This window comes from Pseudomonas sp. Leaf48 (genome assembly GCF_001421885.1).
GTDB lineage: Bacteria > Pseudomonadota > Gammaproteobacteria > Pseudomonadales > Pseudomonadaceae > Aquipseudomonas.
The window spans coordinates 1-113810 of sequence record NZ_LMLH01000033.1 but is presented as its reverse complement, the minus strand read 5'-3'; the positions used below and the strand labels follow the sequence as shown (position 1 = coordinate 113810).

Genomic DNA, 113810 nt, shown 5'->3' with positions numbered 1-113810 from the left:
ATACAACTGCGACGGATGACGCGGCAACTGCGCCGGATCGCTGAACGGCGGGAAGACCATCGCCCAGGGCACGTCCGTCGCCTTGCCCCACAACTCGGCGTTAATGAAGTTACCGATACGTCCTGCACCCAGCCCGATCGGCACCATCGGCGCGACGAAGTCCATCAGCTGGAAAAACGACTTGTTGTTCTTTTTACCGAACCACAATGCTGCGAGCATCACGCCGATGAAACCGCCGTGGAACGACATGCCGCCCTTCCACACTTCGAAAATCAGCATCGGATTGGCCAGGTAGGCGCTCAGATCGTAGAACAGCACGTAACCGAGGCGGCCGCCGACGATGACCCCCATCGACATCCAGAACACCATGTCGGAGAGTTTCTCCTTGGTCCAGGTCGGGTCGAAACGGTTCAAGCGGCGGGACGCCAACAGCCAGGCGCCGCCGATGCCGATCAGGTACATCAGACCGTACCAGTGGATTTTCAGCGGACCGATGGCCAAGGCCACCGGGTCGATCTGCGGGTAAGGCAGCATTGCGACTCCTCGTTAGAGTTCAAATCTAAAAATTCCCGGGCGACGCTGCCACCTCAGGATTAAGCCAGGATTGCGCTTTCGTCAGAGCAAGAAGTTCAGGCCGACGCAGAACAGCAAAGCGGCAAACAGTCTTTTCAGCAACTTCGGTGACAGCCTGTGGGCCAATCGTGCACCGAACCGGGCGAAAACCATGCTGGTCAGGGCAATGCCCAGCAACGCCGGCAAATAGATGAAACCGAGACTATGGGCCGGCAGCAACGGATCGTGCCAGCCAAGAATCATGAAACTTAATGCACTGGCCAAAGCGATCGGCAGCCCGCAGGCGGATGAAGTGGCCACCGCCTGCTGCATCGGCACACTGCGCCAGGTCAGGAATGGCACGGTCAGCGAACCGCCGCCGATCCCGAAAATTGCCGAAGCCCAGCCAATCACACCGCCGGCCAGGGTCAGGCCAAGTTTGCCCGGTACGGTTCGACTGGCCTTGGGTTTGACGTCCAGCGCCAGCTGCGCGGCGATAACAAGGGCAAACACACCAATGATTTTTTGCAGGTTCGGTCCGGAGATCGCCTCGGCGGTCAACGCACCAAAACCGGCGCCTATCAGAATGCCAACGGTCATCCACACGAAGATCGGCCAACGCACGGCGCCACGTCGATGATGCTCACGCACCGCGTTGATCGAGGTAAAGATAATGGTTGCCAGGGATGTACCGACCGCCAGGTGAGTCAGGATCGACTGATCGAAACCCTGCAAGGTAAAACTGAACACCAGCACCGGGACGATGATGATCCCGCCACCCACGCCAAACAGCCCCGCCAGCACGCCTGCACAGGCGCCGAGCGCCAGATAGAGCAGAAATTCCATGGCCGCCTCCCCGAATAAGAGCGGCATGGTAACGGATGCATAGCCTCAAGCTCCACTGGAGGCGATGGAAGAGCGGACGATGTCTGCGTAGAGTGGGCAAAAAACACCCAAGGACTGCCTTATGTGCCTGATTGTTTTTGCCTGGCGACCGGGTCATGCCCAGCCGTTGGTCGTTGCCGCCAATCGCGATGAATTCTACGCCCGCCCCAGCCTGCCGCTGGCGTCGTGGGCCGATGCGCCCCATGTCCATGCAGGGCGCGACCTTGAGGCCGGTGGCACCTGGCTTGGCATCGGCGCCAACGGGCGCTTCGCCGCGCTGACCAACATCCGCGATCCTCACCAACCACCCGCGCGTAAGTCGCGGGGTGAACTGGTGGCAGGTTTTCTCAGCGGCAGCAGCTCGATTGATGACTATTTGGGCGATGTTGTCCGGCGTTCGCTGGAATATGCCGGGTTCAATCTGCTGATTGGCAATCGCAATGAGCTTTGGCACTTCAATGCCCGGGATTCTGAGGCGGTGATGCTGCAGCCTGGGATTTATGGGGTGTCGAATGCCGGGCTGGATACTCCATGGCCAAAACTGCTCAAGGCCAAGGCTGCGCTGAGGGGGGTGCTGGATGCTCCGCACCCCCAGGCGTTGCTGGCGTTACTGGGCGATCCCCAGACGGCGCCGTTCGCCGACCTGCCGGATACCGGCGTGGGATTGGCTACCGAGACGCTGCTGTCGAGTGTATTCATTGCCAGCCAAAGTTATGGGACGCGGGCGAGTACTGCACTGATTGTGCAGGCGGACGGGTCGCGGCATCTGGTCGAAAGGAGTTTCGGGCCGTATGGCGGGCATTTGGGGGAGGTGGAAATAAGGATTTAGTTTTGCGCTGTCCTTCCGGCCCTCTTCGCGAGCAAGCCCGCTCCCACAGGGGATTTGCGGCGGTCACAAATCCTATGTGGGAGCGGGCTTGCTCGCGAAGGGGCCAGTGCAGGCTTAGAGGGGCTTGATTGCCGCCGGATTGATCATCCGCGCCAGCCCGAGGTTCTTCAGCGCCAGTTGCAGCGAGCTGTGGATAACTTGCGGGTTGTCGATGGTCATCAGCTCGGCCAGCAACTCCTTGGCCTTGCTCAGGTTGATCTGACGCAGCATCCACTTCACTTTCGGCAAGTTGGTGGCGTTCATCGACAGGCTGTCGAAGCCCATCGCCATCAACAACACTGCCGCCGCCGGGTCACCGGCCATCTCACCGCAAATACTCACCGGCTTGCCTTCGGCATGGGCATCGCGAACCACGTTCTGCAACGCCTGCAGCACCGCCGGGTGCAGGTAATCGTAGAGGTCGGCGACCCGCGGGTTGTTACGGTCCACAGCCAGCAGGTACTGGGTCAGGTCGTTGGAGCCCACCGAGAGGAAGTCCACCTGCCGCGCCAGTTCCTTGGTCTGATAAACCGCCGCCGGGATCTCGATCATCACGCCAATCGGCGGCATCGGCACGTCGCAGCCTTCGTCACGCACTTCGCCCCAAGCGCGGTGGATCAAGTGCAGGGCTTCTTCCAGTTCATGGGTGCCGGAGATCATCGGCAGCAGGATGCGCAGGTTGTTCAAGCCTTCGCTGGCCTTGAGCATGGCACGGGTCTGCACCAGGAAGATTTCCGGGTGGTCGAGGGTGACACGAATGCCGCGCCAGCCGAGGAACGGGTTGTCTTCCTTGATCGGGAAGTACGACAGTGATTTGTCGCCGCCGATGTCCAGAGTGCGCATGGTGACGGGTTGCGGGTGGAAAGCGGCGAGCTGCTCGCGGTAGATCGCCAGCTGTTCCTTTTCGCTCGGGAAGCGCTGGTTGATCATGAACGGCACTTCGGTGCGGTACAGCCCGACGCCTTCGGCACCGCGCTTCTGCGCCCGCGCCACATCTGCCAGCAGGCCCGTGTTGACCCACAGCGGCATGCGGTGGCCGTCGACGGTGATACACGGCAGATCGCGCAGCGCATCGAGCCCGAGGGCCAGTTGTTTCTCTTCCTCGACCACTTCGGCGAACTGCTTGCGCAGCACGTCACTGGGGTTGGTGTAGACCTCGCCGTGGTAGCCATCGACGATCATCTGGATGCCGTCGACCTTGGAATACGGCAGGTCGACCAGACCCATCACCGTCGGGATGCCCATGGCTCGCGCCAGGATCGCCACGTGGGAGTTGCCGGAGCCGAGTACCGAAACCAGACCCGCCAGCTTGCCTTCCGGCACCTCGCCGAGCATTGCCGGCGTCAGTTCTTCACTGATCAGGATGGTGTTGTCGGGGTAGACCAGGGTTTGCTGGCGCTCTTCCTGCAAATAAGCCAGCAAGCGCCGGCCGAGGTCCTTGACGTCCGAAGCGCGTTCGCGCAGGTAGGCGTCGTCCATCAATTCGAAACGGTTGACGTGATCGGTGACCACCTGGCGCAGCGCACCCTGGGCCCACTGACCGGTCTTGATCACGGTGGTTACTTCGCTGCCCAGCGCGGCGTCGTCGAGCATCATCAGGTAGACATCGAACAACGCCCGCTCTTCCGGACGCAATTGCGTGGCGAGCTTGGCGGACAAGGTGCGCATGTCGGCGCGCACGCCTTCGATGGCGGTTTTGAACAGCCCGAGTTCGGCGTCGATGTCGGTGATGGTCTTGTCCGGCACCACGTCCAGGTCAGCCGGTGGCAGCATGACCACCGCGGTACCGACCGCCGCACCCGGCGACCCCGGAACGCCGACAAACTTGGCTTCCTGGATGCCCTTGCCCTGGCGACCCAGGCCACGGATCGAACCGGTGGCCTCGGCATGGGCGATTACCCCGGCGAGCTGCGCGCTCATGGTCACGAGGAAGGCTTCTTCACCCTCATCGAACTGGCGGCGCTCCTTTTGCTGGATGACCAACACGCCGACGACGCGGCGGTGATGGATGATCGGCGCGCCGAGGAACGACGCGTAACGCTCTTCACCGGTTTCGGCGAAGTAGCGGTAGCGCGGGTGATCCGCGGCGTTTTCGAGGTTCAGGGGCTCTTCACGCGTGCCGACCAGGCCGACCAGACCTTCATTGGGCGCCATGCTGACCTTGCCGATCGAGCGCTTGTTCAAGCCCTCGGTGGCCATCAGCACGAAACGGTTGGTCTCCGGGTCAAGCAGATAGACCGAGCAGACCTGGCTGCCCATGGCCTCTTTGACGCGTAACACAATAATCCCCAACGCCGCCTTGAGATCCTTGGCGGAGTTAACTTCCTGGACGATCTTGCGCAGCGTATTGAGCATGGCTCGGGGTCGAACTCCGTCGTCAGTCGCGCGTTAAAAGGCGCGGGGCAAGCTCTTTGAGAGCGCGTCGATACACCTCGCGCTTGAATGTCACCACCTGGCCCAACGGATACCAATAGCTGACCCAGCGCCAGCCATCGAATTCCGGTTTACCGGTCAAATCCATCCGCACCCGCTGCTCGTTGGAGATCAGGCGCAGGAGAAACCATTTCTGTTTCTGGCCGATGCACAGCGGTTGGCTGTGCGTGCGTACCAGACGTTGCGGCAAACGATAGCGCAACCAGCCCCGGGTGCAGGCGAGAATTTCAACATCTTCGCGCTCCAGGCCCACTTCTTCGTTCAACTCGCGGTACAAGGCGTCTTCCGGCGTCTCTTCGGGGTTGATTCCTCCCTGTGGAAACTGCCAGGCATCTTGATTGATACGGCGAGCCCATAGCACCTGGCCGGCGTCATTCGTCAGAATGATCCCGACATTAGGGCGAAAACCATCGGGGTCGATCACGGCAACAACCTCGCAAACGCATGTCGCCGCATTGTTCCACAAAGGTTGTGAAGGCGGCAACGAAGGTTCCTGTGTTATGTGCACTCTTGTCAAAAGACCGTATTCTTGTGGCCTTTTTACTGACTTTTCAGCGGGTAACTGCAATGCGCCTGGCTTTATTCGATTTGGACAACACCCTTCTGGGCGGTGACAGCGATCACGCCTGGGGCGATTACCTTTGCGAGCGCGGCTTTCTCGACCCTGTCGCGTACAAGACGCGCAACGATGAGTTCTACCAGGATTACCTGGCCGGCAAACTGGATAACGCCGCGTACCTGAACTTCTGCCTGGAAGTTCTGGGCCGCACCGAGATGGCTACCCTGGATTTGTGGCACAGCGATTACATGCGCGACTGCATCGAGCCGATCATGCTGCCCAAGGCCCTCGAACTGCTGGCCAGGCACCGCGACGCCGGCGACAAGCTGGTGATCATCACGGCGACCAACCGCTTCGTTACCGGACCGATTGCCGAGCGCCTGGGTGTCGAAACCCTGATCGCCACCGAATGCGAAATGGTCGACGGCCGCTACACCGGGCGCAGCACCGACGTGCCGTGCTTCCGTGAAGGCAAGGTGACAAGGCTGAATCGCTGGCTGGAAGAGACCGGGTATTCGCTGCAAGACAGCTATTTCTACAGCGACTCGATGAATGACTTGCCGTTGCTGGAGCAGGTGGCGAATCCGGTGGCGGTCGATCCTGATCCGAATCTGCGGGCCGAGGCCCAGCAGCGTGGCTGGCCGGTGATCAGTCTGCGCGACTGATACCGCCATACTGTAGGAGCGAGCCTGCTCGCGATGGTCGTGAACGATAACGCGGGGCTACCTGATGCCCCGCAGCGATCTTGAGTTTTTCGCGAGCAAGCTCGCTCCTACACTGGCTTTGCTCCCATCAACCCGGCAATCGCCACAAAGCAGACAAAACTGAACAACGCCAAGGCAAAGGTAAACCTGCCCACCGCACCCGGCGCCTTGCGCAACCTGTTCAACCGCACCAGCAGCCAGAACCACGCCAACGCCGCTACGCTGTACAAAACGCTGGAGGCCAGCAACCAGGTCTGTCCCAGCGACCAGCCCACGAGATGCACCATCCACCAGCCGGTGAACGGCATGCTCAGCAGCGCCAGGCCCATCAGCAGCCAGATGAACACCTTTGGCCGCTGCAATGTGCGACTACCCGCCGTCGCGTCACCCTTGCGCCGCGCCAGCAATACCCAGACTCCCAGTCCCAGCGCACAAGCCAGCAATACAACAGTTGCCACCATGTGCGCCGCTTTCAGGGCAGTTAACGTTTCCATTGTCAGATTTCCTTATTGCCTGGCCTGTCAGCGTAGCCCTTCAGCCAAGAAACAACTGATAGGCCGGGTTGTCGCTTTCATCCCAGTATGGGTAACCGATTTCTTCCAGCGCCGCCGGTACCAGATGACGCTCTTCGTGAGGCACCTGCAGGCCCGCAACGACCCGGCCATCCGCCGCACCATGGTTGCGATAGTGGAACATCGAGATGTTCCAGCGCCCGCCCAATTTGTTGAGAAAGTTGAACAGTGCACCCGGCCGCTCCGGGAATTCGAAGCGCAGAATCACTTCATCAACCACGTGCGCCGCACGACCACCAACCATGTGGCGGATGTGCAATTTGGCCAGTTCGTTGTCGGTCAGGTCCAGCACCGGGAACCCCTGCTCGCTCAGGCTGGCGATCAGGGTGCTGCGCGGGTCGTTTTCCGGGTGCGTCTGCACGCCGACGAAAATGTGCGCTTCGCTGCCTGTGTTGTAGCGGTAATTGAATTCGGTGATCTGGCGCTTGCCGATAGCCTCACAGAACGCCTTGAAGCTGCCCGGTTTTTCCGGAATGGTCACGGCGATGATGGCTTCGCGGCCTTCGCCCAGTTCCGCGCGTTCGGCAACATGGCGCAGGCGATCGAAGTTGACGTTGGCACCGGAGTCGATGGCAACGAAGGTCTGGCCGCTGACGCCTCGCTGCTCGACGTACTTCTTGATCCCGGCCACACCCAAGGCGCCGGCAGGTTCGGTGATCGAGCGGGTATCGTCGTAGATATCCTTGATTGCCGCGCAGATCTCGTCGGTACTGACGGTGATAACCTCATCGACATAATCTTTGCAGATGTCGAAGGTATGCTGGCCGATCTGGGCCACCGCCACGCCGTCGGCGAAAATGCCTACGGTCGGCAGCACGACGCGCTCGCCGGCAGCCATGGCCGCTTGCAAGCAGTTGGAGTCGTCCGGTTCGACACCAATGATCTTGATGTCCGGGCGCAGGTATTTCACGTATGCCGCGATCCCCGCGATCAGGCCGCCGCCGCCCACTGGAACGAAAATCGCATCCAATGGCTGCGGGTGCTGGCGCAGAATCTCCATCGCCACGGTGCCCTGCCCGGCAATGGTGTGGGGATCGTCGTAGGGGTGAATGTAGACGTAGCCTTTTTCGTCGACCAGTTTCAGCGAGTATGCCAGGGCTTCGGGAAACGAATCGCCGTGCAGTACCACTTTGCCACCACGGGAACGCACGCCTTCAACCTTGATTTCCGGGGTGGTCTTTGGCATCACGATGGTCGCTTTCACGCCCAATACCTTGGCCGCCAGGGCCAGGCCTTGTGCATGGTTGCCCGCCGATGCGGTGACCACACCGCGCGCGCGCTCTTCGTCGCTCAACTGGGTGAGCTTGTTGTAGGCGCCGCGAATCTTGAACGAGAACACCGGCTGCAAGTCTTCGCGCTTGAGCAAAATACTGTTGCCCAGCCGCTCGGAGAGCTGGCGGGCAAGCTGCAATGGGGTTTCTACGGCAACGTCATAAACGCGCGAGGTGAGGATCTTTTTGACGTACTGTTCAAGCATCGGAAAGCATCACTGAGCGGGTTGGGCGGGACCACGGAGTCTAACCCGGCTTTCAGGCGTGCGACCACAGTAAACAGGTGGTTTTAAGAACGGACACTAACCTGTGGGGTGGGGACTTGCCTGTGGTGTGGGGCATTTCTGTGGTGAGGGGCTTGCCTGTGGAGTGAGGCTTGCCTGTGGCGAGGGGGCTTGCCCCCGTTCGGCTGCGAAGCAGTCGTAAAACTTGCCTGTGCGGTTTGTCGGGAAGAATGCAGGGGAGTGCTTCGCACTCCAACGGGGGCAAGCCCCCTCGCCACAGGCAAGCCCCACCCCACAGGCAAGCCCCACCCCACAGGCAAGCCCCTCCCCACAGGCAAGCCACCTCACCACAGGCAAGCCACCTCACCACAGGCAAGTCCCCTCCCCACAGGCAAGCCACCTCACCACAGGCAAGTCCCCTCCCCACAGGCAAGCCACCTCACCACAGGCAAGCCCCCTCGCTACAGGCAGCCTCCTCTGCGCTAAGGTGTGCGTATTCCAGCAAACGGGTAATCGGGCAATGACCTTACTCGCCCCGGGGCCTATAATGCCGGCTTTTCTTCACCCTCTTCGGCACCTCGGAGCCCGCATGACCCAGGATCAACTCAAACAGGCAGTGGCTCAGGCCGCCGTCGACTTCATCCTCCCGAAACTCGACGACAAGAGCATCGTCGGGGTCGGCACCGGCTCCACCGCCAACTGCTTCATCGATGCCCTGGCCCAACACAAAGGCGCGTTCGACGGCGCCGTCGCCAGCTCCGAAGCCACCGCTGCACGCCTCAAGGGCCACGGCATTCCGGTTTATGAGCTGAACACTGTCAGCGACCTGGAGTTCTACGTCGACGGTGCCGATGAAAGCGACGAGCACTTGAACCTGATCAAGGGCGGTGGCGCCGCTCTGACCCGCGAGAAGATTGTCGCGGCCGTGGCCAAGACCTTCATCTGCATCGCCGATGCCAGCAAACTGGTGCCAGTACTGGGCACCTTCCCGCTGCCGGTCGAAGTGATCCCGATGGCCCGCAGCCATGTGGCCCGCGAACTGGTGAAGCTCGGTGGCGACCCGGTTTACCGCGAAGGCGTGCTGACCGACAACGGCAACATCATCCTCGACGTGTTCAACATGCAGATCACCAATCCGGTGGAGCTGGAGACCCAGATCAACGCGATCGTCGGTGTGGTCACCAATGGCTTGTTCGCGGCACGCCCGGCGGATCTGTTGCTGTTGGGTACCAGCGAAGGCGTGAAAACCCTGCGCGCCGAGTAATCAAACGCGAAAAAAAACCTGTGGGAGCGGGCTTGCTCGCGAAAGCGGACTATCAGTCAAAAGAGATGTCGACTGATAGTCCGCTTTCGCGAGCAAGCCCGCTCCCACAGTTGTTTTTGGTGTGTATCAGGGTTGTGCAGGTTTCTTGAAGACGTAAAACAGGTTCGGCTCGCTGACCAGGTAAATAGTACCGTCGTCATCCATGGCAATCCCTTCTGCCTGGGGCACGTTCTTTTTCAGGCCCTGCCGGCCCATGCCCAGTGACAGGGTGCTCAGCGGTCGTCCGTTCACATCCAGCTCCATAATCAGCCGCGACTCATCAGACAGCGCCAGCAAGTGGCCGCTGCGCTCGTCGTATTGCAGGCTTGAAAGATCCGTTACGAACATTCCGGCATCGCGCTTGGGATTGTTGATCACGTGTACGGAGTAGGACTTTTCCGGATTGAAATGCGGGAAGCCGCGCACCTCGTAGATCAGCATCGGGTCACGCTCCTTGGCGACAAACAGGCGCTTGCCTTCAGAGTCATACGCCAGCCCTTCGAACCCCTTGTTGCCGCCCAGGTGTACGCCAATGGTCATTTGCTCGGCATCTGCGGCATCGACGAAAGTGGTGCCCTGTTCAAGATGAATCTTGATCAAGCGCTGCTGACTTTCATCGGTGACTACATAGGTGTCGGCGCTGATGAACTCAATCGCTTCCGGATCGCCGAAACCGACCAGCGCCACCCGGCGCAGGATTCTGCCATCGAGGGAGAGCTCGATCAGCTCGGAGTTCTTGTTGGTGACGGTAAACAGGCTGCGGCGCACCGGATCGTAGGTCAGGGCAGAAATATCATCGTCCAGACCTGCTATCTCCTGCGCCTCCAGCACTACCTGATACTTATCCAGCCCCATGGACTGGCTGCTCACCGGCTGCCACAGCGTGTGCAGATTGAACCAGGCACGCTCGAACAGGCGCAGATATTGGCCGATTGCAATTAAAGCAATCAGCGCGATCACCGACAGGATCTGAATCAGCGGCTTGGGACGGGCAAATCGACGCATTCGGGCGGACTCGGGTTCAAAACAGGCGACTGAAATATCACGACCGTCTGAATTAAAGCTTAAAGCAATTCCCCGCAGGAGCAGCCGCAGATTCCTGCGGGGTATCGATTACTTTTGCTTTTCGAAGCGATAGAACAGGTTCGGCTCACTCATCATGTACAGCGTGCCCGCCTCATCCATGGTCACGCCTTCGGCTCGGGGAATGGTTTTGCCCAGGCCATTGAAGCCCCTCAGCAGGGTCATGAAACTGACCGGCTTACCCGCCAGATCCAACTCCAGCAACAAGTGCGAATCGGCGGACAGCGCCAGGGTATGACGAGTCCGCGGATCAGTGGCCAAGGCCGACAGATTGCGCATGATCAGGGCATCGCTGGCCAGTTTCTGCTTGTCGCCACTGAGCGTCTTGCCGTCGCCTTTCCAGGTAAACAGCGCCGGTGGGCGCTCTTCACCCAGCAGCAGTTGCTGGTTTTGCGAATCCCAGGTGATGCCCTCGAAGGCCTTGTTCTGGTCTTTCGAAGGGCCAAGGTCGTACTTCGGGAAGTCGGCAATATTCAGTTCGCGGGTGTCAGCATCGACCTTGACGATGGTGATCTGATGCTCGCGTTCATCGACAATGGCCAACAGTCCGTTGCCCAGCACGGCGACGCCTTCTGGATTGCTCCAGCCCACCAGCGGCATTTTGCGCAGCACGTCGCCCTGCAGAGTCAGTTCGACCAGGAACGGGTTCTTGCCCATGACCGAAAACAGGGTTTTGGTCTGGGGGTCGTAGTCAAGATCAGACGCCTCGTCCTTTTCCATGCCCGGTAACGGTTTGGCGTCGATCACGGCTCGGTAATCAGGTAACCAGATGCTCGCCTGACGCTCGGCGGGGCTTTTGAGTTGCTCCTTTACCCAGAGTACGCCGCGCGAATCCCAGTGCAGGGCAAATGCAACGCCATAGGCGACGGCGACCAGCAGAAAAAGCCAGGCATACCAACGCAGGGCGAAGCGCGAACGGCGGGCAGGTTTGAGCGTGGACAGAGGTTGGGTGGCCATCGGGCAATGCATCCAGGAATTCAGGCTAGGGGTAATAACATAATCGCGCTCGGCGCAGACGCCGAAAGCCGTGGAATTATCCAGACCAGATGTGAAAAAAACGGTAAATGGCGGGAAAGCCCTGTAAGGCGACAAAGATCAAAAGATCGCAGCCTTCGACAGCGCCTACACCAATCTCTGTAGGCGCTGCCGCAGGCTGCGATCTTTTGCTTTTTTAGCGGACGCTGCTGGTGAAAGAGCTGGCGCCCGGCAATTCCAGAACGATCTCATCGCCAACATTCAGCGGACCAACGCCCACTGGCGTGCCGGTGAGGATCACGTCACCGGCCTGCAGCGAGAAGCAGCCGGCCATGTGCTGAATCATCGGCACGATCGGGTTGAGCATCGCGCTGCTGTTACCATCCTGGCGCACTTCGCCATTGATGGTCAGGCGGATGCCGATATCGGTCAGATCAGCAAAGGTACTGCCGGACACAAACGGCGCAATCACCGCTGCACCGTCGAAGCTCTTGGCGATTTCCCACGGCAAGCCTTTGGATTTCAGCTCGGCCTGCTTGTCGCGCAAAGTCAGGTCCAGCGCTGGAGCGAAGCCGGAAATGGCATCCAGCACTTCTTCACGGCTTGGCTTGGTCGACAATGGCTTACCTATCAACACGGCGATTTCGGCTTCGTAGTGAACAGAACCGCGCTCGGTCGGAATGCTGAAACCACCTTCCAGCGGCACCACGCAACTGCCGGGCTTGATAAACAGCAGCGGCTCGGTTGGAACCGGGTTGTCCAGCTCCTTGGCGTGTTCGGCGTAGTTACGCCCGATGCACACCACTTTCCCCAGCGGAAAATGAATACGCGTACCGTCGACATACTGGTGCTGATAGCTCATTTACCGACTCCTGATTCGTGCTCTTAACATTCGAAAATCAAACAGCAAAGATCTTGCCCGGGTTCATGATGCCGTTAGGGTCGAACACCGCTTTGACCGCCTTCATGTACTCGATCTCAACCGGCGAGCGGCTGTAGGTCAGGTAATCGCGTTTGGTCATGCCCACGCCGTGCTCGGCGGAAATCGAACCGTTGTACTTCTCCACGGTTTCGAACACCCACTTGTTGACGGTCGCGCACTTGGCAAAAAACTCGTCCTTGCTCAGGTTATCCGGCTTGAGGATATTGAGGTGCAGGTTGCCGTCGCCAATGTGGCCGAACCAGACGATTTCGAAGTCCGGGTAATGTTCGCCGACGATCGCGTCGATTTCCTTCAGGAAAGCCGGGACTTTCGATACTGTGACCGAAATGTCGTTCTTGTACGGCGTCCAGTGGGAAATGGTTTCGGAGATGTATTCGCGCAGCTTCCACAGGTTCTGCAACTGGGTTTCGCTCTGGCTCATCACACCGTCCAGCACCCAGCCCTGCTCGACGCAGTGCTCGAAGGTTTCCAGGGCGTGGTTGGCCACTTCTTCGGTGGTCGCCTCGAATTCCAACAGGGCATAGAACGGGCAATCGGTTTCGAATGGAGCCGGCACATCACCACGCCCCATGACCTTGGCCAGGGCTTTGTCGGAGAAGAACTCGAAAGCGGTCAGGTCCAGCTTGCTCTGGAAGGCGTGCAGCACCGGCATGATCGAGTCGAAATCGGCAGTGCCGAGGACCATGGCGGTCAGGTTTTTCGGTGCGCGGTCGAGACGCATGGTCGCTTCAACCACAAAGCCCAGGGTGCCCTCGGCGCCGATGAACAGCTGGCGCATGTCATAACCGGTGGCGTTCTTGATCAGGTCGCGGTTCAGTTCCAGCACATCGCCCTTGCCTGTGACCACTTTCATGCCCGCCACCCAGTTACGGGTCATGCCATAGCGAATGACCTTGATCCCGCCGGCATTGGTGCCGATATTGCCGCCAATCTGGCTCGAACCTGCCGAAGCGAAGTCCACCGGGTAGTACAGGCCTTTTTCTTCGGCGACGTTTTGCAGATGCTCAGTGACCACGCCTGGCTGACAAACGGCGGTGCGATCAGTGAGGTTCACGTCGAGGATCTGGTTCATGTAATCAAAGGAGACGACTACTTCGCCATTGGCTGCCACTGCAGCGGCGGAAAGCCCGGTGCGACCACCGGACGGCACCAGCGCCACCTTGTGTTTATTGGCCCACAGGACAATGGCCTGGACCTGCTCGGTGGTCTTGGGGAACACGATGGCCGTCGGGGCCGGGGCGAAATGCTTGGTCCAATCCTTGCCGTAAGCATTCAGGGAGTCGGCGTCGGTCAGCACCTTGCCAGGCTCAACCAGGGTCTTCAGCTCATCAATCAGGGCAGGATTGGTCATCGACAGAACTCTCGAACAATTCATGGTCATCCTGAGAACGCTTCACGTCGCAGGAATGAGTGTTTAGCGGGGCGCCTATGCTAGCATACCGACCCCGCAGGGTAGTGCCCAACGGCTGTTCTGCGGTGACGGCTTTCTTGCCGTCCGGGTCAGCGTCTGCTGGCTACTTCCTGCCATTTTTCTCCGGGATACAGGTTTACGCAGATGAGCAAGACTTCTCTCGATAAGAGCAAGATCAAGTTCCTTCTTCTCGAAGGCGTCCACCAATCGGCTGTCGACGTCCTCAAGGCGGCGGGCTACACCAGCATCGAGTACCTCACAGGTTCTCTGCCGGAAGCCCAGCTCAAGGAAAAGATCGCTGATGCGCACTTCATCGGCATTCGCTCCCGCACTCAACTGACCGAAGAAATCTTCGATCACGCGAAGAAGCTGGTGGCTGTCGGCTGTTTCTGCATCGGTACCAACCAGGTCGACCTGGGCGCGGCGCGCGAACGCGGTATCGCCGTGTTCAACGCCCCGTACTCCAACACCCGTTCCGTTGCCGAACTGGTGCTGGCCGAAGCGATCCTGTTGCTGCGCGGTATCCCTGAGAAGAACGCCTCCTGCCACCGTGGCGGCTGGATCAAGAGCGCGGCCAACTCCTTCGAAATCCGCGGCAAGAAGCTGGGTATCGTCGGCTACGGCTCGATCGGTACTCAACTGTCGGTCCTGGCAGAAGGCCTGGGCATGCAGGTGTACTTCTACGACACCGTGACCAAGCTGCCACTGGGTAACGCCACCCAGGTCGGCAACCTGCACGAGCTGTTGGGCATGTCCGACATCGTGACCCTGCACGTTCCGGAAACCGCTGCGACCCAGTGGATGATCGGCGAGAAGGAAATCCGCGCCATCAAGAAAGGCGGCATCCTGATCAACGCCGCGCGCGGCACCGTGGTCGAGCTGGACCACCTGGCAGCAGCGATCAAGGACAAACACCTGATCGGCGCCGCCATCGACGTATTCCCGGTGGAGCCACGCTCCAACGACGAAGAGTTCGAAAGCCCGCTGCGTGGCCTGGACAACGTGATCCTGACCCCGCACATCGGCGGCTCCACCGCTGAAGCCCAGGCCAACATCGGTCTGGAAGTGGCGGAAAAACTGGTCAAGTACAGCGACAACGGTACCTCGGTGTCGTCGGTGAACTTCCCGGAAGTGGCCCTGCCGGCTCACCCTGGCAAGCACCGCCTGTTGCACATCCACGAAAACATCCCGGGTGTGATGAGCGAGATCAACAAGGTCTTCGCCGAAAACGGCATCAACATCTCCGGTCAGTTCCTGCAGACCAACGAGAAAGTCGGCTACGTGGTCATCGACGTAGACGCCGAGTATTCGGAGCTGGCGCAAGAGAAGCTGCAACACGTCAACGGCACCATCCGTAGCCGGGTGCTGTTCTGATTGCGGTTTGAGCGATAAAAAAGGGAGCCTTCTGGCTCCCTTTTTCATGTGCGCTGCAACGTCATTTAACGTTTACAGTGATTTTTTCAGAGACGATCGGCGGATCGAACGGCAGATGATTGCGGTCGCCCAGTTCCAGTTGCAAGGTGTGCTTGCCCGGCGTCAGCGTGATTTCAGCCTGGGTCTGCGCCTTGCCGAAGTGCAAATGATTGGCATCGTTCGGAATCGGCTGACCGGCCGCAGGCAATTCGTCGACATCGATCAGCAAGTGATGGTGGCCGGTGTTCTTGGTGGGATCACCCGCTGGTGCCAGCGCAATGTCCTTTACGGCGAATTTGACGACGACAGTCTGCGGTACCGTCGCACCGTCCGCAGGCGCAACGATGGACACTTCAGCCCCCTCGGGGGCCTGGGTCGCCGCACTGGCCAATACCGAAACACCCATCAGCAGGCCAGCCATGGCCGAACGTGACATAAAGCTTTTCATTATCTTCTCCAGTTTTTTTCCGTAAAATCCGTGTGGTCATCACAACTTAATGACCATTTGTTGTCGAAGGCACTCGACAACCATAGCAAAGCGAGCCTGAATCAATGGGTCTCGATAATAATTTCAAAGGAGTGACCATGCGATTTCTGCCTGGCCTGATCTGCCTGCTACCCCTTTTGAGCCCATTGGCTCATGCCGAACTGATTGACGACGTCAACGACCGAGGCGAACTGCGCATTGCCGTTGAAGCCGATACCCCGCCTTTCAGTTTCAAGGAAGACGGCAAACTCACCGGATTCGAAGTCGAGCTCGGTCAACTGCTGGCCAGCGAACTGGATGTGCGGGCTGACTTTGTCGTCACCGACGGCAGCGACCTGTTGACCGGGGTCGAAAGTGGCAAGTACGACGTCGCCCTCAATCACATATCACAGACCCCACAACTCAAGGATCGTTTCGACTTCAGCGAACCTTATAGTCAGGTCAATGAGCAAATGTTGGCGAATAAGGACGAACAACCACGGCCGCTGGTATTGGTGCAGGCACTGACCGAAGAAAAACCCAAGGTCGGGCTGCCGGTGGACCTGGTGATTCCATTCCAGAAAGGCAATCCGGCTTTCCATGCCAGCCTGGAACATGCGCTACAGCGCATCAAGGACGATGGGCGACTGCAGGCCCTGTCGCAGAAGTGGCTGAGTGGCGAGGCGAGTCTGGCGCCGAAGCCCTGACCCGCGCAGCCCCCGGCGTGGACCATGTCGAGATGCGCCGGGGCCGTTGAAAAGAAATCGGGGCTTATTTCTGCGCCCCATCGTCATGCTGCAGGTTTGCCTGAGTCAGGTTGCTGCCCGCCGGCACGCTGCGGGTCAGCCAGACGTTACCGCCGATGGTCGAGCCCTTGCCAATGGTGATCCGCCCCAGAATCGTCGCCCCGGCATAGATCACCACATCATCCTCGACAATCGGATGGCGAGGCTGGCCCTTCTGCAACTGACCGTCTTCATCTGCCGGAAAACGCTTGGCGCCCAGAGTGACCGCCTGATAAATCCGCACGCGCTCGCCAATGATTGCCGTCTCGCCGATCACCACGCCGGTACCGTGGTCGATGAAGAAGCTGCGGCCGATCTGCGCGCCGGGGTGAATATCGATGCCGGTTGCCGAGTGCGCGATTTCCGCACTGATCCGCGCCAGTAACGGCAACCCGGCCCGATATAAATGATGAGCCAGACGATGGTGAATCACCGCCAGAATCCCCGGGTAGCACAACAGCACTTCATCAACGCTGCGCGCCGCCGGGTCACCGTGATAGGCCGCCAACACGTCGGTGTCCAACAGGCTGCGCAACCCGGGCAGGGCGAGAGCGAAGTCCTGGATGATCTGGATGGTTTTGGCCTCGACTTCAGTCTCGACCTCGGCGCTGTGCCGCGCTGCATAGCGCAACTCGAGCCGTGCTTGGGCAAGCAAGGCATTCAACGCCACATCAAGGGTGTGGCCGACGTAGAAATCTTCACTCTCCTCACGCAGGTCCACCGGCCCCAGACGCATCGGGAACAACGCACCGCACAAGGCTTCGAGAATTTCCGCCATGGCCGCTCGGGAAGGCAGCTCGCGACCACCCTGCTCACCGCTGGCCCGGCCGTTTTGCGCACGCCACTGTTCACGTGCGGTGCGCAGTTGGCTGACGATGGTCTGCAATTGCCAATGGCTGGAACGCTCACTCACGGTAAAAACTCCTTTAGGGCGGCCGGACTGTCTGGCCACGCTGTCGGCGCTTACTTTACGGCAAGGGCTGTCGAGCAAATTAAGAACCAATTGTGCTGTGTTCAGTACGATTGGCTATAAGCGATTGGCGGTTGCCCCGAGATAGGGGCGTGCCTATAGTCCTGACATCTTCCACCGCCAGTACGGACCCATGATTAAACAACAGCTTGCCCGTTTTCACCGTCTCGACCTGCTCGGTCAGCCTACCGCCCTGGAAAAACTCGAACGCCTGTCGACCTGGCTTGGCCGGGATCTGTATGTCAAACGCGATGATCTGACGCCGTTGGCCATGGGTGGCAACAAGCTGCGCAAACTCGAATATCTTGCCGCCGACGCTCTGGCCCAAGGCGCCGATACGCTGATCACCGCCGGCGCGCTGCAATCAAACCATGTACGCCAGACTGCCGCGATTGCGGCCAAGCTGGGTCTGAGCTGTGTGGCGCTATTGGAAAACCCTTTGGGTACTGACGACAGCAATTACACCGGCAACGGCAACCGGCTGTTGTTGGACCTGTTCGATGCAAAGGTCGAACTGGTGGAAAATCTCGACAACGCCGACGAACAATTGCATGCCCTGGCTGCCCGCTTGCGCAACAACGGCAAGAAGCCTTATCTGGTGCCGATCGGTGGCTCGAACGCACTCGGTGCCTTGGGTTACGTGCGCGCCGGGCTGGAACTGGCCGAGCAGATCAAGAACACCGGCCTGAACTTCGCCGCCGTGGTCCTGGCCTCTGGCAGCGCCGGAACCCACAGCGGTCTGGCACTGGCCCTGAGCGAAGCGCTGCCGGACCTGCCGGTGATCGGTGTGACGGTTTCTCGCAGTGAAGAGGATCAGCGACCCAAGGTTCAAGGCCTTGCCGAACGTACCGCAGAGCTGCTGGGTGTAGCCCTGCCGGCAGCTTTCAAGGTTGAGCTCTGGGACGAATATTTCGGCCCGCGTTACGGTGAACCGAATGCCGGCACACTGGCGGCGGTGAAGCTCATGGCCAGTCAGGAAGGCCTGTTGCTCGACCCGGTCTACACTGGCAAGGCCATGGCGGGATTACTGGATGGAATTGGTCGCCAGCGTTTCAATGAGGGCCCGATTATCTTCCTGCACACCGGTGGGGCACCGGCGTTGTTTGCCTACAAGGATTTTATGTAAGCGCACGATCGCAGCCTGCGGCAGCTCCTACAGAGTACGCCGATCCTTGTGTAGGAGCTGCCGGAGGCTGCGATCTCTCCCATGCCTCACCAATATTCATTTATGGAATATAAAAAATCATATTTACCATTTTCCAATCTAACGGTGCCGTCATATAGTCACACCGCAGGCGAATTTGTCGAGAGACGCTAACGTTCCTTTAAGGCACGATGTCGCAGTCGAAATTTGCCAACTTTCCTTAAGCGTCTTCCATAAGAAAACACAGGGGCTTGTCATGAATTTTTCCGCACTACGTCGCAATCTGCTGGTGGGTTCGCTGGGCCTGGCTCTGAGCGCCGGCCTGATTGGCCAGGCAGTTGCCGGTGAGCAATTGCAAAAAATCAAAGACGCTGGCGTGATCAACGTCGGCCTGGAAGGCACCTACCCACCGTTCAGTTTCGTCGACGCCGACGGCAAGCTGGCCGGCTTCGAAGTCGAGTTCTCTGAAGCCCTGGCCAAAGAGCTGGGCGTGAAGGTGAAACTGCAGCCAACCAAATGGGACGGCATTCTCGCGGCACTGGAATCCAAGCGTCTGGACGCGGTGATCAACCAGGTGACCATCTCTGAAGAACGCAAGAAGAAGTACGACTTCTCCGAGCCGTACACCGTTTCCGGTATTCAGGCGCTGGTGCTGACGAAGAAGGCCGCCGAGCTGAACATCAAGTCCGCCGCTGACCTGTCTGGCAAAAAAGTCGGCGTAGGCCTGGGCACCAACTACGAAGAGTGGGTGAAAGCCAATGTGCCGACCGCTGACATCCGCACCTACGAAGATGATCCGACCAAGTTCCAGGACCTGCGTGTCGGTCGTATCGACGCCATTCTGATCGACCGCCTCGCGGCGCTGGAATACGCCAAGAAGGCCAAGGACACCACCGCCGCCGGTGATGCATTCTCCCGTCAGGAAGCCGGCATCGCCCTGCGCAAAGGCGAGCCTGAACTGCTGGCCGCAGTGAACAAGGCAATCGACAAGCTGCGTGCCGACGGCACCCTGAAAAAGCTCTCGGAAAAATACTTTAACGCAGACGTCACTCAATAATGGAAGCAGCTTTTCAACTTGCGCTGGACTCCGCGCCCTTTCTGCTCAAGGGCGCGTATTACACAGTAATCTTGAGCCTGGGAGGGATGTTCTTCGGCCTGCTGATGGGCTTCGGCCTGGCGTTGATGCGCCTGTCGCGCTTCAAACTGGTGAGCTGGATCGCCCGCATCTACGTGTCGTTCTTTCGCGGCACGCCGTTGCTGGTGCAACTGTTCGTGATCTATTACGGCTTGCCGCAATTGGGAGTGGAACTTGATCCGCTGCCAGCAGCCCTGATCGGCTTTTCGCTGAACATGGCCGCTTACGCCTGTGAAATCCTTCGCGCCGCGATCAGCTCGATCGAGCGTGGCCAGTGGGAAGCTGCTGCGAGCATCGGCATGACCCGTGCCCAGACCCTGCGTCGGGCCATCCTGCCACAAGCGATGCGCACGGCGCTGCCGCCGCTGGGCAACAGCTTCATTTCGCTGGTCAAGGACACCGCGCTGGCCGCTACCATCCAGGTACCGGAGCTGTTCCGCCAGGCGCAATTGATCACCGCCCGCACCTTCGAAATTTTCACCATGTATCTTGCCGCCGCACTGATCTACTGGGTTCTGGCTACGGTGCTCTCGCACCTGCAGAATCAGTTGGAAGCGCGGGTCAACCGGCATGACCAGGAGTCCTGACCCGATGATTGTCGTGGAAAAACTGACAAAGCAGTTCAAGGGTCAAGTCGTGCTCAACGGCATCGATCTAGAGGTCAAGGAAGGCGAGGTGGTGGCGATTATCGGCCCCAGTGGTTCCGGCAAGACCACCTTCCTGCGCTGCCTGAATTTTCTGGAGGAGCCCACCAGCGGCCGGATCAAGGTCGGTGACATCGAGATCGATGGCAGCCGCCCCCTGAACCAGCAACAGGGCCTGGTGCGACGCTTGCGCCAGCACGTGGGCTTCGTGTTCCAGAACTTCAACCTGTTCCCCCATCGCACTGCGCTGGAAAATGTCATTGAAGGCCCGATCATCGTGAAGAAGATCGGGCAAGACGAGGCCGTGACCCTGGGCAAAAAACTGTTGGCCAAGGTTGGCCTGGCGGGCAAGGAGGACGCTTACCCGCGACGCCTCTCCGGTGGCCAGCAACAGCGCGTGGCAATTGCCCGGGCGCTGGCGATGGAACCGGAAGTGATCCTGTTCGATGAACCGACCTCGGCGCTTGATCCGGAATTGGTAGGCGAAGTTCTTGCGACCATTCGCGGCCTGGCCGAAGAAAAGCGCACCATGGTGATCGTCACTCACGAAATGGGTTTTGCCCGGGATGTGGCCAATCGCGTGGTGTTTTTCGACAAGGGTGTGATCGTCGAGCAAGGTGAAGCCAAGGCGCTGTTTGCCAACCCGAAAGAAGAGCGAACGAAACAATTTCTCAGCAAGTTTCTGAACAACAGCCACAACTAATACACACTCGCAATAATTGCTAACTTCCACGGACGGAAGTTACAACCCTCTTCAACCATACCATTCACACACAATTAAACCGCACAAACAACAGGCAACTTTTTGTCAGCGTGCGCGGTACATATATATGTTCGGCAGTGTTTTTCCTGAACGCCAGCTGTCGTTTAAACGTCCTGCCTGCGCTTCGTAAAAGTTGGCGCCAGCCCTGATACACAACGGCCTGCCTGGAATAGTTCGACGCTTCGCTAGAGTTTATTAACTCCGCCTCGTAGGAACTTTCTGAATAACTTAATAGTTAGCGCCAAACTAACAAACCCTATTGACACCTATTGAAGCGCACCTTTATCTAGTCTCCAAACGCGTCAATCATCACGCTCATCATTATTTCAACTCAAAGTAATGAACGGTATTGCTGTTCGAAACTCTCGTTCTTGCGAAACGGACTTCGATGCAAAACCCCAAGGAGACTCCCATGACCAGCAGCTCGAACAAAACCAGGCTTGCAGCGCCAACCCTGGCGCAATCACACAAGACCGTCATCAACACCACCATGGCCGCACACCTGATGATCGACGTGCCGCCCTATCCCTCAATGGATGAAGGCGACCTGATCGAATTGTTCTGGGACAACTGCTACGTGGCCTCCAGAGTGCTCGCCGGCCAGGACATCGGTCACCCGGTTCAACTGCGCGTCCCGGAAAGCTTCATCGTCTCTGGCACCTCTCGAATTCACTACCGGGTCATGCAGATCGGTCTGGGACCTTCGGTATCGGCTGCAAGGCAGGTGCAGATCAAACTCGACTGCCCCGGCGGCCAACCTTCGGCGCTGTACGGTGATGAAAACCAGAGCCTGGCGCCGTTGACGATCCCCGAAATGATCCGCCGCCAGGGGGTCAATCCGAATCAGATCAAGCGCGGTGTTCCATTGACCATCGAGCCCTACCTGAACATGGCCATCGACGACGAAATCACCCTGCGCTGGGGCGATGTGCGCATGGACCTGCCACGCCTGAAGGCGGGCGATGTGGACCAGCCGATTCAGGTTTGGGTACCACCGGCAGTCATCCTCGAAGCCGGTGAAGACCTGCGACTTGAAGTGACTTACTGCATCCTCGACCGCGTGGGCAATAACTCACGCTGGGCGCCGCCAAGAACGCTGAAAATCGGCTGCAGTCCTTGGCTGCACGTCCCGAAGAAAATACCTTTCAGGGCCGCAGAGTCCTTCCAGCGATGACACCGGAAGGCCTCGTGCCCCCCGCGAGGCATGAAGGCCTCCTTCTATCCATATTCCTAAAAGTTAGTTTATAAAAAATTTATACACGTTTAGGGTATATAAACCGGACCACCGGACATTCTTGATTTCGTTCGTCGCACAACGCGACGACGCCATGAGATGAGAGGTAGGTATGGTCCGGAACACAATCACCCCAGTGCAGATCGCCAGGGCATTGCGTGCAGCCAAGGAGCGGCACTGATGTCCAGTCTGGCAGATGCAATCGTCCACAGTGATCTGGACATCGCCCCGCTGTTGTTGCCCGCACAAGTCTTGCGCAACGATGCCCAGGCGCTCAAGGCCGCCCATGAGCTGGCGCAGGTTGCCCGCCAGCAAGCGGCAAAACGCGACCAGCAGCGCAAGCTGCCGTGGTCAGAAATCGAACAGTTCACCCGCAGCGGCCTGGGCAGTATTTCCATTCCCCGTGAGTATGGGGGGCCGCAGGTTTCGTTCGTCACCCTGGCTGAGGTCTTCGCGATCATTTCTGCGGCCGACCCGGCATTGGGACAGATCCCGCAGAACCAGTTCGGCATTCTCAATCTGCTGCTAGGCAGTGCCACCGAAACGCAGAAAAAACAGCTGTTCAAAAGCGTGCTGGATGGCTGGCGAATCGGCAACGCAGGCCCTGAACGCGGCAGCAAAAATACCCTGGAACTCAAGGCCCGGATCACCGCCGACGGCGATGGTTTTATCCTGAACGGGCAGAAGTTCTATTCCACCGGCGCGCTGTTCGCCCATTGGGTCGCGGTCAAGGCGCTGAACGATGACGGCAAACAAGTGCTGGCTTTCATCCGTCGCGGCACCCCGGGATTGCGCATTGTCGATGACTGGTCGGGCTTCGGTCAGCGCACCACTGCCAGCGGCACCATTTTGCTCAACAACGTGCGGGTCGATGCCGAACTGGTTGTGGATAACTGGAAAATCAACGACTCGCCGAACATCCAGGGCGCGGTCTCGCAGTTGATCCAGGCCGCTATCGACGCCGGCATCGCCCGAGGCGCCATCGACGACGCCATCGACTTCGTGAAAACCCGCGCCCGGCCGTGGATCGATGCCAATGTCGAGCGAGCCAGCGATGACCTGTATGTGATTGCCGACATCGGCAAACTGAAAATCGAGTTGCACGCCGCCGAAGCGCTGTTGCGCAAGGCCGGGCAGGTGCTCGATCAGGTCAGCGCTTCGCCGCTCACCGTCGACTCCGCCGCCAGCGCCTCGATTGCCGTGGCTGAAGCCAAAGTGCTGACCACCGAGATCTCGTTGCTGGCCAGCGAGAAGCTGTTCGAACTGGCCGGCAGCCGCGCCACCCTCGCCGAATTCAACCTCGATCGCCACTGGCGTAACGCCCGGGTGCACACGCTGCACGACCCGGTGCGCTGGAAGTATTACGCGGTCGGCACCTACCGCCTGAACGGCACCCTGCCCGCTCGCCACTCCTGGATTTAACGACCAGAACACTTTTGACCAGATCTCTGGAGAAGCACATGACAAGTTCTCACCACGTCGCGGTCATCACCAGCGATGAGCAAGCCCTGATCGTCGCCAGCGATCTAGCCGAAGATTTCAAACGCGACAGCGCCCTGCGCGACCGCGAACGCCGGTTGCCGCACCCGGAACTGGAGGTGTTTTCCCGTTCAGGCCTGTGGGGCATCAGCGTGCCAAAAGAATACGGTGGCGCCGGTGTTTCCAATGTCACGCTGGCCAAGGTCATCGCGCTGATTGCCCAGGCCGATGGCTCGCTCGGGCAGATTCCGCAGAACCATTTCTATGCACTGGAAGTGCTGCGGGTCAATGGCAACGAGGAACAGAAAAAACGCCTGTACGCAGAAGTGTTGGCCGGTCAGCGCTTCGGCAATGCCTTGGCCGAGCTCGGCACCAAAACCGCTCACGACCGCGTCACAAGCCTGACCCGCGACGCCAGCGGCTATCGCATCAACGGTCGCAAGTTCTACGCCACGGGGGCTATTTACGCCCAGCGCATCCCCACATCAGTGGTGGATGAACACGGCGTGCAGCAATTGGCGTTTGTCCCGCGCAACAGCAAAGGCCTGACTGTAATCGACGACTGGAGCGGTTTCGGTCAGCGCACCACCGGCAGTGGCTCGGTAGTGTTCGAGGATGTTTACGTTGCCGCGCAAGACGTGATCCCGTTCCAGAGCGCCTTCGAGCGCCCGACCCCGGTCGGCCCGCTGGCGCAGATTCTCCACGCGGCCATCGACACCGGTATCGCCCGCGCGGCCTACGAAGATGCGCTGCATTTTGTGCGGACCAAAACCCGCCCATGGATCGACGCCACCCACGACAAAGCCAGCGAAGACCCACTGACGCTCAAGAGCTTCGGCCACCTGAGCATTCGCCTGCACGCCGCCGAGGCACTGCTGGAACGCGCCGGTGAGTTCCTCGACAACGCCCAGGCCGACACCCATGCCCAATCCGTCGCCGCTGCTTCAATAGCGGTAGCCGAAGCCCGGGCCATCAGCACCCAGATCTCCCTTGCCGCCGGCAGCACCTTGTTTGAACTGGCCGGCAGCCAGGCGACCCTGATCGAACACGGTCTTGATCGTCACTGGCGCAACGCCCGCGTGCATACCCTGCACGACCCGGTACGCTGGAAGTATCACGCCGTCGGCAACTACTACCTCAACGATGAAAACCCGCCACTGCGGGGGACCATCTGATGGGGAAAAAGAAAATCCTGCTCAATGCCTTCAACATGAACTGCATCGGGCACATCAACCACGGTCTGTGGACGCACCCGCGCGATACCTCGACCCGCTACAACACCATCGAATACTGGACCGAACTGGCGCAACTGCTCGAGCGCGGGTTGTTCGACGGTTTGTTCATCGCCGACATAGTCGGCGTCTACGACGTGTACCAGAACTCAGTGGACGTGCCGCTCAAAGAGTCGATCCAGCTGCCGGTCAACGATCCCTTGCTGCTGGTTTCGGCCATGGCGGCGGTGACGAAAAACCTTGGCTTCGGCCTCACCGCCAACCTCACCTACGAGCCGCCGTATCTGTTCGCCCGGCGCATGTCTACCCTGGACCACCTGAGCCGTGGCCGGGTCGGCTGGAACATCGTCACCGGCTACCTCGACAGTGCCGCCAAGGCCATGGGCCTGCTCGAACAGGTCGAGCACGACCGGCGTTACGACCAGGCCGACGAGTACCTGCAGGTGCTCTACAAACTCTGGGAAGGCAGCTGGGAAAGCGGCGCGGTGTTGAACGATCCGCAGCGGCGGATCTACGCCCAACCGGAAAAAGTGCACAAGGTCGAACACAAGGGCGAGTTTTATCAGGTCGAGGGCTACCACCTCTGCGAGCCGTCGCCACAACGCACGCCGGTGCTGTTCCAGGCCGGCAGCTCGGATCGCGGTTTGCTGTTCGCCGGGCGCCACGCCGAGTGCGTGTTCATCAGCGGCCAGACCAAAGCGTCGACCAAGGTGCAGGTGGACAAGGTTCGCGCCAGTGCCGTCGAGGCGGGACGCAATGCGGATGACATCAAGGTGTTCATGGGCCTGAACGTGATCGTCGGCGCCACGCCAGAGTTGGCGTGGGCCAAGCACGCCGAATACCTGAGCTACGCCAGCGCAGAGGCCGGCGTCGCACATTTCTCGGCCTCAACCGGGATCGACTTTTCCGAATACGCCATCGACGAGCCGATCCAGTACGTCAAGAGCAATGCCATCCAGTCCGCCACCAAACACCTGCAAAACAACGACTGGACCCGGCGCAAGCTGCTTGAACAACACGCCCTCGGCGGCCGCTACATCACTGTGGTCGGCTCACCTGAACAGGTGGCCGACGAACTGGAATCGTGGATCGCCGAAACCGGCCTCGACGGCTTCAACCTGACCCGCATCGTTACCCCGGAAAGTTATGAGGATTTCATCGAGCTGGTGATACCGGAACTGCAACGGCGTGGATCGTACAAGACCGCTTACGACAGCGGCACCTTGCGCGAAAAGCTGTTTCAGCAAAAGGCGCTTTTACCTGAACAACATACCGGCTCTCACTACCGACACCAACTCTGTGGCGAGGGGGCTTGCCCCCGTTCGACTGCGTAGCAGTCGCAAGCCTGCATACCCGTTTTACCTGCCACACCCATGAATGCCTTTGGGGTCGCTTCGCAGCCCAACGGGGGCAAGCCCCCTCGCCACAAAATGCGTGCCCATATAAACGAACTGACTGGAAAACCATCATGACCAAGAACTACCTCTCTCAACCAGTCAAAGCACTGGCCCTGGCCCTCGGCCTCTTCAGCTCGGTGACCTTTGCCGCCGACGCACCACTGAAAATCGGCACCACCGCGGCCTTCGCCATTCCTCTGGAGGCCGCCGTAGAAGAGGCCGGTAAACAAGGCCTGAAAGTCGAACTCGTCGAGTTCACCGACTGGATCGCCCCCAACGTCAGCCTCGCCGCCGGCGACATCGACGTGAACTACTTCCAGCACATCCCGTTCCTGGAAAACGCCAAGGCCGCCTCCGGTTTTGAGCTGGTGCCGTTCGCACCGGGGATCATCAACAACGTCGGCCTCTACTCGAAAAAATACAAAAGCTTCGACGAACTGCCGCAAGGCGCCAGCGTTGCCATCGCCAATGACCCGATCAACAGCGGTCGCGGTTTGCAGCTGCTGGCCAAGGCCGGCCTGATCACCCTCAAGCCAGGCGTTGGCTACAAAGCCACCGAAGAGGACATCATCGCCAACCCGAAGAAAATCAAAATCCTCCAGGTCGAAGCCGTGCAACTGGTGCGTGCCTACGACGATGCCGACCTGGTCCAGGGCTACCCTGCCTACATCCGCCTGTCGAAGACCTTCGACGCCGGCTCTGCCCTGCTGTTCGATGGCCTGGATCACAAGGAGTACGTGATCCAGTTCGTGATCCAGCCGAAAAGCAAAACCGACCCGCGCCTGATCAAATTCGTCGACATCTACCAGCACTCGCCGGCCGTTCGTGCCGCACTGGATAAGGCTCACGGCAAGCTGTACCAGGCCGGTTGGGGAAGCTGAGCATGAGCGCTGCCATCCAACGGCGACTGGAAATTCCGGAGCCCCATAACGCGGACCACACCGAACTGCACCCGCAGCTCAACCGGGCTCATGTGCGCTTCATCGGCCTGGGCAAAACCTACAACGGCCAGCAGGGGCCGGTGGCAGCCCTGCACGGCATCGACCTGGCGATCCAGCGCGGTGAAGTGTTCGGCATCATCGGTCGCAGCGGTGCCGGCAAGTCTTCGCTGATCCGCACCATCAATCGCCTCGAACAACCGAGCAGCGGCCGGGTGCTGATCGATCAGGTCGACATCGGCGAGTTCGATGAGGATCGTCTGGTAGCACTGCGTCGGCGCATCGGCATGATCTTTCAGCACTTCAACCTGATGTCTGCCAAGACGGTCTGGCAGAACGTCGAGTTACCACTGAAAGTCGCCGGTGTGCCCAAGGATAAACGCGAGCAGAAAGTCCGCGAACTGCTGGAGCTTGTGGGCCTGCAAGCCAAACACAAGGCCTACCCTGCGCAGTTGTCCGGCGGCCAGAAACAGCGCGTCGGCATCGCTCGTGCGCTGGTACACGACCCCGAGATTCTGCTGTGTGACGAGGCGACTTCAGCGCTGGACCCGGAGACCACGCAATCGATTCTCGGCCTGCTGCGCGAGATTAATAAGCGCCTGGGCCTGACCATCGTGCTGATCACCCACGAGATGGCGGTAATACGCGAAATTTGCGACCGCGTAGTGGTGCTGGAGCACGGCCGCATCGTCGAGCAAGGGCCCGTGTGGGAAGTGTTCGGCAACCCGCAGCATGAGGTCAGCAAGACATTGTTGGCGCCGTTGCAACACGCATTGCCGGAAGAACTGCAAAGTCGTCTTCAGGCTCAACCACAGTCTACGGACGCTGCCTTGGTGCTGCGTTTGCAATTCTCTGGCAGTGCAACGGACGAGCCGGATCTGGCAGCGCTGTTCGCAGCACTCGGCGGTCGCGTGCGCTTGTTGCAGGGCGGCGTGGAACGGATTCAGGGCCATGCGCTCGGTCAATTGCTGCTGGCGGTGAGCGGCTCGGCGCTCGGCGCGGCAGAGTTGCGTCAGCGCGCCGGCAAATGGGCACAACAAGCAGAGGTGCTGGGTTATGTGGTTTGATCGCTTGCTGCAAGGTTTCATCGATACGTTTTTGATGGTCGGAGTTTCATCACTGATCGCGCTGCTGGCGGGCATACCGATGGCCGTGATCCTGGTCACCAGCGACAAGGGCGGCATCTACCAGGCCCCGGCGCTGAACCGCGTGCTGGGCGCTTTCGTGAACCTGTTTCGCTCGATACCTTTTCTGATCCTGATGGTGGCCTTGATTCCATTCACGCGTCTGATCGTGGGCACCACTTACGGCGTCTGGGCAGCCGTGGTGCCGCTGACCATCGCGGCGACGCCGTTCTTTGCGCGGATTGCTGAAGTGAGTTTGCGTGAAGTCGACCATGGGTTGGTCGAAGCGGCGCAAGCCATGGGCTGCCGGCGCTGGCACATCGTCTGGCATGTGCTGTTACCTGAGGCGCTGCCGGGGATCGTCGGTGGTTTCACGATAACGCTGGTGACGATGATCAACTCATCGGCCATGGCCGGGGCGATTGGAGCCGGTGGGCTGGGGGACATTGCGTATCGGTATGGGTACCAGCGGTTTGATAGCCAGATCATGTTGACAGTGATTGTGTTGCTGGTGGTGTTGGTGGCGATTATTCAACTGGGTGGGGATCGCTTGGCTCGGGGGTTGAACAAGCGATAAGTGATGATGGAAAAGCGATATTTCGCACAGGGAATTCAGCCTTTCCGAAGGCCAATTCGCTTTCCTTTGCAGGACGTTTCCTAGATCATTTCGCTCGCTTGCGCCTGTCAAATCGTGTGGCTAGTCTCGGTCGGTCACTGCTCATCAGTGATCGGGTTTAGTAGCCCGGATCAATAGGTGCATAGCGTTTTCATGTTCATGTCCGGCAATTTTTTTTGTCGGGAACTGAATATGGTGGCTGTGCGTGGGGCACCTTCGGGTGCACCGGTTTTCCTATTGACCGGCCTACTAACCTGCGTACAGCCGCCACCCAACGTTTAGTAGGCGAAAAGTGACGGCTCCCATGCAGCAATAGGAGCAACACAATGAAAAAATCCGTCCCCGACCCACCACCTGAAACATCCGCCCAACACGGCCCCACCGACGACCCGCCAAGAGATCGCTCCGCCCTTTACCGCGCCATTGATTTCTACCTCACCGGCGAACACCCCACCGCACCGGACGAACTTCGGTTTTACAACGTCAGCAAAGACGTGAGCTTCGAAGACACCCAACTCTACATCGCTGATCTGCTGCGATGTGCTTCGGTGACGGCGTATCAGTGTGGTGACCACTTGCATGGGGCCGACAGGGCCATGGTGTTTTCGGTTTGGCATTTGCTGGAGATCGCCAAGGCGATGGTTGACCGGTCCATTGAATGCCTGGGGATGAAGCAGGGCTGAGTCTGGCTTTAGTGATCAGGTGTCAGTAACACCGCTTTCGCGAGCAAGCCCGCTCCCACATTGGACCAATGTCGTCCAGGAGTACGTGGTCAACTGTGGGAGTGAGCCTGCTCGCGATGGGCTGCGCAGCAGCCTGCGGCTCCATGGCGTATATTCGGCCAATCCCACTTACCTGCGCAGCCGACCATGAAACAGACACCCGACGACCTTGAGCAGATCACCTCCACCACCTTGGGCCATTACAACTCGGTGGCCGAAGGTTTTCGTGAAGGGACGCGTGACCACGATGTCAGCCAGAACATCGATGCGCTGTTGCGGCATATCCAGGGTGAGGCCCCGTTCGACATTCTCGACTTCGGCTGCGGCCCCGGTCGTGACCTGCAAACCTTCACCCGTATGGGGCACAGAGCGGTTGGCCTGGATGGTTCGGAAAAGTTTGCGCAGATGGCGCACCAGGACAGTAGTTGCGAAGTCTGGCAGCAGGACTTTCTGAAACTCGATCTGCCGGCCGAACGCTTCGACGGAATTTTTGCCAACGCGGTGCTGTTTCACATTCCCCGTCAGGAGTTGCCACGGGTGTTGCAGCAGTTGCGCGAAACGTTGAAACCGGGCGGTGTGTTGTTCAGCTCCAATCCCCGGGGCGACAACCAGGAGGGCTGGAATGGACCTCGGTATGGGTCCTATCACGACCTCGCGACCTGGCAGCAGCTACTGACCAACGCAGGGTTTGTCGAGCTGGAACACTACTACCGGCCGGCGGGGCTGCCGCGAGAGCAGCAGCCCTGGCTGGCGAGTGTCTGGCGCAAGGGCTGATGCCCTCAAGGCACGGCGTCCACCCGATACCGGCTTACAGCGCCATCCGGTGACAGCACGGTAATGCTATGGCCCGGTAACGCCTGCCCCTGCACCTGGCGCGTGCGCTCATCAAAGTTCGCCCGCAGCCGCGTACCATCATCGAATGTGGTCTGTTGCACCAGACGATCCTCGGTCAGCCAATGAAATTGCGTCATCGCCTGCGTCGCGAGGCGCTCGTGCAAGGGACGAAAGAACGCATCCTGACGCTCGATCAGCGGCAATCGCTGCTCAAGCGTCGAGGCACTCAAGTGATAGAGCGGCGGTACGTTGTAGAGCAGCTGGGCCAGCTCATTCTGCGCCCGTACGTTGCTCAGTTTCAGACTGTCGAACAGCCAATGATGGCTGGTGATGACCGAACCGTGGAATACCGCCTGATACAAAGGCAAGCGACTCGCCGGATCGAAATGAATGCGTCGGTAAGGCTCTTTCATCGGCACTTGCTTGAAGAACACCGCCGGTTGCTCCGGTGGATACCAATTGCCGAGATAGTACTCGGACTGAGGGTTTTTGCTCAGCTCGACATCGCCCCAACCTATCACTGGCGTCTGCATGCCATGGGCGAACAGCACCCCCTGAGCGGTGGTCGCATTGCCGTCCTCGGACCCCGCGGGCAATTGCATGACTTCATTGATCCAGCGCGACGCCGCGATATTGCCTTCGGCATTCTGCGCCTGGGTCATCGGAGCTTCGGGGCGATAGCTGTCGAACAGCATGCCGGTAGCATAGGCATCGAGAAACCAGCTGTTAAAGCCGGCCACCGCCTGAACCGCCTTGACCCGCGCTTGCAGCAACGATCGCACGCAGTGCGGGTCGGTGTAGTGGCCAGACTGCTGAAAACCGCTTTTCAACGTGCCGTCCTTGAGCACGACGGCGCACTCGATATTGGCCTTGTCACCCAGGTGAGCCGTGGTCCAGTCCGGGTTCTCGTCACGGGCCAGTGCGGTTTCATAGGAGTCATACGGCGCCATCAGATACCCCGCCGCCACACCCGCGCGAACCGCTTCCGGATGCCAGAGTCCACCTTCCCAGCCCTCCCCGAGCCCCAGCCACAAACGTGACAGCCCGGACTTCTGCAACCGCTCCAGCGTGTCGAGCGACAAGCTCCCTCCCCAGCGCTCGGGCGTTGGAGTCAAGGCATCGGGCATGGTGTTGGCCAGCTGCGCCCTCAGCTCTGCGTACCCGCCTGCAAGCGCCTGCATGTCCGGCACCGGTCGCGCCTGCCAGCTTTTGCGCGCCAGGGTATTCAAAGCCCGATTGAGACCACGCAGCAGCATGGTTTTCTCGTAGTTGAACGACGCGGTGCCCTCGAGAATCTGCCTCGCTTCGGGATCCAGCCCGGTGCGCAGTTCACTGGCCAAAGCGCCTTTGCCACGCAAATGGTTGAGCAGCGCAGGCCAGTCACGCACGTCCTTGGGGCCCAACAGATCGTTGCCCCACAGGTAGACATGACTGGCGCCCAACAGCTTGCTGGCCAGCGGGGTTTTTTCGATCTTGCTGCTCAAGGTTTCATAGCGACCGTTATCGATCAGCCACTGCCTGTAGCGTTTGGCGCCCGCCAGTGGGTCGTCATCGCCGAGCAACAGCGTGAACGTCAACGGCGTTGTGGGCTTGAGCGAGGTGAACTGGTGTCGCGCAGTCAGCGCCAGGGCCTTGCCTTCGGCGCTGAAGGTCAGTTGATTGTTATAAGGATTGGTCATCAGCCAGTTCAGGGTGAACCCGTCGTGGTCGACACCCCACAGCGGCAGGCTCAGGTCCTGGGTGGTGTTGAAGCGGGCTTGTGCCAAGAGAAAACCACGCCAGACCGGATCATTCGCGGGCACATAACGCCCCTCCGCCAGAGGCCAGATCAGCCCCTTGCCCATTGCAATACCGGGCTGGTGCAGGAAGTCCAGATCCCCGGGTTTGCTTGCGGTGATCGAGAACGACAGTTCGTTCTGTTCAAGGCGGACACTGAGCACCCAGGCGCCATCATCCCATTTCCAGTCGAGGAGATGACCCTGCCGGACGAGCTCACTGACCTTGTGCCCGGCCACCCCCGCCGACACCTGTACAGTCGCCCTGCCCGATGGTGTGACGCGAATGGCCAGGGTCGCGGGATCGAGTTCGATACGCCACTGGGGATTTTCCAGTACGGTCGTGGCCGCCACGCCGGACGACAGGCACAGGCCTGCCAGAAGCAATACATGGCGCAACCAGTAAACGACGGTAGACATCCAGCGACCCTCCTCCAAATGGAGAAGGGACGCTAATGCAATTCACCGGCGTTGTAAGTCAGACCGTTCCCAAAAATGTAACCGGAAAGATCATGGAGCAGAAACCGATGAGTCGTTCTTCGGCTCGCGAATCTTGTACCAAGCCACATACAACGCCGGCAGAAACAGCAGTGTCAGCAAGGTCGCGACGATGATCCCGCCGATCATCGCGTAGGCCATCGGCCCCCAGAACACCTCCCGCGCAATCGGGATCATGCCCAGGCTCGCCGCCGCCGCCGTCAACAGGATCGGGCGGCGCCGGTGCTCGGTCGCCTGGAACACCGCATCCCACGGCGCATAGCCTTTCTCCTCGTACTCGTGGATCTGCGTGACCAGGATTACCGAGTTGCGGATGATGATGCCGATCAGCGCGAGAATCCCCAGGATCGCCACAAAGCCCATGGGCGTTCCCGTCGGCACCAGCGCAATGACCACGCCGATCAAGCCCAGCGGCGCCACGCTGGCCACCAGGAACATCTTCTGCACGCTGTGCAACTGGATCATCAGGAAGGTCGCCATCAGGAACAGCATCAATGGCACCACCTTGGCAATCGGCCCCTGGGCCTTGCCGCTTTCCTCAACCGTACCGCCAGTGGCGACCTTGTAGCCTGCGGGCAGTTTTTCGGCAAAGGCGTCGATCGACGGCTTGAGGATTTTCACCAGGTCCGTCGGCTGGATCTCGTCGCGAATCGCCGCCTTGATGGTGATGGTCGGCAGACGATCACGACGCCATACCAAGGGTTGCTCAAGCTCGTAGCGCACAGTGGCGAAGGCCAGCAGCGGAATCGACGTTCCATTCGGTGTGACGATCTGCAGGTTCTGCAGGGTGTCCGGGGTGCCACGCTCGGAATCCACCGCGCGGCCGACCACGTTGATCAGGTAGATATCATCATCGACCTGAGTCACCGGCGCGCCACTGACAATGCCATTCAACAGTTCGGAGACGTCCTCGGAAGAGAGTCCGAGCTGCCGTGCCTTGTCCTGGGCAATGTCGATACGCAGGACTTTGCCCGGTTCGTTCCAGTCATAGATGATCTCGCCGATGTGCGGGTTCTTGTCTAGCTCGGTAGCCAGGTCGATGGCATGTCGCCGCACCTGGTCGATGTCCTTGCCGCTGACCCGGTACTGGATCGGACGCCCGACGGGCGGGCCCATTTCCAGGGCCTGGACGTAAGCGCCGATGCCGACGAAGTCATTGCGCAGGCGCTCACGCAGTTTCTGCATCATGGCCTCGCGGGACTCGCCTTTGCTGACGATCACCAACTGCGCGTAGAACGGGTTTTGCAGTTGCTGGTCCAGTGGCAGGTAGAAACGGATCGCGCCCTGGCCGATATAGGTGCTCCAGCGCACGATGTCCGGATCGCCCTTGAGTGTGGCTTCGAGACGGTCCACGGCCCGGCGGGTTTCATCGAGCGAGGCGTTTTGCGGAAGGTTCAGGTCCACCAGGATTTCCGGGCGGTCCGAAGACGGGAAGAACTGGTTCTGCACGAAGCGCATGCAGAACACCGACAGCACGAACAACAGCACGGTAAAGCCGATGGCCCACCAGCGATTGCGCATGGCCCACAGCAAGCCGCCATTGAACGCCTTGCCGATGCGCCCGGGTTCACCCTCGTGGGGTTTCACATTGGTGCTGAGGATGTGCACGCCGATCACCGGCGCGAACAGTACCGCCACCACCCAGGACACCAGCATCGCACAGGCAATCACCGCAAACAGTGTGTAGGTGTATTCACCGGCGGAACTGGCGTTCAAGCCAATCGGCACGAAACCCGCCACTGTCACCAGTGTACCGGTGAGCATCGGGAAGGCCGTGGAGGTGTAGGCAAAGGTGGCCGCCTGCTCCTTGGTCTCGCCCATTTCCAGGCGCGTGACCATCATTTCCACGGTGATCATGGCATCGTCCACCAGCAGGCCCAGGGCAATGATCAGGGCGCCGAGGGAGATCCGCTGCATGGTGATGCCGCTGTATTCCATGAACACGAAGACCATCGCCAACACCAGCGGGATCGAGCACGCCACCACCAGACCGGCACGCACGCCCAGGCTGACGAAGCTGACCAGCAGCACGATCACCACCGCCTCGAACAAGGCACTGGTAAAGCCGCCGACGGCCTCTTCCACCACTACGGCCTGATCGGAGACGTTGAAGATGCCAACACCCACGGGCAAGTCAGCGGTCAACTGATCGATACGGGCATGCAGGGCCTTGCCGAACGCCTGGACATTGCCCCCGGTCTGCATGGCAATTGCCAGGCCGATGGCGGGTTTGCCGTTGAAGCGGAATTCCGGCGACGCCGGGTCGACGTAGCCACGGCGGATATCGGCAATGTCGGCCAGACGATAGAAGCGGTCGTTGAGCTTGAGGTTGACCTCGGCGAGGTCTTTCTCCGACGCGAACTGCCCGGAGGTACGCACCGAAATCCGCTCCGGTCCCGCTTCGATGACACCTGCCGGTGTCACGGCGTTCTGCGATTGCAGGCTCTGTATCACCTGGCGCTGATCGATGCCGAGCGCCGCGAGTTTGCGCGTGGAGAAGTTCAGATACAGCACTTCGTCCTGCTGGCCGACCATCTCGATCTTGCCCAGCCCCGGCACACCGCGAATCTCGGCGCGGGCCTGTTCCACGTAGTCGCGCAACTGGCGCATGGTCAGGCCATCGGCGGTAAACGCATAGATCGAACCGAACACATCACCAAATTCGTCGTTAAACCCCGGGCCTTGCATGCCCTGGGGGAACTGGCCGCGAATGTCGTTGATCTTCTTGCGCACCTGGTACCAGATTTCCGGGATGTCCTTGGCCTGGGTGGTATCGCGCAGGTACACATACACCGTCGATTCGCCGGGGCGTGTATAGCTCTTCACATAGTCGAGCGAGTCGAGCTCTTCGAGCTTTTTCTCGATGCGGTCGGTGATCTGCTTGAGGGTTTCCTCCTGGGTCGCCCCTGGCCACTTGCTCTGGATCACCATGGTCTTGATGGTGAACGAGGGGTCTTCTTCACGCCCCAGGTTGAAATACGAGAACACACCCATGAGCAAGGCGACGAACATCAGGTACCAGATGAACGACTGATGCTTGAGGGCCCATTCCGAGAGGTTGAAAGGCCCTTTCATTGACTGTCCTCGTCGAATTTCACTTTCTGCCCCGGTTTGAGGCTGTTGACTCCGGCACTGACCACGCGCTCGCCGTTTTTCACGCCGTCAGCCAACACTGCGGTGCTGTCGGTGCGGCTGATGACCTGAACCTCACGTGGCGATACGGTTTTGCTCTGTGGATCAATCACCCAGATGCGTGGCTTGCCGTCGACATCCTGCAGCGCCGTGAGCGGCAGTTCGATGCGCGGCTTGATGGCCGAACTCAGGGTAACGCTGATGGCCGTGCCCAAACGGAAGCCCGGCGGCGTTTGCGCCAGCGTCAGGCGCGCGCGACGGGTACGTGTGGCGCTTTGCGCCTGGGGTTCGATTTCACGGATGACCGCGGTGGTGTTGGTGTCCGGATCAAGTTGCGCGGCGACCAGGAACACCACGTCACTGGGCAGTTGATCCACCAGGGTATTGGGCAGATCGATCACCGCCTCCTTGATGTCTGGCTGCGCGAGTGTCACCACTTGCTGACCGGCCGACACCACTTGCCCGGCTTCGGCGTTCCACGCGGTGACCACGGCTTTGTGGTCGGCACGCAACTCAGTGTAGCCGAGCTGATCTTTGCTCTGGTCGACCGCCGCCCGAGCCTGATCGAGCGACGCCTGGGTGGTTTTCAGGTCGGTATTGGCGGCGTCCAGCTGCGCCTGTGCACCCACCCCGCGATCAAACAAGGCTTGTTGACGCAGGGCCGTGGCCTTGGCATTGATGAATTGCGCCTGGACCTTCGCCAGATCGCCCTGGGCCGAACGCAACTGGTTTTGCTGGTCGGACGGATCAAGCGTGGCGAGCAAGGTGTCTTTCTCGACCTCCGCGCCGACATCGACGTTACGGCTGGCGATGCGCCCTGCGACCCGGAAGCCGGTATTGCTTTCGTAACGCGCCTGAATGCTGCCGGCAAACCGGCCCAGGTCCTCTTCGCTCAAGGCCTCTACCTTGATCGACAGCACCGGCCGCACCGGCTCCGGCGGCGGCTCTTTTTCGGAACAGGCGCTCAGCACCAGTGCGATGGACAATGCCCATAAAGGCCTCATGGCTTGGCTTCCCACGTCAAATCCTTGTAAGTGTTTTCGGCAATTTCGACTTCCATGCCCGGGTGCAACAGCTGCCCACCGGCGATGATGACTTTTTCCCCACCTTCCAGCCCGCCACTGATGATGACCTTGCCGGTCAGGTAACGGCCGACCGTGACGGTATGCAACTGCGCCTGGCCCTTGTCATCGACAATCCAGACGGCAGGCTCACTGATGTTTTTGGTCAGCGCCGACCAGGGCAGCTCTATGACCGACTTGCCCGACCCCCGGGCCGTTGCGCTGACGACCGAGCCCAGTTCCATGCCGGCAGGCACGCTGTTGAGGCCGACCTTGACCTGCACGGTACCGGACTGCGCCGACACCGCCGGCGTGACTTCACGCACCGTGCCGGTGGTTTTGATGGCGGGGTTATCAAGCAGACTGAGGACAATGGTCTGATCCTTCGGTTTCTCCGCCAGCAGTGCTTCATAAACGTTGAACACTGCGTCCCTATCGCCATCGCGGGCAAGGCTGAACACCGGCATCGTCGCCTGCACCACCTGGCCGACTTCAGCCTGACGCGCCGTAATGATGCCGGGAGCATCGGCCACCAGCGCGGTGTAGCTCAGTTGATCCTTGGCGTTGGCGAGTTGCGCCTGGGCGGCACTCAAGGCGCTTTGGCTACTGCGCAGCGCGGCCTGGGCCGAATCGTATTCACTCTGGCTGGTGTAGCCCTTGGGCAGGAGTTTCTGCTGACGCACGAACGCCGCGGCACTCTGCGTGACCCGGGCCTGCTCGGCGAGCACTTGCGCCTGGGCCGAATCGACACTGGTCTGCAAATCCTTGGGGTCGAGCCGGGCCAGCACTTGCTTGGCCGTCACCCGATCACCGACATCAACCGAACGCTGGATGATTTTGCCGCCGACGCGAAAGGACAACTCGGTTTGCACGCGGGGCTGAATGTCACCTGTCAGGGTGATCGGGGCGGCGTAATCCGCCGGTTTTACTTCCTGGACGAACACCCGCGGTAGATATTCCGCTACAGGCTTTTCCTTTTCGCAGGCGGTCAGCAAGGTGACAACGCCCAAGGCCACTACACTTTTCAATCCGGGGACCCGCATGCAAACTCCTTGGCCTTTTTTTAAACAACACGACAGAGAGCTTAGAACAGGCGTCCGGCCTTGCACACCGCTCATTTAAAAAGAAAAACTGCTCCTGCCTGCGCCCGAAAGTGCTTGCGCCAGACGCCTGCGCATGTCGGACAATAGGACCCGGTCGCTCGTTCCAGGTAATCACATGCTCAAGACCCTCGCGGTAGCCAATTACCGTTCGATCAACAAACTGGTGATCCCCCTGGGCCGCCTGAACCTGATCACCGGCGCCAATGGCAGTGGCAAATCCAATTTGTACCGAGCCTTGCGCCTGCTCGCGGAAACCGCCCAGGGCGGCGTGGTCAACGCCCTGGCGCGCGAGGGTGGCCTGGATTCGACCTTCTGGGCCGGCCCGGAAAACATCAGCCGACGCATGCGCAACGGCGAGGTCCCGGTGCAAGCTTCTGTGCGCCAAGGCGTAAAACGCCTGCGACTCGGGTTTACCGGGGAAGACTTCGGCTATTCCATCAGCCTCGGCCTGCCCGATTCCAACGGCCATTTCATGCTGCCCGGGCAAAGCACCCCCATTCCCTCGCGCTTCAGCCTCGACCCGCAAATAAAGCGCGAGTGCCTGTGGGCCGGGCCGTTCTATCGCCCGGCGAGCCTGCTGGTGGATCGCGAGGGCCCGAGGATCCGCGCCCGGGTCGACCGTAGCTGGGACGTACTGGCGCAGCACACGCCGAATTTCGACAGTTTGTTTGATCAGGTCGGCAGCCTGCGCGCTTCTCCAGAGGTTCTGGAGATGCGCGAATTCATCCGCCGCTGGCGCTTTTACGATCACTTTCGCAGCGACGCCGACGCGCCGGTGCGCCAACCGCAACTGGGCACGCGCACGCCGGTGCTGCATCACGATGGCCGCGACCTGGCGGCAGCCTTGCAGACCATCATCGAAATTGGTGACCCCGAAGCATTGCGGGCCGCAATCAGCGACGCCTTTCCCGGTGCACGGCTGCATATCGAGCCACTGGCGGGCGGACGTTTTGCTATCGAGTTTTATCAGGAAGGGTTGTTGCGACCGCTTTCGGCGGCGGAATTGTCGGACGGCACATTGCGTTATCTGCTGCTGGTGGCGGCGCTGCTGACACCTCGCCCGCCGACCCTGATGGTGCTCAACGAACCGGAAACCAGCCTGCACCCGGACCTGCTGCCGGCATTGGCACGCTTGATTATCCGGGCATCAGAACAGTGCCAGGTGTGGGTGGTGTCCCATGCCCGGCGATTGATTTCGGCGTTGCAGGAGGACCCGGAGTGTAACTGCATCGTGCTGGAGAAAAACCTGGGGCAGACCGGGATTGTCGGGCAGCGAGTGCTTGATGAGCCCGCGTGGTATTGGCCGGATGCATGACTGACGTTTGGCGCTGTTCTATCGGCTATTGCGATGGCAAATGAATGGCGAGCCATGTTCTGAGAATTCCGAATTTTCCGGGCAGCGGAGGACATCCTTTTTCGTTTGCACCGCAGGACGGATCTTTTTTTCAGATTGCCACTCCAAGGACGGATCGCGTTTGGCCAGACTCCCCCGGCCGACCAATCACAAGGACGGGAAAATGGCAGACGTGGAAGTGCCCCAGCGGCTGGACCCGCAAGATATCGTGAAGTTGTTGATGGCATTGCACAAGGCGTTGAAGGCGCGGACGGCGACGGCCTGAGACGACCGTTCCCATGCTCTGCGTGGGAACGATCATAAAAAACGCCGACGCTCTATCAGCCGTCGGCGTTTGAAACCTTGAAGGGGTTTACCTGGCGAATCAGAACGCCGGCAGTACCGCGCCGCTGTACTTCTGCGCGATGAAGGCTTTCACTTCAGGGCTGGTCAGGGCCTTGGCCAGTTTCTGGATGGCTGCGCTGTCCTTGTTGTCCGGACGAGCGACCAGGAAGTTCACGTAAGGCGAGTCGGCGCCTTCGATCACCAGCGCATCTTTAGCCGGGTTCAGGCCCGCTTCCAGCGCGTAGTTGGTGTTGATCATGTCCAGGTCGACCTGATCCAGCACTCGCGGCAACATCGCCGATTCAAGCTCCTTGAACTTGAAGTTGTGCGGGTTCTTGGCGATGTCTTTCGGCGTGGCCAGGGCGTTTTTCGGGTCTTTGAGCTCGATCAGGCCAGCCTTCTGAAGCAGGATCAGGGCACGGCCGCTGTTGCTGCCTTCGTTCGGGATAGCGATGGTCGCGCCGTCTTTCAGCTCGGCCAGGGTTTTGACTTTCTTCGAGTAGCCGCCGAACGGTTCGACGTGCACGCCGATCACGGTCACCAGGTTGGTGCCTTTGCCTTCGTTGAAGCTTTTCAGGTATGGCAGGGTCTGGAAGTAGTTGGCATCCAGACGCTTCTGGTCGACCTGTACGTTTGGCTGAACGTAGTCGGTGAATACTTTGATTTCCAGGTCCACGCCTTCTTTGGCGAGGGTTGGCTTGATCAGCTCGAGAATCTCGGCGTGTGGAACAGGGGTCGCCGCAACTACCAGTTTCTCGCCAGCCTGGGCCAGGCCCGCGGTCAGGGCAGCCGCCAGTGCGGTGAACAACAGAACCTTTTTCATGCAGTGTCCTTATCGAAAATCACAGTCGCTTGTGGCGACGGCTAAATATGAAGGTGCCAGCGAAGTGCTATCGCTGGCGTGACGCGGACAATACCGGGATTTTTTATTCCCGAACAATATCTTTTATTCACTTTCATATTCCATTTTGTTCATACAGCTCTAACTCGCGCATTCCATGTTGGAGCGAGCCTGCTCGCGGTGGTCGTCAACGATAACGCTGGTGTCCTGACACCCCGCAGCGCTCTCAGGTTCATCGCGAGCAGGCTCGCTCCTACAGGAGGCCAGTTTGCGTAAGTATTTGTTTCAGAGCGTCTTTTTCGGCGTCGGAACCCGTGTCGAGAATCAGCTGGAGTTGTCGTTCAATTTGCACCAATCCGTCATCCGGCAAATTCAAATGCTCAGGCAAAATCTCGTCACCGGTGCTCACCAGCAGCGCAAAGTGAATGATGTTTTCCAGCTCCCGGGTGTTGCCGGGCCAACTGTGGCGCTCCAGCACAGCTTGTGCCGCCTCGCTGATCAACGGCACCGGCAGTTCCAGGCGCTGGCTGTAAATGCCAAGGAAATACTCGGCCAGCGACAGAATGTCGCCCGTGCGCTCACGTAACGCCGGCAACTCCAGTTGCCCCTCACTGAGATAGTGATAAAGCCGCTCATGAAATTTCCCGGCAGCGACCGCTTGGGCCAGGTCGATGCTGGTGGCTGCCACTAACCGCACATCCACGGGGCTTGGCTGATAAGCGCCGACGCGGGTCACTTCGTGGTTTTCCAGAGCGGCGAGCAATTTGATCTGAATCGCCAGCGGCAGGTCGCCAATTTCATCCAGGTATAAGGTGCCGCCATTGGCCGACCCGAACCAGCCCGCGCGACTGCTCGCCGAACCGCTGAAACTGCCCGCCGCGTAGCCGAACAGTTCAGCGTCGGCATAGGTCGGGCTGATCGCGCCGCAGTTGACCGAAACGAACAACCCGCCACGATCACTGGCGCGATGGATATGCCGCGCCAACAATTCCTTGCCGGTACCGGTTTCGCCACGGATCAGCACCGAGATGGCGCGCGGGGCCAGTAGTTCCAGATCCTGGCGTAACTGGCGGGAACGCGGATCGACGAACACCAGCGCCTTGGCGCGAATGCTCAGGGGGCTTTTTTCAGCATCGGGGAACGTCAGCAGTGGCTGACCGAATGTTTCAAAACTCATGGCAGACTCCCGCCCAAAGCCGCCGGGAGGCGGGGGGCCGATTCACAAAACAAGAAGGTTCAGGCGCGACGCAGGGCGTGATGCTCCATGCGGTTCTGCAGACGATAGAGGTAAGCAAAACCCTGCTCCCAGCGCTGATGACCGGACTTCACATTGATGTGCCCGGCCCCCGCCAGAATCCCCGCCTCGGCCCCCCAATTGCGCGCCAGCTCCAGGGCTCGCGGCGCACTGACGGCGCTGTCGTTGTCGGAGCTGACGACCTGGCTCGGGAATGGCAGCAAGTGCGTCGGGATCGGCGCGAAGTTGCGCAGGGCCGGTGCACAGGCAGGGCGTTCTACGTCCGCCGGGGCAACCAGCAAGGCGCCACGCACCTGACGCAAAAACTGCACAGGCGCAGTCGCCGCCCAATGCGCGACGGTGATGCAGCCCAGGCTATGGGCGATCAGGATCACTGGCGTGCTATCGGCGGCAATCGCCTCGGCCAGCGCCGCCACCCAGTCTTCACGACGCGGTGTCAGCCAGTCAGCCTGCTCAACCCGTGCGCTGTTCGGCAGGCTGTTCTGCCAGTGGCTTTGCCAATGATCTTCTGGCGATCCTTGCCAGCCCGGCACAATCAGGTAGCGAATTGATTCGTTGCGCATGGGGGGAGCTCTCCTGCTGCGTGTCTGTTCCCGGTCGAGTATAGGGAGGAGATTTATATTCGTTAAGGAATAAGAAGCTATTTATTAAGATCCATATCGAATAATACATACCCCTTTGGGGGCTTTGTTTCAGGCAAAAAAAGGGCCGCACCCTGCCAAGGAGACGGCCCCGGAAAATCGAAAACCTTTCAGCGCGTGGTAATCACCGACAGCTTGGTGACCCCTGCCCGCTCGAGCGGCGCTCACGCACGATCTGCTTGCACAAGGCCCTTTCAAGGCGATCCTGATGATTGATCGCCTGGCTCAGGTCCGCCGCTTGTGGCGCCTAGCCCACCTGAATTGCCGCGTAACCGGTCTGCGCTACCCGCGCTGCAGCGCCGGGTTGGGTTTCGGCCAACTCCGCCGCTGAATCCAGACCAGAAGCGGCCCAGAACTGTTTATGAAACCTGCGATCCTGCGCCTTGAGGCGGCCAAACTGCACACCCTTGAGCAATGCCAGCCCCCAGGTGGCGACGGAAAAAACCACCAACAGTCAGATCACCGCGCTTTCAATGGATGCAAGTGGAGATGCCAGTAACGTCATGGTGTATTCCTCGTGTAAACGTTTCGCGCGAATTTGGTTTCGGTTTAATGAATCTTGAAATCGATGGTCGTACTGAACATCCCCCGACGACCTCTGGATGGAAGAATCATTGGCCGAAACGCTTAGCTTCGGAAGTAATATTTAAAGTTAAATATAGAACTTTAAGGAATATATAAAACTTCCGAATTGCTACACGCCTTGATCCGTAAAGGGTCGGGGCCACAGGCCGAGACTGCATGCTTTCAAGGCATGGAAAATATTCCCGGACGGCATGATTCATACGGTCTCAAGCCGGTGCACACGCCGTCTTACAACAGCAGGATTGCTAAAGGGCAGCTACACGCTTTAGAACAACAACAGTTGTACCAACGTTAAATACCGCTTCATTCAATCAACTCAGGATGAGTACCCATGACATTCACTACCCGCCTGCTGACTTACATGGCGCTGTTATTGGCGCCGTTATCGCTTTTTGCGGCCACTACCAAGGACCAGGAACCGATTGAACTCGAGATCAGCAACAAGACCAGTTACCCCATCAATGTCTTCCAGAGGCAGTGGAAGGGCGTCGTGTTACCGGATGAGCGCTTTGAGGCCAGGGATTACCAAAACGCCACGGTGACGATTTCCACTTCGACGCCCGAGGCAGTCATCCGGTTTGTCTCGCTGAGCAATGGCAAGGGCTGCAAGGCGCAAACCTGCGTCCTGGTCACCGGCAATTGAGGCGTCTGTCTCCCGCGCGCAGCCCTGGGTAGCCGCGGGAGACAGTTGCTGCTTAAAAGTCGTAGCGACCCGTCACACCCAGGGTCCGCGGCGCACCGAGCAGGCCTTCATAGCCGCCGTTGGCTGCCGTCCAGAGCGTGGTGAGGGTTGCATAAGTGAGGAGGTCGTCGGTGACGCGGTAGCTGAGGTTCAGTAAGCCAGAAGGGCTGGAGCTGTACTGATTCAAGTCGCCGGAGTCATACGCCCCGGCACGACCACGCCTTGCCGCGTTGACCAGCGTTGCACCAGCGGCGCTGGCCCGTGCCTGATACAGATTGACGCCGTTGATGGTTGGCCCGGTGGCCGGCGTGCGCCATCCGGGCAAGCAATGGCACGGCAAGCCTCGCCGTTTCAGCCGGATTGATGTTGTCTGAACTATCGCTATCGCGAGCAGGCTCCCACAGTGGGTCGTCTTTGGACTCACTATTTGAGTACAACAGAGGTCCCCTGTGAGCGAGCCTGCTCGCGATGAGGCCATCATCGACACTCATCAAGCCTGCGCTGTACGCACCTCTTCCTGCACCCCGACATCCTTGCGCACAAACCGGTTGGCCCGCGCAAACGTACCAAAATCATTAAAGCGCACACCCATTTCGCGCATCACCTTATGTCCAACCGGCACGGTCATCTGGCGGATGTAAAACGGTTCCTTCACCACAAAATGGTGGATGCCATGGCTACTGCCGAAGTTGAAGCAGAATGCCTGCAACGGCCACAACCACCATGCATGCAGCACCTGGCACTGCTGCATCACATTCCCCGGCTCGATGTCACCGTAGTAATGCATGTTTGAGCTGATGAAGTGCAAACAGAACGTACGCAGCACGTTCGGGCCGATGATCACCACTGCCGCGATATCGATCACCTGCATCACCGACAGCGTCGTCGCCGACCACTCGATCGGCGCACCCATCAGGTACGCGATACCGTTCGCTGCGTGGAAGCCGAGAAACACATACCAGGCGCCCCAATGCACAAGTGCCAGCGGCGCGTAGACCTTCAGGGTGCGCTTGATGATGCTTAATTTGCGCGCCCAGGTTGGCGCCCGGAGCATGCGGATGAACGCCGACATGATGTTGTCGCCGATCATCAAAAACCGTGCGAACCCCCAAGGTTCGCCATTGGTGATGGCGCGCTCTTCCATATCGGTTTCAGTGCCGGACACCTTGTGGTGGTTGAGATGCAGATGGCGGCGAATCCACGGATTGATCGTGCTCGGCCGCGCCAGCCACACCAGCCCCATCATCAGGTTGTGCGGCACCCGCTGCTTGCGGAAGTACATGCTGTGAATCAGGTCGTGTTCCAGCTCGTGGGTCAGCGAGGCGAAAAAGGCATTGAGCAGCAGGCAGACCCACCAGGCCATGTGCCCGGTCATGTACAACGCAGCCGAACCGACCATACCGATCAGCGCGAAGGCCAGAATGCCCGCGCCAAGGGCGTCCTGATGCTTGAGAATCGGATACTGTTTACGCAGTTCGACGCCTCTGGCCAGCACCACTTCGCGAATATGTGCCGATCGTTGCGCTGCATTCAGTCGCTGGGGACTTGCAGAAGTACGGTCCATGCTTCCATCCTCTGGTTATTGATGTTCGCATCCTGCCTTGCGAATCTTCACAACGCGGTAGCCGTGAACGCCAACCTGTTGACCGGAAGCGCCAATCAGCATGAGTGAACCGACGTCCCTTGCCAGCTGGACCCGCGCTCTGCGCAAGCAACTCGATGCCCTGGGCATCGACAGCGGCGCACTGTGCCATCAAGCAGGCCTCGACCCGCACTTGATGGACGACCCGAACGCTCGTTACCCGTTGTCTGGCACCACGCGGCTGTGGGAACTGGCGGTGCAGGTCAGCGGCGACCCGGCGATTGGTTTGCGCGTATCGCGCTTTGTCAGCCCGACTACGTTCCACGCGCTGGGCTACGCATTGGTGGCCAGCGGCAGTCTGCGCGAAGTGTTCGAGCGCATCGTGCGTTATCACCAGGTGGTCAGCGATGCCCTGGAGCTGGAGCTGATCCGGGCAGAGGATCGCTACCATTTCAGTCTGAAAATTCCGCCTGGCAATCCGGCACCGGCCTTCGAGGCCATCGATGCCTTCATGGCGATCTACGTGCGCACTTGCCGCAATCGCCTGGGTCGTGACTACGCACCGTTGGCGGCGTTCCTGCGGCGCCCGGAACCGCTGGACGCGCATCAATGGCACAAGGTATTCCGCTCACCGGTGTACTTTGGCGCCGAGGAAGACCGGCTGGAATTCGCCCTCCTGGACTTCGACAGCCATCTGGACGATGCCAACCCGGAACTGGCCGAGCACAACGAAACCGTGCTCAAGAGAACCCTGGCGCAACTCAAGCCGCTGACGTGGGAACGCAAGGTTCGCGATGCCATTGAGGAGCAGTTGCCCGAAGGCGAACCCAGCGCCGAGCACATCGCCAAGGCCCTGCACTTGAGCCTGCGCAGTTTGCAGCGGCACCTGGCCGATGAAGGCTGCCGGTTCGATACGCTGCTCAACGAAAGTCGGGAAAATCTGGCGCTGCTGCACCTGCGTGATCCGCAAGTGTCATTGAGTGAGATCAGCTATCTGCTCGGCTTCGCTGACACCAGCAGTTTCAGCCGCGCATTCAAGCGCTGGACCGGGATGACGCCGGGGCAGTTTCGGGATGGGTTGCGCTGATCAGTTTTTCACGAGACTGCGTGCCATGCCTGAGCGCCATTGCTCAATCATCGATTCGCCAACGCTGGTAAAACCTCGGTTAACCTTGATGTAATCAGCCATTTCGTTCATCGCCACGTCCATGCCATGGGCCACTTGTTGCAGCAATTCATTGCAACGCCCTTCCGTCAGATTGCAGGCCGACCGGCCAAAACGCATCAGCATTTTGTACTTGGGCCATGCTTTCGACCCACCGAGCAACAACGCCATGCTGTCGGTCTTTATGTAGACCGAAGTGGTGATGACGTCGTAGGCCGGTGCGAGGCGGATCTGCGTATCGGAACCACAATGATCGTACAGCACACCAAAGTTCTTGAGGTGAGCGTCTCCATTCTTCAGGCCCGACGAGAGCGCAACAATCTTGAAAAAAGATTCAAGCGCCCGGTTGAGCAATGGCGGGGAGACAAACTCTTTGATCTGCCTGGCGGCACCTTCGTATGAACCATCGTACTTGGCCTTTGATGGCCAAGCATTGAGAACACAGAAATCCTCGAACCCCAAATACCCTTGGTCGTTCAGGTCGAAGCGTTCGACAATCAGAAATTTTCCGTGCTCACTGAGTTCAAATTTCGGCACTTCAAGACCCGAATGCAACGCGGCCCGCATGCAAAAATATTCGTTGGCCGCAAGCTCAGGGTATTCCTCTGGACGGAACGATTTGACCAAGTGAGTCGCGCCGCGATGAGTCAAACGGTCAACGACTGTCTCACTATCGCGGATAAGCACTTTGGGCTGCACGCCGGAAACGCCCGAATACTGGCCATACGTCTGTAATAGTTCTTCGAATAAACCTTGGGCACCGTCGTGAACCAAAAGATCAGCGAGGCTGGTGTCAGGTGGACAGTCGCTCCCATCTTGCGCACTTGCAATCCCCACTCGACCGAGCTGGTAGGGTCCGACGATTGCCAGCATGGAAAAATCATCAAACCCTCTGACCGCTTTACTGAAGCGACGAACCAATTCGTCGCGCAGGGCACCTTCTGGCAGGTTCATTTCGAAAATCGGCGGTACACCTTGCTCCCACGTATAACTTTCCAAGCGAGCCGGCATCGTCAACGAAACCGAATTCTCTTCCTGCGTGCTTTCGGAATAGGTAAAAACTGAATCGCTGCGAGGTTGACCACGACCGAGAATGCCGACCGCAGCGTCGGAGACGCTGATGTGCAGCCGGTCAATTTTCTGCCGCTCATCCATGGAAATTAACCTTCTTCAGAGAGTCCAGCGTTGGACGCGTTGACTGGCGAGGTACGGCGGTAAGCTCATACCCAAATCCATTGAGGATCGCCTCAACCTTGCGCAGACCAATTTCGGAGATGGAGCTGTTCTCGATACCCGATATCGTAGAGCGGCTCATTCCATACTGTTCTGCCAGCGCTTGCTGGGTAAGCTTTTGCTTTTTGCGTAGTGTACGAATCAGTTCACCAAGGTTTTCCATTCAAAAATCCTGCATCGTATACAGTGCAAATCTTGCCTATAAACGAATATGCATTGTATTTAGTGCAGATTCAAGGCCGAGAGCAGTTCAACTTTGTGCAAAACTCATCGCGTCAACGCCCCCGATCCCGCCGCAACAACTTGCGCACCCGCGTCACCAGTTCGCTCACGGCAAACGGCTTGAGCAAGTAATCATCCTCGTGCAGCTCCAGACCACGCAGGCGATCCTCGATGCCATCGCGAGTGGTGAGAAACAGCACGGGCGTTGCGCCGAGCTTGCGGATCTGTTGCAACAACTGCCAGCCGTTGAGCCCCGGCAGCATGACGTCGAGGATGATCATCTCGTACTCACCGGACTCGATGAAACGCCGCCCGTCCATGCCATTGACGGCCACATCCACCGTATAGCTGGCCTCGCTCAAGCCCTTGGCAAGCCGTTCGGCGACCTCGGGTTCGTCTTCCACTAGCAACACACGCATGGCACACCTCAATTGTCGTCCTGACAGGCTAGGCGCCTTCGCGAGGAAAGCCCACCCCTAAAAGATCGCCAGCTCGCGCAACCGCTCGACATCAAGGATTTCAATCTCGCCATAACCAAGCTTCAAAATGCCCTGCCCCTGAAGATCCTTGAGGATTTGATTGGTGGTCTGGCGCGATAACGACAACATCGACGCCAACTGCTCCTGGGGCAGTTGCAGGACGCGGCGCGGCGGGTCGATCTCGCCGTAGCCCTGAGCGATCATCAGCAAACGGTGCGCCAGCCGCGTCGGGGCGGGCATCAGGCTTAGTTGTTCGAGATAGATAAAGGTCAGGCGCAGCTTCTGGCTCATCAACAAGGCCAGTTGCCGCCAGTGCTCCGGTTGTTCGGCGAGTAGCGCCAGCAGCGCAGCCTGCGGGATGTGCAGCAGGGTGCACTGGCCCAGGCCAAATGCATCATGGGTGCGCGCCTGGCCGTCGAACAGGCAGATTTCGCCGAACCAGTGCGGCGCTTCCACCACGCTGAGCAACGCCTCCTTGCCCTGCTCACTCACCGCGCCGATGCGCACCGCGCCTTCAAGCACCGCGTACAGGCCACAAGGCGGATCACCGCGCTGGAACAGGCGCTGGCCCGGTGACAAGCGCCGTACCCGGGCAACGGACAGCAGACTATCCTGTAGAGAAACAGGCAAATGGCTGAACCACTGACCGCGCATCAGGCATGGGCGCCAGACCTGCATATCCATGAAAACTCCTAGAGATTGTCGCCTGGCTGACAGAGCGTGAAGTGGCCCCGGGGCATGATCCATCAACCCACAGGAGAACAACAATGAAAAGCCTCGTCGACCACCTCAGTCAATACGCCGCCTACCATCGCGACCCACGCAACATTGCCACTCACTTCATCGGTATTCCGCTGATCATGGTCGCCGTGGCCGTTCTGCTGTCGCGTCCGCAATGGGGCGCTGGCTGGCTTTCACCGGCGGTGCTGGTGTCGCTGGCCTCGGCGTGGTTCTACCTGCGCCTGGAATTGCGCCTCGGTGTGGTGATGACGGTGTTGCTTGGGTTGAGTGTATGGCTCGGGTACGTGTTGGCCCAGCAAAGCACGATGGTGTGGTTGAGCAGCGGCCTGGCGATGTTTGTGATCGGGTGGGTGATCCAGTTTGTCGGCCATCACTACGAAGGGCGCAAACCGGCATTTGTCGATGACGTGACGGGGCTGATTGTCGGCCCGTTGTTCGTGGTGGCTGAACTGGCGTTCCTGCTGGGGATGCGCCTTGAGCTCAAGGAGCAGATCGAGGCGCGGGCAGGCGGAGTGCGGGTCAATCGCAAAAACGCAGCGGCCTGAAAGGTCTGTAGGAGCCGGCTTGCTGGCGATTGCGGTGAGCATGGCACACCGCGTTATCGCTGATCGCTGGCAAGCCAGCTCCTTGTCTGTTGCCAGATTTTAGATGTTGGCGACTTTCTGCCAGACCTTGGGCTTGAAGAACAACGTCTCGCCCTTGGCCAGTCCAATCAGGCTGTCGTGATCCTTCACCACTTCGGCCTCGATCAAATCACTCTGCCCTTCGACCTTCAGCGTCACCCGCGTCGTCGCGCCCAGCGGGCGGATATCGCGCACTTGCGCCGCATGGTGGTCTTCCAGTTCATGCCGCGACAACGACACCTCGTGCGGGCGGAACAACACGTGCTTGTCCTCGCCCAGGTGCAGACGGTTGGAATCGCCAAGGAAGTGATAAACGAAATCGCTCGCCGGGTTCTCGTAAACGTCGCCCGGTGAGCCGATCTGTTCGATCACGCCCTTGTTCATCACCACGATGCGGTCGGCGACTTCCATTGCTTCTTCCTGGTCGTGGGTCACGAACACCGAAGTCAGGTTGATGTCTTCGTGCAGGCGCGCGAGCCAGCGGCGCAGCTCCTTGCGGACCTTGGCATCGAGGGCGCCGAAGGGTTCGTCGAGCAACAGCACTTTCGGCTCCACCGCCAGGGCCCGGGCCAGGGCAATACGCTGACGCTGGCCGCCGGACAGTTGCTCCGGGTAGCGATCCGACAGCCAATCGAGCTGCACCATGTTCAGCAGTTCATGAACCTTTGCCGCGATCTGGCTTTCGCTTGGGCGCTGATTCTTCGGCTTCATGCGCAGGCCGAAGGCGACGTTGTCGAACACCGTCATGTGGCGGAACAAGGCGTAATGCTGGAACACGAAACCGACGTTGCGATCACGCACGTCGTGCCCGGAGACGTCTTCACCGTGAAACACGATGTTGCCCTGATCCGGGGTTTCCAGACCGGCGATGATCCGCAGCAGCGTGGTCTTGCCGCAACCCGACGGGCCCAGCAGCGCCACGAGTTCGCCGCTCTGGATGTCCAGGCTGATGTTGTCCAGGGCCTTGAACGCGTTGAAATTCTTGCTGACGTTACGCACTTCGATCGACATGAATTATTCCTCCGCGGCGCTGGTGCGCAGGCGGTTAATACGGTTTTCGCTCCACTGCTTGAGCAGCAGGATGAAGAGCGCCAGGATCAGCAACAGGCTCGCCACGGCGAACGCGGCCACGTGGTTGTATTCGTTGTAGAGGATCTCGACGTGCAGCGGCAGGGTGTTGGTCACCCCGCGAATGTGCCCGGAAACCACCGACACCGCACCGAATTCACCCATGGCCCGGGCGGTGCACAGCACCACGCCGTAGATCAGGCCCCATTTGATGTTGGGTACGGTGACATGCCAGAACATCTGCCAGCCATTGGCCCCGAGCAGGCGCGCGGCCTCTTCCTCCTGGGTGCCCTGTTCCTGCATCAGCGGAATCAACTCGCGGGCCACGAACGGTACGGTGACGAAAATTGTCGCCAGCACGATGCCCGGCAGGGCGAAGACGATCTGGATGTCGTGATCCTGAAGCCACGGCCCGAACAGGCCCTGGGCGCCGAACATCAACACGTAGACCAGGCCCGCGATCACCGGCGACACCGAAAACGGCAGGTCGATCAGCGTCACCAGCATGCTCTTGCCGCGGAACGAGTACTTGCTCACACACCACGCGGCACTGACGCCGAATACCAGGTTCAACGGCACCGAAATCAACACGGCGATCACCGTGAGTTTCAGCGCTGACAGTGCATCCGGTTCAAAGATCGCGGTGAAGAACGCACCCAGACCAAGCTTCAGGCCCTGGGACACCACGATAAACAGCGGCAGCAATAGAAACAGCGCAAAAATCAGCCAGCCAAGACCGATCAGGATTCGCCGCGATGTCGCACTGCCACGACGGGCAGCATTCGAGGAAGCGGCAGCAATAGACGATTGGGACATGTTCTGCGCCTCCTTATGGGGTTTCGATGCGCCGCTGCAACAAGTTGATTAGCAGCAACAGGACAAAGGAAACCACCAGCATCAGTACACCAATGGAGGTGGCGCCGGTGTAATCGTACTGGTCGAGCTTGACCATGATCAGCAGCGGCAGAATCTCGGTTTTCATCGGCATGTTGCCGGCGATGAAAATCACCGATCCGTACTCGCCGACCCCGCGGGCAAAGGCCAACGCGAAGCCGGTGAGCCATGCCGGGAGCAGTGCCGGCACCAGAATATGACGGAAAACCTGTAAGGGTTTGGCACCCAGGCACGCCGCCGCTTCTTCCACTTCACGGGGAATATCGGCCAATACTGGCTGTACGGTACGTACTACGAATGGAAGTGTCACAAAAGTGAGGGCAAGGGTGATGCCCAGAGGGGTATAGGCGATCTTGAAGCCCAGATCGGCTGCAAATTGACCAACCAGCCCCGTGGGGGTGTACAGCGCAGTCAGCGCGATACCGGCCACGGCGGTGGGCAATGCGAACGGCAGGTCGATCATGGCGTCGATGACTTTGCGTCCAGGGAAGGTATAGCGCACCAGCACCCAGGCGAGCAGCGTGCCGATGATGCCGTTGATGATCGCGGCATAGAGTGCGGTGCTGAAGCTCAGCTTCAGCGCCGCCAGCACCCGTGGCGCCGAAATGATGGCCCAGAACTGATCCCAGGTTAGTTGGGCGGCATGTATGAACATCGCCGCCAGAGGTATGAGCACAATCAGGCTGAGGTACACCAAGGTGTAGCCCAGCGTCAGCCCGAAGCCGGGTATGACGGGGGAGATACGACGCGACATAAAAGTCCTTGGTTAAAAAGCGATCCGCTAAACCCACCCATGTGGGAGCGGGCTTGCTCGCGAAAGCAGTGTCTCAGTCAACGTAAATGCCGCCTGATACACCGCCTTCGCGAGCAAGCCCGCTCCCACATGCCAAGCACCGTAGCTGACTTGCATTGGGGCTTGTGGTGGCTATTTAAGATTACTGTGCCTGGTAGATCTGGTCGAATACTCCGCCGTCATTGAAGAATTTCGGCTGAGCGGTTTTCCAGCCCCCGAAGTCCTTGTCGATGCTCACCAATTCCAGTTTCGGGAACTGCTGGGCGTACTTGGCAGCCACTTCCTTGTCCCTTGGACGATAGAAGTTTTTCGCCGCGATTTCCTGGCCGGCCGGGCTGTACAGGTGCTTGAGGTAGGCTTCGGCGATCTGCTCGTTGCCCTTTTTCTCGGCGTTCTTGTCGACCACTGCCACTGGCGGCTCGGCAAGGATCGACAGGGAAGGCACGACGATCTCGAATTTGTCGGCGCCACCATCTTCTTTCAGGGCCAGGAAAGCTTCGTTTTCCCAGGCCAGCAGCACGTCGCCCTGACCATTGTTGACGAAGGTAATGGTTGAGCCGCGGGCACCGGTGTCCAGCACGGGTACGTGCTTGAACAGGGTTTGCACGTATTGCTTGGCCTTGGCTTCGTCACCGCCGTTGGCTTTGAGGCCATAAGCCCACGCCGCGAGGAAGTTCCAGCGCGCACCACCGGAGGTTTTCGGGTTTGGCGTAATGACCGAGACGTCATTCTTGACCAGGTCACCCCAGTCCTTGATGCCTTTCGGGTTGCCCTTGCGCACCAGGAACACGATGGTGGAGGTATACGGCGTGCTCGCTTCCGGCAGGCGCTTCTGCCAGTCGGCGGGCAGGGTCTTGCCCAATTTGGCGATTTCATCGATATCACCGGCCAGCGCCAAGGTCACCACGTCGGCACGCAGGCCGTCGATCACTGCCCGCCCCTGCTTGCCCGAACCACCGTGGGATTGCTGGATCTTCACGTTGTCACCGGCATGGTCCTTCTGCCAGAACTTGACGAACTCGGCGTTGTAGTCCTGATACAACTCACGAGTCGGGTCATACGACACGTTGAGCAGTTCGTAATCCTTGGCAACCGCGGAACCGGCGAACAGGGCACTGGCCAGGGCGGCCAAAGCAAAATGACGAATCGACGACATGGTGAAAGCTCCTGGAATTCTGGGCGTGATGGCTTTTTCTTATGGGTTGGAAACGGTTGCCGGCTTACAGATCGTCAGCCTCAGCCCGGCTTGTTGCCCGGCTGCTGCAAACGGAATTTTTCCTTGCGCTCGATCTGAACCACCTGGGCGTTGTGCACGGTGATTTCCACCGCGCCAAAACGCAGGTCACGCAAGGCACTCTGGATTTCACGCAGGATGGTGGCTTCGTCTTGACCGTCAACGCTACGCAGGGATGCGCTCATGGTGCTGCTCCTTCTACTGAGAGATTGCCTGGCAGTGGACGGCACTGCTTGTGGCTTGAGGGCAATAGTAGAGAGGCGCAGATATTCTTAAAAAGACTATTTAAGAATGTTTATATAACCAGAAAACATTATCTGATGGGACAAGGGCTTGCGCAGAAAGAAGGTCAAAAGATCGCAGCCTCAGCCCCCCCACACACCGTAGTGCGCACCCTGCAGGAGCTGTCAAAGGCTGTGATCTTTTGATCTTTTACCGAATCACCGGCGCACGCCCAGCTAAATCATCGAAGAAACTGTTCAATAAATAGCCACTGAGCTGCAGCCAAACCACAGATAGCAACAGATAAAGCAGCGTTGCGAGCAAGGCAGCGTGATAGGTGGCATACATCCGGCGATCGATGCCCCTACAAAAAAGTGGGAATTATAAATAAAAGACACATCCAGCCACTCTTATCTGAAAGGGTGACTGGTTTTCTCTGTGGGCTTAGTGATAATGCAATGGCTGTCTTTTTCTTTATCGAGGGCCCTATAGCCTATGTGGTACGAAGGTTTTCTTGGCTTGTCGCCCTGGTCTCTGGTGGCAGTCACCCTGCTGATGACCCACGTCACGATCATCGCCGTCACGGTCTACCTGCATCGTTACTCCGCCCATCGCTCCCTAGAGCTGAATGGGGGCCTCAAGCATTTCTTCCGTTTCTGGCTGTGGCTGACCACGGCGCAGAACACCCGCGAGTGGACCGCCATCCATCGCAAGCATCACGCCAAATGCGAAACCGTCGATGACCCGCACAGCCCGGTCATCAAGGGCCTGTCGACCGTTCTGCGCAAAGGCGCAGAGCTGTACCGCGCCGAAGCGGAAAACCCCGAGACCCTGCGCATCTACGGCAAAAACTGTCCCGAAGACTGGATCGAGCGCAATCTCTACAGCCGTTTCCCGCTGCTGGGCATCGCGATCATGGGCGTTATCGACCTGCTGCTGTTCGGCACCATCGGTATCACCATCTGGGCGATCCAGATGATGTGGATTCCGGTATGGGCCGCCGGCGTGGTCAATGGCCTGGGACATGCCGTCGGCTACCGCAACTTCGAATGCCGGGATGCGGCGACCAACCTGGTGCCATGGGGCATCCTGATTGGCGGTGAAGAACTGCATAACAACCATCACACCTATCCCAATTCGGCAAAACTGTCGGTGAAGAAATGGGAGTTCGACCTCGGCTGGGCCTGGATCAAAGTCTTCAGCTTTCTGCGCCTGGCCAAAGTCCAGCGGGTTGCGCCGATTGCCCACCGCGTCGAAGGCAAAGGCAGCCTGGACATGGATACCGCCATGGCGATCCTGAACAACCGCTTCCAGATCATGGCCCAGTACCGCAAGCTGGTGATCGGCCCACTGGTCAAACAAGAGCTGGAAAAGGTCGATCATTCGGTGCGCCACCAGTTTCACCGGGCCAAACGCCTGCTCTCGCGGGAAACCAGCCTGCTGGATGACAAACACCACGTGCGCATCCAGAACATGCTCGAGCACAGTCATGCACTGAAGGTGATTTACGAGAAACGCTTGGCCCTGCAGCAGATCTGGGTCAAGACCAGCTCAAATGGTCACGACATGCTCGCCGCCATCAAGGATTGGGTACACGAAGCCGAGGCCAGCGGGATTCAATCCCTGCGCGACTTCGCGGATCAGCTGAAGACCTATTCGCTGCGCCCTAACGCTGCTTGACTGTAACGAGGGCGCTGAACTGGCGCCCCCGGCCAAACCCGACATTAAACCCCTGTGGGAGTGAGCTTGCTCGCTCCCACAAAGGTTTGTGCTTGATCATTTTTTGCGCAAGCGCATCAACTCAGGCAAACCAATCTTGAGCAGGCGCGCCGTCCGGCTCGTTGCCAACGCCTCGACGCCCTCATGCTCGGTCAGACGCGCCAGCTGCGCCGCCACGTTCATCACCAGCGCTTCGCGCGAGTAAACCCCGCCACCGAGCTGATAGGCCGCTGCAATCAGCTCCCGCAGCTCCAGCGGCAGGCGCCAGCGAGTACGCAGCCCCGAGCCGTAGGCCGCAGCAAAATGCGCCAAGGCTTCACCCACTTCCTCCCGCTCGTCCAGTTCACCACCCGCCTGCTGCCATTCCTGCAAGCAGCGCAGCAATGCCAGATCACCGAGGCGATGCAACATGCCTGCGCAATAACAGCGCTCCTGATCCAGATCGAGCAGGCGCGCCAGCGTGCGCGCGTATTCGGCGGTATGCAGCGACAACTCCCAATAGCGCTCGGCATAGTCAGCCAGGCAGGGATCGCTGAGCCGGGCGCTGCGCTTGAGTGCCAGCCCGAGGATCAGGTTCATGCTTTGCCCGGTACCCAGGCGATGCAGTGCCTGGGCCAGGGTTTGCACGGCGCCACCCTGGTGCTGGGCGGCGCTGTTGGCGGCCGCTATCAGCACAGCGGTAACTTGTGGATCTGTGCGGACTTCGTCTTCCAACACCGTCAGATCGAGCCCCCCGGGATTGAGACTGCGCTTGACCGCCAACTGCACGTCAGTCATCAACGGCGCCCCCTCCGCCAGTTCGCGCCGACGCTCCAGGTACACCGACAGCGTCATGCCCGGCGCCAGCGACGGAACCTCGCACGACACCTCGACGCCAGCATTGAGCAGCAAGCCCTGCAGCCGCCGGGTCAGGCTTTCCATGTTCAGGGGTTTGGTCAGGTAGGCCGTTGGTGCCAACGGCAAGGCTTCGCGCACACTGGCGCTATCGGCGCGCCCGCTCATCAGGATGAAGGGCAAAGGCGGCTGGCGTTTGCGCTGGCGGATGTTGCGCAGGACGTTCAGGCCATCGACGCCGGGCAGCTCCCAGTCGGCGATCACCAGGTCATAGGGATTGGCCGCCAACAGTTCCAGTGCCTGCTGGCCATCGGCGCACAAATCCAGCCACGCATCGCAGCGCACTTTCAAAAGCACTTCCTTGAGCAGATCGCGGGACCAGGGGTCGGCCTCGGCGATCAGTACTCTCGGCACGGCGGGTAAAATGACACTTGTCATACTGGCGCTCCCTGGCAATGCCTGAACCTTAGCCAATGGCGGCCATTCGTTACAGCGCCGATCCACCTGTTGTGATTCAAGGGACGAAAAAAAACCCGCCGAAGCGGGTTTTTGTCGACCGGGTCACACTCGAAGATCAGAGTTCGGAGAAGCACTCTTCGATGATCGCCAGGCCTTTGTCCAGTTGCTCGTCCGGCGAAGTCAGCGGTACCAGGACGCGCAGAACGTTGCCGTAGGTGCCGCAGGACAGCAGGATCAGACCCTTGTCGCGAGCCTTGGCCACAACGGACGCCACCGCTGCAGCGTTCGGCTTGTGGGTGTCGCCGTCTTCGAACAGCTCGACAGCGATCATTGCGCCCAGGGCACGGACTTCGCCGATTACCGGGTATTTGGCCTGGATGGCTTTGAGGCCAGTGACCAGACGCTCGCCGACTGCCTTGCAGCGGTCAAGCAGGTGCTCTTCTTCGAACACTTCCATCACTGCCAATGCAGCGGCGCAAGCGATCGGGCTACCGGCGTAAGTGCCGCCCAGGCCGCCTGGAGCAATGGCGTCCATGTATTCGGCCTTGCCGCACACACCGGCCAGCGGGAAGCCACCAGCGATGGATTTGGCAAAGGTGGTCAGGTCGGCAGCAACGCCCATCTGTTCCATGGCGAAGAAAGTACCGGTACGGCCAGCGCCGGTCTGTACTTCGTCAGCGATCAGCAGGATGCCGTGCTGGTCGCACAGGGCACGCAGACGCTTCATGAACTCTTTTGGCGCGACGTAGAAACCACCTTCGCCCTGAACCGGCTCGATGATGATGGCAGCGATGTCACGCGGCTCGGCGTCGTTCTTGAAGATGCGCTCGATGCTGGCGATCGAATCGTCGATGCTCACACCGTGCAGTTCGTTCGGGTACAGCGCGCGGAATACGCCGCCTGGCATCAGGCCCATGCCGGCCGAGTAAGGCACGACTTTACCGGTCAGGCCCAGGGTCATCATGGTGCGACCGTGGTAAGCGCCGGTGAAGGCGATCACGCCGGCACGGCCAGTGGCGGCACGGGCGATCTTGATGGAGTTTTCCACGGCTTCGGAGCCGGTGGTGACCAGCAGGGTTTTCTTGGCGAAATCACCCGGAACCTTTGCGTTCACTTTTTCACACACTTCCACGTACGGTTCGTACGCCAGAACCTGGAAGCAAGTGTGGGTCAGCTTGTTCAACTGCTCGGTCACGGCGGCGATGATTTTCGGGTGCACGTGGCCGGTGTTCAGTACAGCGATGCCGCCGGCGAAGTCGATGAACTCACGACCTTCAACGTCAGTCACGGTAGCGTTCTTCGCCGACTCGGCGAAGATCGGGTGAATCTGGCCAACACCACGTGGAACTGCATTGGTACGGCGGGCCATCAAAGAAGCGTTAGTCTTGCTCATTACATTCCTCATTCGCCGCTCATCGGTCGGCGTGGTTCAAGGATTAAGCGGCGGGAAGGTGACTAAGGCAGCATGCGATGATCGACTGCCACAGTTTTCCCCGCCACAGAGAAAGTTCCGTTTGAAGCACGCAAAGGGTCAGCGCTCTCGTGCCCTTTGCGTTTCAAGCAATGCCCTGCCGGGCTGATGTCTTGCGAGCTTAGATGCCCAGGCAGAGGTATTTGATTTCCAGGTAATCTTCGATGCCGTACTTGGAGCCTTCACGGCCCAGGCCCGAGGCCTTGATGCCGCCGAATGGCGCGACTTCGTTGGAGATCAGCCCGGTGTTGACGCCAACCATGCCGTATTCCAGGGCTTCAGCCACACGGAACACACGACCCAGGTCGCGAGCATAGAAGTACGAGGCCAGGCCGAACTCGGTGTCGTTGGACATCGCGATCACGTCGGCTTCGTCTTTGAAGCGGAACAGCGGCGCCAATGGACCGAAGGTTTCTTCCTTGGCTACGGCAGCGTGGTTTGGCACGTTGGTCAGGATGGTCGGCTCGAAGAAGTTGCCTTCCATCGGCTTGCCGCCGGACAACACGGTGGCGCCTTTGGAAACGGCGTCAGCGATGTGCTCTTGCACCTTGGCCACGGCTTTTTCGTCGATCAGCGGACCGGTGGTGGTGCCGTCTTCCAGACCGTTGCCGATCTTGAGCTTGGCCACAGCCACTTTCAGCTTCTCGGCGAACGCGTCATAGACCGAATCCTGGATGTACAGGCGGTTGGCGCAGACGCAGGTCTGGCCGTTGTTGCGGTATTTGGAAATGATCGCGCCTTCGACGGCCTTATCCAGATCCGCGTCGTCGAACACGATGAACGGCGCGTTGCCACCCAGCTCCAGGGACACTTTCTTGATGTCCTTGGCGCATTCCGACATCAGCTGACGACCGATTTCAGTCGAACCGGTGAAGGACAGCTTGCGCACGATCGGGTTGCTGGTCAGCTCGCTGCCGATGTCCCCGGCGCTGCCGGAAACAACGCTGAAAACGCCAGCCGGGATACCGGCACGCTGGGCCAGTTCAGCCAGGGCGAAGGCGGAGAACGGAGTCTGCGAAGCAGGCTTGAGCACCATGGTGCAACCGGCGGCCAGGGCCGGGCCGGCTTTACGGGTGATCATTGCAGCCGGGAAGTTCCACGGGGTGATGGCAGCAGTCACGCCGATCGGCTGCTTGATCACGATCAGGCGCTTGTCTGGCTGGTGGCCCGGAATCACGTCACCGTAGATGCGCTTGGCTTCTTCGGCGAACCATTCGATAAAGGAAGCGGCGTAAACGATTTCGCCTTTGGCTTCGGCCAATGGCTTGCCTTGTTCCATAGTCATCAGGCGCGCCAGGTCGTCCTGGTTCTCGATGATCAGTTCGAACCAGCGACGCAGCTTGTTCGCGCGTTCCTTGGCGGTCAGTGCACGCCAGGCCGGCAGCGCCTTGTCAGCGGCTTCGATTGCACGACGGGTTTCGACAGCGCCCATTTTCGGCACAGTACCCAGAATTTCGCCCGTTGCCGGGTTGTTGACCTTGATCGTCTGACCATTGTCCGCATCGACCCAAGCGCCATCAATGAAGGCTTGCTGGCGGAACAACTGGGTGTCTTTAAGCTGCATGTCGGCTTTCCTTAACAGCACCGCAATAAATGCGGAGCAAATTATGATTGTAGAAAGGCGCCTCGATAGGCTGCCGTCAGGGAAATCATTCACCGGGCTGAAGCACATAAATAGCGCACGCAATGAACTCGCGCGGTTCAGCACCCAGACAAGAGCGTTTGAAATCTCAAACGAATCCTAGGATCAAAGGGGGTAAAGGACAATAGGCTGTTCGAAAAAAAGAACGAAAACGACGCTTTTGCCTCATTTTTTCTGATCAGCGTAGCAAACGCCTGTGACAGCTTCGAAAAACACAGGCGATTCAGCAGCATGGACGCCCGCAGTGCATATGAGTATCATGGCGCCCGCTGCACCAGTAGCTCAGCTGGATAGAGTACTGCCCTCCGAAGGCAGGGGTCGTGGGTTCGAATCCCGCCTGGTGCACCAACCATTAGTTTCCACATGTTCCCACATGACTGGAAACACCCCAAGAAGCCCGCCCTGTGCGGGCTTTCTTGTTTCTGTACGTTTACGAATGAACCCACACAGCATTGCGCCCCGTGTATGCCTGCTTGTATGCTCGCCAATATTTTGAAACTGGGGCATACACGCATGAAGCGTTCGGAGATTAAGCGTCGTCCGATGGCAGACACTACCCTGGCCAGCCTTGAGCCAGAGGCCAGTACCTACCGGGAGCTAGATGGCGCTGGGCTCTATCTGCGAGTGAAGCCAACCGGCCAAAAGTCCTGGGAGCTGCGCTACAAAAAAGCCGATGGCAAATGGTCCTGGCTAGGCCTTGGAGGCTATGGTAAAGGTAGCCACCAGTTGACCGGCGAACAGGCGCGCCAGAAAGCAGCAGAACTACGCGATAGCACAACGAAAGATGGCAGCATGCTCGCCACCCAGCGCGCCCAAAAGGCAGCGGAGCGCGAGGCAGCCAACAATACTTTCGAGCATCTGGCTCGCGAGTGGTACGCCAACAAGCGCAAAGGGTGGAGTGCCGGGACGGCGACCAGGGTCATAGGTGCACTGGAACTTCACGTGTTCCCAGTCTTTGGTAAGCGACCCTATCAAGGCGTTCTGCCGATGGAATGGATGGAGTTCCTGCGCGGCATGGAACAGACCGGCATTGTCGAACAGACTAGCCGGGTACGTGCTATATGCCGGGAAATTTACGACCTGGCCCGCGTCACTGGCCGCGCCACTCACAACCCGCTGGAAGGGCTGCATAAATTTCTGCTGACCAAGCCAGCCGAGAACTATGCCCATGTTTCAATCGACGAACTGCCGCCCCTGTTACGAGCCATCAGAGCGTACCCGAGCGCTACCGACATTCGTATTGGTCTGCACTTACTGTCTATGCTCGCCTGCCGGCCGTCTGAGCTGCGAGAGGCCCGGTGGTCTGAGTTCGATCTAGACACTGGCCTTTGGACGATTCCCGCTGAACGGATGAAGCGCCGTCGCGAGCATATGTTTCCCCTCCCCCGCCAAGCCGTGGAACTGCTGCGCGATCTGCACAACCTCACCGGAGCTTATTTACTGCTGTTCCCTGGCCGTAGCGACACCACCAAGCCGCGCTCCAATACCGTCTTCCTGATGGCCCTGCGCCGACTTGGCTATGAAGGTCGGCAGACCGGCCATGGGTTCAGACACATCGCCAGCACGATCCTCAATGAAAATAGCTTTGACGAAAACCACATTGAGGCTCAGCTATCGCACGTCAAAGACGGGATTGCCGGCGTTTACAACAAAGCTACCTATCTAGAACAACGACGCACCATGATGCAGTGGTATGCCGACCACCTGGATAGACTGGCTGCGGGCAATGTGGTGGAGTTCAAGCGAGCATGACGACACAAATGGACGGAACAATCTTGTCCGAGAGGGACGAACCGCATTGGTCAAGACTCCCCTTTGAAGCGGCAGTCACTGCGACAGAGAACGAAAAGCTTATATCCCAAGCACTCGTACTGACTGAGTACCGGATTTGCGAGTGCCGCCTCCGCGCTCTGCTGAACTACGTCGCAGTAGCAAAAGGGCACCACGAGGAGCGCAAGCTAAAGGCTGCAACCTTGAGAGGCAGCCGACGTGAAATGAAAGCCATGACAGCCATGGATGATGCTCATCTCTTAGACGCCTTGAGCAAATGCTCCTCCCTCACAGATCACATCTACAACGAATCCCTGAGCAGGATCACCGATAGCAACTGGGCGGCTCAGACGAGAGCTTTGCAGAACGGAAATCGGGAGCTAGCGGAATCGTTATACCGAGAGCTCCACTGGATTCCTAGTGACGATCTAGGCGGGGGAGAAACAGTTGGGCCGAGGACGATCAGGAAGGCGATAATCGAGAGTTGGGGCAGGGTTGCCGCCGAAAGGGGACGTCGAGGACCAAAGCATAAGCCACATCAGACAGACCTGGCACTCGCCTGCCTGAACATCTGGAATGACTGTCAGAAACGCGACCAATTTGGTCCTCTGCCGACTCTCGGATTGTTGCCGATAAAGAAGGTGACGATGGATAGCTTCGTTAGGGTCGATGCGGAGCTGAGCTCCAAGTGGCGCAGAGTTTTATCGCATCAAGTCGATGTCCAACTATCCCGCGTATATCAACGGATGTGGAAAGGCTATAGGCAGGAACGCAGGAAAAGAAACCGTAATGGGGCATCCACCAAGGACCCGCAAATATCTCCTCGAATAGCGTTTACCACCGCAGCGTTCACGGCAGCAGGAATCCTACTCTCCCCCAAAAGCATAGAGCGGCTATCAGGGAAGGCTAGTCGTTGAGCAAGCCCCAACTGCTGCGCTGCGTTCAGTTCGGCAGCTTGCGAGTCAACAGCGGTCTTGGAGCAAATTAACGAGGGATACACGGCTTAATCCATGTGGAAAATGGTGGGAGTCATCCATATCCACACGGACACACCCATGAGCAACGAAATCCAGAGAAAAGCCCTTATCCGCCAGTCCGCGCTCTGCGTCTGGCTCGACTTGTCCCGCTCCGGCCTGGACAAGCTGCGAAAGAAAGATCCAACGTTCCCAAAACCGATCAAGGATGGTGACTCCCGGCAAGCTGCGGCTTATTACGTTGTGGCGGAGGTGGACGCTTGGTTGTTGGCCAAGATCGAAGCGCGAGATGCCGCATGAGCGCTCCAATCATTCCATTCGACTACCAGGGCCAAGCCGTGCGGTTTAACGCTGACGGCTGGCTTAATGCAACGCAGATTGCCGAGAGGTTCGGCAAGCGGCTAGATAGATGGTTTGAGAACACCGACGCACTGGAATACATCTGCGCTTTGGATGAGTTTTTAACGGGCGAACAGTCGGAAATTCTACATACCCGGAATTCGGGGTATGTAAAAACAAGCAAGGCGCGGGCGGATCGCGGTGGCGGTACTTGGCTTCATCCCAAGCTGGCAATTACCTTTGCTCGTTGGTGCGACGCCAAGTTCTCCGTCTGGTGCGACATGCGTATCGACGGATTACTGAACACTGATCCAGCGACTCGTCAGAATTACGGACAAGCTTGCCAGTTGCTGGATGATAGAAAGAACGAGGCGAGCCAAGGGGGGAGTCTTCTGGCTAATTGGCGCTGGAGCAGGCCCGGTCTCGAACAAAGCATTGCCTACTGGAGAGAACAACTACAGCTGCCCCTTGCACTGGATGAGTCATGAAAATTAGCACTACTTGGCGTCACTGCATCACTCCCACCCAATCTCCCCCGAGTGTTGCCAAGTTCGCCCAGCGGCGGTATCGTTCGCCCGTCGCTGCAAATTCAGTGACTCGGGTTTGGTCACTCGATAAAGCAAAAGGCGCACAAGCGCCCCATAAAAACGCAGGCGCTTTTTTTGTGCCTGTCGTTTCGAGTTATGGCGGCTGTGTGTGGGAGGCGTTCGCGCCTGCCGGGTTCCTTTTGCCCCGGTTGACCAACCCGCATACAGTCCGCCTCCATTCGTTTGGTCACGAAGGTGGCGGCTCCCCAGCAAAAGGAGCTGTACCCATGCAACACATCCTCAGCCTCAATTCGTCCAAAATCCGCGCACTTGCTCACCGCCGCATGGCCTTAAGCGCCCTTCGTGCTGACTCATCCCTATCTGTCCGCCTCACCCGTTACAACGCCCACATGGCAATCGTCCGCAGCCTGGAAGCTGTCGGGGATGAGCAATGAACAAGCAATCAACTGTCACCGCCATCGCCAGTGGGCACAGCCTCAATCTGGTCCAGGAACAGGTTCCGCACGGTCAATGGAACGCATGGCTGGCGGAAAGCGTGACGGCGGCAACGCGCACGGCTCAAGCAGACATGAAGCTGACATCGAGCGAGCCAGCGGCGACCAGCGCCAGCCCTGACCCCGTAGAGGCTTAACCCACCATGAATAACCAAACCTGCAAAAAAGCGGGAACGCCGAAGGCTTGCCCTAAGAAAACAACGACGCTTTTTTACGTCACCCATCCGAAGATCGCTAAGGCATTGCTAGGCCCCTTCTTGACCGAAGCCGACGCTGAGTGCGGGCGCGTAGTCATGCGCAGCGCTGACGCCGTTGTCACGTCTGCCTTGGTCAAGTCGGTGGACGACTTCACGCAATGGCACGCAGTGAATAACGGTCAGGTCATGCGGGCCTTTGCTGGCGCTGCACGAGGTGCCGCATGACAGACACAGCAATCCTTTTTCGTGGCGCGCTCCAGTCAGTGTTTGGGCCGCTCGACTGGCTCCCCGTGCCCGATGGTGCGATTCATCGTTTCCGCGTTCCGGACGACAAGTCCGGATCACTCAATGGGTGGTACGTGCTCTATCTCGATGGCATCGCCTCGGGTGCGTTCGGCAGTTGGAAGGCTGGCGGCACCCACACCTGGAACAGCCGTGAACCTGCCGACCACCGTGAAACCGAACAGGTGCGCCAACGCATCGAGCAGGCCCGCCAGCAACGCGAGGCCGAGCAACGCCAACGCCAACTGAGCGCGGCAACCCTTGCTCAACGCTGGTGGCGTGACGCACGACGCGCCGACCCTGGCCACGCCTATTTGATCACCAAGAGCGTTCGCTCCCACGGCCTGCGCCAGCGCAATGACGAGTTGCTGGTGCCGCTGTATGCCGATGGCATGCTGGTCAACCTGCAACGCATCGCTCCGGACGGCAGCAAGCGTTTCATGGCTGGTGGCCGTGTAAAGGGCTGCTATTCGGCGCTGGGCCAGGTCGCCGTCGGCCGTCCGCTGTGTATCTGCGAAGGCTGGGCCACGGGGGCCACGCTTCACCAGGATGGCAGCTACACCGTGGCGGCTGCCATGAACGCCGGCAACCTCAAGCCGACCGCGCTGGCGCTGCGTGCTCGCTACCCGAATCTGGAAATCATCCTTACCGGCGATGACGACCGAATGACCGAGGGCAACCCCGGACGCACCGCCGCCAATGCCGCCGCCGCAGCCTGTGGCGGCTTGGTGACATTCCCCGAGTGGCCCGCCGATGCGCCCGCCCACCTATCCGACTACAACGACCTCGCCACCTGGAGACGCGCCCATGGGTACGCCTGAAAACAACGTGATCAACTTGCGCCCCGAAGCGCCCATGGTCGAGCCTGAGCGCCCATGCTGGGGCGTTTACGATCACTGGGTGACGAATGAGAAAGGCCGCAGATTGCGCCCCGGCGTGTACTGGCACGGCTTCAAACGCAGCGCCGCCGACGATGATGCCGACGACGACAAGACAGACCGCCCGATCACTGACGAATGGATCTCCACCCCCGTGACCGTCGCCGCTCGCACCACCAATAGCGATGACGGCAGCGAGGGGCGTTTCCTGCGCCTAGTCACGGAGAGCGGCACCAAGGAATGGATTATTCCCATGGAGGTGTTCGGCGGCAGCGGGGAAGACGCCAGGCGCCAGCTGTTCGGTATGGGCGTGATTATCGCCCTCAAGAAGCGCGGCCAGTTCATGGAGTATTTGCTTGAGCAGCGGCCCGCCGAGGTGTTCGCCACCACCTGCCGACCGGGCTGGCATGAGTCGGGGGCATTCGTGTTGCCAGGGCGCACCCTTGGCAGCGACAAGGTGCGGTATCAGGCCAGCGGCAAGGGACAGAACCTGTTCAGCCTGCGCGGCGACCTGGAGCACTGGAAAGCCGAGGTCGCGGCCAAGTGCGAGGGCAATCCGATACTGACGCTGGCGATTGGCTGCGCCCTCGCTGGCCCGCTGCTGAGTCTGGTCGGCGTGCTGGGCGGTGGTGTGCATCTGGTGGGCGACAGCTCCAGCGGCAAGTCACTTGCGCAACTAATCGGTTCCTCGGTATGGGGCGACCCCGGCATCTTTGCTGCGTCGTGGGACATGACCAAGGGCGGTTTGGAAATCGAGGCATCAGGCCGCAATGACACCATGCTGCCTCTGGATGAAATCAAACGCGCCGACCCCAAGCGTGTACAGGAGATGGCGTACTCGCTCGCCAACGGCCAGGGCAAAGGCACCATGACCCGCGAGCGGGAAGGTCGGGCCAAGCTGTCGTGGCGTCTGCTGGCGCTGTCGAGTGGCGAACGCTCCCTGTCTGAACACGCGGCCATCGGCGGTAATGCAGCCCATGCTGGCGCTGAGCTGCGCATGGTGGACGTGAACGCCGGTACTCGCACCCACCGGGCCTTCGATGAATTGCACGGCCTTGCGGGAGCGGACTTCCACCGCCTGCTGACCGTTGCTGTCGGCGCCCACCACGGGCATCTCGGGCCAGCGTTCGTGGAGAAGCTGCTCGCCAGTGATGACCGCCCCGGCCTGCTGGAAGACTTCGCCGGTATCCGCGCCAGCTTCATCGAGGACAACGCCCAGGCTGGACGTGTGGCCGACCGCTTCGCCGTCATCGCATTAGCGGGGGAAATGGCCATCGCCTATGACCTGTTGCCCTGGACGCCGGGGAGTGCCCTAGCCGACTGCCAGTTGCTGTATGGCGAATGGCTGAGCCGCGTCGGCAGTGGCAATGCCGAAGACCGCCAGATCCTGGCCGGCATCCTGGACTTTATCGACAAGCACGGTAGTAGCCGCTTTTCCGACGTGGACGCGCCCGAGGTAGACGCCAAGGTGTTCAACCGCGCCGGCTACTGGGAAGTGGTGGCCGGTAAGCGCCTCTACCTGTTCAACAAGTCGGCGCTGACCGAAGCAGCACATGGGCACGGGCTGACGCGAGTAGTGAAGGCGCTAGAAGGCGCTGGCGCTATCGCCAAGCACGATACCGACCGAGACAGCCGCAAAACCAAGAAATACCGCCTGCCCGCTGGTGGGTCTGCCCGCCTGTATGCCATCGACCAAGAAGCCATGGATGGCGAAGGGGTCAGCCCATGAACACCACCCAGCGTCATTGCCCGGATTCACAGGAACCTATTTTCGTGGGGAACAGGGGGAACGGGGGAACGGCCAGTAAAACCGTGGCCTATAGCCGTTCCCCCTTATTGAAGTGTTGGGGAACAGGGGGAACACAAACATGTTTTTAAATATAAGAGTCTGTGTATTTTCTGACATTTGGTTATCACTGTTCCCCCAAAAAAACGGTGGGGTACAGGTTCCCCCTCTGGAGGCCCCGGAAACACTGGGTGTTCCCCCCGTACCCCCGTTCCCCCGATTTATTTTCACAGACACATTTGGGATGTATGGCAATCCGGGCGAGGTGGCGCAATGAGCCTCCTTTCCGGCCTGCTCGATCACATGCCCCCGACCATTGCTGGCGCCGATAAACCGACCATGGCGAATCGCACCCCGGATCGCCCGCGCCTGCTGTTGGTGGATCGCATCGAGCGCCCCGGCCAATTACCGGCAAGCACCTACACCAACGCCGCCAATGCCGCACCCGAGTGGCGCCACGCCCGTGATCAATACCTGAATCACGTTATGACCTGCCGCGCCTGCTATGCGCCTACAGCCCGTCACTGCCTGGCTGGCGCCGACCTGCGCGCCGACTACGAAAACACGCCTATGGAGCTGCACCCATGACTTTTGTTAAAAACGATACTTTGGCACGCTCCATTGGCAAACGCCTGCGCGCTGCCCGCACTTGTGCAGGTATGAAGGCAAGCATCGCCGCCGAACGCCTGGGATACTCGAATGCCACTCAGATTTCGCTAGCAGAGAAAGGTGAGCGCATTCCGCCCCTACGTACTCTCATTGAATATGCCAAGCTCTACGTGGTGCCACTGGACTATCTCTGCGGGCTGATTGACGATCCTATCGCCGATGCAGCCGAAACAAACCAGGGCGTCATCGCGAACGCTGTGGCCGATGCCATAAGGGGTCAATTCAGCCGCTTGGCAAGCAGTGTGGCGGAGCAAGCCAGCATCACAATCGCCGGCTACAACCAAGATCGACGCGACCTGCAAAACATATGCTCTGCCGCAGTACGGGCACGCTCCGCGCTGAAACGAGTACGGGAACTAAGTCCCGAGTTCGACAATGACTGGCGCGGCACGGCAACCCTTGTTAGGGGGCTTGATATCCTCACCGACCTCGCCAGCAGAGCCAGTGAACGCCTGGCAAGGGAGCGGCGCTTACGCGATACGGTAGACCAAGAGCTGTCACTGGATGAGATGAACAGCAGGGCCCGCAAAGGCATTGTTCAACTGACTTTCACCGACTAAAAAGCCGTTTTCCGCTCGGTATGACATTAACTGAAATTAACAACAGCACTCCTGGGATGGCAGGCTTCAATCGCGAAATCAACCCATGAATGAGCCGCGTCAATAGCCGAAGACTCCCTGAACAGCGTCGCACGGTCCAGCACGTTGCAGGCCTCGCCGCCCTCGCCTATCATTTGATCGAGGTTGTGCAAGTCGCGCTCCAGCGGCGCCCCACTGGACAGTAGGACGGATCGGCGATTTACCGTGGATACGACGGAATCTAAAGCCCCGCTACTTCCACCCGTGACTTGCGCGGCCTCACTTCTATTGATGGACTGGTCACGGCCAAACTTACCATCGACCATTTTACTCACAAGCTCATTTGATCTTGACTGCCTCCTCTGTGCTGAGATGTTTTCATCTTCAGCGTTCGGGTGGAGCAAAGACCAGCGCAAAGCCCACAAGTTGCGCCCGCACCTGCCATGCCATTCACCGCCAAACACCATCGCCTAGATCGAGCAACAGGCCACCGCCCACCGTCGCTTGAAGCGGGAAGACCTGTGCACATAGATGCGCAGGCGCGCAACGAAATTGACGGCAACAGGGACTTCAAACTGACTATGTAAACCAGCGTCGCTGCGCTCAGACTGCCTGTCCAAGTGGATACGGATCAGGTGTCCAGGTGAGCGTGGAACGAGCGTCCGAATGATCGTGGGCTGGGTGTCCAAGTGGCGTGGAATCCGCAATCAGAGGTCTCAGTTACGGGGACGCATAGGCGCCGCGTAATGCTAACAATGGCTAACGTGCCGAGACGTTGGCAAAGCGCTAACACCGATGGTTCGGTATTGGTGGGTGAATTACTAGAAACCGATCAGTTACCTGGCCTATCATTTGATTGAGGTTGTGCAAGTCGCGCCCCAGCGGCGCTCCGCTGGACAGCAGGACGGATTGGCCATTTTCCGTGGATACGACGGAATCTAACGCCCCGCGAATTCCACCCGTGACTTGCGCGGCCTCACTTCTATAGATGGACTGGTCACGGCCAAACTTACCATCAATCATTTTGATCACAAGCTAATTTGAGCTTGACTGCCTCCCCTGTGCTGAGATGTTTTCATCTTCGGCGTGCGGGTGGAGCAAAGTCCGGCGCAAAGCCCGCAAGTTGCGCCCGCACCTGCCATGCCATTCACCGCCAACACCATCGCCTAGATCGAGCAACAAGCTACCGCCCACCGTCGCTTGAAGCGGGAAGACCTGTGCATATCGATGCGCAGGCGCGCAACGAAATTGACGACAACAGGGGCTTCAGACTGACTATGTAAACCTGCGTCGCTGCGCTCCCACTGCCTGTCCATGTGGATACGGGTCAGGTGTCCAAGTGAGCGTGGAACGAGCGTCCAAATGATCGAGGGCTGGGTATCCAAATGGCGTGGAATCCGCATTCAAAAGTGTCTCACTTACGGGGACGCATAGGGCGCCGCGCAATGCCACAATTGTTAAGAACTGTTAGCATGCCGACACGTTTTCCAAGCGCTAACACCGAGGGTTCGCTTCTCGCTTGTCACGCATCTGGATGCGAAATTGCGGCGAACTTGACCGACCAGGCAGAGCTGAGAGGCTCATATCGACCCAAAGCGGACTATAGCGACAGGTAGCAATCTGCCAAGCGGACTATCCTTCCTCGTCCCCTTTCCACACTAGGGGCTTTTCAATTAATAGTGCAGGCAGACCTTGCCAAAGTGACTGGCCGTGATCTGGTGGGCAAAGGCATCGGCAATCCGCTCCAGTGGATAGCGGCTGTCGATGACGGGTCGCCAGCTGAAGTTTTCCAGCGCACGCACCATGTCCTGTTGCTGCTCGCGGCTACCGACGATCAGGCCTCGCAGGGTTTGCTGCTTGCGCATCAACTCCAGGGTTGGAACGCTGCCGGAAATGCCGGTGAGCACGCCGATCAGCGCGATGTGGCCGCCGGGCGCGCAGGCGCGTATGGACTGGGGCAACGTGCCCGGGCCGCCCACTTCGACCACTATGTCGGCACCTCGCCCCTCAGTGGCGACCAGAACAGCGTCGCCCCATTCTGGTTGGTCTTTGTAGTTGATGACGTGGTCGGCCCCCAACTCTAGCAAGCGCTCCTTCTTGGCCTCGGACGAGGTCGTGGCAATCACCCGGGAGCCCATTGATTTGGCCAACTGCAACGCAAGGATGGAAACGCCGCCGGTACCCAGCACCAGTACCGTATTGCCCGCCTGAATGCGCCCGTCGACCACCAACGCACGCCAAGCGGTCACGCCTGCCGTGGTCAGCGTGGCCGCTTCTTCATGGGTGTAGCCCTTTGGCGCGAGGGTGAAGGCATCAGTGGCCATGTTGACTACTTCGCGGGCAAAGCCGTCGACACCATCGCCGGGCACTGTCTGGAAGGTAGTGGGCACGACGCGGCCTGATTGCCAGAGGGGGAAGAAACACGACACCACATGATCGCCAACGATGAACTCAGTCACGCCTTCGCCGACGGCGGTGACGACCCCTGCACCATCGGACATGGGGATGCGCCCATTCTCCGCACAGGCATGGCCGGTGACGACGCCGAGGTCATGGTAATTGAGCGAGCTGGCATGAATCCGCACCTGAATCTCGCCTGCGTTGGGCGCACCCGGAGCAGGCATGTCGACCAGGCGCAGATTATCCAGACCAGCGGGATGTTGCAGTTGAATGACTTTCATGAGAGTCCTTGGGTTAGTACTGCGCGACATCACGCATGCTCGTAATGTAGATCAAGAAGCGGTACTCCAAGTCGCTGCTATGCCGGAGGTTGGCGCAGAAATCCAGCGGTTCCTGATTCGCTTGGACGCCGCCGATGAGCGAGCCCGCCAGGGAGGCTATCCGTTACATACTTGCGTTTCGGCTAAAAGCTATCTATCGGCTCACAGCGACTACTTTGACCCCTTTTCTTAGGTGTTGAACGGAAGGTTCGGGTCGAGGCTGTGTAAAAACGTTTTTCAGCGCGACAGGTACTCAAAACCGGACTGGAAATCGCGCTTCTACGTAAAATCCACATCTGCTGACGTGTCGATAAATTTCAGATTTAACGTAGACGCGCACACTGCAATCTTGGCGAAGCGTTTTTACACGCTCTGGGTCGATCACAGCCTTTTGTGGCAGACAACAATCGGCCAGAGGTAGCAAGTTGCTTCAGACAAAACTAAAGGAGGCGCTTGGAGGCGCCTCTGGAAACTGGGCCGTTTTACTCGTTAGTAGGGTTTGTCGCCGGTGATGGTCGCGCGCTCCATCTTGCGATGGCAGGGTGGATAGTCCATCACGGCATAGTGCTGGGTGCAGCGGTTATCCCATATTGCCACGCTGTGTTTCTTCCAGCGCCAACGGACTTGGTACTCGGGGTTATAGGCCTGGCTAATCAGGTATTTCAGCAGGTCGACACCTTTTTGGTTGAGGTCCTGGCCTACACGGACACGTCCTTGGGCGTGGTAATTCACGAAATGCGTAGCGTAGGCATTGACGAATAGCACCTTCTCGCCAGTTTCGGGATGGGTACGTACTACCGGATGTTCGGCATCCGGGTATTGCGCCTTCATCGCCAGGCGCTTTTCCTTTGGCATGGCGGCGGCGAAGGAAGAGTTGAAGCTGTGATTGGCGATCAAGCTATCAATTTCCTGCTTCACATCCACAGGCAGATTGTCATAAGCCATCACCATGTTGGCCCACATGGTATCGCCACCAGTTGGCGGACATTCGATGCAACGCAGAACAGAACCCATCGGAGGCGCTTCACGCCACGTGGCATCACAATGCCAGGAGTTCTCGTAGCGATCTGGCGGATTGTCCGGAGACTTGTAGATTTGCAGGAGACCCGGCGCCTCCGGGTGGTTAGGGAGCATTGGATGAGTTTCGAGCTGTCCCAGACGCTTGGCAAATGCTTCATGGTCGCGACGTGAGAACTTGTCCAAGTCCTGGTCCCGCAAAAAAAGCACTTTGTACCTTAATAGTGCTGCGTAAATTTCGTTGAAAAGGTCGTCATCGCGCACGGCGTCGCCTAGATTCACGTCGAGCAGTTCCGCGCCGATGACACAGGTCAGTTGTTCGATTCGCATTTCGTCTTCCTGTAATTATTATTGTGGGTCACGCCGCATCGCTCGTGGTTGAAGTTAACGTTTAACTATGCCGACCAATAAAATCGCGGTTTGGCAAGGCTCGGGGCATCTCTGACAAGCGCGAAGCCGTTGATAAAATACAAAGCGCTCCTGTCCGAATGTCAGGTCGCCACCTCAAAACGCCGGCATAGGCCCGTGCGCTTTTTGCCACGCTGCGGCGGCGGGATGTTCAACCAGAGGGGTAATGGACAATTTCATATACGGATACAGCGGAAGAGACCGTACCGCGGCATGAAGCTCCTCAAGACTGTCAGCCTCCCAAAGGCAGCAGGTGTCAGCCGTGCCTACTGGGCGCCAGATGCGGCGCAGTTTGCCCGTTTTAATAAACTCAAAAACGCGAGCATGTTCGCCCTGACGTAATTGTTCTTTCAGTTCCTCCGAAGTATCGGCAGGAACGGTTACTTCGAAGTGGATTAGAAAAAGCATCGTGGCTCCTTGACGGTGGGGGTTAAAAACGGAGCTGATTTGTCCGTTAATCCAAGAAACTGCGCGTAGAAGGGCAAATCCAAGCAGCAGGTAGTGGGTGCAGGAAGATGTTTCGCCAGCTATCGCCCGGCTTTAGACGAGTTTGACGAGCTGCTTGCCGAAGTTCCTGCCTTTGAACAGGTCAGACAAGGCTTCAGGCGCGCTCTCCAAACCCTGAGATACCGTCTCTCGATACTTGAGCTTGCCGGTAGCCACCAGCGTGCCGAGCTCCTTTAGTGCATCGGGCCACACTTCCATGTGCTCGCTGATGACGAAGGCTTCGAGCCGCATGCGGTTCATCAGGATGTGTTGGGTCTGGGTAATTGGAATGGGTTGGCCGTAGCGGGAGATCATGCCGCACAGTGCCACGCGCGCGAACGAGTTCGAGTGCAGCAGCACGGCGTCGAAGATCATGCCGCCGACATTCTCGAAGTGACCGTCGATGCCGTCGGGACAGGCCTCCTTCAAGGCCTGCGAAAGTGATTCCAGGTCCTGGTGCTGCTTGTAGTCGATGCAGGCGTCGAAGCCGAGTTCCTGCGTCACATACCGGCATTTGTCGGGGCCACCGGCGAGGCCAACTGCCCGCGCACCGCGCACCTTGGCGAGCTGGCCGACCGTGCCGCCTACCGCCCCGCTGGCCGCACTCACCACGACAGTCTGGCCCGCCTTGGGTTCGATGATCCTGTTGAGGCCATACCATGCGGTCACGCCCGGCATGCCGACCGAGCCGAGATAGGCGGACAAGGGAACGCAGCTCGTGTCCACTTTACGCAAGCCACCGAGCTCCGCGACGGTCACGCGTTGGTACAGCTGCCAGCCGCCCATGCCCACCACCGGGTCCCCGACCGCGAAAGCAGGGTTCTTCGACGCGGCGACCTCGCCTACGGTGCCGCCGATCATGACTTCGTTGAGCGGCTGTAGAGTCGCGTAGTTCTTCGCATCCGTCATGCGCCCACGCATGTACGGATCGAGGCTCAGGTAGTGGTGGCGCACTAGCACCTCGCCGTCCTGCAGGTCGGGCAGTTCGCGTTCGACGAGCTTGAAGTGCTGGGGCGTGGGTTCGCCAGTGGTGTGGGAAATAAGCAGCCACTGCTTGTTGTTCAAGGACATCTGGAGATCTCCTGTCAATTCACTTGGGAGAAAAAGAGAGCCCTAGAAAGAGGTGTTGTCTGTTCCGGAGTGGGCCGTCGTGGTTCGTGAGACGGGAGGCTAAGCTTGCTTCTCGTCTAGGATCAGTTTGTCGACCTCGACGTATCCTTGATGTATTTTTTGGGACATTTAATATCTAATCGGGGACACACGTTGCCATACTTCGTGCCGCTACTTCGAAGCGCCAGCCTCGTGGGATTTGACGATCTTGCACGAGAAGGAGGACTTAACCCGGACGCTATGCTGCGCCAGTCGGGCTTGAATCCTCGGCACTTGGTCGATCCAGATACGCCAATCAGCGCGTTGGCAGTGCGCCATTTGCTGGAGAGCTCCGCCGCTGTATCGGGAATCGAGGACTTCGGGCTGCGGTTAGCAAGGACAAGAAGACTCTCCAACCTCGGCCCGCTCAGTGTCCTGATGCGTGAAGCCCAGACTGCACGAGAGGCAATCGATAGCCTTTGTCGCTATATGCGGCTTGTAAACGCGTCTCTACTAACAACCGTCGAGGAGCACGACGATTGGTCAGTTGTTCGGTTGGAGGTGGTGTTAACAGAAGCGCACGGATCGGTTCGGCAGGTGACCGAGTTGTCTATGGGCGTGCTCTACCGCAGTATTGCCGAACTGTTAGGACCCAGTTGGAAGCCTAGAAGTGTTTGTCTTGAGCACCGTCCACCGCATGGTCCGACTATCCACAAAACGATGTTCGGAGGAACGGTGGAGTTCAATGCAGATTTCAACGGCATCGTCTGCGCCACGCATCTGTTGAGCTCACCGCTGCCCCCCTCGGACTCTCGCATGGCGCTCTATGCGCGCCGTATCCTGGATAACGCTCTTTCCTCCGCCGGCGAGGGTTCGGCGCATAACGCTCGGCGAACCATCATCGCGTTCCTGCCAACTGGCCGTTGCACGGCGGACCAAGTGGCGAAGACGCTGGGCATGGATAGACGTACGCTCCATCGGCATCTGCTTGCTGAAGGAACGAATTTCTCGTTGCTGCTGCGGACGGTTCGATCAGAGTTTGCCTCTCGACATCTTATCGATAGTGACCGTTCACTGGCGGAAGTTGCCGACCTGCTCGGGTTCTCAACTCCGAGCGCGTTCGGCTTCTGGTTCAGGAAAAACTTCGGCATGACGGCATCGATGTGGAAGCAATGCCAAGGGCGTGGTGCGCCAAGAGTTGGACCGGAGTGACCAGTGGTCACAGCTACAATCTGTGGTCGTTGGCTCGCAGCACTGAACGACCAGTTTGGCCTCTACACTACGAGACTTCATTTGGGTCGTGAGTTGTGATCCACAACCGTACGCTCTGGCAGGTGCTGACAGACCGCGAGGGGTCGTACGCAGCCACGTTAGAGTGTCCGCTTTTGGCCGTTTTCTGCCCGTCGCGAGGGGCAGAAAACGACCCTAAGCGGTCTTACGACTTTCGCGGAAGCGGACGTTCAAAGTGGATGCTTCCACATATTGGGCACGCCAACACCACGTCGGCATCTCTGTAAGGGGGTATCTGTCATTACAAAGCTCCTGAATCAGACCACATACCGGGCCATCAACCAATAGCCCATAAATCCGAATCACGTCACCGCCAGGACATGCCCCTGCATTGGGCCCCTACGCTCACAGAAAAGCGTATTTGCCTCAGCGGGACAGTGACCGGTCTGAATTGAGTGGCCGATTAAACGTCAATCAGGCGAACTGCCTGGCGCGAATCAATTGTTGGAATAAATCCGATGCCTTGGTGCTCTGTGATCCACTTCCGAGTCAGCTCTATATCGAAATACCAACCGTGGGTTTTCATCAGCACAAGCGCCGCACCCGTAATTCGACAATGCCCACAGCTCGGACAGGTTCTTTCCTCGTATTCACCATCAGTTTCAAAGACCGCCGCAGTTTCAACACAAATCAAGCAAGTCATGAACTACTCCTTTTGGCTTTCCCAAATCCCCCAGCAGGACGATGAACTGCAATCCCAACGCGTAATCGACCCGAGTGGCGGCCAGGGCTGGGAGCTTGCCTAGTTGGCTTCTTTCACCGCACTGAGAAACGCGCACGTGCGTTCCTGCTGCGGGTGTTCGAAGATTTGGGCCGGGGTGCCCTGCTCGTGAATCTGCCCTTTGTAGAAAAAGCACACACGATCAGCGAACTCCCGGGCGAAACCCATTTGATGCGTAACCATCAGCATGGTCAGGTTGTGTTCGGTGCCGAGCTTGCGGATCACGTTGAGCACTTCGCCGCACAGTTCCGGGTCGAGCGCGGAGGTCACTTCGTCGAACAGCATGACTTTCGGGCGCATGGCTAGTGCCCGGGCGATCGCCACCCGTTGTTGTTGACCACCGGATAACTGCGATGGGTAATGCCCGAGCTTGCTGCCCAGACCCACCAGCTCCAGCAAGTCTGCTGCACGTTCACGGGCCTCGGCCGGTTTCATACCGAGCACCTGCACCGGCGCCTCGATAACGTTTTGCAACGCTGTCATGTGAGGGAACAGGTTAAAACTCTGGAACACCATGCCGATCTTGCCGCGCACTCGGCGGATGTGCCGGTCATTGGCGGGCACCAATACACCGTTGCGATTGGGCATGTGGGTCAGCAAGTCATCCTCAATGCGGATCAGTCCGTCATCGATGCCTTCGAGTGTCATCAGTACCCGCAGCAGTGTGGATTTTCCGGAGCCGCTGGGGCCGATGATCGCGACTTTCTCACCCGGCGTGACGTCCAGGTTCAAATGATCGAGCACGGTAAAGTTGCCGTAGCTCTTGGTAACGTCCTGGAAGCTGACGATCGGCTTTACCGGTTTGGTTTCCTGCATGGCCATGGCCTCCTGCGGATGCAGCGGGGTCGGGTTGCTGTGCCGTGAAAGGTCACCGGGTGTCGACAGTGGAGTAGTCATTAGCGTAGCTCCAGGCGCACTTCAAGGCGCCGTACCAGATAAGCCAAAGCAATGCTTAGGGCGAGGAAAAACAGGCCGACCATGGTGATCGGCTCCAAATAGCGGAAATTCTCGGAACCGATGTTCTTGGCCTGTTGCATGATTTCCACCACGGTAATCGCCGACAGCACCGGCGTGTCCTTGAGCATCGCCACCAGGTAGTTGCCCAATGGAGGCAGGATCGGCCGCAGGGCCTGGGGCAGTATGATGTTGCGATAAGCGCTGTATGGGGCGATGTTCAACGCCGTGACCGCTTCCCATTGCGCGCGCGGCACCGCATCGAGGCCGCCGCGATACACCTCGGCGATGTAGCAGGCGTAATGCAGGCCTATGCCGAGAATCCCCACTTGCATCGCGGTCATGCTGACACCGTAATTGGGCAGCACGTAGTAAAGGAAATACACCTGGATCAGCAGCGGCGTGCTGCGAATGAACTCGATCACGGCGGTGGTCGGCCACGACAGCCAGACTCTGCGGCTCCTTCGACCGATAGCCAGGAACAGCCCCAGCACAATGGCAATCAGGAAGCCGACCAGGGTAATCCCCACGGTGTTAAGGGAAGCGCGCAGTAAATCGGGGAGGATTTGCCAGGCATAGGTCCAATCGAACAGTGTCATGACAGACCTCCACGCATCCGCCCGCGAGCCAGATGGCGCTCAATGTGACGCATGCCGATGTTGATCGCCTGCGCCAAGACGAAGTACATCACCAGCGCCAGGCTGAAAATTTCCAGAGTCTCGAAAGTTGCCTGATCCAATTGACGAGCCCTGAAGCTCAGGTCTGACAGGGTGATTAACGACACCAGTGAAGTATTTTTCAGCAATTCGATCAGCAGGTTGGTACCCGGCGGAATAGCGGCCAGCAATGCCTGCGGAAGAATGATGCGGCGAAAGCGCTTATAGCCGCTAAAGTTCAGTGCCGTGGAAGCTTCGTATTGCCCCTTGGCGACAGAGCTGATCGCACCGCGCATCACCTCGGCGCCGTAAGCACCAATGTGCAAGCCGAGGCCGACGATGGCCACGCTGTAGGGACTCAGTTCGAGGTTGAACGGCGGCAGCGGCAGCACGAAAAACAGCCAGAACAATTGCACCAGCAACGACGTGCCTCGAAACACTTCAATGTAAGCAATGGAAAACCAGCGCAATGGCCGCCAAGGCGACATGCGCCCCAGAGCCGCGAGGATTGCCGCGACAATCGCCAGCAGCGAACCGAAGATCGTCACCTGGAGTGTCACCCAGGCGCCTTGTATCAATAGCGGAAGTAATTCACCCATGGTTTAAACCTGTCCATCCGGATTAAGCAGGGAAATAGGCATCGCGCCGTGGCGCCATGCCTGTTTCGACTATTGAGCGCAGAGCTCGGCAGCCGTTTTGCTTGTCACGTTGGATTTGTCAAACCCGAAAGGGGCAACTGCCTTGAGGTGCTCTTCGGAGCCCAACCATTTTTTCAACTCGGCGTTGACCGCATCGCGCAGGTCTTTGTCTTCCGGACGGAAGGCGAGAGCACCGTATCCAATGTGTGACGGGTCATCCTTGAACTCGGTGACTGCTTCAACTTTTTCACCACCCTTGGCGGCCAAACCTTTCATGGTCAGTTGAGTACCCACTGCCGCGTCGGCACGACCGGCGCGCACGGCTTGCAACTGGGCGGTGGTGTCCGGTACTTGGAGGATTTGCTCATCCTTAACACCCGAGTCGCGGGCATAGCCCAGGTTCACCGTGCCGGCCATGATTGCCAGCTTCACCTCGGGATTCTTGGCGATGTCTTCGTAACTGTGCAGCCCCTTCGGGTTGCCTTTGGCCGTAAGCAGCGCGTCCGGCAGTTGATACTGCGGATCGGTAAACAGCACCTGCTTGCAGCGAGCCGGCGTGATGTACATGCCGGCGGCAATCACGTCGAAGCGCCCGGCGCGCAGACCCGGGATCAACGAGCCCCATTCGGTCAACACTCCGTCAACCTGTTTGATGCCCATTTTGGCAAAGATGGCTTTGGCGATTTCCGGTGATTCACCGGTGACCCTGCCGTCGGTTTCGGTAAAGGCGAACGGGGTTTCGTTGGCATAACCGATACGGATGCTGCTGTTCTGTTTGACGGTTTCCAGTGTCGTAGCTGCTTGGGCGCCGGAGACTAGGCCGAACATCGCGCAAGCTACGAACAGGTGACGCAATGCATGGGTGCTGCGGGAAGGGAAATTGCTCATCGATAAAATCTCCTGTTTCTTGTTGACCCGTCGGTGACGGCTCTGTGGTAGGAGGCAGTGTTACAAGAGCAAAGCGTACAAGGACTGATCTCATGGATCTGGGCGCAGTCCGGTACAGGTCGACTGATTTTGTTGTGGGCTTGAAGGTGCCCGGCTGTCGACCTTGAGCCGAGCATACAAAAGCGCTGAGCATCATTGTATTGCACTAGGACAATTGCATTGCATGGATACTAGCGCGATGCTGTCCCGACGAGCACAGACCCGGGTTTTAGCGCTGATGGACAAATGGAAAGCGGCACTGGATATCGTCCGCAGTGGCGAGTCAAAGTACAAGATTCTGGTGCAGGCGATTGCCGATGATATCGAGCAGGGTGTCTTGGCCAATGATCAGCGCCTGCCACCGCAGCGGCATGTTGCCGATACCATGGGTATCAGCGTGCAGACGGTCACCAACGCCTATAAAGAGCTGGAGCGTCAGGGGCTGGTGCGTTGCGAAGTCGGGCGCGGTAGCTTTGTGTCGCGGCGCATGAGCGATCGAGTGGCTACCTATATTCTCGATAGCCCTGAACGGGCCCTGGTGGATTTTTCCATCGCGCGGATCCTGCACACCCGCGAGCACGACCAGTTCTGGCGTGACACCTGCCGCGAGCTCAGCACGGAAGAGGATCAGCCGTGGATTCACGCATTTCGTCCAATTGCCGGTTTCGAGTCGCACCGCGAAGAGGCCATGCGCTGGATCGGACGGCAAGGACTGCGGGTCGAGCGCGATGACATCCTGATTACCAATGGCGCGGCCCACGGTATCTTCCTTGCGCTGGCATCTCTGGCGGGCCCCGATGATGTAGTACTTTGCGAAGGGGTCACCGATCACGGAGTGATCGGCAACTCTCAGGTATTGGGGTTCACCCTCAAAGGCCTGGAGATGGACCGTTATGGCATCGACCCGGAACATTTTGAAGACATGTGCAGCAACGAGCGCATCACCGCGCTGGTGTGCACGCCGAACCTGAACAACCCGACCACCAGCCTGATGCCGGACAGTCGTCGGCGGGAGATTGCCGACATCGCTCGGCGTTTCGGCGTGCACATCATTGAGGACGATGTATATGGGCCGTTGCTGGATGAGCATCGCGCGCCGCCGATCAGCCATTACCTGCCAGAACTGTCGTTCTATTGCACCAGCATGACCAAGTCGGTGCTGACCGGTTTACGCATCGGTTATCTGGTGGTGCCCAAGCGTTTGGCGTTGCGCACCGAGAGCATCTTGCGGGTTAATAGCTGGATGGCCACGCCCATGGTCTCCGAAATCGCCGCGCGCTGGATTCGCGACGGTCGCGCCGACACGCTCGTGCGTTTGCAGCGCAAACTGTTGGCCGGCCGACAGGCGATGGTCAGCGAATACTTGGGCGAGCACCTGCTCAGCCAGCATCCTCATGCATTGAATGCGTGGGTCGGCATTCCCCCGCATTGGGAGGTCGACAGCCTGGTTCGGGCCCTGCGTCACCGGCACATTGCCGTCACGTCGCCTGACCCGTTCACCGTGCGTGGCACGCCTCGGGCTCGAGCGGTAAGGATGTGTGTCGGAGCCGAATGCAGCGACGAAGAAATGCGGGACGCACTGATGAGCATGCGCGAGATATTCGGGCAGTACCCGCAAATCCACGATTTCTGACCGGGAAAAAGTTCGCAAAAAAGTTTGTCGGCTAAATTGCCCTAGTACATTCATTACGACAATCCAGTCCTCTTAGACTGCGCCCAACACCACAGTCGGGACGCGGTCATGTCAACGTTGCAGCTACATGATGTTTACCTCGCTCGCCAGCGCATCGAATCGCTTGTCCGGCGTACCCCCTTGGAATATTCGCCCAGCCTTTCGCAACGATTGGGCGTGGCGGTGTACCTCAAACTCGAATCCCAGCAAATCACCGGCAGTTTCAAATTGCGCGGTGCGAGCAATGCCGTGGCGCAGCTCAGCGCCGAGGAGAAAGCGCGTGGCGTGGTGGCGGCGTCGACCGGTAATCACGGTCGTGCTCTGGCGTATGCCGCTTCCCGGCAAGGCGTGAAGGCGACGATTTGCCTGTCGCATCTGGTGCCGGCGAACAAGGTTCAAGCCATTCGTGATCTGGGCGCCGAGGTATGCATCGTCGGCCAGTCCCAGGACGACGCCCAGCGTGAAGCCGAACGGATCGCCAACGAGCAAGGCGCGACATTGCTGCCGCCGTTCGATCACCCGGCCATCATCGCCGGGCAGGGCACGCTGGGGCTGGAAATCCTCGAACAGCAACCGGACGTGGCGCAAATTCTCGTGCCGTTGTCCGGCGGCGGTTTGTTTGCCGGGGTGGCGCTGGCGATCAAAAGCGTCAGCGCGAACATCATCACCCACGGCATCAGCATGCAACGCGGTGCAGCCATGCACGCCAGCCTCGCAGCCGGGCATCCGGTGGAAGTCGAAGAGCTGCCGACCCTGGCCGACTCGCTCGGCGGTGGCATCGGCCTGAACAACCGTTACACCTTCCACATGACCCGCGATCTGTGTGACCACCTGCATTTGCTCAGCGAGACTTCCATCGCCAAGGCCCTACGCCATGCCTATCGCGAAGAGCATCTGGTGCTGGAAGGCGCGGCTGTGGTCGGGATTGCCGCGTTGCTTGATGGATTGATTGAGCCGCGCGGGCCGATCGTGGTGGTGGTCAGCGGCCGTAACGTCGACATCGATCAGCACCTGCGCGTCCTCGCGGGCGCAGATGCGTGAACCACAACAATAACGACTGAATGGAGTGCCGCATTGATGAGTGACATCACCTTATTGAGCGAAGCGGATCTGCGTGCCTGCGTAGCACTAGACCTGCCGAGCATCGAAGCCATCGAACAAGCCTTTGTGCTACTGGCCACAGCAGCGGTGGCAATGCCGCCGATCCTGCGTCTGGACATCCCCGAGCACAATGGCGAAGTGGACGTGAAGACTGCGTACCTGCCGGGCCTGGAGCGTTTTGCGATCAAGGTCAGTCCGGGGTTTTTCGACAATCCGAAACTCGGCCTACCGAGCCTCAACGGCATGATGATGTTGCTGTCGGCGCGCACCGGTTTGCTCGACGCCTTGCTGCTGGACAACGGTTATCTGACCGCCGTACGCACAGCCGCGGCGGGCGCCGTGGCGGCTCGCGCCCTGTCGCGGGTCGACAGTCGCAGCGTGGCGCTGATCGGTGCCGGCGAGCAGGCCGCGTTACAGCTTCAGGCATTGCGCCTGGTGCGACCGATTGAATCCGTTCGAGTCTGGGCACGTGACAGCGCCAAGGCTCAAGACTTCAGCGCTGAATTGGCGCACGACAGCGGTCTGACGGTCACGACTTGCGCGAGCATCGACGAGGCCATGACCGGCGTGGACATTGCGATCACCTGCACCCCGAGCCGCGAACCCTTGATCGAAGCGCGCCATCTGCACCCCGGCTTGCATATCACAGCCATGGGCTCGGACGCCGAACACAAAAACGAAATTTCCCCCCAGGCGCTGGCGCAGGTCGACCGCTACGTGGCGGATCGCTTGAGCCAGACGCGAATCCTCGGCGAGTTGCATCACGCTCTGGCGGCCGGCGCTATTACCGACGAGTCGGGCTTGGCCGAATTGGGGCAAGTGCTCGCAGGCCAGCGCCCAGGTCGGACCAGCGAGGCGCAAGTCACCTTGTGCGACCTCACCGGCACCGGCGCCCAGGACACCGCCATGGCCAATCTGGCCTTCGAGCGCGCGCGCTCGGCCGGCAAGGGTTTTCAGTTCGGTAGCTAATCCACTTTTTTCATCCGTGCGTCATTTATCAGAGGGCATGTGCATGTCTCAGATAGTCGTCAATCTCCCGTTCGAACGGGAGGAATACGCCCAGCGTCTGGCCAAGGTTCGAGCGGCCATGCAGGTTCAGGGCATCGAGCTGTTGCTGGTCACCGATCCGTCGAACATGGCCTGGTTGACCGGCTATGACGGTTGGTCGTTTTACGTTCACCAATGCGTGTTGTTGGCGCTCGACGGCGAGCCGGTCTGGTTCGGTCGCGGGCAAGACGCCAACGGCGCCAAGCGCACGGTGTTCATGCAGCACGAGAACATCGTCGGTTACCCGGACATCTACGTGCAGTCCCGGGAACGCCATCCGATGGATTACCTTTCGCGGGAAGTCATCAGTGCCCGGGGTTGGGACGCGCTGACCATCGGCGTGGAAATGGATAACTATTATTTCAGCGCCGCCGCGTATTTGTCGCTGCAGAAAAACCTGCCGCAGGCCAAGCTGATCGACGCGGTCGGGCTGGTGAACTGGCAGAGGGCGATCAAGTCGCCCCAGGAAATCGCTTACATGCGCATCGCTGCGCGCATCGTCGAAAACATGCACGGGCGGATCCTCGAACGGATCGAGCCGGGCATGCGCAAAAATGAACTGGTGGCTGAAATCTACAGCAGCGGGATCCTCGGCGCTGACGGTCATGGCGGCGATTACCCGGCCATCGTGCCGCTATTGCCCACGGGTGCCGACGCCAGCGCGCCGCACCTGACCTGGGACGATTCGCCGTTCGAAAAAGGCGCCGGGACCTTCTTTGAAATCGCCGGTTGCTACAAGCGTTATCACTGTCCGCTGTCGCGCACGATCTATTTGGGCAAACCTCCACAGCACTTCCTCGACGGCGAAAAAGCCGTGGTCGAAGGCATCGCCGCAGGACTGGAAGCAGCCAAACCGGGCAATACCACCGGCGACATCGCTGTGGCGTTTTTCAAAGTGTTGGAGAAATTCGGCATCCACAAGGACAGCCGTTGTGGCTACCCGATCGGGATCAGCTATCCGCCAGACTGGGGCGAACGCACCATGAGCCTGCGTCCCGGCGACACCAGCGTGTTGCAGCCGGGCATGACTTTCCACTTCATGCCGGGCCTGTGGATGGACGATTGGGGGCTAGAAATCACCGAAAGCATTCTGATCACCGAAACCGGCGTCGAGACGCTGTGCAACGTGCCACGCCAACTGTTCGTGAAGGATTGAGCCATGAGCGACCTGCCTGACAACCCGATCAGCGCCACGGTGGATTTTGCCCGCGAAGGCGTGCAGCACGGGTTCCTCAAATTGCCGTACTCCCGGGACGACTCGGCCTGGGGCGCGGTGATGATTCCGGTCACGGTGATTCAGCGCGGTCAGGGTCCGACCGCGCTGCTTACCGGCGGTAACCACGGTGACGAATACGAAGGCCCGGTGGCGCTGAGCAAACTGGCCCAGGGCCTGACAGCCGCCGATGTCACGGGGCGGGTGATTATCGTCCCGTTCATGAACACCCCGGCGTTCCATGCCGGTCGGCGCACGTCGCCGATCGACAAGGGCAATCTGAATCGCAGTTTCCCCGGTAAGCCGGACGGCACCGTGACCGAGAAAATCGCCGATTACTTCAACCGGACCTTGTTGCCCTTGGCCGACATCGTGCTGGATATCCATTCCGGTGGCCGCACCCTGGACTTCCTGCCTTTCGCGGCTTGTCATGTGCTGCCCGACAAGAACCAGCAAGAGCAATGTGAAGCCGCTATGCGCGCCTTCAATGCGCCTTACAGCATGCGCATGCTGGAGCTCGATGCCGGGTCGATGTACGACACCGCCGCCGAGCGTCAGGGCAAAGTTTTTGTCACGACCGAACTGGGTGGCGGTGGTTCGTCCACGGCGCGCAGTGTGGCGATTGCCGAGCGCGGGGTGCGCAATCTGCTGGTGCATGCGGGGATTCTCGAAGGTGAGATCCAGACCACGGAGTCAATCATGCTCGACATGCCCGATGCCAATTGCTTCATCGACAGCGAACACGATGGCTTGCTGGAAATGTGCCGCGATCTGGGCGATAACGTGAGAGAAGGAGACGTGATTGCCCGCGTTTACGACGCTACCCGTAGCGGCGTCGCCCCGGTGGAATATCGCGCGGCCCGCAGCGGGCTGCTGGCGGCGCGCCACTTTCCCGGAGTGGTGCAGTGCGGCGATATCATTGCAGTCATCGCCGATGTATTGACCTGATCTAAAAACCTGTGGGAGCGAGCCTGCTCGCGATTGCGGCGTTACTTCTCTCATTGATGTGACTGAAATATCGCTATCGCGAGCAGGCTCGCTCCCACAGGTTTGTCCTACTCATTCAGGAGATCCTCGACCCATGCACAAGCTCGATCGCTATGACCTGAAAATCCTGCGAATCCTCGCCGAAGACGGTCGGATCACCAAGTCGAGCTTGGCCGAGGCGATCAATCTCTCGGTGACCCCGGCGTGGGAGCGGGTTCGCAAGTTGGAGTCGCTTGGGCTGATAAAGGGCTACCGGGCACTGATCGACTGGAACGCGGTGTTCAAAAGCCAGCAGGTGCTGGTGGAAATCACCCTAGCCCGACACACCGCCCAGGACATGCGGCGGTTCGAGCAACGCATGAACGAGGCCGCCGAAGTGGCATTCTGTTACGCCACCGGTGGCGGTGTTGATTACATGGCGATGATCCAGGCGCCGGACATTGACCATTACCAGCGGTTTATCGACCAGTTGTTGCTCGATGACCTGGGCATTGAGCGCTACTTTACCTACATCGTCACTAAAACCATCAAGACCGCGGGTGCCTTGCCGGCCGAGGTGGCGCAAGAACCATAAATCGGGGCAAAACCTTCACCGCAAAAAGTCCCTGTTTACCGGCGTTCAATCAGAAAAAACCTATGGTTACACCCCGCCAAACGCCAAATCATCTTGGCTGCGCTGCCCTAGCATGGATTCACGCACACGGTTTGGAGTGAACGCCATGACATACAAACATCCGCTGTTGTTCAAAGCACTTTGCTACGTAGACGGCCATTGGGTCCACAGTGACAGCGGCCATAGCGTCGCCGTGCACAATCCGGCCGATCAGAAGTTAATCGGTCATGTGCCGATGCTCGATCAGCCTCAGATCATCGCCGCCGTAGATGCCGCACACCGGGCGTTTTCAGCCTGGCGTGAACAAAGCCTCGATGACCGCGGAACGATTCTGCGGCGCTGGGCGGCGTTGATCCTTGAGCATCAGGAAGACCTGGCGCGGATTCTCAGCCAGGAACAAGGCAAGCCCCTGGCCGAATCACGCGGCGAAATCGCCTACGCCGCCAGTTTCATTCCATGGTTTGCCGAAGAAGCGCGGCGCCTTTACGGGCAGAACATCCCCAGCCATATCCCCGGCGCGCATCTGGGCACGATCAAGGAACCGGTTGGCGTCTGTGCACTGCTGACGCCGTGGAATTTTCCTTCGGCGATGATCACCCGCAAAGCCGCCGCCGCATTGGCCGCCGGTTGCACTGTGGTCATCAAACCGGCCCACGAAACGCCGTATTCGGCATTGGCCCTGGCACAACTGGCAGAAGAGGCGGGCTTCCCGGCCGGCGTGTTCAACGTGGTGCTGGGCGAACCGCAAATGACCATGCAAACCCTGGTGCAGGACACTCGCGTGCGTTCGGTCAGCTTCACCGGCTCGACCCGGGTCGGCAAGTTGGTGCTGCAAGCGGCGGCCCAGGACGTGAAGAAAGTGTCGCTGGAACTGGGCGGAAACGCGCCGTTTATTGTCTGCGCCGATGCCGATCTGGAGCTGGCGGTGAAAGTCGCGGTAGAGGCCAAGTTCCAGACCTCGGGCCAGGATTGCTGCGCGGCCAATCGGATTATGGTCGAACGCTCGATTTATCCGGCGTTCCTCAACCGCTTTGCCTCTGCGGTGCGCGAACTGCGGGTCGGCCCGGCACTGGTGGGTGATCAAGAGCAAAGTGTCGACATCGGCCCGCTGATGCATCAGGCCGCCTTCGATGTGACCGCCGAGCGTGTGGCTGATGCGCTGAAGCTGGGCGCGCAACGTCTGGTGGGCGGCGAAGCGCATGCCCTCGGCGGATTGTTCTATCAGCCGACGGTGCTTGCCGACGTTACGCCGCAGATGCGTATCTACCGCGAAGAGAATTTCGCGCCGATTGCTGGCGTCATGCCTTTCGACACCCTCGAGCAAGCCATCGAAATGGCCAACGACACCGAATACGGTCTGGCTGCCTACATTTGTTCCAACCGCCTGGACCTAATCTACCCCCTGATTCGCCGCCTCGACCACGCCATGGTCGCAGTCAATGGCGTCAAGTTCACCGGCCATCCGATCCCGTTCGGTGGCATGAAAGCCTCGGGGTTGGGCCGCGAGGGCGGTGCCGAGGGCTTCGAAGCCTTTGTCGAAACCAAATACTTTTGCCTGCACCATCAAGGCCAGTTCTAAGGAGATCCGCCATGAGCCAAAAACTCGATTCGTTGTTCGAACAAGACCGTGCGCACTTCATGCACCCGTCGACCCATGCCCATGACCACGCCAGCGGCACGCTCAAGGGACGCATCATCAAGAGCGCGTCAGGCATTCGTATCCGCGACCACGAAGGCCGCGACTTCATCGACGCCTTTGCCGGGCTGTACTGCGTGAACATCGGCTACGGGCGCACCGAAGTCGCTGATGCGATCTACAAGCAGGCAAAGGAGTTGGCCTATTACCACACCTATGTCGGGCACTCGACCGAAGCGATCATCGAGCTGTCGAGTCGCATCATCGACTGGGCGCCGGAGGGCATGAAGAAGGTCTACTACGGCCTGTCCGGTTCCGACGCCAACGAAACCCAGATCAAACTAGTGCGTTACTACAACAACGTATTGGGTCGCCCGCAGAAGAAGAAAATCATCTCCCGTGATCGCGGTTATCACGGTTCAGGCATCATGACCGGCAGCCTGACCGGCCTACCGACTTTCCACCAGCATTTCGACCTCCCGGCCGAAGGCGTTAAACATACCATTTGTCCGCACTGGTACCGCAAGGCACCGGCAGGTATGGATGAAGCCACTTTCGTGCGCTATTGCGCCGACGAGCTGGAGAAAATGATCCTGGCCGAAGGGCCGGACACCGTCGCCGCGTTCATCGGCGAACCGCTGATGGGCACCGGCGGCATCATCGTTCCGCCGGCCGGCTATTGGGCGGCCATACAAGCGGTGTTGAACAAATACGACGTGTTGTTGATCGCCGACGAAGTGGTCTGCGCCTTCGGTCGCCTGGGTTCGAAGATGGGCAGTCAGCGCTATGGCATGCGTCCTGACCTGATCACCACGGCCAAAGGCCTGACCAGTGCCTATGCGCCTTTGTCGGCAGTGATTGTCGGTGAAAAAGTCTGGGACGTGATCGAAAAAGCCTCCGAATCTCAAGGTGCCATGGGACATGGCTGGACGTACTCCGGGCATCCGATCTGCGCGGCGGCGGCCCTGGCCAACCTCGACATCCTGGAGCGGGAAAACCTGACGGCCAACGCAGAGAAGGTTGGCAGTTATCTGAATCGTCGGTTGCGGGAAGTATTGGAAGGTCATCCGCTTGTAGGCGAAGTGCGTGGCGACGGCATGCTTGCCGCAGTCGAGTTCATGGCCGATCGTGAGCAACGCACACCATTCGATGCTGCATTGAAGATCGGTCCGAAAGTATCGGCAGCCTGTCTTGAACGCGGAATGATTGCCCGAGCGATGCCCCATGGCGACATTCTCGGCTTTGCACCACCGTTGATCTTGACCGAGGAGGAGGCCGACCTGATAGTCGACATCACCAAAAGTGCGGTCGATCACGTGGCCAGCGAGATACTGGGCTAAGCCTTGCCGCTCATCCCTCCCTCCCCAAAAAACCGTTCGATCCTTCACCGTTCGGGTGGTTTTTTGTATCGCCAGTTTTGGCCTTATCGTGAATGAGCTGCGAATAGAAGATTGTGACTACATAAACTCATTTTGGGAGTAAGGAGGCCCGGAGATGAACTGCTGAAGGCCCATCGAATGACTGCTTTTGGCCGACTACTGCCCTTCGCGACAGGCAGAAATCGGAAAATTGTGGTCACTGAGGAAGGGAGCAGTAAGTCGGTTGCTACCCTTCATGAACGGCGGCAACCGATCTATTGCGTCCATTGTCCTGACCAAAATTGGCAGCGTGTTGCAAGTCTCAAAGGGACAAACGGACCAATGCAAGTCATTGGGCTGATGCAGACAAACAACAAGGGAAAAGCCTTCAACGCTTTGGCAGCATCCGGGTCAAGGTGTTATCGCCCACATAGTAGTGATGGAACAACCCCGCCAACGCGTGCAGACCGATCAACCAGTAACCGGTGCTGCCGAGTAGCTCGTGCCAATACTTGAGCTGCTTTGCCAAGTCAGGGTCGACCGCTATTGGCGCTGGCAGAAAAAAACCGAAATAGGACACCGGTTTCCCCCCTGCGGCCAGCATCAGCCAGGCCAGTAACGGAGTAACGATCATCAGCACATAGAGTGCCAGATGCATCAGGTAGGACAACGCCGTCTGCCAAGTGGGCAGCGCCGGTGTAATAGGCGGGCGCGGTTTCAGCCGCCCAATCAAGCGGACCCAGACCAGGGCAAAAATGCTCAGTCCGAACATACCGTGCAGCCCGAGAAACAAACTTCGCAAATGATCGCCTTTCGGCAACAATCCTTTGATTTCAATGCAGCTGTACACGCCGACAAACAGCGCCAGCATCAACCAGTGCATCATGATCGAGAGTGTTGCGTAGCGATTTAGGGTTGTATTGCGAATCATCCTGGGCCTCATGCAAGTCATTGGCCGCCAGCTCATTCGAGCAGCCTGGTTGGTTGTCGTCAAATTGATGTTCGCCACATTGCCCACCGAGTCTTAAGGCAATCTGAAGACAGCTTCCGCCCATTTTTCTCACCTTCAGACTTCGTTAAGAAATGCCATTGATACTTCCCCTCAATTGCTCCGGGGGAGGTATTTTCCAATGTCCGATTTCAACTGGAATATTCAGTTGCCGCTGCACCTTGGCCAGGCCGAAGCAGCGCCGATGCAGCTCGCCAGAGCATTGCCGGGTGATTCGCACCGCGGTGCCTTCGAGTGCTTTATCCAGCAACGCTTTCGTAAAGCCCACGGTGCCGACATTCGCCATTTCATGCCGGAACTGTTCGGCATGAGCGACGCGTCCGGCGGGCTGTGTGCAGTGGCGGGGATACGTCTCGCAAACGCCGGACCGCTATTTCTGGAGGGTTACCTGGACGAGGCAATCGAGTTGCTGATCAGTGCCAGCGCCAACAATAGCGTGGACCGATCGGCGGTCGTCGAGGTCGGTAATCTGGCGGCCAGCGATACCGGAAGCGCGCGGATGAGCATCGTTGCGATGACCTATTTGCTCGCTATGGGTGGGCTGGAATGGGTGGCCTTCACTGGCAGCGTGGGATTGGTGAACAGCTTTCATCGCCTGGGTTTGAACCCCGTGACGCTGTGTGCGGCCGACCCGGCGCGGCTTGGCGAGGAACGGTACGCCTGGGGTAGCTACTACGAGAGCAAGCCTTGGGTCCACTTTGGCAATATCCGCGCCGGATTCATACATTTACGAAACATCGGTCTGTTCAGTCGGCTGGGCTTGCCAACCTCCATTGAAGGCGCCTGCCATGTCGCCTGAACTTGAACGATTCAAACAGGCGCTGCGTAACCATGCCGAGCAAAAATCCAATGTCACCGCGTTGTGGGGCGATAACCGCAAGCTGAACTACGCCAACCTGTACGCGGAAGTGATGCAGCGTCAGCAGTGCCTGCGCGATGAACAGGTCAAGGTTGTTGCGCTGGCGCTGGACAACGGTGTCGATGCGATGCTCTGGGATTTGGCCGTGTTGTTCGAAGGTTTGACCTGCGTGACCTTGCCGCCTTTTTTCAATCCGGCGCAACGTAAGCATTGCCTGGAACAAAGCCAGGCCGAACGGGTGATTGCCGAACCGTCCATGCATGATGAACTGCAAGCAGCCGGATACCGGAAAAGCGGTGAGTTCTGGCATCGCACCTTCAGCAACCCGAGCCCTATGCCCGAAGGCACCGCCAAGTTGACCTTCACCTCCGGCACCACCGGGACGCCCAAGGGTGTGTGTTTGAGCGCGGACAGCATTTTGCGTGTCACCCGTGAGCTGGATCTGGCGAGCAAACCCACCCATCCGCGTCACCATCTTGCGCTGCTGCCATTGGCCATCCTGCTGGAGAACATCGGATGTTATGCGGCCTTGTTCGCTGGCGCGACCTTGAGTCTGCCCAGCGAGAAAACCCTGGGTATTCGAGGTGCCAGTGGCGTTGATGTGCCATCGCTGCTGGGATGCCTGGCGAGCCGGTCGCCCCAGAGCCTGATTCTGGTGCCCCAGTTGCTGTTGGTACTGGTCAGCACTGCTGAACAAAAAGCCTTCGATCCACAGGGCTTGCGCTTTGTCGCCGTGGGCGGTGCGCGGGTTTGCGAAGATCTACTGCATCGTGCTCAACGCGTGGGTATACCGGTTTTCGAGGGGTACGGACTGTCGGAGTGCGCCTCGGTGGTCTGCCTCAATCGTCCGCAAACGCAACGCCCCGGCAGTGTCGGCCAGCCGCTGCCCCATGTAGAGATTCGCTTGGCCGATGACGGCGAGGTGTTGATCAAGGGGGGATCCTTGCTGGGCTATCTGGGAGAAGCACCGCATACCGCTGAGTGGTGGCCCAGTGGCGATCTCGGCGAGTTCGATGCCGACGGCTTTCTCTACCTCAAGGGGCGCAAGAAACATCAGTTCGTGACCAGTTTCGGCCGCAACGTCAACCCCGACTGGGTGGAGGCCGAACTGACGCAGCGCGGGCCTGTCGCTCAGGCCTTCGTCTATGGCGAGGCCATGCCCGGCAACCACGCGCTGCTCTGGCCGCATCGACCGGACTGCCCCGACGAACAATTGGCCGCCGCCGTGGCCCAGGCCAACGAGGCCTTGCCGGATTACGCCCGGATCCATCACTGGACCCGGCTCGATCAACCCTTTACCCCCGGCAACGGCTTGCTCACCGCCAATGGCCGGCCCCGCCGCGATGCCATCGTTGAACGCTATCGGGCGCAATTGGCTGGATCTGTATTTTCCGAGGAAATCGTACCATGAGTTTTTTTGACCGATTGCAAGAAGCCACTCACCAGGAACGCACTGAGCTGTTCAATTTACCGATCATCCGTAACGCGCTGGAGGGCGACGTCAGCCTGGAAAGCTATCGGGCTTTTCTGGAACAGGCCTATTACCACGTGCGTCATACCGTGCCATTGATGATGGCCTGCGGCGCACGCTTGCCATTACGGCTGGAATGGCTGCGCGAAGCGGTGTGTGAATACATTGATGACGAGTATGGCCATGAACAATGGGTCCTCAATGACATTGAAGCCTGTGGTGGTGACAGAAACGCCGTACGCGACGGGCATCCGTCCTTGCCGATCGAGCTGATGGTCAGCTTTCTCTATGACCTGATTGCCAGGGATAACCCGGTGGGATTGTTCGGCATGGTCAATGTGCTTGAAGGTACCAGCATCGCTCTGGCCACTCACGCCGCCGGCAGTATTCGCGAACGCCTGGAGCTGCCAGAAAGCGCCTTCACCTACCTCAGTTCCCATGGCTCGCTGGATATCGAACACATGCAGACCTATAGCCTCCTGATGAATCAGCTCGAAGACCCGGGCGATCAGGCTGCCGTCATTCACGCCTCCAAAGTGGTGTACCGACTCTACGCCGATATGTTCCGTGGCTTGCCACGTAACGGGGAGAGCCTGCATGCGCCTATCTGAAGCTCGCGTCGTATTGACCGGTGCTAGCGGTGGCATCGGCCTGGCCATCGCCACAGCCCTGTGCTCCAGTGGTGCCCGGGTTTTGGCCGTGGCTCGGCATCGGGAACCCTTGGTGCCGCTGCTTGATCTTTATCCCCGCAACCTGTGCTGGATCGGTGCCGACCTGACGTCACTCGCCGACCGCCGCGAAGTGCTGGCGGAGGCCGAAAGCATCGGCGGCATCAACCTGCTGATCAATGCTGCCGGGGTCAATCATTTCGCCATGCTCGAACAGTTGGATGACAGTGAGATCAGCGCGATGCTGGCAGTGAACATCACTGCGCCGATCTGCCTGACAAAACTCCTGCTGCCACTGCTGAAACAGGCCGATACGGCCATGGTGGTGAATGTCGGCTCGACCTACGGCTCCATCGGCTACCCCGGCTACGCCAGTTATTGCGCCACCAAGTTTGCGTTGCGCGGTTTCTCCGAAGCCCTGCGCCGGGAGCTGGCAGACACCCGGGTCAACGTGCTTTACGTCGCTCCGCGCGCCACCCGCACCAGCATGAACAGCCCGGCAGCCCAGGCACTGAACGATGCGCTGAAGGCCAACGTCGACGATCCGCAAACGGTAGCGGCCGCCGTGATTCATGCCATTGCCGGTGACCGTCGCGACTTGTACCTGGGCTGGCCGGAACGTTTTTTTGTCCGCCTCAACAGCTTGTTGCCCCATCTGGTGGATCGAGGGCTGCGCAAGCAACTGCCGCTGATCCGCCGCTTGAGCCAGAAACCCGATCAGGAGCATCTCAAACCATGAACAAGATCATCGCTTGCCTTCTGCTTGGCGTCTTGAGCCAGAGTGTCTGGGCACTGGATGCCGCCGACCAGCAACGCCTTAACGGGATCCAGCAAAGCTGGGCGCACATTCAATATGAGTTGCCGGAGGGACAACGAACCGATGCCTTCGAAAAACTGGCTGCGCAGGCTTCGAGTTTCACGCAAGAGCGTCAGAACGTCGCCGAGGCCTGGATCTGGTCCGGTATCGTCACCAGCAGTTGGGCCGGTGCCCAGGGAGGGCTCGGTGCGTTGAGCAAGGTCAAGCAAGCGAAAACCGATCTGGAAAAAGCCCTGGCCCTGGACCCCAAGGCTCTGCAAGGCTCGGCCTACACCAGCCTCGGTGCGCTGTACGACCGTGTGCCGGGCTGGCCCATCGGTTTTGGCGACTCGGACAAGGCCGAACAATTGCTCAAAGTGGCGTTGCAAATGAACCCGAATGGTATCGATAGCCTGTACTTCTGGGGCGATCACCTCTACCGTCAAAAGCGCTACGCTGAAGCCAAAGCCGCGCTGCAAAAAGCACTGACGGCCGCGCCTCGGCCTGGTCGTGAAAGCGCTGATGCCGGGCGCCGCAAAGAAATTGAAGCGCTGTTGGTGGACGTAAACAAAAAACTCGGCTGACAGGAGTGCCTGTGCGTTTATTACTGATCGAGGATGACGTGGCGCTCGGCGAGGGTATCCATCAGGCCCTCACCCGGGAAGGTTACACCGTTGACTGGTTGCAGGATGGCAGCAGTGCCTTGCACTCGCTGCTCAGTGAAACTTTCGATCTGGCGATACTAGACCTTGGCCTGCCACGTATTGATGGTCTCGAAGTACTCAGACGCCTGCGTGACAGTGGCTCCAATCTGCCGGTGCTGATCCTGACCGCGAGAGATGCCACCGAAGACCGCATCGCCGGACTGGATGCCGGCGCTGATGACTACCTGATCAAGCCATTTGACCTGGCAGAGTTGAAAGCCCGTTTACGAGCGCTTCTGCGGCGCAGTGCCGGCCGTGCACAATCGTTGATCGAACACGCCGGCATCAGTCTGAACCCGGGTACTCAGCAAGTCAGCTACAAGGGGCAGCCAGTCGCCCTGACACCGAAGGAATACCAGCTGCTACACGAATTGCTTTCTCCTGCGGGCCGGGTGATGACGCGTGATCATCTGATGCAACTGCTATACGGCTGGAATGAGGAAGCCGAAAGTAACACCCTGGAAGTACACATTCATCACCTGCGCAAGAAGTTCTCCAGCGGTTTGATTCGCACGGTCCGTGGCGTCGGTTATTTGGTGGAGGAGCGTCAATGACCTCGATCAGGCGTCGCACCCTGACCCTGATCATTGGCCTGATGCTGGCGGGTATTGCCGTGATCAGCGTGCTCAACCTGCACGACAGCAACCATGAAATTGCCGAAGTCTATGATGCCCAGTTGGCGCAAAACGCTCGCCTGTTACAGGGCGTCATGCGCATGCCCATGGCGAGCATAGAACACGCTGATCTCTATCAGGCCTTTAACCAGGCCCTGAGTGAGGCGGATCCGAGGGTCGATGGGCATCCCTATGAAACCAAGATTGCCTTTCAGGTCTGGAACATTAATGACGAAGTGCTGGTACACACGGCCAGTGCACCATCGTTCAGCGCACCGCCACGAAAACCGGGCTTCAGCGATATAGTCGATTTGAACAACCGCCACTGGCGCGCTTTCCTGCTCGAGGATAAACAGAACAAATTGCGCATCTGGGTGGGCGAGCGAGACGATGTGCGGTCAGATCTGGTTGACCGAATCGTACGCCACACGTTGTGGCCCAATATTTTGGGCAGTTTGATGCTGGCCGCCATGATCTGGCTGGCCATCGGCTGGGGATTGAAGCCTTTGGTCAACATGGCTGCAACGCTGCGAGCGAGGCATCCCGGCTCACTCGAGCCCTTGCAGTTGACACCACTACCGACCGAGCTTGAGCCGATGCAGGCAGCCCTCAACCGAATGCTCGCGCAGATTCAGGAAGTCATGGGGCGTGAGCGACGTTTCATCGCTGACGCCGCCCACGAAATGCGCACACCACTCGCCGTGCTGAGGGTGCATGCGCAGAACCTGATGGAGGCGGGGAGTGAGCAGGAGCGTCGTGCATCGCTTGAGCACTTGATTGCCGGCGTGGACCGTACCAGTCGGCTGGTTAATCAATTACTCACGATGGCTCGTATCGAGCCACAAGGAAGAACGCAGCCACCTGCACCGATTGACCTGGCAGCCACCGTCCGCGAGAGCCTGGTCCAGTTGACCCCCTGGTTGTTGAGCAAGGATCTGGAACTGGTTTTCGATGTCAGCGACGACATTGGCCTTGTAAGAGTCGACCCAGCAGCCATCGATATTGCCTTGAACAATCTGGTCACCAACGCGGCGAATTTTTCCCCGCTTCACGGACTTGTCACCGTGAGGCTGAGTAAAAAGGAAATTGGCTACGAACTGTCTGTCGAGGATGAAGGACCGGGTATCGATGAGGGGGATCGCGATCGGCTCTTCGAGCGTTTCTACAGTCGCGGAAATGATCAGGGCGCGGGGTTGGGCCTGACCATTGTTCAGGCCATTGCCCATCGATATGGTGGGCAGGTCAGCCTCGAGAATCGCGTCCCCAAAGGATTGCGCGCTACTTTGGAAATTGGTCGCTCAGACCGTTAGAAACGGATTGCTGCCTATCGCTAACAGCAGCAATCGGTTCATCTTTCGATATGGGCAGCACATCCGAGCACATTCTGTATCAGGTGCCGTGCTGCGTTCTGGCGGTTTAGATCGAATTGGATACGAGTGGAATCGGGACTATTTGAGCTTCCAGTATTTCTGCATTTCCAGAAACAGAAAGGAGGCGGTCCAAGTGATGAGCACCAGCCCGGTCAGGGCTTGCAGGCCGGTCAGGTACTTGAGGTGGCCCACCGGTGATATATCGCCGAAGCCGATTGTCGTGTAGGTCGTGAAGGAAAAGTAAGCGCAGTCCATGAGAGAACCGTCGAAATTACCTGTCAGGCTCCCCCATTTCCCGGAGTGCACCATCAGATAGTAAACCATGGCGAAGCACCAGACCTCTATCACATGGGCCAGGAGGGCGCCGAATACCCCGACGACGATTCTGAAGCGGCTCCACAGCTTGAGCCGGGGCAGCCAATCATTCAGACGTAACAGACATTCGTAGTGGATTACTACGGCGATGATGACCACCAGCGTATTGATCAGGGTGACTGCCAGCATGGCAAATCTCCAGCGATAGGGGCGATGGTGAGTCAGAGTATTTCTACACCAAGAAACCGGAAACTCGTTGAGCTGAATCAACAACGTTTTAAGTAATCGAAAGCCAGTCGTTCCGTTAACGATAGCTGCTGATTAGTTGATAAAACTCAGGTCTCCCACGGCTAACGCCAAATAATCGAACTGCCGCTTTCCAGTCGCAACAAGTCGACAGGACGATTATGAAAACGTACCTGCTCGTCCAGACGGGTTTGCACTCAGGCAGGTTTCAGGGCGAGGTATGTGATGCTCAAACTCAAACGCATTCTATTAATAGCCCCCAGCGAAATGACCCTGAGCCTCCAAGTGTGTGTAAACGGAGAAGCGTAGACCTATATCCGAAATTCGATCTGCGAAGCTATATGTTTGTTTACTGGATGCGATTTTCCCCGCGAACCTACAGCGATATCATTTTCTTTGAGTGGCCGCTCATGGCCGATTTCTGCCCCTCGTGACAGGCTGAAATCGGCCGATTGTGTTGAAAAAGTCGGTACTTCCAGACTGCCCGCGTACTGACTGATGAAAATCCTTTTTTGCGCGCAGCTACGCGAAATCTGAGCCCGGAATCCTCTGCAGAAAGTAAAGATTTCAATCTCAAGCGCTAACTTTTCTGCCGTGGAAACCATGGTCGACTTTTTCAACAGAATCGGTCAAAAGCGGTCATTTAAAGCTTTCTGCGGATCAAACCTGATGGAGTGCATCGGCACTAACCCAATCGAACAGAGAGTGTGCGCATTCTAATTTATGGCATTGAAACGACTTTATTTCATGTGTAAGGTGTAGCTTTACACCTTACAGAATGGCGGGCCCGTAGAATGGAAAAGGAAAATACTCCCTTGCACCCAGGACACTGGGTCAGAGAAAACATTCTCAAACCTCGAAATCTCACAGTAACCGAAGCGGCAAAGCTCGTCGGCATAAGCCGTCCTGGGGCTTCGAATTTTCTTAATGCGAAGGTATCAGCGACACCTGATATGGCTGCGCGGCTGGAGCGTGCATTTGGCGTACCAGCCATTGATATCCTCAATCTCCAGAGCTCCTTTGACTCACACGTTGCCAAAGCTGGGTCTGCCGCTGCCAGTGTGCGTGCCTATGTAACTCCGTTTCTCGGTATTTCAGGCAATGACATAACCAACTGGTTTTCAACGACCATTTTGGCCCGTACCCGGTTATCAGTTTTGCTTCGTACGCTAGTCAACTCGACCGGGCAGAATCTGGAGAGAGTTGACTTTCCTGGAAACGACGATGCGGAGCGCCCTGGTTGGGATGGCTTCATTGAAAGCCCTTCTGGGACTCCATGGATTCCTGCTGGAGCGTCAGGCTGGGAGTTTGGGGTCAATGTTGACATCAAAGCAAAAGCGGACGGCGACTTTGCGAAAAGCGTGAAAGCGATTAATAAGACGGATCGTCAGAAAATCACGTTCGTGTTTGTTACACCTCGACGCTGGCCAGGAAAAGCTACGTGGCTCACCGCCATGCAGGCAAAGAAACTTTGGAAGGACGTTCGAGCCTACGACGTTAGTGATATCGAGCAATGGATGGAGACATCTATTGCAGCACAGACATGGTTTGCAAACCAAACTGCGCGACCATCGAGCGGCGTGCGAACTCTCGACAAATGCTGGGCTGACTGGGCGAATGTCGCAGAGCCCCCCCTTCATCCGTCGCTCTTCAGCACCGCGAGCGATGTCTGGCGCAGCCGTATGAAGACGTTCTTGTCGAAGTTGGACTCAGAGCCGCTCATTATCACTGCTGACTCGGTAGAGGAAGCCGTTGCGTTCTTGAGCCAGATATTCAGCGAGCTGGAGTTTGGCCAGCATAAAGACCGCGTGCTGGTGTTCGACGAACCCGGCGTGTTACCGAAGCTTGCCCAGAGTACAACCAATTTCATCGCAGTTGCGCACACGCGAGATGTCGAGCGGGAGTTTGGATCCTATAACGGGTCGTTGCCTACAATCGTGGTCTATCCGCGCAATGCCGCAAATGCCAATTCAAATATCAGCTTAGAACCACTCGGTTATGAGGTTTTCGACAAAGCCCTTCAGGCTATGGGTAAGGGTCGCGACGAGATAACTAGGCTCGCCAATGCCTCAGGACGCTCACTTACTGTGTTGCGGCGTACACTTTCGAAAATCCCAGCGATTCAAACGCCTTTGTGGGCTGCCAGTCATCAAGCCGCCTCGAACCTTGTTCCGCTCGCACTTCTTGGGACATGGGATACGCGTAACGAGGCAGACCTGACAGCACTTTCGATGCTTGCGGGAGACATTTCCTTTGATGCATTAGAAAGATGTGTGCAGGAATTGCTGCAATTCAACGATTCCCCTGTGTGGTCCCTCGGAAACTATCGCGGAGTGATTTCTAAGATTGACTCTTTATTTGCGATTGCTGGGGCGGTCACCCTCGGTGACCTCAACCATTTCTTCGATATCGCAAAGATCGTTCTGGGTGAGGACGATCCTGCTCTTGATCTTCCGGAGAAAGAGCGTTGGGCGGCAGCTATCCATGGAAAGAAGCGCGAGTTCTCTTCAGCGCTTCGCGAAGGCATTTCTGAGACGTTAGTTTTGCTCGCGGTTCACGGGAAACATCTTTTCGGTAAACGCCTTGGTTTTGATGGCGAGCTCGCCGCTGCCAGGTTGGTGGGGGAACTTCTTGAGCCGCTGGAGACCCGCAAGCTGGAAGCAAACGACCGCGATCTTCCTCTCTATGCGGAAGCTGCTCCTAAGGAGTTTTTAAACATTATTGAGCGTGACCTCAGATCAGAGGAGCCTTGCACGCTGGGATTGCTGCGTCCTGTCGCCGCAGGGCTCTTTGGCTCACCTAAACGTACAGGTCTTCTCTGGGCTCTAGAAGGGCTGGCTTGGAATCCCGCCACCTTTCCTCGGGTTGTCAAAGTTCTGGGGCGGCTCGCTGAAGTAAAAATTGACGACAACTGGGCTAACAAGCCAATTGGCTCACTTGGATCGATCTTCAGAGCATGGATGCCGCAGACGGCTGCTGACCACGATTCGCGGTTGAAGGCTATGCGCATGCTACTGGAGAAGCACCCCTCAATAGGCTGGGAGATCTGCCTTCAGCAGTTCGGCGACTTCGGGAGTCGCGTCGGAGACTACACCCAAAAGCCTAAATGGAGGCCCGATGGATACGGCTTTGGTGAGCCCTTCAGCACTTCAGGGCCTATCAATGATTTTGTCCGTGAAATGGTCAAGATGGCTTTGACCATGCCGTCCTATACAGCCGACATGATTTGCGACCTCATCACGCGCCTCCACGCGCTATCTGTCGAAGATCAAGAAAACGTATGGAGAATCATCGAAGAGTGGAAGAAGGCTGGGGCCAGTGACGCCGACATCGCCCGTGTGCGTGACAGAATTCGTGTGGCAGTACTGTCACGACGCGGCCGAAAGAAGGCGGACGAAGGTGGTCAAGCCAGCCTTTCGAAAATAGCAAAGGCTGTTTACGCTTCGATGGAGCCGACCGACGTCGTCAATAAGCATGAATGGCTTTTCCGGAAAGGTTGGGTCGAGGAGTCGGCGGATGAGCTCTCGGGTGAAGAGCTTGATTTTCGGGCGCGCGAATGCCGAATCGAAAAGCTCCGGTTCGAAGCCTTGACAGAAATCGCCACCAACATTGGCTTACGTGGAATTTTCGATCTTGCCATGAAAGGCAACACTCACCGGCAAATCGGCTGGTATCTGGCGCGTGGAATCTTAAACGCAGAGCAGCTTGAAGAGCTGATACTCCAGTGTCTTAGCAAGGCGAATGACTCCGGCTACAACAGCATCGCAATTGGTGCGTTGGGTGCACTTGATCGCGATCAGCACAAGGCACTCTTCGATAGATTGCGCGATAAAATGCCTGAGCAAGATGCTCTCCGCATGCTCCTGTTCTCGCCCTACTGTAGAGCGACGTGGGCACTCGTGGATCAACTTTCAGTTGAAGCGCGTTCTAGTTACTGGCGTGATGTCACTCCGGAATTCATATTCGATGCGCCGGACCAGAATAACGAAAGCATCGGGCATCTACTTGTCGCGAAAAGACCGCGCGCCGCCTTCTCCTCGGTTCACTTTAAACTTGATGATGTACGCCCTGAACTTCTGGTTCGGATGCTTTCCGACATGCCAAAAGATGGCAATGATAAGGAAGGCGAATATCAGCTTCAAAGCTATGAAGTCCAGCAAGCTTTCAAGCTGTTGAACCGAAATCCGGACGTGCTACTCGAGGAAAAGGCCGGCTTGGAGTTTATTTTCATTGATGTACTCGCTCGATCGCTTCGGGGTGGTGACGGACACCAAATTCCGAATCTCGAACGCTATATCGAAGACCATCCCGAAATGTTCGTCCAGGCGATCGCCTGGACGTACAAGCGTAAGAGTCCCGGCGAAGATCCTTCGGAGCTCACTGCGGAAGATAGCCGGGAGCGCTTGGCTCTCAGAGGCTACCACTTGCTGGAGGCTCTGGAGCGCATACCCGGACAGGATGAAGCCACTGAAGAGTTGGCCCGTGTAAAGCTGATCGAGTGGATATCGATAGTACGCAGGCGTTGTTCCGACCTCGACCGCGCAGAAATAGCCGATGTTTGCCTTGGCAAGCTATTAGCCCGCGCGCCTGAAGGCAAGGATGGAGTGTGGCCCAACGAGCCTGTTCGTGATGTTATGGAGGAGTTGGAATCCGAAGAAATATCGCGAGGGGCTCATACGGGACTTTACAACGCCCGTGGTGCGCACTGGCGAGGCGAAGGAGGAAGCCAGGAGAGAGAGCTCGCAGCCAAGTATCGCAGATGGGCGGAGGCCCTGCACTTTTCCCATCCGTTCGTATCCTCGTCTCTTCTTACATCCATGGTGGAGACCTACGAATATGAGGCAGAGCGGCAGGATACTGAGGCAGGTATACGGCGACGTCTGCGGCATTGACCCTGCTTGAACTGAACGAGGTTAGTCATCTGTGGTTCATGGTAGCCCCCCATAGTCCACTTTGAACCATTAGCTGTCATTTAAGAGTGGCAGCTAATGGCCGATTCTGTTGAAAAAGTCGAGCGTGGTTTCCACGGCAGAAAAGTACGCGCCTGAGATTGAAATCTAGAATCGGCGCAGAGGTATTCGGACTCGGATTTCACGTAGCAGCGTACTAAAAAGATGCTTTTGCCGATCAGTATTCTGGCAGTTTGAGAAAACCGACTTTTTCAACAGAATCGGCCGATCTCTGCCCTTCACGAAGGGCGGCTTTGGGTCCAGGCTGTGTGAAAACGCACTGAATACGTCGAAAACTAAGAGCTACGGGCTTTGCCTGAGAAACCAGCAGTCGGAAGCGCGAATTACCCTAGTCAGCTACAAAGGTGTTCCTAATTGCTGTTTGGGCCGTGCCAGCGGCCCAAACAGTCGCTCATGGACGGCCGTTCTCTGTCGGAAAAGGCTAGGCGCCGCGCAATGCTAACAATAGCTAACGTGCCGACACGTTGGCCAAGCGCTAACACCAAGGATTCGGTTATCGCCGGTAGCCAATTCGATGTTAGTTCTATTACGTTCTGGTGCTGGCATCCACGGCACCGGCAAGCCAGCAGCAAGCGCCGTGTATGCCCTCATGTATGCCTTGACGAGGCACGCCCTACAAAACCCATACAAACCGGGCATCACAGCCTCCAGTTCAAACGACGCCTGGGCACCATACGTAAAAACGAGAAAGCCTCAGATCTTAGGGTCTGGGGCTTTTTCGTTTCTGGCTACTTACGCAAACGCGGGGCATCGGCCCATCACCGGCTTCGCGTTATTGCCAACCTCTGAAAGAGGGCGAGGCTCACCAGTGGTTACGACTTCAATTCGCTGGGCGTGTGCGTCTTGAGCCAGTCGGCCAGTGCTGCGTTCATTCGTGTTTGCCAGCCTGGTCCCGAGGCCTTGAACTGCGCCAGCACGTCCGCTTCAAGCCGAATCGTTATCCGCTCGCGTACAACCTCTGCCTTGGGCCTGCCGCGCCGAACAAGTCGATCGCCCTTGAATTCGTCGGCGCGCTCAAAGAAAGAGTCCGTGAGTTCCGGTGCATCGTCTGGATCAACCCAGACGGCTTCGGTACTGGGTTTGTTCGCGCTCATTGGCTTTCCTCATAGAGATGATGCGGCGAGCCTCGCCGCGAGGTGTCCAGACCATTACAACCATTCGGCCAATCAACAGACCAACGGTGATAAAGCGGACCTCTCCGTATTCCTGTCGCGTGTCTTCGGCGGTGAAGTGGTGGCCGGCAAAGACGGCAGCAGCATCGGCAAAATCAACACCGCGCTCGAGCAGGGTTTTGTCACGCTTAGCAGGATCGAAGATTATTTGCATGCTTTATTGTATGCACAATAAATATGACATACAAGATATAGCGTCATGACACTAATCTGACTTCCTGCATTGCGACAATATCTGAGGTTTGACAACTGTAACCCTAGCAAAATCGTCAACCGGTCCTACACACGGGTAGCGGGTTAACAAAAAAAAACCGCCGAAACGGTTTTTTTATTCTGTAGTCCAGTCGAATTCGTCGTACTCATCATCGTCCTCGTCGTCCTCGAAAAACTCCTCTTCAAGGTCGTCGTCTTCAACAACGTCTTCTTCCGGCTGATTCAGCAGAAAATCCTTGCGACTCTCGGTAATCGCTCGCCGCAGTTCCTCACCCTTTTTCGGGCAGTTGAGCATTTGGGCGATGCGGTCGATTTTTTTTGTCACGGCATCCTCCAACGCATCGACTATGGCTCGATAGTGCGCGCTTTCGGGCCTGGATGCCAAATCGCCGCGCTTAACGCAGAAAAAATCTTCAGCGGTGATAACGCCGCACTACGCTGCTGTTTCGCAGCACATGACCTTTTATTTTTTCCAGCAGCTGCGCGCGGGTCAGGCCGGCGGGCAAGGCGTCCGGGGCAAGGTCCAAGGCATAAATCTGGATGATGTAGTGGTGAGCGCTGTCACCCACTGGCGGGCACGGGCCGACGTAACCGGTGGTGTTCTTGCTGTTGGTGCCGCCGATGCCCTCCAGCGCGGATTTTGCCCCTGCACCGGCCGGGATCTGTTGCGTGGTGGGCTTGATGCCGTAATGCACCCAGTGATCGACACCCTGGCCTTTCTGGCCGTCGGGGTCATGCATGACGATGGCATAGCTGCGGGTGCCTGCCGGGCCGGCGTTCCAGTTGAGCGCCGGGGAAACGTTGTGTCCGCCACAGCCGGCGGCATCGCTGGCGGCCGCCGCCGTGAACAAACGGTCATCCGATACACCAGGGATGTTCAGGGTGAATCGTTCCTGAGCCTGTGCCGGAAATTGCACGCAAAGAGCGACAGCCAACGCCGCAAGCCAAGGGTTCAATGAGGTCGATCGGGTCATACCGGAGCACCTTGTGCGTGTTGGGCCGTCGTCGGCGTGCAAACTATAGCCGGACCGTTCACGCCGTGGCACTGGGATTTGGCTGAACCTCATGGCTGGGTCCAGACCCATATTTGAAACGTCCGCCCGCAGAGCGCTTCGTTGCCTGCGATGAAGAACGGGCCATGGTCTTGCTGGCGCAACGGAAGAAGCAGCCATTGCCGATAGACGAGGCGTGGCGTGGCGGCTGGTTCGCCGATAAGTATTGCGCGCACCAGATCCCCGTAGGAGCTGCTGCAGGCTGCGATCTTTTGATCTTTTAAAAGTAAAGATCGCAGCTTGCGGCACTCCTACACAGGCCAGCCCAACGTTTATTGCATCTCGCCGACACCACCGACTTTGCTCATGACGAAAGCGGCGAACTCTTCAACGGTCATTTTCTGGCCATTGAACTCCACCTGGTTATTGGCGTAGTGCAACTTGGTGACGATGTTAGTCCCGTCCAGTTTCGCCAACTGCGAGCCGACCGCCATGCTGCTGAACATGTCCGCGGTGGCAGTGGCCTGATCGGCAATCAACTTGACGTCGGTCTGGCCGTCGAGTTGCGACTGCAGCGAGAGCACATCAACCAGCATGGGTTTGGACACTTGCAGATTGAAGTCCAGCAACGCGATCAGTTGTCGGACCAACTGATCGGTTGGCAGGTCGATCGCTTGTGGCTTGGTCAGGTCGAGCACCAGGTTGGCGCGGCTTTCACCGTTGGTGGTCTTGAACGACAGATTTTCCAGGGCAACCTGAGGACCTGCCGCCAGAACTTTTTCCAGACTGGACTTGAGCAGTGCCTCTTCGGCTTCGGTCAGTTGCAACTCCGGTGCCGGCAGCCCGGCTGCGATCGCTTCGGAGGCAGCCCTTTCATAGGGTTGCAGCTTGCTCTGATACACCTGCATCAACGACAGGGTGGCCGGAATGTCGAGGTTCTTCAGGCTCATGGCCATGGCCGCGGAACCGACGGCCTTGCCGTTCAGGGATACTTCGCCCACCTTGTAATCGGCACGCCCCGAGGCATTGGTGCCGGATTCTTCGGTCAGGTTCTTCATTTCGAACTTCTTGAAGTCGAGCACCGACTGCTTGGTGCCAAAGGTCGATTTGCCACTGGCCAGTTCCAGCACGTTCTCGCCGACATAGAAACCGTAAGTGCTTTTTGTCAGGTTGCTGGCCAGGGTCAGGCCGTTCAGCTCGACTTGCACCGGTGCCTGATCTTCGGAAACGGTGATCAGTTTAAGGCTGTCCATGTAGCCATCGGCCTTGACCTTTTTCGCCTGCGCGCTGGCAGCGACGTCGATGCTCAGGCCGGAGAACTTCATGCTGGATTTTTCATCCAGGGCCATTTCCAGTGGCTGCAATTGCAGTGTGCCGTTGGTGGCGTTGTCGTAGCCGATGTTGACCACGCCGGTCAGGGGCGATTTGTCCTTGGCGGCGGCAAACCACTTCTCGGTGAGCGGGGTCTTTTCCAGTTCATAGTGACTGGTCGCCATGACCGGCAACCATTTCAGCGACATCAGTCGCGAGAACGGCAGCGGGCCGTGTTCGATGTGGTCGACGAACTGCAACTCGAGTGGTGTTTCACCAAACATTTCGCCTTCGCCCTTGAGGCGGTAGTGCGCAGTACTGCTGAAGACATGACGTTCCAGCGACACCAGCTCCAGCGACGCCGTACCGTTGGAACCGACCATCGCGGCTTGCAGCTCTTTGTTGGCATCCGCGATCGAGGTGTTGAGCACGCCTTCGAGTTTGCTGCCGGTAAACCATGCACCGCCGGCGCTGATGGCTCCGATGACAACAACAATTCCCAGAAGCACGCCTGCTGATTTATTCATGTATGACCCGTTCAATGTCCGTTGCTGAAGGTGTCGTCGTCTTCCCTGCCCCCATGACGGGTTGCGGTCACGACTGCGCTGAAAGTGGGGTGCAGATTAGCATCAGGCGCGTTGAGCGGCCCAATGATTAACGGTGAAAGAGTGTCTTTGGGTTGGTCATCAAAAGCAGAGAATTGCGGTGGATGTTCTGGCGCCTTCGCGAGCAAGCCCGCTCCCACATTGGAATGCGATCTCCTGTGGGAGCGGGCTTGCTCGCGAAGGCGTCAGAACAGCCAAAACAAAATCAGGAATACTGAACCTCGATTTCATCCAGCTGATGATCAAAGCTTTTTAACCGCGCAGTCCAGGTGTACACCAACACCTCGAAGTCGCGATTGATCACCGCCCCGCCCGTCACTTCGGCGCGGGGGTCGCAGAAGTCCAGTTGATAACGTTCACGGGCCATGGCCGTGGCGACATCGGCCAGTTCCCGGGCATTGCTGAGCCAGTGCCGACCGTCGTCAGCCACTTGCCTGTCGAGCGCCAGGCATTGTTTTTTCAGGGTCTCGAGGCTTTTCTCCAGCGGCGTGCCGGTCAGTTCCCCCATGACCTCCTGAAACGTACGCCCAGGTTGCCAGTAACTGCCCCAGAAATAGCGGTCGAACACCGTTTCGACACGGCGCAGCGCAACCTTGGTGTCCCAGATCAGCACCAGAGTCTTGCCTTGTTCAAGCTGTCGTTTTTTGGTGCGTTGATTCTGGACCGACGCCCAGGCCACCACCGCAATGGACATGACCGCGATCAGCGCGATGGCACTATCGAGAAAGGCCAGCGCCTTATCAATCTGGTCAGCCAGCATGATGCCGTAGAAATAGGTCGCCGAAAGCAGCACTAACACCACCACGGCACACCAGAAGCCGAGAGCATAAGGGTTTTTCATTATTGGTTTCCCCATGACCTGCGCGAGCTTTGTGCAATAAAAGGGCGCTTTGCACGAGGCGCCCTTCCAACACTTCAAAGCATAGCAACGGCCTCAGGGTTTGCCGGGGTTCGACGCTTGCGTTCGTCCGCTTTCCCAGCCGCCGCCCAAGGCGAGGAACAGATCGATCTGGCTCATCGCAACTTGCGTGTTCGCAGCAGCCAGTTGCGCCGTGACATCGGTGTAGGTGCGGGTCGCTTGCAGGTCCGCCAGGAACGACTCGCGGCCGGCCTGAAAGAAGCGGTGAGTCTGATCGGCGGCCAGTTGCGCCGATTGCGCGGCATCGGCCAGGGCATCGCGACGTTGCAACAACGCCGAGTACTGGGCCAGTCCGGTCTGGGTTTCACGAATAGCGTTGAGCACCACGCCATCGAAGTGCGCCAGGTAACCCTGGGTCGCGGCTTCCGCCTCGCGGATTCGCGCCCGCGCGCCATTGGTCGGCACGTTCCAGGTCAGGGATGGGCCGAAGCCCCAGCGGTTGGTGGACGGTTCGCCGAGGTTCTCCAGGAGACCGACGGTGCCCACGGTCGCGCCGATGCTGATATTGGGGTACAGCTCGCCAGTGGCAACGCCGATGTCGGCTGTTGCGGCAGCCAGTTGGCGCTCGGCCTGGCGTACGTCCGGACGGCGTTTGAGCAACGCGGCGCCATCGCCCACCGGCACCAGTTGCGCGATTTTCGGCAGCTCGGCACAGGTCGCGGTTCCAGCGGGTAATTGATCCACCGGCTTGGCCAGCAGCATCGACAAACGGTAAAGCCCGGCCTGACGCGCCGCTTCGTAACGCGGCAGGTCGGCGCGAAGTGATTTGAACTGGGTTTGTGAACGAGTCACCTGGGTTTCGTCGCCGCGCCCGGCATCGCGCAAGCGCTGGATCAGCGAGGTGCTCTGGGCTTGCAGGTCGAGGGAGTGCTCGGCGATCTCGCGCTCTTCGTTGGCTGCGCAAACCTGGGTGTAAGCGCGCACTACATCCGCCACCAGCGTGATGCGTGCAGTATCGGCCGCGGCTTGCGTCGCATCGGCATTGGCCTTGGCCGCTTCGATGCCGCGCTGCAGAGTGCCGAACAGGTCGAACTGGTACGACGCACTGATGCCGATATCGCCGATGTTGGCCACCGGCACTTTTTCCGGCAGCAGGAAGGCTTCACCGGATTCCTGCAAACGCTGGGCACCCATTTTCACGCCGCCACTCCAGCCACCCATGGCTTGCGCCTCGTCGACCTGGGCGCGAGCCCGCAACAGTCTGGCCGCCGCCACCCGCAAATCGGTGTTGGAAGCCATGGCCCGCTGCACCAATTGATCGAGCCGCGGGTCTCGGTACAAGCGCCACCAATCGGCCGGCACGGGTGCGGAAACCACGGCTTTAGCATCCTTCGCCAGATCACTTTGCAGGTCTTTGCGCTGAATGGCCGCTTCCGTGGGCAAGTGATAATCCGGCCCGACCACCTGACACGCCGAGAGCAACAGGCCTAACCCGACGACGGCCAAACCCGAGGCCTTGCTCATTGCGCAGGCTCCCGATTGTTGTCATCGATGATTGATACTGTCGCGGTGCGACCGGCGATCATGCGGAAATCCTCAGGCACGTCATCGAAGGCGATCCGCACCGGAATCCGCTGTGCCAGGCGCACCCAGCTGAACGCCGGATTGACGTTGGGCAGCAGGTTATTGCCGCTGGTGCGATCCCGGTCTTCGATGCCGGCGACAATACTTTCCACGTGCCCGCGCAGGCGCGCACTGTCGCCAACCACGCGGATATCGACGCTCTGGCCGATATGAATACCACCCAGTTTGGTTTCTTCGAAGTAGCCATCGATGTGGAACGAATTGCTGTCGACCACCGACAACACCGGCCGCCCGGCGCTGACGAACTCCTGGACTCGCGGAGCACGGTCGTTGACGTAGCCGTCCACCGGGCTGCGGACCACCGAACGGTCGAGGTTCAGTTGCGCGCTGTCCACTGCCACCTGGGCTTCCATCAATGCCACTTGGGCGCGGGCGACCCGGGACTGACTTTCCTCCAGTTGCTCACCCGGCACCAGATTGCCCAGCCCCTTGTTGCGCTTGGCCTCACGCTGGGCCTGGGCGAGGGTTTCTTCGCGATCGGCGACCGCTGCCTTGGCCTGACGCAGCGCCAGCTTGAAACGGTCCGGATCGATGCTGAACAGCACCTGGCCACGTTTGACCAATTGGTTATCGCGCACTTCTACTTGCTGGATCAGCCCGGACACATCCGGGGCGATTTGCACGACGTCGGCACGGATATGCCCGTCGCGGGTCCAGGGCGCGAACATGTAATACATCACCATGCGCCACACCACGAAAACGGCGAAGCTCACGATCAACAGGGTCAGCACCACGCGACCAAAAGTCAGGAACGGTTTTTTCATGTCATCAGGTATCGACTGAGTGAGTCCACGGCGCCAAGCAGCAAGGCGTAGAGAGCCACGTTGAACAATGCCCGGTGCCAGACCAGACGGTAAAAGTGCAGGCGCGTCAGCACCCCGTGCACCAACAGGTACAACACGTACGTAATGCCCATCAGTACCAGCAGCGTAGGCAGGAACACCCCGTTGATATCCAGATCACCGATCATAAAGGCGCTCCATCGATGCCATGGGGAAGCGGTTCTTCAGGTTCGGCAGAGCCGACGAATTCGACACCTGGCAGCAATGCCAGGCGCAGGCCGCTCAAGGCGTGCAGCAGATGCCGACGGGTTTCGTCATCCCCGGCGCCACCAAGGGCGCGACGGGTGCGGTCGAGGGTCATCAGCAACGGGCCAGGTGCCGGCAAGCGCTCGCCGGCCTTGAGGCACGCCTTGAAGTAGTCGCCCACTTCGCTCACCACCTGACGCAACATTACTTGCGGCACACCAGGAACACGCGGTGAATAGGCGAGCAAATCCAGCAGATTCAACGCCACCCGTACTTCCCGCAGCGCAATGCCGGTGTCCTGACCCGTCATGGCCAGGCGTGGCAAATGCTGCATCAGTCGATCGAGCATCTGCACGCCCAACTGCCGATGCTCGGCCAGCGTCGCCGGTTTGCTGAGACTGACGATATCGCGCCAGCTGAATCGGGTCAGGCGCTTGGCCGCCAGCTCGGCCCCGAAAGGCCGGGCGATCAACGTCCAGATGAACGCGAACAGCAAGCCCATTGGACCGGCCAGGTTGGAGTTGACGAAGCTGAGGAAGTCCGCGTCGTAGGCGCCCTGGATACTGATGAAAGACGACGTGTTGACCAGAGTCAGCAGCATGCCCAGATAGAACTGCGGCTTGACGGTCAGAGTGCCGATACAAATGAACGGCACGGCAAACGCCAGCACCAGCATCGGAAAGTCATGCAGGTTGGGAAGGACCAGAAACAGGTAGAGGCTGGCGAACACCACCGAGATCGCCGTCCAGAAAAAGAACCGGTAAATCTGCGGCGCCGGGTCATCCATCGAGGCGAAAAAGCTGCACGCCACCGCCGCCAGAATCACGGCGCCGCCGCCGTCGGTCCAGCCCAGCAGAATCCACAAGACCGAGGCGACAATAATGGCAGTGACGGTGGAAACAGCGGAATAGAGCATCAAGCCGCGATCCAGGAACGGGGTCAGCCGCCCCAGGCGCCAATGTCGATACACCGCGCGCCAGTTGTCCTGGCTGTCGCACTGGATGGCGTATTGCAGGCTGCGGCAGTCCTGCCATAAATCAACCCATTCGCCGAGGCGGTAAATGGCATTGGAGAGCAGCAGTTGCTTACGGTCATCCAGCGCTTCGGGACCCGGCTGTTGGGCCTCCAGTTGATCTTTGAGGGCTTGCCAGCGATTCGGGTCGGCATCCTTGTGCTCCAGCCATTCGCTGGCAGCGGCCGCCAGAGGCGCGAATTTTTCCACCAGTTCAGGCGTGCGCCGCTCCAGAGCATAGAGCGCGTCGTCGAGGTCATCGATTACCGGCAGCAGGTGGATCATTCTCCCGCGCAATTCCTTGGTGTTGCGTACCGTTTGCGGACCCGCGCCTTCATGGGGCAACTGGCCGATCATTAATTCGAGGGTGTTGAAGGTGGCAACCATGGACGTACGTAGCGCGCTGACTTCTTCGGGCTGCACATTGCGGCTGATGAAACGCAGGCTGTAGGTCGATGCCTCGGCAAACCATTTGCTTACCGAATCGTTGAATACCGGGGCCAGGCGTCGTGGCCAGAATATCGCGCCAACCACCGCCGCCACGGCAATGCCCAGAAAGATCTCTTCGGTCCGTGCCTCTGCGACGTCCCATACCCCCAACGGGTTATCCACCACCGGCAGGGCGATCAGCGGCAATGTGTAGCCGGCGAGCATCAGCGCGTAGTTGTTGGCGGTGCGCAGGTGCAGAGACAAGAACAGCAGTGTCCCGGTCCACAGCGCAATCACGACCACCAGCACATAAGGACTCTGAACGAACATCGGCACGAACAGCACTGCGGCCGCAGCACCGATGAACGTACCGATCGCACGGTACAACGCCTTGGAACTGGTCGGGCCGAGAAACGGACTGGAAACGATATAAACCGTGGCCATCGCCCAATACGGACGCGGCATTTGCATGAGCAGGGCGATGTACAGCGCGATCATTGATGCGGCGAAAGTGCGAACCCCGTAGAACCAGTCCCGCGCCGGGGGCATACCAGCAAAAAATCCTTTCAAGAGTGGGCCACCGATGGCGGCGTGGCCGCTTCAAAAGCTCTCAGTACCCGCAGCGTAGCTTCCAGATCGCTCTGGTCAATGCCATCGAGGACCTCATGACGCAGGCGCACCAGTTCGACTTCGACCGCCTGCACCAGCTCCCGGCCGGTCGCGGTCAGGCTCAGGCATTTGGCGCGGCGGTCCTGGGTATCTCCGGTGCGGCAGACGTAACCGTCATGGCACAACTGATCGAGCAGGCGTACCAAAGACGGGCTCTCCATCCCTGCCGCCTGCGCCACTGTCACCTGCCGCACACCCTCACCCAGACGCCCGATCATCAACAGCGGGACGGCACAGGCTTCGGAGATTCCATAGTTGACCAGCGTGGTCTGGCAGATTTTGCGCCAATGCCTGGCGGCCACCACCATGGAGCTGCTGATGTTCATCTGGAGGACGTTGAGGTTATTCGGCACGAGAGGAAATATACATAGTTAGTTTGCTAACTATCAATATGGCATTTGCAGGGATTCCTCGTCAAGTTTTGAAACAATTCAGCGTCTCTTGGCCCTTTCGTAGACTTCGCTACGTTCGCGCTTGCCCACCGCGACTACAGAAACGACAACACGCTCATCTATCACCTCGTAGACAAGCCGGTAGCCCGATGACTTCAATTTGATTTTGTAGCAGTCAGGCATGCCATGCAGCGAGTCAGAGGGAATCCGGGGCACTTCGAGCCGCTCTGTCAGTTTCTTTTTGAACTGCTCACGCAGCGTGTGCCCCAGCTTGTCCCACTCCTTGCGTGCAGACGGCAGAAATTCGAGCTTATAGGTCATCCAGCGTTACCGGAATTGGCGTTTCATGACGACGAGAACGCACGATTTCCGCCAGCTCCATATCATCGAGGCGCTCCATCATGGCCTCGAAAACATCGGCCGGGACCATGTAACCCATGACTCGATTGTGATTGAGCACAGCAACAGGCCCACCATGAGCGCCATTTAAGACGGCAGACGGGTTTTTCTTCAGTTCAGAGACACTGACTGCCATATCGGCCAGGACACTTTGCATAATTAAGACCTCAAATAAGGTCGTAATTCTGGTCTACTTTTAATCTCCCAGCAATCTTGAAAGCTGCTGCCCATCAGATTTTTACACCCCCCGCCCCTTCCTCAACATCACATTCAACTGATCCACCACCTCCGCCCAGTCGGCATCATCGAGAATCTCTTCGCGCAAAAGCTGCGCCTGACTCGGGTTCCAGAAAAATGCATCCGCCAGGTGCAGTTCCGGTTTGAGCGGTGAGTGGGTGGCAATGAATTTATCGATGCTTTCAGCGTCATCCGCCAGGCCGAGTTGTTTGAACAGCGAAGGAAGGTTATGCGTCGGGCTTTCCATATCGAACTCCTGGGAACCAATTCGGGGACCGCTGCGCGGTCATCGCGACCAGGCTCGCTTGTATGGTAGGACTTGAAGGGAGGAGGAGGGACAAGGCTCGATTCTGACTGTTGACGCAGTACAGACCGTGGGAGATTTCGCCCCTCCTCCTTTCACCCAAGCGTGAACCTGTCCCTGAAACGCTCCCCGGGCATCACCGCCTTCCACATCCGTGTCGTCC

109 protein-coding genes, 1 tRNA gene and 2 pseudogenes (1 of these 112 running past the window's edge) are annotated in these 113810 nt (G+C 58.7%); 51 read left to right on the top strand and 61 right to left on the bottom strand.

Features of this window, described 5'->3' with window-relative positions; translation table 11 throughout:
* Both lgt and ASE98_RS24970 read right to left on the bottom strand, forming a co-directional pair.
* Window positions 1–534 carry the 5' portion of a prolipoprotein diacylglyceryl transferase gene (gene lgt, locus ASE98_RS24975; protein ID WP_060543986.1) on the bottom strand. 279 nt of this gene lie to the left of the window's left edge, so the window shows 534 of its 813 coding nt (coding positions 1–534); the start codon lies at window positions 532–534; its stop codon lies off the left edge, out of view.
* A gap of 81 nt (window positions 535–615) precedes the next feature.
* Complete coding sequence (locus ASE98_RS24970; protein ID WP_060543985.1) at window positions 616–1398, bottom strand: sulfite exporter TauE/SafE family protein; 783 nt, start codon at window positions 1396–1398, stop codon at window positions 616–618.
* A gap of 121 nt (window positions 1399–1519) precedes the next feature.
* Between ASE98_RS24970 and ASE98_RS24965 the strand changes: the two genes are divergently transcribed.
* Window positions 1520–2266 carry an NRDE family protein gene (locus ASE98_RS24965; protein ID WP_060543984.1) on the top strand — a complete coding sequence of 249 codons (747 nt, stop codon included), beginning with the start codon at window positions 1520–1522 and terminating at the stop codon, window positions 2264–2266.
* A gap of 114 nt (window positions 2267–2380) precedes the next feature.
* Here the strand turns inward: ASE98_RS24965 and ptsP are convergent, their stop codons facing one another.
* Both ptsP and ASE98_RS24955 read right to left on the bottom strand, forming a co-directional pair.
* Window positions 2381–4660: a phosphoenolpyruvate--protein phosphotransferase gene (gene ptsP, locus ASE98_RS24960; RefSeq protein WP_060543983.1), complete on the bottom strand. Its 2280-nt coding sequence runs from the start codon at window positions 4658–4660 to the stop codon at window positions 2381–2383.
* A gap of 22 nt (window positions 4661–4682) precedes the next feature.
* Window positions 4683–5162, bottom strand: coding sequence for an RNA pyrophosphohydrolase (locus ASE98_RS24955; RefSeq protein WP_060543982.1), 480 nt, complete (start codon window positions 5160–5162; stop codon window positions 4683–4685).
* A 143-nt stretch (window positions 5163–5305) separates the two neighbouring features.
* Between ASE98_RS24955 and ASE98_RS24950 the strand changes: the two genes are divergently transcribed.
* Entirely contained in the window at window positions 5306–5962 is a 657-nt protein-coding gene (locus ASE98_RS24950; RefSeq protein ID WP_060543981.1) for an HAD family hydrolase, read from the top strand.
* A gap of 107 nt (window positions 5963–6069) precedes the next feature.
* Here ASE98_RS24950 and ASE98_RS24945 read toward each other — a convergent pair whose 3' ends face one another.
* Together ASE98_RS24945 and ilvA are read right to left on the bottom strand one after the other, a co-directional pair.
* Entirely contained in the window at window positions 6070–6495 is a 426-nt protein-coding gene (locus tag ASE98_RS24945; protein ID WP_060543980.1) for a DUF2269 domain-containing protein, read from the bottom strand.
* 40 nt (window positions 6496–6535) lie between these two features.
* On the bottom strand, window positions 6536–8050 hold the full coding sequence (ilvA, locus tag ASE98_RS24940; protein ID WP_060543979.1) for a threonine ammonia-lyase, biosynthetic: 1515 nt from the start codon (window positions 8048–8050) through the stop codon (window positions 6536–6538).
* Between the two features lie 607 nt (window positions 8051–8657).
* Between ilvA and rpiA the strand changes: the two genes are divergently transcribed.
* Window positions 8658–9332, top strand: a complete 675-nt coding sequence (rpiA, locus tag ASE98_RS24935) for a ribose-5-phosphate isomerase RpiA (RefSeq protein ID WP_060543978.1) — start codon at window positions 8658–8660, stop codon at window positions 9330–9332.
* A 126-nt stretch (window positions 9333–9458) separates the two neighbouring features.
* On the opposite strand, the gene ASE98_RS24930 is transcribed toward rpiA, so the two are convergent.
* From ASE98_RS24930 to ASE98_RS24915, 4 genes are all read right to left on the bottom strand, one after another.
* Window positions 9459–10376, bottom strand: a complete 918-nt coding sequence (locus ASE98_RS24930) for an SdiA-regulated domain-containing protein (RefSeq protein WP_060543977.1) — start codon at window positions 10374–10376, stop codon at window positions 9459–9461.
* A 108-nt stretch (window positions 10377–10484) separates the two neighbouring features.
* Entirely contained in the window at window positions 10485–11411 is a 927-nt protein-coding gene (locus ASE98_RS24925; RefSeq protein WP_060543976.1) for an SdiA-regulated domain-containing protein, read from the bottom strand.
* 214 nt (window positions 11412–11625) lie between these two features.
* Complete coding sequence (locus ASE98_RS24920) at window positions 11626–12291, bottom strand: fumarylacetoacetate hydrolase family protein (protein ID WP_008026071.1); 666 nt, start codon at window positions 12289–12291, stop codon at window positions 11626–11628.
* A gap of 37 nt (window positions 12292–12328) precedes the next feature.
* The gene (locus ASE98_RS24915) at window positions 12329–13723 is read right to left on the bottom strand and encodes an FAD-binding oxidoreductase (RefSeq protein WP_060543975.1); all 1395 of its coding nucleotides are present in this window, start codon (window positions 13721–13723) and stop codon (window positions 12329–12331) included.
* A 204-nt stretch (window positions 13724–13927) separates the two neighbouring features.
* Between ASE98_RS24915 and serA the strand changes: the two genes are divergently transcribed.
* Window positions 13928–15157 carry a phosphoglycerate dehydrogenase gene (serA, locus tag ASE98_RS24910; RefSeq protein ID WP_060543974.1) on the top strand — a complete coding sequence of 410 codons (1230 nt, stop codon included), beginning with the start codon at window positions 13928–13930 and terminating at the stop codon, window positions 15155–15157.
* A gap of 61 nt (window positions 15158–15218) precedes the next feature.
* Here serA and ASE98_RS24905 read toward each other — a convergent pair whose 3' ends face one another.
* On the bottom strand, window positions 15219–15644 hold the full coding sequence (locus tag ASE98_RS24905; protein ID WP_060543973.1) for a DUF4399 domain-containing protein: 426 nt from the start codon (window positions 15642–15644) through the stop codon (window positions 15219–15221).
* Between the two features lie 137 nt (window positions 15645–15781).
* On the opposite strand from ASE98_RS24905, the gene ASE98_RS24900 reads away from it, so the two are divergent.
* The gene (locus ASE98_RS24900; RefSeq protein ID WP_060543972.1) at window positions 15782–16369 is read left to right on the top strand and encodes a transporter substrate-binding domain-containing protein; all 588 of its coding nucleotides are present in this window, start codon (window positions 15782–15784) and stop codon (window positions 16367–16369) included.
* Between the two features lie 64 nt (window positions 16370–16433).
* Here the strand turns inward: ASE98_RS24900 and epsC are convergent, their stop codons facing one another.
* Window positions 16434–17360 carry a serine O-acetyltransferase EpsC gene (epsC, locus tag ASE98_RS24895; protein WP_060543971.1) on the bottom strand — a complete coding sequence of 309 codons (927 nt, stop codon included), beginning with the start codon at window positions 17358–17360 and terminating at the stop codon, window positions 16434–16436.
* Window positions 17361–17550: 190 nt separating this feature from the next.
* On the opposite strand from epsC, the gene ASE98_RS24890 reads away from it, so the two are divergent.
* The 13 genes from ASE98_RS24890 to ASE98_RS24830 all read left to right on the top strand — a co-directional run bounded on the left by ASE98_RS24890 (window position 17551) and on the right by ASE98_RS24830 (window position 30619).
* Window positions 17551–18543, top strand: a complete 993-nt coding sequence (locus tag ASE98_RS24890) for a D-cysteine desulfhydrase (protein ID WP_060543970.1) — start codon at window positions 17551–17553, stop codon at window positions 18541–18543.
* A gap of 274 nt (window positions 18544–18817) precedes the next feature.
* Window positions 18818–19618 carry a cystine ABC transporter substrate-binding protein gene (gene tcyJ, locus ASE98_RS24885; RefSeq protein ID WP_060543969.1) on the top strand — a complete coding sequence of 267 codons (801 nt, stop codon included), beginning with the start codon at window positions 18818–18820 and terminating at the stop codon, window positions 19616–19618.
* Entirely contained in the window at window positions 19618–20283 is a 666-nt protein-coding gene (tcyL, locus tag ASE98_RS24880; protein ID WP_060543968.1) for a cystine ABC transporter permease, read from the top strand. Before tcyJ ends, tcyL begins: the two co-directional genes overlap by 1 nt.
* Before the next feature lie 4 nt (window positions 20284–20287).
* Window positions 20288–21043 (top strand): L-cystine ABC transporter ATP-binding protein TcyN, encoded by a 756-nt coding sequence (tcyN, locus tag ASE98_RS24875; RefSeq protein ID WP_060543967.1) that lies wholly within the window; start codon window positions 20288–20290, stop codon window positions 21041–21043.
* Between the two features lie 472 nt (window positions 21044–21515).
* Window positions 21516–22277, top strand: coding sequence for a hypothetical protein (locus ASE98_RS24870; protein ID WP_060543966.1), 762 nt, complete (start codon window positions 21516–21518; stop codon window positions 22275–22277).
* 240 nt (window positions 22278–22517) lie between these two features.
* Entirely contained in the window at window positions 22518–23759 is a 1242-nt protein-coding gene (locus ASE98_RS24865; protein WP_060543965.1) for an SfnB family sulfur acquisition oxidoreductase, read from the top strand.
* A 38-nt stretch (window positions 23760–23797) separates the two neighbouring features.
* Window positions 23798–24991: an SfnB family sulfur acquisition oxidoreductase gene (locus ASE98_RS24860; RefSeq protein ID WP_060543964.1), complete on the top strand. Its 1194-nt coding sequence runs from the start codon at window positions 23798–23800 to the stop codon at window positions 24989–24991.
* Window positions 24991–26382: an LLM class flavin-dependent oxidoreductase gene (locus ASE98_RS24855; protein ID WP_060543963.1), complete on the top strand. Its 1392-nt coding sequence runs from the start codon at window positions 24991–24993 to the stop codon at window positions 26380–26382. Before ASE98_RS24860 ends, ASE98_RS24855 begins: the two co-directional genes overlap by 1 nt.
* 134 nt (window positions 26383–26516) lie before the next feature.
* Window positions 26517–27326 carry a MetQ/NlpA family ABC transporter substrate-binding protein gene (locus ASE98_RS24850; RefSeq protein WP_060543962.1) on the top strand — a complete coding sequence of 270 codons (810 nt, stop codon included), beginning with the start codon at window positions 26517–26519 and terminating at the stop codon, window positions 27324–27326.
* A 2-nt stretch (window positions 27327–27328) separates the two neighbouring features.
* Window positions 27329–28450, top strand: coding sequence for a methionine ABC transporter ATP-binding protein (locus ASE98_RS24845; RefSeq protein ID WP_060543961.1), 1122 nt, complete (start codon window positions 27329–27331; stop codon window positions 28448–28450).
* A complete protein-coding gene (locus ASE98_RS24840) occupies window positions 28440–29084 on the top strand; it encodes a methionine ABC transporter permease (RefSeq protein ID WP_060543960.1) in 645 nt (214 codons plus the stop codon). Before ASE98_RS24845 ends, ASE98_RS24840 begins: the two co-directional genes overlap by 11 nt.
* Window positions 29085–29449: 365 nt before the next feature.
* Window positions 29450–29806, top strand: a complete 357-nt coding sequence (locus ASE98_RS24835; protein ID WP_060543959.1) for a DUF6124 family protein — start codon at window positions 29450–29452, stop codon at window positions 29804–29806.
* Between the two features lie 186 nt (window positions 29807–29992).
* Window positions 29993–30619, top strand: coding sequence for a class I SAM-dependent methyltransferase (locus tag ASE98_RS24830; protein ID WP_060543958.1), 627 nt, complete (start codon window positions 29993–29995; stop codon window positions 30617–30619).
* A 5-nt stretch (window positions 30620–30624) separates the two neighbouring features.
* Here ASE98_RS24830 and ASE98_RS24825 read toward each other — a convergent pair whose 3' ends face one another.
* From ASE98_RS24825 to ASE98_RS24810, 4 genes are all read right to left on the bottom strand, one after another.
* On the bottom strand, window positions 30625–32874 hold the full coding sequence (locus ASE98_RS24825) for a glycoside hydrolase (protein ID WP_060543957.1): 2250 nt from the start codon (window positions 32872–32874) through the stop codon (window positions 30625–30627).
* Window positions 32875–32964: 90 nt separating this feature from the next.
* Window positions 32965–36027, bottom strand: coding sequence for an efflux RND transporter permease subunit (locus ASE98_RS24820; protein WP_060543956.1), 3063 nt, complete (start codon window positions 36025–36027; stop codon window positions 32965–32967).
* Window positions 36024–37088 carry an efflux RND transporter periplasmic adaptor subunit gene (locus ASE98_RS24815; RefSeq protein WP_060543955.1) on the bottom strand — a complete coding sequence of 355 codons (1065 nt, stop codon included), beginning with the start codon at window positions 37086–37088 and terminating at the stop codon, window positions 36024–36026. The genes ASE98_RS24820 and ASE98_RS24815 overlap by 4 nt, the downstream gene beginning before the upstream one ends.
* Window positions 37085–38188, bottom strand: a complete 1104-nt coding sequence (locus ASE98_RS24810; RefSeq protein WP_060543954.1) for an efflux RND transporter periplasmic adaptor subunit — start codon at window positions 38186–38188, stop codon at window positions 37085–37087. Before ASE98_RS24810 ends, ASE98_RS24815 begins: the two co-directional genes overlap by 4 nt.
* Before the next feature lie 175 nt (window positions 38189–38363).
* Between ASE98_RS24810 and ASE98_RS24805 the strand changes: the two genes are divergently transcribed.
* Complete coding sequence (locus tag ASE98_RS24805) at window positions 38364–39563, top strand: AAA family ATPase (protein WP_060543953.1); 1200 nt, start codon at window positions 38364–38366, stop codon at window positions 39561–39563.
* Between the two features lie 403 nt (window positions 39564–39966).
* On the opposite strand, the gene ASE98_RS24800 is transcribed toward ASE98_RS24805, so the two are convergent.
* The 4 genes and pseudogenes from ASE98_RS24800 to ASE98_RS24785 form a co-directional block, all read right to left on the bottom strand.
* The gene (locus tag ASE98_RS24800) at window positions 39967–40749 is read right to left on the bottom strand and encodes a MetQ/NlpA family ABC transporter substrate-binding protein (RefSeq protein ID WP_060543952.1); all 783 of its coding nucleotides are present in this window, start codon (window positions 40747–40749) and stop codon (window positions 39967–39969) included.
* Window positions 40750–41020: 271 nt separating this feature from the next.
* Window positions 41021–41944, bottom strand: a complete 924-nt coding sequence (locus ASE98_RS24795; protein ID WP_060543951.1) for a sigma 54-interacting transcriptional regulator — start codon at window positions 41942–41944, stop codon at window positions 41021–41023.
* Window positions 41945–42003: 59 nt separating this feature from the next.
* Entirely contained in the window at window positions 42004–42585 is a 582-nt protein-coding gene (locus ASE98_RS24790; RefSeq protein ID WP_060543950.1) for an alpha/beta hydrolase, read from the bottom strand.
* Window positions 42586–42805: 220 nt separating this feature from the next.
* Window positions 42806–43117: pseudogene (locus ASE98_RS24785) on the bottom strand (MotA/TolQ/ExbB proton channel family protein); the annotation flags it as partial.
* Between the two features lie 462 nt (window positions 43118–43579).
* Between ASE98_RS24785 and ASE98_RS24780 the strand changes: the two are divergent.
* Window positions 43580–43891 carry a hypothetical protein gene (locus ASE98_RS24780; RefSeq protein WP_060543949.1) on the top strand — a complete coding sequence of 104 codons (312 nt, stop codon included), beginning with the start codon at window positions 43580–43582 and terminating at the stop codon, window positions 43889–43891.
* A 52-nt stretch (window positions 43892–43943) separates the two neighbouring features.
* Here ASE98_RS24780 and ASE98_RS27860 read toward each other — a convergent pair.
* Both ASE98_RS27860 and ASE98_RS24770 read right to left on the bottom strand, forming a co-directional pair.
* Window positions 43944–44033 (bottom strand): annotated as a pseudogene (locus ASE98_RS27860) (hypothetical protein); the annotation flags it as partial.
* 387 nt (window positions 44034–44420) lie between these two features.
* A complete protein-coding gene (locus ASE98_RS24770; RefSeq protein ID WP_060543947.1) occupies window positions 44421–45494 on the bottom strand; it encodes a fatty acid desaturase in 1074 nt (357 codons plus the stop codon).
* Between the two features lie 100 nt (window positions 45495–45594).
* Between ASE98_RS24770 and ASE98_RS24765 the strand changes: the two genes are divergently transcribed.
* Window positions 45595–46599 (top strand): AraC family transcriptional regulator, encoded by a 1005-nt coding sequence (locus ASE98_RS24765; protein WP_060543946.1) that lies wholly within the window; start codon window positions 45595–45597, stop codon window positions 46597–46599.
* Here the strand turns inward: ASE98_RS24765 and ASE98_RS24760 are convergent, their stop codons facing one another.
* The 4 genes from ASE98_RS24760 to ASE98_RS24745 form a co-directional block, all read right to left on the bottom strand.
* The gene (locus tag ASE98_RS24760; RefSeq protein ID WP_060543945.1) at window positions 46600–47832 is read right to left on the bottom strand and encodes a type II toxin-antitoxin system HipA family toxin; all 1233 of its coding nucleotides are present in this window, start codon (window positions 47830–47832) and stop codon (window positions 46600–46602) included.
* The gene (locus ASE98_RS24755) at window positions 47825–48073 is read right to left on the bottom strand and encodes a helix-turn-helix domain-containing protein (RefSeq protein WP_060543944.1); all 249 of its coding nucleotides are present in this window, start codon (window positions 48071–48073) and stop codon (window positions 47825–47827) included. The genes ASE98_RS24760 and ASE98_RS24755 overlap by 8 nt, the downstream gene beginning before the upstream one ends.
* A 112-nt stretch (window positions 48074–48185) precedes the next feature.
* A complete protein-coding gene (locus ASE98_RS24750) occupies window positions 48186–48551 on the bottom strand; it encodes a response regulator (RefSeq protein ID WP_060543943.1) in 366 nt (121 codons plus the stop codon).
* Window positions 48552–48608: 57 nt separating this feature from the next.
* Window positions 48609–49295: a Crp/Fnr family transcriptional regulator gene (locus ASE98_RS24745; protein ID WP_060543942.1), complete on the bottom strand. Its 687-nt coding sequence runs from the start codon at window positions 49293–49295 to the stop codon at window positions 48609–48611.
* A gap of 83 nt (window positions 49296–49378) precedes the next feature.
* Between ASE98_RS24745 and ASE98_RS24740 the strand changes: the two genes are divergently transcribed.
* Window positions 49379–49897, top strand: coding sequence for an Mpo1 family 2-hydroxy fatty acid dioxygenase (locus ASE98_RS24740; protein WP_060543941.1), 519 nt, complete (start codon window positions 49379–49381; stop codon window positions 49895–49897).
* 99 nt (window positions 49898–49996) lie between these two features.
* On the opposite strand, the gene ASE98_RS24735 is transcribed toward ASE98_RS24740, so the two are convergent.
* From ASE98_RS24735 to oscA, 5 genes are all read right to left on the bottom strand, one after another.
* A complete protein-coding gene (locus ASE98_RS24735; protein WP_060543940.1) occupies window positions 49997–50986 on the bottom strand; it encodes a sulfate/molybdate ABC transporter ATP-binding protein in 990 nt (329 codons plus the stop codon).
* 3 nt (window positions 50987–50989) lie between these two features.
* Window positions 50990–51859, bottom strand: a complete 870-nt coding sequence (cysW, locus tag ASE98_RS24730; protein WP_060543939.1) for a sulfate ABC transporter permease subunit CysW — start codon at window positions 51857–51859, stop codon at window positions 50990–50992.
* Between the two features lie 13 nt (window positions 51860–51872).
* Window positions 51873–52691, bottom strand: coding sequence for a sulfate ABC transporter permease subunit CysT (gene cysT, locus ASE98_RS24725; RefSeq protein WP_060543938.1), 819 nt, complete (start codon window positions 52689–52691; stop codon window positions 51873–51875).
* A 181-nt stretch (window positions 52692–52872) separates the two neighbouring features.
* Window positions 52873–53886, bottom strand: a complete 1014-nt coding sequence (locus ASE98_RS24720; RefSeq protein WP_060543937.1) for a sulfate ABC transporter substrate-binding protein — start codon at window positions 53884–53886, stop codon at window positions 52873–52875.
* A gap of 80 nt (window positions 53887–53966) precedes the next feature.
* On the bottom strand, window positions 53967–54149 hold the full coding sequence (oscA, locus tag ASE98_RS24715) for a sulfur starvation response protein OscA (RefSeq protein WP_007975618.1): 183 nt from the start codon (window positions 54147–54149) through the stop codon (window positions 53967–53969).
* Between the two features lie 532 nt (window positions 54150–54681).
* On the opposite strand from oscA, the gene desA reads away from it, so the two are divergent.
* Window positions 54682–55866 carry a delta-9 fatty acid desaturase DesA gene (gene desA / locus ASE98_RS24710; protein ID WP_060543936.1) on the top strand — a complete coding sequence of 395 codons (1185 nt, stop codon included), beginning with the start codon at window positions 54682–54684 and terminating at the stop codon, window positions 55864–55866.
* A 96-nt stretch (window positions 55867–55962) separates the two neighbouring features.
* Here the strand turns inward: desA and ASE98_RS24705 are convergent, their stop codons facing one another.
* The 3 genes from ASE98_RS24705 to gabD form a co-directional block, all read right to left on the bottom strand.
* A complete protein-coding gene (locus ASE98_RS24705; RefSeq protein WP_060543935.1) occupies window positions 55963–57177 on the bottom strand; it encodes a response regulator in 1215 nt (404 codons plus the stop codon).
* Window positions 57178–57313: 136 nt separating this feature from the next.
* Entirely contained in the window at window positions 57314–58591 is a 1278-nt protein-coding gene (gabT, locus tag ASE98_RS24700; RefSeq protein WP_060543934.1) for a 4-aminobutyrate--2-oxoglutarate transaminase, read from the bottom strand.
* A 199-nt stretch (window positions 58592–58790) separates the two neighbouring features.
* On the bottom strand, window positions 58791–60233 hold the full coding sequence (gabD, locus tag ASE98_RS24695) for an NADP-dependent succinate-semialdehyde dehydrogenase (RefSeq protein WP_060543933.1): 1443 nt from the start codon (window positions 60231–60233) through the stop codon (window positions 58791–58793).
* Window positions 60234–60582: 349 nt separating this feature from the next.
* Here gabD and ASE98_RS24690 point away from each other — a divergent pair.
* The 11 genes from ASE98_RS24690 to ASE98_RS24640 all read left to right on the top strand — a co-directional run bounded on the left by ASE98_RS24690 (window position 60583) and on the right by ASE98_RS24640 (window position 68808).
* Window positions 60583–60659, top strand: a tRNA-Arg gene (locus tag ASE98_RS24690).
* 165 nt (window positions 60660–60824) lie between these two features.
* On the top strand, window positions 60825–62063 hold the full coding sequence (locus tag ASE98_RS24685; protein WP_060544071.1) for a tyrosine-type recombinase/integrase: 1239 nt from the start codon (window positions 60825–60827) through the stop codon (window positions 62061–62063).
* Window positions 62064–63136: 1073 nt separating this feature from the next.
* Entirely contained in the window at window positions 63137–63355 is a 219-nt protein-coding gene (locus ASE98_RS24675; RefSeq protein ID WP_060544070.1) for a helix-turn-helix transcriptional regulator, read from the top strand.
* Window positions 63352–63882 carry a KilA-N domain-containing protein gene (locus tag ASE98_RS24670; RefSeq protein ID WP_060543931.1) on the top strand — a complete coding sequence of 177 codons (531 nt, stop codon included), beginning with the start codon at window positions 63352–63354 and terminating at the stop codon, window positions 63880–63882. Before ASE98_RS24675 ends, ASE98_RS24670 begins: the two co-directional genes overlap by 4 nt.
* Window positions 63883–64208: 326 nt before the next feature.
* Window positions 64209–64376 (top strand): hypothetical protein, encoded by a 168-nt coding sequence (locus ASE98_RS26800; protein WP_156465554.1) that lies wholly within the window; start codon window positions 64209–64211, stop codon window positions 64374–64376.
* The gene (locus ASE98_RS24665; protein WP_060543930.1) at window positions 64373–64573 is read left to right on the top strand and encodes a DUF3102 domain-containing protein; all 201 of its coding nucleotides are present in this window, start codon (window positions 64373–64375) and stop codon (window positions 64571–64573) included. Before ASE98_RS26800 ends, ASE98_RS24665 begins: the two co-directional genes overlap by 4 nt.
* Window positions 64574–64579: 6 nt before the next feature.
* Entirely contained in the window at window positions 64580–64858 is a 279-nt protein-coding gene (locus ASE98_RS24660) for a hypothetical protein (RefSeq protein WP_060543929.1), read from the top strand.
* The gene (locus tag ASE98_RS24655; RefSeq protein ID WP_060543928.1) at window positions 64855–65736 is read left to right on the top strand and encodes a toprim domain-containing protein; all 882 of its coding nucleotides are present in this window, start codon (window positions 64855–64857) and stop codon (window positions 65734–65736) included. The genes ASE98_RS24660 and ASE98_RS24655 overlap by 4 nt, the downstream gene beginning before the upstream one ends.
* A complete protein-coding gene (locus ASE98_RS24650) occupies window positions 65723–67522 on the top strand; it encodes a DUF927 domain-containing protein (RefSeq protein ID WP_060543927.1) in 1800 nt (599 codons plus the stop codon). Before ASE98_RS24655 ends, ASE98_RS24650 begins: the two co-directional genes overlap by 14 nt.
* Window positions 67523–67852: 330 nt before the next feature.
* Window positions 67853–68167 (top strand): hypothetical protein, encoded by a 315-nt coding sequence (locus ASE98_RS24645; RefSeq protein ID WP_060543926.1) that lies wholly within the window; start codon window positions 67853–67855, stop codon window positions 68165–68167.
* Window positions 68164–68808: a helix-turn-helix domain-containing protein gene (locus tag ASE98_RS24640; protein ID WP_060543925.1), complete on the top strand. Its 645-nt coding sequence runs from the start codon at window positions 68164–68166 to the stop codon at window positions 68806–68808. The genes ASE98_RS24645 and ASE98_RS24640 overlap by 4 nt, the downstream gene beginning before the upstream one ends.
* Window positions 68809–68834: 26 nt before the next feature.
* Here the strand turns inward: ASE98_RS24640 and ASE98_RS26795 are convergent, their stop codons facing one another.
* From ASE98_RS26795 to ASE98_RS24610, 5 genes are all read right to left on the bottom strand, one after another.
* Complete coding sequence (locus ASE98_RS26795) at window positions 68835–68999, bottom strand: hypothetical protein (RefSeq protein ID WP_156465553.1); 165 nt, start codon at window positions 68997–68999, stop codon at window positions 68835–68837.
* A gap of 1500 nt (window positions 69000–70499) precedes the next feature.
* Window positions 70500–71507, bottom strand: a complete 1008-nt coding sequence (locus ASE98_RS24630) for a zinc-dependent alcohol dehydrogenase family protein (RefSeq protein WP_060543923.1) — start codon at window positions 71505–71507, stop codon at window positions 70500–70502.
* 528 nt (window positions 71508–72035) lie between these two features.
* Complete coding sequence (locus ASE98_RS24620) at window positions 72036–72893, bottom strand: TauD/TfdA dioxygenase family protein (RefSeq protein WP_060543921.1); 858 nt, start codon at window positions 72891–72893, stop codon at window positions 72036–72038.
* Between the two features lie 174 nt (window positions 72894–73067).
* Window positions 73068–73379, bottom strand: a complete 312-nt coding sequence (locus tag ASE98_RS24615) for a muconolactone Delta-isomerase (RefSeq protein WP_060543920.1) — start codon at window positions 73377–73379, stop codon at window positions 73068–73070.
* Between the two features lie 132 nt (window positions 73380–73511).
* Window positions 73512–74528 carry an NADP-dependent oxidoreductase gene (locus ASE98_RS24610; protein WP_060543919.1) on the bottom strand — a complete coding sequence of 339 codons (1017 nt, stop codon included), beginning with the start codon at window positions 74526–74528 and terminating at the stop codon, window positions 73512–73514.
* Window positions 74529–74759: 231 nt separating this feature from the next.
* On the opposite strand from ASE98_RS24610, the gene ASE98_RS24605 reads away from it, so the two are divergent.
* Window positions 74760–75758, top strand: a complete 999-nt coding sequence (locus ASE98_RS24605; protein WP_201782604.1) for an AraC family transcriptional regulator — start codon at window positions 74760–74762, stop codon at window positions 75756–75758.
* A 481-nt stretch (window positions 75759–76239) separates the two neighbouring features.
* Here the strand turns inward: ASE98_RS24605 and ASE98_RS24600 are convergent, their stop codons facing one another.
* From ASE98_RS24600 to ehuB, 5 genes are all read right to left on the bottom strand, one after another.
* Entirely contained in the window at window positions 76240–76479 is a 240-nt protein-coding gene (locus ASE98_RS24600; protein ID WP_060543917.1) for a hypothetical protein, read from the bottom strand.
* A gap of 99 nt (window positions 76480–76578) precedes the next feature.
* Complete coding sequence (gene ehuA, locus ASE98_RS24595) at window positions 76579–77454, bottom strand: ectoine/hydroxyectoine ABC transporter ATP-binding protein EhuA (protein ID WP_082457645.1); 876 nt, start codon at window positions 77452–77454, stop codon at window positions 76579–76581.
* Window positions 77454–78110, bottom strand: a complete 657-nt coding sequence (ehuD, locus tag ASE98_RS24590; protein WP_060543916.1) for an ectoine/hydroxyectoine ABC transporter permease subunit EhuD — start codon at window positions 78108–78110, stop codon at window positions 77454–77456. The genes ehuA and ehuD overlap by 1 nt, the downstream gene beginning before the upstream one ends.
* A complete protein-coding gene (gene ehuC, locus ASE98_RS24585; RefSeq protein WP_060543915.1) occupies window positions 78107–78766 on the bottom strand; it encodes an ectoine/hydroxyectoine ABC transporter permease subunit EhuC in 660 nt (219 codons plus the stop codon). Before ehuC ends, ehuD begins: the two co-directional genes overlap by 4 nt.
* 69 nt (window positions 78767–78835) lie before the next feature.
* Window positions 78836–79693, bottom strand: coding sequence for an ectoine/hydroxyectoine ABC transporter substrate-binding protein EhuB (gene ehuB / locus ASE98_RS24580; protein ID WP_060543914.1), 858 nt, complete (start codon window positions 79691–79693; stop codon window positions 78836–78838).
* Between the two features lie 277 nt (window positions 79694–79970).
* Between ehuB and ehuR the strand changes: the two genes are divergently transcribed.
* From ehuR to ASE98_RS24540, 8 genes are all read left to right on the top strand, one after another.
* Window positions 79971–81365, top strand: a complete 1395-nt coding sequence (ehuR, locus tag ASE98_RS24575; protein WP_060544068.1) for a MocR-like ectoine utilization transcription factor EhuR — start codon at window positions 79971–79973, stop codon at window positions 81363–81365.
* Window positions 81366–81473: 108 nt separating this feature from the next.
* Window positions 81474–82445: a hydroxyectoine utilization dehydratase EutB gene (gene eutB, locus ASE98_RS24570; protein ID WP_060543913.1), complete on the top strand. Its 972-nt coding sequence runs from the start codon at window positions 81474–81476 to the stop codon at window positions 82443–82445.
* A 36-nt stretch (window positions 82446–82481) separates the two neighbouring features.
* Window positions 82482–83474, top strand: coding sequence for an ectoine utilization protein EutC (eutC, locus tag ASE98_RS24565; RefSeq protein ID WP_060543912.1), 993 nt, complete (start codon window positions 82482–82484; stop codon window positions 83472–83474).
* 43 nt (window positions 83475–83517) lie between these two features.
* Window positions 83518–84708, top strand: coding sequence for an ectoine hydrolase DoeA (gene doeA / locus ASE98_RS24560; protein WP_060543911.1), 1191 nt, complete (start codon window positions 83518–83520; stop codon window positions 84706–84708).
* Between the two features lie 3 nt (window positions 84709–84711).
* Complete coding sequence (doeB, locus tag ASE98_RS24555) at window positions 84712–85713, top strand: N(2)-acetyl-L-2,4-diaminobutanoate deacetylase DoeB (RefSeq protein WP_060543910.1); 1002 nt, start codon at window positions 84712–84714, stop codon at window positions 85711–85713.
* 133 nt (window positions 85714–85846) lie between these two features.
* Entirely contained in the window at window positions 85847–86326 is a 480-nt protein-coding gene (locus ASE98_RS24550) for an Lrp/AsnC family transcriptional regulator (protein ID WP_060543909.1), read from the top strand.
* Between the two features lie 145 nt (window positions 86327–86471).
* Window positions 86472–87944 carry an NAD-dependent succinate-semialdehyde dehydrogenase gene (locus ASE98_RS24545; protein ID WP_060543908.1) on the top strand — a complete coding sequence of 491 codons (1473 nt, stop codon included), beginning with the start codon at window positions 86472–86474 and terminating at the stop codon, window positions 87942–87944.
* A gap of 11 nt (window positions 87945–87955) precedes the next feature.
* On the top strand, window positions 87956–89341 hold the full coding sequence (locus ASE98_RS24540) for an aspartate aminotransferase family protein (protein ID WP_060543907.1): 1386 nt from the start codon (window positions 87956–87958) through the stop codon (window positions 89339–89341).
* A 406-nt stretch (window positions 89342–89747) separates the two neighbouring features.
* Here ASE98_RS24540 and ASE98_RS24535 read toward each other — a convergent pair whose 3' ends face one another.
* On the bottom strand, window positions 89748–90290 hold the full coding sequence (locus ASE98_RS24535) for a cytochrome b (RefSeq protein ID WP_060543906.1): 543 nt from the start codon (window positions 90288–90290) through the stop codon (window positions 89748–89750).
* 199 nt (window positions 90291–90489) lie between these two features.
* Here ASE98_RS24535 and ASE98_RS24530 point away from each other — a divergent pair, with 199 nt between their 5' ends.
* The 7 genes from ASE98_RS24530 to ASE98_RS24500 are packed head-to-tail and all read left to right on the top strand — an operon-like array spanning window position 90490 to window position 96790.
* Window positions 90490–91167, top strand: a complete 678-nt coding sequence (locus ASE98_RS24530; RefSeq protein ID WP_060543905.1) for a thermostable hemolysin — start codon at window positions 90490–90492, stop codon at window positions 91165–91167.
* A complete protein-coding gene (locus ASE98_RS24525; RefSeq protein ID WP_060543904.1) occupies window positions 91157–92638 on the top strand; it encodes an AMP-binding protein in 1482 nt (493 codons plus the stop codon). Before ASE98_RS24530 ends, ASE98_RS24525 begins: the two co-directional genes overlap by 11 nt.
* Complete coding sequence (locus tag ASE98_RS24520; RefSeq protein ID WP_060543903.1) at window positions 92635–93309, top strand: TenA family transcriptional regulator; 675 nt, start codon at window positions 92635–92637, stop codon at window positions 93307–93309. Before ASE98_RS24525 ends, ASE98_RS24520 begins: the two co-directional genes overlap by 4 nt.
* Complete coding sequence (locus tag ASE98_RS24515; protein ID WP_060543902.1) at window positions 93296–94105, top strand: SDR family oxidoreductase; 810 nt, start codon at window positions 93296–93298, stop codon at window positions 94103–94105. Before ASE98_RS24520 ends, ASE98_RS24515 begins: the two co-directional genes overlap by 14 nt.
* The gene (locus ASE98_RS24510) at window positions 94102–94746 is read left to right on the top strand and encodes a tetratricopeptide repeat protein (protein WP_060543901.1); all 645 of its coding nucleotides are present in this window, start codon (window positions 94102–94104) and stop codon (window positions 94744–94746) included. The genes ASE98_RS24515 and ASE98_RS24510 overlap by 4 nt, the downstream gene beginning before the upstream one ends.
* 11 nt (window positions 94747–94757) lie before the next feature.
* Complete coding sequence (locus ASE98_RS24505) at window positions 94758–95420, top strand: response regulator (RefSeq protein WP_060543900.1); 663 nt, start codon at window positions 94758–94760, stop codon at window positions 95418–95420.
* Window positions 95417–96790, top strand: coding sequence for an ATP-binding protein (locus tag ASE98_RS24500; RefSeq protein WP_060543899.1), 1374 nt, complete (start codon window positions 95417–95419; stop codon window positions 96788–96790). Before ASE98_RS24505 ends, ASE98_RS24500 begins: the two co-directional genes overlap by 4 nt.
* Window positions 96791–96928: 138 nt before the next feature.
* Here ASE98_RS24500 and ASE98_RS24495 read toward each other — a convergent pair whose 3' ends face one another.
* Window positions 96929–97354, bottom strand: coding sequence for a potassium channel family protein (locus tag ASE98_RS24495; protein WP_060543898.1), 426 nt, complete (start codon window positions 97352–97354; stop codon window positions 96929–96931).
* Window positions 97355–98205: 851 nt separating this feature from the next.
* On the opposite strand from ASE98_RS24495, the gene ASE98_RS24490 reads away from it, so the two are divergent.
* The gene (locus ASE98_RS24490; protein WP_177337004.1) at window positions 98206–102303 is read left to right on the top strand and encodes a HigA family addiction module antitoxin; all 4098 of its coding nucleotides are present in this window, start codon (window positions 98206–98208) and stop codon (window positions 102301–102303) included.
* 890 nt (window positions 102304–103193) lie between these two features.
* Here the strand turns inward: ASE98_RS24490 and ASE98_RS24485 are convergent.
* The 15 genes from ASE98_RS24485 to ASE98_RS24425 form a co-directional block, all read right to left on the bottom strand.
* Window positions 103194–103475, bottom strand: a complete 282-nt coding sequence (locus ASE98_RS24485; RefSeq protein ID WP_060543897.1) for a BrnA antitoxin family protein — start codon at window positions 103473–103475, stop codon at window positions 103194–103196.
* A complete protein-coding gene (locus ASE98_RS26370) occupies window positions 103435–103707 on the bottom strand; it encodes a BrnT family toxin (protein WP_082457644.1) in 273 nt (90 codons plus the stop codon). The genes ASE98_RS24485 and ASE98_RS26370 overlap by 41 nt, the downstream gene beginning before the upstream one ends.
* 174 nt (window positions 103708–103881) lie before the next feature.
* Window positions 103882–104151: a hypothetical protein gene (locus ASE98_RS24480; RefSeq protein ID WP_236707837.1), complete on the bottom strand. Its 270-nt coding sequence runs from the start codon at window positions 104149–104151 to the stop codon at window positions 103882–103884.
* 28 nt (window positions 104152–104179) lie between these two features.
* Window positions 104180–104740: a YbhB/YbcL family Raf kinase inhibitor-like protein gene (locus tag ASE98_RS24475; RefSeq protein ID WP_060543895.1), complete on the bottom strand. Its 561-nt coding sequence runs from the start codon at window positions 104738–104740 to the stop codon at window positions 104180–104182.
* A gap of 89 nt (window positions 104741–104829) precedes the next feature.
* Window positions 104830–104994 carry a hypothetical protein gene (locus tag ASE98_RS26790; RefSeq protein ID WP_156465552.1) on the bottom strand — a complete coding sequence of 55 codons (165 nt, stop codon included), beginning with the start codon at window positions 104992–104994 and terminating at the stop codon, window positions 104830–104832.
* 96 nt (window positions 104995–105090) lie between these two features.
* Entirely contained in the window at window positions 105091–106596 is a 1506-nt protein-coding gene (locus ASE98_RS24470) for a YdgA family protein (protein WP_060543894.1), read from the bottom strand.
* Between the two features lie 283 nt (window positions 106597–106879).
* Window positions 106880–107515 carry a hypothetical protein gene (locus ASE98_RS24465; RefSeq protein WP_060543893.1) on the bottom strand — a complete coding sequence of 212 codons (636 nt, stop codon included), beginning with the start codon at window positions 107513–107515 and terminating at the stop codon, window positions 106880–106882.
* A 93-nt stretch (window positions 107516–107608) separates the two neighbouring features.
* Window positions 107609–109057 (bottom strand): efflux transporter outer membrane subunit, encoded by a 1449-nt coding sequence (locus ASE98_RS24460; protein WP_060543892.1) that lies wholly within the window; start codon window positions 109055–109057, stop codon window positions 107609–107611.
* Window positions 109054–109941 (bottom strand): efflux RND transporter periplasmic adaptor subunit, encoded by an 888-nt coding sequence (locus ASE98_RS24455; RefSeq protein ID WP_060543891.1) that lies wholly within the window; start codon window positions 109939–109941, stop codon window positions 109054–109056. The genes ASE98_RS24460 and ASE98_RS24455 overlap by 4 nt, the downstream gene beginning before the upstream one ends.
* Entirely contained in the window at window positions 109938–110147 is a 210-nt protein-coding gene (locus ASE98_RS24450) for a DUF1656 domain-containing protein (RefSeq protein ID WP_060543890.1), read from the bottom strand. Before ASE98_RS24450 ends, ASE98_RS24455 begins: the two co-directional genes overlap by 4 nt.
* Window positions 110144–112216 carry an FUSC family protein gene (locus ASE98_RS24445; protein ID WP_060543889.1) on the bottom strand — a complete coding sequence of 691 codons (2073 nt, stop codon included), beginning with the start codon at window positions 112214–112216 and terminating at the stop codon, window positions 110144–110146. Before ASE98_RS24445 ends, ASE98_RS24450 begins: the two co-directional genes overlap by 4 nt.
* Window positions 112213–112641 carry a MarR family winged helix-turn-helix transcriptional regulator gene (locus tag ASE98_RS24440; RefSeq protein ID WP_060543888.1) on the bottom strand — a complete coding sequence of 143 codons (429 nt, stop codon included), beginning with the start codon at window positions 112639–112641 and terminating at the stop codon, window positions 112213–112215. Before ASE98_RS24440 ends, ASE98_RS24445 begins: the two co-directional genes overlap by 4 nt.
* 105 nt (window positions 112642–112746) lie before the next feature.
* The gene (locus tag ASE98_RS24435; RefSeq protein ID WP_060543887.1) at window positions 112747–113028 is read right to left on the bottom strand and encodes a type II toxin-antitoxin system RelE family toxin; all 282 of its coding nucleotides are present in this window, start codon (window positions 113026–113028) and stop codon (window positions 112747–112749) included.
* A complete protein-coding gene (locus ASE98_RS24430) occupies window positions 113018–113263 on the bottom strand; it encodes a type II toxin-antitoxin system Phd/YefM family antitoxin (protein ID WP_060543886.1) in 246 nt (81 codons plus the stop codon). The genes ASE98_RS24435 and ASE98_RS24430 overlap by 11 nt, the downstream gene beginning before the upstream one ends.
* Window positions 113264–113344: 81 nt before the next feature.
* Entirely contained in the window at window positions 113345–113590 is a 246-nt protein-coding gene (locus ASE98_RS24425; RefSeq protein WP_060543885.1) for a DUF2789 domain-containing protein, read from the bottom strand.
* Window positions 113591–113810: the final 220 nt, after the last annotated feature.

Excerpts from the sequence above, each read along its gene's own strand:
- ASE98_RS24930 (WP_060543977.1), bottom strand. The coding sequence starts at position 10,376 with ATGCGTCGATTTGCCCGTCCCAAGCCGCTGATTCAGATCCTGTCGGTG.
- ASE98_RS24900 (WP_060543972.1), top strand. The coding sequence starts at position 15,782 with ATGCGATTTCTGCCTGGCCTGATCTGCCTGCTACCCCTTTTGAGCCCA.
- doeA (WP_060543911.1), top strand. The coding sequence starts at position 83,518 with ATGTCTCAGATAGTCGTCAATCTCCCGTTCGAACGGGAGGAATACGCC.
- ASE98_RS24745 (WP_060543942.1), bottom strand. The coding sequence starts at position 49,295 with ATGGATATGCAGGTCTGGCGCCCATGCCTGATGCGCGGTCAGTGGTTC.
- rpiA (WP_060543978.1), top strand. The coding sequence starts at position 8,658 with ATGACCCAGGATCAACTCAAACAGGCAGTGGCTCAGGCCGCCGTCGAC.
- ASE98_RS24735 (WP_060543940.1), bottom strand. The coding sequence starts at position 50,986 with ATGTCGATCGAAGTGCGTAACGTCAGCAAGAATTTCAACGCGTTCAAG.
- ASE98_RS24845 (WP_060543961.1), top strand. The coding sequence starts at position 27,329 with ATGAGCGCTGCCATCCAACGGCGACTGGAAATTCCGGAGCCCCATAAC.
- ASE98_RS24455 (WP_060543891.1), bottom strand. The coding sequence starts at position 109,941 with ATGAAAAAACCGTTCCTGACTTTTGGTCGCGTGGTGCTGACCCTGTTG.
- ASE98_RS24520 (WP_060543903.1), top strand. The coding sequence starts at position 92,635 with ATGAGTTTTTTTGACCGATTGCAAGAAGCCACTCACCAGGAACGCACT.
- cysW (WP_060543939.1), bottom strand. The coding sequence starts at position 51,859 with ATGTCCCAATCGTCTATTGCTGCCGCTTCCTCGAATGCTGCCCGTCGT.
- ASE98_RS24550 (WP_060543909.1), top strand. The coding sequence starts at position 85,847 with ATGCACAAGCTCGATCGCTATGACCTGAAAATCCTGCGAATCCTCGCC.
- ASE98_RS24610 (WP_060543919.1), bottom strand. The coding sequence starts at position 74,528 with ATGTCCTTGAACAACAAGCAGTGGCTGCTTATTTCCCACACCACTGGC.
- ASE98_RS24425 (WP_060543885.1), bottom strand. The coding sequence starts at position 113,590 with ATGGAAAGCCCGACGCATAACCTTCCTTCGCTGTTCAAACAACTCGGC.
- ehuA (WP_082457645.1), bottom strand. The coding sequence starts at position 77,454 with ATGACTACTCCACTGTCGACACCCGGTGACCTTTCACGGCACAGCAAC.
- ASE98_RS24915 (WP_060543975.1), bottom strand. The coding sequence starts at position 13,723 with ATGACCAATCCTGCCCTGATTGATGAGCTGAAGACCCTGGTTGAGCCT.
- ASE98_RS24780 (WP_060543949.1), top strand. The coding sequence starts at position 43,580 with ATGACATTCACTACCCGCCTGCTGACTTACATGGCGCTGTTATTGGCG.
- ASE98_RS24890 (WP_060543970.1), top strand. The coding sequence starts at position 17,551 with ATGATTAAACAACAGCTTGCCCGTTTTCACCGTCTCGACCTGCTCGGT.
- ASE98_RS24665 (WP_060543930.1), top strand. The coding sequence starts at position 64,373 with ATGAACAAGCAATCAACTGTCACCGCCATCGCCAGTGGGCACAGCCTC.
- ASE98_RS24475 (WP_060543895.1), bottom strand. The coding sequence starts at position 104,740 with ATGACCCGATCGACCTCATTGAACCCTTGGCTTGCGGCGTTGGCTGTC.
- ehuR (WP_060544068.1), top strand. The coding sequence starts at position 79,971 with ATGGACAAATGGAAAGCGGCACTGGATATCGTCCGCAGTGGCGAGTCA.
- ASE98_RS24705 (WP_060543935.1), bottom strand. The coding sequence starts at position 57,177 with ATGACAAGTGTCATTTTACCCGCCGTGCCGAGAGTACTGATCGCCGAG.
- ASE98_RS24950 (WP_060543981.1), top strand. The coding sequence starts at position 5,306 with ATGCGCCTGGCTTTATTCGATTTGGACAACACCCTTCTGGGCGGTGAC.
- ASE98_RS24720 (WP_060543937.1), bottom strand. The coding sequence starts at position 53,886 with ATGTCGTCGATTCGTCATTTTGCTTTGGCCGCCCTGGCCAGTGCCCTG.
- ASE98_RS24865 (WP_060543965.1), top strand. The coding sequence starts at position 22,518 with ATGTCCAGTCTGGCAGATGCAATCGTCCACAGTGATCTGGACATCGCC.
- ASE98_RS24685 (WP_060544071.1), top strand. The coding sequence starts at position 60,825 with ATGAAGCGTTCGGAGATTAAGCGTCGTCCGATGGCAGACACTACCCTG.
- ASE98_RS24450 (WP_060543890.1), bottom strand. The coding sequence starts at position 110,147 with ATGATCGGTGATCTGGATATCAACGGGGTGTTCCTGCCTACGCTGCTG.
- gabD (WP_060543933.1), bottom strand. The coding sequence starts at position 60,233 with ATGCAGCTTAAAGACACCCAGTTGTTCCGCCAGCAAGCCTTCATTGAT.
- ASE98_RS24790 (WP_060543950.1), bottom strand. The coding sequence starts at position 42,585 with ATGCGCAACGAATCAATTCGCTACCTGATTGTGCCGGGCTGGCAAGGA.
- ASE98_RS24850 (WP_060543962.1), top strand. The coding sequence starts at position 26,517 with ATGACCAAGAACTACCTCTCTCAACCAGTCAAAGCACTGGCCCTGGCC.
- ASE98_RS24860 (WP_060543964.1), top strand. The coding sequence starts at position 23,798 with ATGACAAGTTCTCACCACGTCGCGGTCATCACCAGCGATGAGCAAGCC.
- ptsP (WP_060543983.1), bottom strand. The coding sequence starts at position 4,660 with ATGCTCAATACGCTGCGCAAGATCGTCCAGGAAGTTAACTCCGCCAAG.
- ASE98_RS24805 (WP_060543953.1), top strand. The coding sequence starts at position 38,364 with ATGCTCAAGACCCTCGCGGTAGCCAATTACCGTTCGATCAACAAACTG.
- tcyN (WP_060543967.1), top strand. The coding sequence starts at position 20,288 with ATGATTGTCGTGGAAAAACTGACAAAGCAGTTCAAGGGTCAAGTCGTG.
- ASE98_RS24760 (WP_060543945.1), bottom strand. The coding sequence starts at position 47,832 with ATGGATGAGCGGCAGAAAATTGACCGGCTGCACATCAGCGTCTCCGAC.
- ASE98_RS24750 (WP_060543943.1), bottom strand. The coding sequence starts at position 48,551 with ATGCGTGTGTTGCTAGTGGAAGACGAACCCGAGGTCGCCGAACGGCTT.
- ASE98_RS24615 (WP_060543920.1), bottom strand. The coding sequence starts at position 73,379 with ATGCTTTTTCTAATCCACTTCGAAGTAACCGTTCCTGCCGATACTTCG.
- ASE98_RS24440 (WP_060543888.1), bottom strand. The coding sequence starts at position 112,641 with ATGAACATCAGCAGCTCCATGGTGGTGGCCGCCAGGCATTGGCGCAAA.
- ASE98_RS24470 (WP_060543894.1), bottom strand. The coding sequence starts at position 106,596 with ATGAATAAATCAGCAGGCGTGCTTCTGGGAATTGTTGTTGTCATCGGA.
- ASE98_RS24630 (WP_060543923.1), bottom strand. The coding sequence starts at position 71,507 with ATGAAAGTCATTCAACTGCAACATCCCGCTGGTCTGGATAATCTGCGC.
- ASE98_RS26370 (WP_082457644.1), bottom strand. The coding sequence starts at position 103,707 with ATGCAAATAATCTTCGATCCTGCTAAGCGTGACAAAACCCTGCTCGAG.
- ASE98_RS24485 (WP_060543897.1), bottom strand. The coding sequence starts at position 103,475 with ATGAGCGCGAACAAACCCAGTACCGAAGCCGTCTGGGTTGATCCAGAC.
- tcyL (WP_060543968.1), top strand. The coding sequence starts at position 19,618 with ATGGAAGCAGCTTTTCAACTTGCGCTGGACTCCGCGCCCTTTCTGCTC.
- ASE98_RS24840 (WP_060543960.1), top strand. The coding sequence starts at position 28,440 with ATGTGGTTTGATCGCTTGCTGCAAGGTTTCATCGATACGTTTTTGATG.
- ASE98_RS24645 (WP_060543926.1), top strand. The coding sequence starts at position 67,853 with ATGAGCCTCCTTTCCGGCCTGCTCGATCACATGCCCCCGACCATTGCT.
- ASE98_RS24905 (WP_060543973.1), bottom strand. The coding sequence starts at position 15,644 with ATGAAAAGCTTTATGTCACGTTCGGCCATGGCTGGCCTGCTGATGGGT.
- eutC (WP_060543912.1), top strand. The coding sequence starts at position 82,482 with ATGAGTGACATCACCTTATTGAGCGAAGCGGATCTGCGTGCCTGCGTA.
- desA (WP_060543936.1), top strand. The coding sequence starts at position 54,682 with ATGTGGTACGAAGGTTTTCTTGGCTTGTCGCCCTGGTCTCTGGTGGCA.
- ASE98_RS24500 (WP_060543899.1), top strand. The coding sequence starts at position 95,417 with ATGACCTCGATCAGGCGTCGCACCCTGACCCTGATCATTGGCCTGATG.
- ASE98_RS24965 (WP_060543984.1), top strand. The coding sequence starts at position 1,520 with ATGTGCCTGATTGTTTTTGCCTGGCGACCGGGTCATGCCCAGCCGTTG.
- ASE98_RS24490 (WP_177337004.1), top strand. The coding sequence starts at position 98,206 with ATGGAAAAGGAAAATACTCCCTTGCACCCAGGACACTGGGTCAGAGAA.
- ehuC (WP_060543915.1), bottom strand. The coding sequence starts at position 78,766 with ATGGGTGAATTACTTCCGCTATTGATACAAGGCGCCTGGGTGACACTC.
- ASE98_RS24525 (WP_060543904.1), top strand. The coding sequence starts at position 91,157 with ATGTCGCCTGAACTTGAACGATTCAAACAGGCGCTGCGTAACCATGCC.
- ASE98_RS24600 (WP_060543917.1), bottom strand. The coding sequence starts at position 76,479 with ATGACTTGCTTGATTTGTGTTGAAACTGCGGCGGTCTTTGAAACTGAT.
- ASE98_RS24835 (WP_060543959.1), top strand. The coding sequence starts at position 29,450 with ATGAAAAAATCCGTCCCCGACCCACCACCTGAAACATCCGCCCAACAC.
- ASE98_RS24815 (WP_060543955.1), bottom strand. The coding sequence starts at position 37,088 with ATGAGGCCTTTATGGGCATTGTCCATCGCACTGGTGCTGAGCGCCTGT.
- ASE98_RS24765 (WP_060543946.1), top strand. The coding sequence starts at position 45,595 with ATGAGTGAACCGACGTCCCTTGCCAGCTGGACCCGCGCTCTGCGCAAG.
- ASE98_RS24970 (WP_060543985.1), bottom strand. The coding sequence starts at position 1,398 with ATGGAATTTCTGCTCTATCTGGCGCTCGGCGCCTGTGCAGGCGTGCTG.
- ASE98_RS26800 (WP_156465554.1), top strand. The coding sequence starts at position 64,209 with ATGCAACACATCCTCAGCCTCAATTCGTCCAAAATCCGCGCACTTGCT.
- ASE98_RS24515 (WP_060543902.1), top strand. The coding sequence starts at position 93,296 with ATGCGCCTATCTGAAGCTCGCGTCGTATTGACCGGTGCTAGCGGTGGC.
- ilvA (WP_060543979.1), bottom strand. The coding sequence starts at position 8,050 with ATGCTTGAACAGTACGTCAAAAAGATCCTCACCTCGCGCGTTTATGAC.
- ASE98_RS24655 (WP_060543928.1), top strand. The coding sequence starts at position 64,855 with ATGACAGACACAGCAATCCTTTTTCGTGGCGCGCTCCAGTCAGTGTTT.
- ASE98_RS24460 (WP_060543892.1), bottom strand. The coding sequence starts at position 109,057 with ATGAGCAAGGCCTCGGGTTTGGCCGTCGTCGGGTTAGGCCTGTTGCTC.
- ASE98_RS24820 (WP_060543956.1), bottom strand. The coding sequence starts at position 36,027 with ATGAAAGGGCCTTTCAACCTCTCGGAATGGGCCCTCAAGCATCAGTCG.
- ASE98_RS24755 (WP_060543944.1), bottom strand. The coding sequence starts at position 48,073 with ATGGAAAACCTTGGTGAACTGATTCGTACACTACGCAAAAAGCAAAAG.
- ASE98_RS24535 (WP_060543906.1), bottom strand. The coding sequence starts at position 90,290 with ATGATTCGCAATACAACCCTAAATCGCTACGCAACACTCTCGATCATG.
- ASE98_RS24530 (WP_060543905.1), top strand. The coding sequence starts at position 90,490 with ATGTCCGATTTCAACTGGAATATTCAGTTGCCGCTGCACCTTGGCCAG.
- ASE98_RS24650 (WP_060543927.1), top strand. The coding sequence starts at position 65,723 with ATGGGTACGCCTGAAAACAACGTGATCAACTTGCGCCCCGAAGCGCCC.
- ASE98_RS24620 (WP_060543921.1), bottom strand. The coding sequence starts at position 72,893 with ATGCGAATCGAACAACTGACCTGTGTCATCGGCGCGGAACTGCTCGAC.
- ASE98_RS24510 (WP_060543901.1), top strand. The coding sequence starts at position 94,102 with ATGAACAAGATCATCGCTTGCCTTCTGCTTGGCGTCTTGAGCCAGAGT.
- tcyJ (WP_060543969.1), top strand. The coding sequence starts at position 18,818 with ATGAATTTTTCCGCACTACGTCGCAATCTGCTGGTGGGTTCGCTGGGC.
- ASE98_RS24670 (WP_060543931.1), top strand. The coding sequence starts at position 63,352 with ATGAGCGCTCCAATCATTCCATTCGACTACCAGGGCCAAGCCGTGCGG.
- oscA (WP_007975618.1), bottom strand. The coding sequence starts at position 54,149 with ATGAGCGCATCCCTGCGTAGCGTTGACGGTCAAGACGAAGCCACCATC.
- ASE98_RS24925 (WP_060543976.1), bottom strand. The coding sequence starts at position 11,411 with ATGGCCACCCAACCTCTGTCCACGCTCAAACCTGCCCGCCGTTCGCGC.
- ASE98_RS24465 (WP_060543893.1), bottom strand. The coding sequence starts at position 107,515 with ATGAAAAACCCTTATGCTCTCGGCTTCTGGTGTGCCGTGGTGGTGTTA.
- ehuB (WP_060543914.1), bottom strand. The coding sequence starts at position 79,693 with ATGAGCAATTTCCCTTCCCGCAGCACCCATGCATTGCGTCACCTGTTC.
- gabT (WP_060543934.1), bottom strand. The coding sequence starts at position 58,591 with ATGAGCAAGACTAACGCTTCTTTGATGGCCCGCCGTACCAATGCAGTT.
- ASE98_RS24825 (WP_060543957.1), bottom strand. The coding sequence starts at position 32,874 with ATGTCTACCGTCGTTTACTGGTTGCGCCATGTATTGCTTCTGGCAGGC.
- ASE98_RS24870 (WP_060543966.1), top strand. The coding sequence starts at position 21,516 with ATGACCAGCAGCTCGAACAAAACCAGGCTTGCAGCGCCAACCCTGGCG.
- ASE98_RS24810 (WP_060543954.1), bottom strand. The coding sequence starts at position 38,188 with ATGCGGGTCCCCGGATTGAAAAGTGTAGTGGCCTTGGGCGTTGTCACC.
- ASE98_RS24545 (WP_060543908.1), top strand. The coding sequence starts at position 86,472 with ATGACATACAAACATCCGCTGTTGTTCAAAGCACTTTGCTACGTAGAC.
- ASE98_RS24640 (WP_060543925.1), top strand. The coding sequence starts at position 68,164 with ATGACTTTTGTTAAAAACGATACTTTGGCACGCTCCATTGGCAAACGC.
- ehuD (WP_060543916.1), bottom strand. The coding sequence starts at position 78,110 with ATGACACTGTTCGATTGGACCTATGCCTGGCAAATCCTCCCCGATTTA.
- ASE98_RS24740 (WP_060543941.1), top strand. The coding sequence starts at position 49,379 with ATGAAAAGCCTCGTCGACCACCTCAGTCAATACGCCGCCTACCATCGC.
- ASE98_RS24540 (WP_060543907.1), top strand. The coding sequence starts at position 87,956 with ATGAGCCAAAAACTCGATTCGTTGTTCGAACAAGACCGTGCGCACTTC.
- ASE98_RS24435 (WP_060543887.1), bottom strand. The coding sequence starts at position 113,028 with ATGACCTATAAGCTCGAATTTCTGCCGTCTGCACGCAAGGAGTGGGAC.
- ASE98_RS24945 (WP_060543980.1), bottom strand. The coding sequence starts at position 6,495 with ATGGAAACGTTAACTGCCCTGAAAGCGGCGCACATGGTGGCAACTGTT.
- ASE98_RS24800 (WP_060543952.1), bottom strand. The coding sequence starts at position 40,749 with ATGAAAAAGGTTCTGTTGTTCACCGCACTGGCGGCTGCCCTGACCGCG.
- doeB (WP_060543910.1), top strand. The coding sequence starts at position 84,712 with ATGAGCGACCTGCCTGACAACCCGATCAGCGCCACGGTGGATTTTGCC.
- ASE98_RS24660 (WP_060543929.1), top strand. The coding sequence starts at position 64,580 with ATGAATAACCAAACCTGCAAAAAAGCGGGAACGCCGAAGGCTTGCCCT.
- serA (WP_060543974.1), top strand. The coding sequence starts at position 13,928 with ATGAGCAAGACTTCTCTCGATAAGAGCAAGATCAAGTTCCTTCTTCTC.
- ASE98_RS24920 (WP_008026071.1), bottom strand. The coding sequence starts at position 12,291 with ATGAGCTATCAGCACCAGTATGTCGACGGTACGCGTATTCATTTTCCG.
- ASE98_RS24830 (WP_060543958.1), top strand. The coding sequence starts at position 29,993 with ATGAAACAGACACCCGACGACCTTGAGCAGATCACCTCCACCACCTTG.
- ASE98_RS24430 (WP_060543886.1), bottom strand. The coding sequence starts at position 113,263 with ATGCAAAGTGTCCTGGCCGATATGGCAGTCAGTGTCTCTGAACTGAAG.
- cysT (WP_060543938.1), bottom strand. The coding sequence starts at position 52,691 with ATGTCGCGTCGTATCTCCCCCGTCATACCCGGCTTCGGGCTGACGCTG.
- ASE98_RS24855 (WP_060543963.1), top strand. The coding sequence starts at position 24,991 with ATGGGGAAAAAGAAAATCCTGCTCAATGCCTTCAACATGAACTGCATC.
- ASE98_RS24675 (WP_060544070.1), top strand. The coding sequence starts at position 63,137 with ATGAGCAACGAAATCCAGAGAAAAGCCCTTATCCGCCAGTCCGCGCTC.
- ASE98_RS24495 (WP_060543898.1), bottom strand. The coding sequence starts at position 97,354 with ATGCTGGCAGTCACCCTGATCAATACGCTGGTGGTCATCATCGCCGTA.
- ASE98_RS24795 (WP_060543951.1), bottom strand. The coding sequence starts at position 41,944 with ATGAGTTTTGAAACATTCGGTCAGCCACTGCTGACGTTCCCCGATGCT.
- eutB (WP_060543913.1), top strand. The coding sequence starts at position 81,474 with ATGTCAACGTTGCAGCTACATGATGTTTACCTCGCTCGCCAGCGCATC.
- ASE98_RS24770 (WP_060543947.1), bottom strand. The coding sequence starts at position 45,494 with ATGGACCGTACTTCTGCAAGTCCCCAGCGACTGAATGCAGCGCAACGA.